Raw genomic sequence first — 112,944 nt, forward strand, 5'->3', positions numbered from 1 at the left:
CAGTGAGTTTGAACAGGCGCCCGTAGGGGGTAAGTTCGGGAAATTGTCCCCCGGCATGGCAGGCGACGCAGTTTTGGCCGGTCTGTCGTGCGAAGCTTGGAACTGCACTGGCCGGGTTAGAAAAGCTCATCAGCGCCATTAACAATGTTGGTACCAAGAGCAGCCAGTATTTAATGTTCAATTTCGAGCTCATCGACCTCACCCTTTCAAGACATACATCACTAAAGAAATATATTCTTAACTGTTTATGATGCTAGGCTATCTAGAAGGGGGATAATCATGATCTGGATCAACAAAAAGTGCGAAAACGTACTTTAAGTCGTCAATATTTTCGGAGGAACTTACCCGCAGTCAGAGCGCGTTGAACGGAAGTACCACCAAGATGCAGCATGGGAACCCGTTACGGCCGATTGTCGAGAGACCAACTGACACCAATGCAGTAAGTTTGTCAGAGGCATGCAGCACATTTTGAATCATGTATCACCCTGCCAACATGCTCACCCACAATGGGCTGGCAAAATGCTGGATATACCCACCCGAGCTGGAGCAGCTTATGTCAAAACCATATAACAGGACCCCCTCACCACCGACTTTGGAATTCATGTCATGTAAAGACTGTGACATGTATGGAATGTGCAGGCTGGCGAGTAATGGTGAAGATGCAAACGTTACCAATACACTGGTCAAGCGGCGATTTGTATTGAGACGCGGGGAATATCTCTATCGGAGCGGCGATACATTCCACGAAATCTACGCAGTTCGCCACGGATCGATAAAAACATATATTTACAGCAATGATGGCAGGACCCAAATTACCGGATTTCACGGACGCGGCGAGATAATCGGGCTGGACGCCCTCAATGGCATGCGCTTTGCCAGCGAAGCCATCGTGCTTGAAACAACGAATATCTGCGAGATATCGTTTCCGCATTTCCTAGGCTTGAGCAGAAATATTCCCGACTTGCAGGATCATATGCTCGCTATCATGAGCCATGCCATACTCCGCGGCCAGCAGATGATGCTGCTACTTGGAAAAAAGAACGCCACCGAGCGGCTGGCAACATATTTGATGAGTCTCAGTCGGCATATTGATAAGAATAAATCATCCCATCCCGCCTATAAGCTCACCATGTCGCGCAGGGATATCGCCAATTATCTTGGGCTGACTCAAGAAACGGTTTGCCGTATTCTGGCGCGCTTTCAGGAGGATGGCATTATCAAGATTGAGGGCAAATACATATATTTTGTCGATATGGATCGACTCGCCAACCTGACATCGGAAAGCCCGACAGAGCAGTAACGAACTGCATTTGTGCCAAGTCCGCAATGTTTAACTTAAATCACCTGCGCAATTCGATGGTGTGTGCCGGGACAGCGCATATAGAGCTATGGCGCCATGGGTCTATGTCAGTCGCTCGCACGCCGTGTGATCTGCGATACGTGCACGCCAGTGTTGTAGCGTTGCATTGCTTAATGCGCACGCTTGGCGACATAGGTTTTGCGAGTGCGACGCGAGCCTGGACGCTGTTTCTGGATAATGACGCCCTTCACTACGGACAGATCCGATATGAGCGCATCCTCGTAGTTGGTATTGAGTGGATGCAGGTACCAGTCACCCTCCCGCCGCAGCAGTTGACGGAAGATGTATTCTTCGTTGTGAAAGGCCAGCACAAAGGAACCCTCTGTCGTCAGGCCTTCCGGCTCGATGATAATGATTTCGCCCTCCTCGAATTCCGGCATCATGCTGTCACCCAGCACCATCAGGGCAAAGGGTTCGGCGCCCGCGCAAGTGCTTAGACTGGCATCGGCGGATTCCTGGGACACAAGCGGGATGATTTTCCTGATCGAAGTCATTTTGCCGTGCCCTCCCCATAACTGGATAAAAACGCTACCCGCGTGACGACTGCAAACCACACCTGCAATCGATGCTGTCCGAAAATAGAGTTCATGCGAATGCTCCGTTGTGCCTGGATAGTCCAATGATGCCTGTTTATGCAGGCAGCGCCTACCTGTTTCATCCCTGCAAATCGACGCAAAATTTAGCATGGAAGGTGGTTTACGCAAGTGGTACTAGCGATAAAATTTCTTCTGCAACGGAGTTTGGATTTATAGTGTTAGCAATTTCAATGCTTTGTTGCAGATCGCAGAGCGAAAACAGCATGACCAGAAGTTGGCCGGCGTACGCTTGGTACAAAAATTTATCCATCAAGGCGGGCTTCAGGAGAGGAAATCATGCAGGATATTAGCGGTCCTTCCGCCGGATTTTCCGAATCGGTTACCGACCAGGGCTTATACAAGCTGCCTGCATTGCGGGTGCTATCAGAAATCGCCACCTCGCTCAGCACCAATGTCGATATCGAACGGCTGCTGGAGCGCTTCCTGTCAACCATGGTGCGACTGGCCGGCGCGGGCGCCGGTGCAGTGCGCGTGCTCACCGCCGACGGTACCGGGCTACGCCTGATTGGCTCCATCGGCCTGCCAGAGGAAATGCTGGAGCAGGAGCGCATCGTACCCCTGGGCTGCGGCGTCTGCGGCCAGGCAGTGCATGATTCCGCGGCCCGTAGCACCGAGGCGGTGCATCTATGCAAGAACAACTCGGGCCTGGAATTTTTCGGCGACCACTGCGTGAGCTTTGTGGCAGTACCCTTGCAGCACAAGGGCCATGTGCTGGGGGTTTATAACTTGTTCATGTTCGCCGACGCCCCTCCCATTCCGGAAGAAGTACGGCTGCTGTTCTCCTCCATCAGCGAGCATCTGGGGATGGCCCTGGAGAACGTGCGCCTGACTCAGGAAAACATGCGCATCAGCCTGATGAACGAACGGCAAATGCTGTCCAACGAAATTCACGATTCACTCGCCCAAACCCTGGCCTACATGAACATTCGCCTGGAGATGCTCAAGGAGTCCGTGCACACAGGGGATAAGCAATTTACCGAAAAATATCTTGGCGATATGGAAGATGCCCTGGAGTCTGCCTATTCCGGTCTGCGCGAACTGCTCACCCAGTTCCATCACCGCATGGATCCGCGCGGCCTGGTGCCGGCCCTGCAGGATCTACTGGCCGGGGCGTGCAAGAAAACTGAAGCCAGAGTAGATTTCACCAACCACACCCATGGGCTGAATCTCACCCCGGACCAGGAAGTCCAGGTATTCCATATTGTGCAGGAGGCGCTCGCCAATATCTGCAAGCATTCCCGTGCCCACAACATTCACCTGAACATCGAGCAGGTCGACGATGCCTACCGGTTTACCATTACCGATGACGGCATCGGCCTCTGCGCCGCCGGCCACCCCGGCCCTGGCATGCATTTCGGCATCAACATCATGCACGGGCGGGCGAAGCAACTGGGCGGCAGCGTGGAGATCACCAGTCAGGCGGGCGCCGGCACGCGGCTGACATTGATGTTTCCGTCCCAGCCTCCGCGCAAGAGGGATAACACATGACGGTCAAGATCAAAGTCGTGCTGGTGGATGACCACACACTGTTCCGCAAGGGCCTGGCCGAACTGTTGGAACACTCGGGCACCATCAGCGTGGCCGGCATTACCGGCGACGTCGAGGAAGCACGTCGTATGCTGAGAGAAATACACCCCGACGTGGTGATCATGGATTTGCACATGCCGGCGGTGGACGGCATTACCCTGCTGAGCCAATTCCACCAGGAAGGGCTGCTATTCCCGACGCTGATTCTGACGGTGAGCGACGACCAGGGCGACATGGCCAATGCCCTGCGCGCAGGCGCCCGCGGTTATCTGCTCAAGAATATGGAGCCGGCCGAGGTGGTGGACGCCATCCAGCGCGCGGCCCGGGGCGAAACTGTGGTGGCACCGACGATGACCGCCAAACTGGTGAATCTGCTGGATGCCAAACAGGGCAAGAAAGACTCGCTCATCGAACAACTGACCCAGCGCGAGCAACAGATACTTGGCTGCCTGGCCAAGGGGGAAAGCAACAAGGTCATCGCCCGTAATCTGGGAATCAGTCACGATACTGTCAAGCTGCATGTGCACAACATTTTTTCCAAGCTCAACCTCACTTCCCGGGTGGCCGCAGCGGTATTTGCCGTGGAGCAACGGCTCGGCCAGTCCGGCACCGGCGCCTCCAAATCGTAATGCACGGTAAAAACCCGGTCCTGAAAAAGGCATTTTAACCACGGGGAACACGGAGGAGAATCAATGCATTGCGTAGTTTTACCCTGTTTAGCGCATAGCAGAAATGTCCGTTGGTGATTACATAGTGGGGCAGGACAAACGGAATTTTATGGAGTGCAGCGCGCCGGGCGCGCGTATCGCGGAGATCAATAATTTGTCAGCAGAATATTGCAATGCCGGACGCGACCCTTTGGCCCCTATTCGATTCGTCGAACGAGCAGCAATTATCTCAAAATGAAACGCCCCGAGAGATTCTTGAGGAAACTTTTGAATACGCGGGTAGCATTTCACGGTCAAACGAGGACGGTTGGTTTTACGACGACGACCCGTCAAAATGAATGGGAGAAAGACATGCCGAAGGTTTTTTTCGTGAAGGACGGCAGCGGTGACAGCCATACAAGTCGCGGATACCATGCAAAATTCGAGGACATCGCAAATATGGTCGCCGGATTTGAATTGCGCTTCTCAGCCACCGGACCAACTATCAACCCCGAAACGAAAGTGGCGCCATTTTCCCCATACCGATACGTCGTCGTTGAGGTAGAGGACGGAGAATTAGCTGCTCGCTTTTCTCGCGCAGGCTTCTATCTTGTCGTCGGCCTAGATGCGGAACAGGCGGGGACCATGCTCGGCATTTCGAATCCGCAATGAACGGTTGGGGAGATAGGTAACAAAATAGTCTGGGACATGGATAACACCCTATTTGCATTTTAGTCTGCCATATTCATCCTCAATTCGGAAAGAAGAAAATAATCGGACCCATTTTCTTGCGTAGTTTGACTCTGTTTAGAGCAAAATAGAAATGTCTGTTGGTGATTAAATAGCGGGGCATGGCAAGTGAGATTTTATGAAATGCGGCGCGCCGGGCGCACGCATCGTGGCAATCAATAATTTGTCAGCAGAATATTGCAATGCAAGATGCGATCCCGCGGCTCTTATTGCATGCACCAGATTCGACTATAACTCGGACGGCCCGCGAATTTATGACAATAAACACTTCTCCATTTACCCTTAAGCCAGTTGCTGACAAGGAGTTAACGAAGGTAGCTATTTCGATTCTGGAATGGCTAAATAAACAATCCAATAGATATGATCTAGCTATTCATTTCCCTTTGTCTCAGGCGATCGATCCAAAGTCACACGAGGCTTCTAAATCCCTCATGGGTTTGCAATATACTGGCACTATTCCGCTTGCAATTCTTACCCCATTCCCTAATGGGAAACTTCTAGCAACAGTGTTTGATATAAAGTCGGAAGACCCTCTGATTACTGAGATACTCTTGAAGACGGGCGTTAAAGTTATCACCAAGGATGCTTTTTCTAATCTGACCCCAAGAGATATTATGGATGCGCTAAATGGTGAGAGAAAATCCAAACTTTATGAGCGTAACTCAGTTGGTTTTCAGCAGTTTCAGGCATACAAGATTATTGCTGATCGGGCTGGTCCCCTCGAGCAATACAATCCATTTGTTCTTTTGCATGAGGTTAGGGCGTCCTCCATCGCAACCATCAAGCGGGAAGCCATCCACTCAAACAGTTCTTCATGGGGATATATTTGGGACCATGCACAAAAAACATCTTTTGATTGTTTGGTAGTAGAAAAAAACTCCATGTATCCATTACTTGCTGTCGAATTTGATGGAGGACATCACCAAGACGATAAACAAAAGCGCAAGGACGAACTCAAGAATGAATATTGCAATAAATTGTCGCTCCCTTTAATTCGGATAAACGAATGCTACTTAAATAATGATTTGACTCCGGCATTTCTTGAATATCAAAAGTCATATTTCTTACAAGGGCTGATATTTGAAGTGCTAGGACACGCATATTTAAAACGTATCGATCAATTAAAATCCAGAAAGAAAATCTCTGATTTCACCGATAAGCAGCGCGACATTAATCCTGATATTACATCGGAAAGCATCGTATTTAAGTACTTTGCCGATGAAGAAGTGAGGATAGATGAACAAGTTAGCCAGCAAGCGGAAGAATGGGAAAAAGAACGTCTTTGTAATGAATACAAATCAATATATAACGCTGATCCAGAGATTCAATTTTCAACCGATAGGTTCGAAAGAATTTTTGCTAGCTTAGCTGTACCGGTAGTTGTCTCCAGAAAAACATTAATTTTTAATTGCCCAACTGCAATAAAGGCTGAAATCTTTGGGATTGATAATCGTGATCTCGAATCTCTAATTAAAAATTACATGAGTAGATTTTTGCTAGAACTTGCAATTTCAGCTGGAAATTAACTGGGTCGCACTCGATATTCATACTTACCCTTTAACATAAAAGCTGGTTAATTACCCGCATTTAATTCAAAACGCTCTTTGTGCCGCGTCAAAATGTCGACATGCTTTTCGGCACCGAGAGCTTTGGCCACCAAAATATGAGAGAGAAAACTGCGATACATGTAGTTCCAAAGATCACGCGTGTGTTCGTCAATCCTTGGCGTTCCGAGCATCCCTTGTGTATGAAAATGAGGCGGGTTTCCACCATAGCTATCCATAATGTGTGGTGAAGCGCCGTGAATAAAACCAGAATATGCCTTGCTTAAGGTTCTGCTTAATTCGATTCTGCAGCTCGGGTTTAGGGGTGCTCCTTCGACGCTCGCAATATATGCCCTAATTTTTTTGCGGGACACCATTTCTCTCTTTTGCTCTGATTTTACTGGGTTTCCGGATTCATCAAATTCTTCCTCCCAGAAAGACGCTAAATACCGTTCGTGCAGAGGTGTAATTTTGTCATTTGTAACCGCATAAACTAAGAAGAGGACATCCTCGTTGGTTTCATCAATTACTCGATGGAGCATTGCTTGCTCTTGGACATGCCCATGCATCAGAAGTAAGCGGGCCGCTCTTATCGTGCTTTGCACGCGCGCGAGTTTTTGAACTAGTGCTTGATATATATCTTGTTCTTCAAATCGATACACCCAACCATAGGTCTTTGCTACCAACTTGGGTTTGTTCGGCATTGCCGCTTCAAAGTCACGAAATGTAAGCTCCATCAATTCGAGCATTTTGCCAAAATCGGCATCCATGATTTAACACCTAATGTCGGATATATGGACTCCCCCCTTTTTGCAAGGATGAAGCAATTTCGAGAAACAAGAATCTAACTGCAAGCAATATATCCGGCCTGTTGTTGAGCATAGTGCTCTGGCCCTGATGACATTCGCTCGCATAAAGGGGGACATCTTGTCTTATGATATTTTAGCCCAGCAACAGCAAGACAAACGCGGTCAAATCTTGCCCTAAAGAATTCGAGCTCAAAAGCTTCTGGTTTCCCCCGCACTCCCCGTGATTCAAATGCCTTTAGGTTTTATTGCACGCCTCGGTGCGGAACCAGGCCAGTTTCTCGTGCAGCTTCACCACATTGCCCACGATGATGAGCGTGGGCGGCTTGAACTCGGCCTCAGTGGCGAGCGCCGGCAGCGTTTCCAGGGTGCCCACCAATACCCGCTGGCGCACCGTGGTGCCCTGCTGCACGATGGCGACGGGCGTGGCCGCGGGCAAACCATGTGAAATGAGTTCCTTGCACAGGATGGGCAGGCCCAGCAGTCCCATGTAAATCACCACAGTCTGATTGGGCCGGGCCAGCGCATCCCAGTCCAGGTTGATGCTGTCGTCCTTGAGGTGCCCGGTGACGAACACGCAGGACTGTGCGTAATCCCGGTGGGTGAGCGGAATGCCCGCATAGGACGCCACGCCCGACGCCGCAGTGATGCCCGGTACCACCTGGAACGGGATGCCGTTTTCCGACAGGGTTTCGATTTCTTCTCCGCCACGGCCGAAAATGAACGGGTCGCCGCCCTTGAGGCGCAGCACCCGTTTGCCTTGCTGGGCATAACGCACCAGCAACTGGTTGATGCCCTCCTGTTGCATGGTATGGTTGGCGCGCTCCTTGCCCACATAAACGCGCTCCGCATCGCGTCGGCACATGTCGAGTACCGCATCGGCAACGAGATGGTCATAGATTACCACGTCGGCCTGCTGCATCAGCCGCAGCGCCCGGAAGGTCAGCAGGTCCGGGTTGCCGGGGCCGCCGCCCACCAGGTAAACCTCGCCTTGCGGCAAGTCATCGGTTTCCTCGTCCAGTTGCTGCTTGAGCGCTGCTTCAGCCGCCGCTTCATTGCCGGCGTAAACCAGCTCGGCAATCGGTCCCTGGAGAACTTTTTCCCAGAACATGCGGCGTTTGGCTGACAGGGAAAATTTCTTTTTCACCTCGTCGCGGAAGCTGGCGGCAAGCAACGCCAACCGGCCATAGCTGGAGGGAATCAGGGTTTCCAACCGCGCGCGCAACAGCCGTGCCAGCACCGGCGCGGCGCCACCGCTGGACACCGCCACCAGCAGCGGCGAACGGTCGATGATGGCAGGCAGCACGAAGCTGCACAGCTCGGGCCTGTCCGCCACGTTCACCGGCAGATGACGGTCGCGCGCAGCCTGGGATACCATGCGGTCGAGGTCGTCGTCCCCGCTGGCGCAAATCACCAATGCAACCTCGTCGAGCAGCGCCAGCTCGAATCCGATCTTGCGATGGGCAAGCCGGTCCTGGTCCTTGAGTTCGGTAAAAGCGGGCACGAGTTCTGGCGCCACGACAGTTACCTGCGCACCGCACTGAAGCAGCAGCGCCGCCTTGCGCGCGGCGGTTTCGCCACCGCCCACCACAAGGCAGCGCTGGCCGCGAATATCCATAAATACAGGAAGAAAATTCATGATTCGGTCTGGGCCGGGTTATTCAGTCCCGGCAAGAATGCCGGGGCGGAAAATGATTTTGTCGGACTTGGAAAAAGCCGAGGTGCAGGAGTCAATGGTCGTTTCCAGCTCTTCGCACCAGGACGGGTGGCTGTAACTCATGTCCTTGAAGAACCACAGCCCCAGCTTCGATTGCAGCGCGGCGGACAGCATGTGGATCTGCTCGCCGGCTTCCGGGCCCACGATGCAGCCGCCCAGCAACTGGCCGGTTTCCGCATCGTGCACCACCTCGGTGAAACCTTCGAAGTCATGACATGCGCGCGCCTTGCCGGAACCACCCAGGCTGGAACGCGCCACTTCCTCCGCGAAACCGGCATCCTCGGCCTGGTCTTCGGACAGTCCGACGCTGGCCATTTCCAGCGCCGAGTGGATCACGAACGGCACCTTGAAATAATTGGCATGCAATTCGTTGCCCCGGATGGCATTGGTCGCTGCCACCTTGCCATCGTACAGGGCGGCGTTGGCGGTCATCGGGCTGGACATGGGGCTGTGTTTGACATCGCCTACTGCATAGATGCCCGCCACACTGGTTTCCAGGTATTCGGAAGTGACAATGAAACCTTCGGCATTAACATCCACGCCTATCTCTTCCAGGCCCAGACCCTGGGTTTGGGGCTGTCGACCCACGGCTACCAGCACGTAGTCATAGCGTGCACGTTCGCAGTTGCTGAACTCGACTTCTATACCGTTTTCTTCAACCTTGGTGGAAATAACGTTGAGATTGTTGCACACCTCGATGCCCAGGCGGCTCAGTTTTCTTTCCAGAGCGCTGCAGGCCCGATCAGGCATGCTCGATCGATACAGCAGGCGATCACCCTGTTCCACGATGCGCACTTTGGCGCCGAACTGATGCAGCAGAAAACCGAATTCCACGCCTATGGCCCCGCCACCCACGCACAGCACCGAGCGCGGCAGATAATCCAGCTTGAACAGAAAATCCCTGGAATTCACCACGACACGGCCATCGGTAGGGCAGGCGGGCAGTTCTCTGGGAGTGGAGCCCGTGGCAATGATGATGCGCGGTGCCTGCAGTTCAAGCGTAGCTACAGTGGTATCCGCCAGCGGCTCCGTCAGGCTGATGCGCACCCGCTGACGGTCGACGAAGCGGGCTTCGCCACGAAAAATACGTACGCCCAGGCGCTTCAGCCAGATCGGAAAGCTGTCGCGAATACCCTTGACGACGGCATCCTTCTGCACCATCGCGGCCTTGAAATCACCGCTGACATGCCCCACCAGTCCGCGTCCTTCCAGTTCGTTCACGCTGGCGATGAGGCTGGCCATATGCAGCAGGGTTTTTTTCGGGATGCATCCCTGGTTGAGACAGGTACCACCGGGCAGATCGCGTTCAATCAAGGCAACCTTTGCGCCCAGATGTGCGGCGTTGATGGCAGCCTTATAACCGCCCGGCCCGCTGCCGATGACGATAAGGTCGAATTGCATCGCTTGAGTATCCATGGGTCAGGCGCAGCCGCCGCTGCTGCCACTGCCACAGCCCCCACTACCGCCCCCACCACCGCAACTGCCACCACCGCAGGCGGAATGTGGCGCATTGGGGTTGCGGAATACAAATCCTGACTGGCCCGTAGAGACTTCCGCAAAATCCAGGGTTGCGCCATTCAGCAGCGCCTGGTGGCTTTCATGAATCAGCAAATCCACACCTTCAACGCTCACCAGTGCGTCATCGGCGCTACGCTCATCGAAGCCCATGGCGTACTCGATGGATCCATCCTCGGTGATGCGGGCCGCCAGCCGCAACGCCATGCCTTCCATATCGCCGCGTTCGGCGGACTCCTGAATTTGTTGAGCGGCAAGGGGGGTCACGGTAATCATGCGAGTGCTCCTGTTCAGGACTGGTTAAAGTTGATTCGGCTAATTAAGAGCTTGTCCATGAATAATTCACGGATAAGCCCTAAGCCACGGCCTGCTTGGCAGCCACTCTGGAGGACGCATGCCGGGCTACCAGGGCAAGAAAGCGTTGCACCCAGTTAAAATTCCGGGTGGAGCGCAAATGGGTATAGGACGCGAGCAGGTTGCGATAAACGATGCCGTCGTGGCAGCCATCGAGTCCGTGACCGCGCACCATTTCGTAAGCGAACTGCACATCCGGCGCCAGATTTTCCAGGCTGGAGTAGTGGAATTCGTGCGCACAGATTTCCTGCGCCGGCGCTGCGCCTCCGGGCCAGGGAGACAGCCCGGTTTCGCGCAGGCGCACGTAACCGCGCCCCACGGGTTTGTCGTGCATCACCACGTCGCCTGGTATCACGCCCACCATCTGGTGAGCGCGTCCCTTCCAGCGCATGCTGCGGGACAAGTACATAAGACCGCCGCATTCCGCGTAAACCGGCAGTCCGTCTTCTACTGCCTGGTGGATATCGCGGCGCAGCGAGGCATTGGCTTCCAGTTCCTGCAGGAACAATTCCGGGAAACCACCGCCGATGACGAGGCCGTCCAGCGCCGGCAAATGCGCATCATCCAGGGCATTGATCGGGACGATTTCCGCGCCGCCCGCAGCCAGGGCTTCCAGATCGTCGGCATAATAAAAACCGAACGCCCGGTCGCGCACCAGACCGATGCGAAAACGTTGCAGCGGCCGGATTGGTGCCGCTGGCGCAACAGCTTCGTGGTGCGGAGAAACGGTCACTTGCAGCAGCCGTTCCAGGTCCACTTGCGCGGCGATGCTTTCGGCGATGGCACGGGTTTGCCGGGTGGCGGAGGCGGATTCGTTGCTCGGCATCAGCCCGAGATGGCGCTCGACGATCTGTAGCGCGGGATCGTGCTGCACCGCGCCCAGCACCGGCACATCGGTATAATGCTCGATCACCGCGCGCAGCTTGCTCTCGTGGCGGGAGCCTCCCAACTGGTTGAGAATCACGCCATGGATGCGGATATTGCGGTCGAAAGCCTGGTAGCCCAGGATGAGCGGCGCCACCCCACGTGTCATGCCGCGCGCATCAATCACCAGGATGACCGGGAGGTCCAGCAACTGCGCCAGCGCCGCATTGCTGTTGCCGCCGTCCAGGTCCAGGCCGTCGTAGAGTCCCTTGTTGCCTTCCACCAGACAGACATCCGCGCTGGCGCTGTGTTGCTGGTACAGGTTGCTGATTTCCTCCCGGCCCATCTGGTAAAAATCCAGGTTGTAGCAGGGGCGGCCTGCAGCCAGCGTCAGCCACATGGGATCAATATAGTCCGGCCCCTTTTTGTACGGCTGTACGAGCAAGCCGCGGGCACGCAAAGCCGCGCACAAGCCGATGCTCAGCGTGGTTTTTCCAGACGACTTGTGTGCTGCGGAGATGAGAAAGCGCGACATGTCTATTCCGCTCAGGCCGCCTTGAGCCAGGTGGAGGGACGCCGCTTCCACAGTTCCACAGCCATGGTCTGCGCTGCTTCCTGGGTGTCCGCCATGCCCATAGTTTTGAGTGCTATCGCAGTGGTGCCGGTAATGGCCGCGAGCCCGTATTCATCTTCGATATCGCCGTTCCACAGAGCGGGCAGACGCCGGGTGTCCATGCTCTCGTCTTTCATGTGGCGATTACGGAACAGCGCAGGCCATTCTTCCTCCGACAACACACCGTTGTGCACGCTTTTGACCAGGCAGGGCGAGTCGGGATTGCGCTCGATCTCGCCGCCCTCCCCTTTGAGCACGGCCAGGTGCGGCTGCTGGAGCAGCTGCGCAGCCAACTGGTGCATATCGCGGTAAGCCGGATGAAAAATACCCTGTATCGCCACGGGCGCCCGCAGCGGGTTCAGCATGCGCGCCATGGTGTTGACGGGCGAGCGCAGGCCCAGCATCGGCCGCAGTTCCATGATCTGGTATAGCGCCGGACTCAATGCCTCGAGCGGCATGAAAGCGAAGTGACGAGTGCGGATCTGGGCCGCCGCTTCCGGCAAGGAGTTGCTCGGGCTGATGCCCAGTAGCGCCAGCGTCTCCGGGGTGTACACACGGTTGTCCTTGCGCCCGCCGGCGGCGTGCATGAACACGTTGACGCCATGGCTTGCGAGCAGCAGCGCGGACAGCAAAAACCACGGCAATTGGCGCCGCTTGCCGGCATAGGACGACCAGTCCAGTTGCACCGTTGGCGCGTTATCAGGGAGCGGCATGGTTTCGCGTGCGGCGAGCACGAAACCGGCCAGTTCCTCGGGGGATTCTTCCTTCACCCGCAGGAGCATGAGAAAGGCGCCCAGTTGCACGGGCTCGACCTCCCCGGCCAGGATCATGCGCATGGCCTGACAGGCCTCGTCCTGGGTGAGCGAGCGCGACCCGCTTCTGCCCTTTCCCAGGATACGGATATAGGGAGCAAACGGATGTTCTTCACTCATGTTGGTATCCTTGAAAACAAACGCCTGTTTGCCGGACGGTGTCAGTCAGCCTTGTGGGAGAGTGTCACCGCCGGGTCATCCAGGCTTTCCGGTAGAAAACGCAAAATCTTGATTGCGAACACGACCATCGCACCGGCCACCGCCACGCCGCCCAGCCCCAGCAGCGTTTCCGGCAAACTGGGTACATAGGGATGAATCACGCCATCGAAAAAGCTGCTGGACTCGATCATGCCGGGGAACATTTGCAGCGGAAAAGCCTGGCCGCCGATAATGGTGACATACATCTGCGCCAGCCCTCCCAGCACCACCAGCAGGCAGGCGCTGGCAATGGCGCTGCGCGACTGGCGGGTAGCGGGTGCGTACAACAGAATCAACGGTACCACACCGCCCAGCAATATCTGACCGATCCAGAACAGCAGGGTATAGATGCCGCCGTCGAGCAGGATGAAGCGCTCGAACTCGTGCTGCCTGGTGAAATAAAAATTGGTCAGGTGATAGACCGCGACGAAATACAGCACAGCGGCGATGAACACGCCCAGCAGATTTTTCAGACGTCTGATGACCAAATCGCCGAGTGGACGTTTGCTCCAGCTGTAGGCGGCCATCAGCACCAGCAGGTAGACGGCCAGTCCGTAGCAGAACGACATGATGATGAACATCGGTGCCAGCAAGGCGGTGTCATAGGCCTGGCGCGCCACCAGGAAGCCGAAAATGGAGCCGGTACCGGTAGTGAGCGACAGGCGCCAGAAGAAGGCGGCAAAACCCACCGGTTTGTTGAAAGCAGCCACCTTGCGATCCATCATGGTCCAGATGTAAATCGCGCTGAGGGTGAAGAAGCCGGTATAAAGGAACACGTTCCAGGCAAACACCGACTTGAAGTTGTAATGGGTCATGGCGACGATGAGGCGATCGGCGCGGCCCAGGTCCAGCATCAGCACCATCAGGCCGCCTGCCAGCAGGGCGATGGCGAGCAGCGCCGACAGCGGCGCCAGCGGCTTGTAGAACTGCTTGCCGAATACCGTTGCGATGGACGCCACGTTGAGCACACCGGAGGCAGCCACGATCAGGAACACCGCAAATACGTGCGGTATCCCCCACACCACCTGATTGGTCATACCGGTGATGATATGACCGTGATGCTCCATCTGATAGGCGGCAAACAGACCAAGCAGCGCCAGCAGGCCCAGTCCGCCCAGCAGGCCGTAATAGGTACTGCTCTTTCCTTCCAGTTCGCGAAATACGGTTTGCATGGTTCAAATACCTTCGTAGCGTACACCGGTGTGCAGGTTGAGGCTCGCCAGAACTTCCTGACTGCGGTAGCTGGCAAGTCGTCTGGAAATTTCGCTGTCAGGATCTTTCAGATTGCCGAAATAAATGGCCTGGTGGCCTTCGGCATTGCAGGCATCCTGGCAGGCCGTAGTCTGCTTGCCCGCGTCGATACGCTGCACACAGAAAGTGCATGACTCCACGCAGCCGATGCCGCGCGGCACTTCCGCCAACTGATCGGTGACTGGCTGATGGATGAAGGAGCGCGCCTTGTAGGGGCAGGCCATCATGCAATAGCGGCAGCCGATGCAGAGGTGGCGATCCACCAGCACAATGCCGTCGGCACGCTTGAACGAAGCGCCGGTGGGGCACACGTCCACGCAGGGTGGCTCCTCGCAATGCTGGCACATCATGGGCAGGGAAAAGCTGTAGCCGGTGCGCGGGTTGCTCACCTGCACTTTGCGTATCCACTGCGGGCTGGTAGGCGAGGTATCGCCGGACAGTCCGTTTTCCTGATCGCACCCGCGCACGCAGGCATCGCAACCGGTGCCGCATTTTGTGGTATCCACCAGCATGCCCCAGCGTACCTTGTCGGAAGCGGGAGGGCCGTCTTTCACCTCGCCCTGGGCGGTTTGCCAGAACAGCACTCCAGCCGGCAGCGCAGCAGTGGCGGCCACGCCCAGCACTCCTCCCATGAAGCGGCGGCGGTAAGTGTCAAAATCGCTCATCGAATCACTCCAGCCACATCCTTGGCGTTGAACCCGGCATCCAGATTCGGCAGACGCCCATGGTAAGCCTGATAGCGCATCATGGTGGCACGGGTCGTTTTATTCAGCGGTCCCTGCGACACTGCCGGATGGAATGCCGGCGGCGATCCGGAAGGCTTGCTGGAATGACACTCGAAGCAAGTGATCTTCACTGCAGCGTAGGCATGGCAGCTTTGACAGAAATCGCCCGGTCCGGTCACGCTGTTGTCCTTGGCACTGGCATGGCAGTTCACGCAGTTAACGATGCTGTACTTGTCGGTTTTTTGGTTATCCCCTTCGTGCACGGCCGTAATGCGGTGATGCCGCAGCAACTTCATGTGATTTTTGCGCATATACTCGGTGTCTTCCACGCACTTTTCGCCTTTTGCCGTCGTCACATTGGGCTTCGGTACCCGTGACGATTCCTGAGTGCCGCTCCCCGCGTAGGCCAGCGTCAGCGCGCAAGCCAGCAGAAAGGCGCCCAATGCAGCCGGTTTAACCCATCCCTTGGCCAGCCTTCTCATATCGAGCCCTACTCGCCCATGCCCATCTGGATGTAGCCGGTCGGGCACACGTCGGCGCAGATATGGCAGCCGATGCACTTGCTGTAGTCGGTGTCCACATAACGGCCAAGTGTCGACTTGTCGCGTTTAACCTTGAATACGGCGGCCTGCGGGCAGTACACCACGCAGTTGTCGCATTCGAAGCACAAACCGCAGCTCATGCAGCGCTTGGCTTCCGCCACAACCTGTGGCTCGTTCAGAGCCGCCAGACGCTCTTCGAAATTACCCAGCGCCTGTTCGGCATTGAGTGTGATCGTTTCGCGCTTGTGGCGCTCGGCGAACAGAAAATGGCCGAGGAAAAGCTCGGTGGACGGGATTACGTATTTTGCGGAGCGATCCTCGAAGTTGTGCACGGCAAAAGCACTGGTGTCCGAGCCATGCATTTGCTGGTGGTTGTACTCTTCGATTTTCATGCCTTTTTCCACCAGCTTGCGCAGCAGATCGAAGCGGTGCGCGTCCACCTTGGGGCGCTTGTCGAGTTCCTCATGTCCGTCCAGGAAGGCATGGATGCCTTCGGCGGCGATGGAGGCGTGACCGATGGCAGTGGTGAGCAGGTGCGGCTTGATTACGTCGCCGCCGACAAAGATATGTTTCTTGCCGGGGAAGCGATAGTGGCTGTCCGGCTTGATCAGGCCTTTGTTGTTGTTGAACTCTTCCAGGCCGGTGAAATCCACCGCCTGGCCGATGGCGGACACCACCAGGTCGGCGGGCAGATCGCGTTCGGTGCCTTCCCTGATGACGGATTCGCCCTTCACCATGTCGAATTCGGCTACGCGCAGGGCTGTGGCACGGCCATCCGCGCCCAGGATTACCGCTATCGGCATTACGCCGCCGAGGATATCGATACCTTCGGCCAGCGCCTGCTCGATTTCATGCTTGTTGGCGTGCATCTTGTCGATGCTGGCCCGGGACACCAGCACCACTTCCGCGCCTTCGCGCACGGAAGCCTCGGCGACATCGTGCGCCACGTTGCCGGCAATGATGTGCTCGGGGCGTTCAGTCTCGGTATCGTGGGTGATTTTGCCCAGACGGCGGGCTACGGTTGCCACGTCGATCGAGGTGTCGCCGCCGCCGATCACCACCACGCGCTTGCCCACGTATTGCAAACGGCCGTCGTTGAAGGCGCGCAGAAAGGCCATGGCGGTCACGCAGTTGGGTGCTTCGGCGCCTGGCACCGGCAGCGGACGGCCGCTCTGTGCCCCCATCGCCATGAAAATGGCATCGTATTCCTGCTCCAGCTGCGCCATCGCAATGTCACTGCCGACACGCGTTTTCATGCGGGTTTGCACGCCCAAATCCAGAATGCGCTGAATCTCGCCGTCCAGCACTTCGCGCGGCGTACGGAAACCGGGGATGCCGTAGCGCATCATCCCGCCGAGCAGTTCGTGCTCGTCGAAGATGGTGATGGAATGTCCCTTCAGAGCGAGTTGGTAGGCGCAGGCCAGGCCGGCAGGGCCGCCGCCGAGCACGGCGATTTTCTTGCCGGTGGGCTCGGCCTTGTTCACATAGGCCATCTTGTTGGTCAGCGCCCAGTCGCCCACGAAGTGTTCGACGGAGTTGATGCCCACGAAGTCTTCGACCTGATTGCGGTTGCAACCGGACTCGCACGGCGCCGGGCACACGCGGCCCATCACCGAGGGGAAGGGATTGGCTTCGGTGATGCGGCGGAATGCATATTCCTGCCAGGTCACGCCTGCCGGCGGTTTTTCGATGCCGCGCGCGATGTTCAGATAGCCGCGGATGTCCTCACCTGCCGGACAACTGGCCTGGCAGGGCGGAGAGGACAGCACGTACTCCGGGCACAGGTGGGAGTGGTCGGCATCGAAAATCTTGTCCTGCCACTGCTTCCAGTCCTGATCATCTTCCTTGTACCGACGAAAGGTCAGTTTTTTTTCCATGTCCTCGGATGTGCTTGACATCGCTGCTCTCCTGAAGTGAATTCCGTAAGCTACTGTTTTGCGTCCAGCCGAATGGCCGTACTTACCAATTGATGGACACCACCCACCATGCTCATGTCGAAGCCGTAATACGGGAGCACCTTGGTGAACTGTGCCTTGCAGATCGCACAGATGGTGGCCATGAAGTTGACGCCATGGTTGTCCACAACATCCTTGAATGCATCCATGCGCGGCTGCGCACCCTTGACCCGCAGTTCCATCAGGTCGTCGGTCAACAGGCCACCGCCGCCGCCGCAACAGAAGGTGCCCTCAAGTATGGTTTCCGGAGCCATGTCGTGGAAACGGTTGGCTACCGACTTGATGATTTCCCGCGGGATAAGGAACTGCCCGCCCGGCATGTCGCCCATGCGCGAGCCCCGCGCCACGTTGCAGGAATCATGGAAAGTGATGATGCGGTGATCGTTGGCTTCCTTGTCCATCGTGATCGCACCCTGCTGCAGCAGGTCGTAAGTCACTTCGCAGATATGCGCGGGTTGCGGATAGTTGGGATCCAGCTGTTGTTGCAGCATCCTGCCGTATTTGTCGTCAGCGCCTGCGCCGAGACCAACACCGATCAACGTATTCCAGAAACTGTAGGCGACGCGCCAGGCATGGCCGCACTCGCCCACTACAATGCGTTTGACACCCAGTTCCAGCGCCGCTTCGCGGATGCGTAGCGCCACCTTTTGCATCTGCTCGTAGTTGCCGATAAACATGCCGAAGTTGCCGGCCTCGGAGGCAAGTGAGGACAGCGTCCAGCTAATTCCGGCAGCATGGAACACCTTGGCGTAACCGATCAGGCTTTCCACGTGCGGCTCGGAGAAGAAATCCGCGGAGGGCGTGATCAGCAGCACTTCCGCGCCCTTGACGTCGATGGGTAGTTTCACCGCAAAGCCGGTATCCTCCTCGATGTCTTCTTCCAGGCCTGTCAGGGTGTCCAATAGAGCTGGGCCGGGCAGCCCCAGATTGTTGCCGATGCGATGCACCTTGCCCAGGATCTCGTTGGTGTATTTCTGGCCGATGCCCACGCAGTCCAGTATCTCGCGGCCCGCCATGGTGATTTCGGCGGTATCGATACCATAGGGGCAGTACACCGAGCAACGGCGGCATTCGGAACACTGGTAGTAATAACGGTACCAGTCATCCAGCACTTCCCTGGTCAGATCCTTGGCCCCTACCAGCTTGGGAAAATATTTCCCGGCAAAGGTGAAATAACGGCGATAAACCTGGCGCATCAGATCCTGGCGCGCCACCGGCATGTTCTTGGGATCACTGGTGCCGAGATAATAATGGCACTTGTCGGTGCACGCCCCGCAGTGCACGCACGCATCCATAAAAACCTGCAGCGAGCGATATTTGCCAAGCAGTTCGCCCATCCTGCCGATGGCAGTTTCCTGCCAGTTTTCCGCCAGTTCGCCCGGGAAGCCCAGTGCTTCCTGTATCTGCGCGTTCGCCGGGAAGGATTTGACCTCCGCTGCCGCACCTTCGCGCAGCAGCGGAATGTCCGTGTAACCCTTCAGTTCAGGAACTTCGAATTTGGGTGCGGCCACCTGGATCCCCTGTTCTTATTTCTCAAGCCGTGCAGCCCAGGAGGCCACATGGCGCGTATCCCTGGAGTTGTCGGCCTGGTTGCGAGTTGGGCTGAAAAATATGCCGGGTGCATGCAGCAGTTTGCTGATGGGAAAAATGATCATGAGTAGTGCGACCAGGGACAGATGCGCCAGCAAGATTGGGTCGGCTGGCAGGGGTTGCCAGTCAAACACCATGAGGCCGAGCATGAACTCCTTGAGCCCGACGATATTGGTATGCACGACAAAGCTCATGGCCATGCCGGTCAAACCGATGCCGACCAGCAGGGCGAGCATCAGGTGGTCGGAGGGGGTGGAAATGTAACGCACCCGATCCACCAGAAAGCGCCGCGCCCACAGGCCAAGCAGGCCTGCGATCATGGCGAATGCGGCGTATTTGCCGAAGGGCTGAATCAACACCACCCAGCCCCATACCGGCTCGGTGAAATAACGCAGGTGGCGCAGCAGCACCAGCAGCAGGCCAAAATGGAACATCCAGCCGAAAATCCAGATCCACTTGTTGGATTTGAACAGGCTTTCGAACAACACGACTTCACGCCCCATGCGCATCACAACGCCGGTCGTGGTAGTGGGCGCGGGCATGGTGGGAATCTTCAGCGGCGCCGGGGTGCGGCTATAGATATAAATCTTATAAGCCAGTCCGCTGACCAGCAGCGCTGTCGCCAGATAAAACAGAAGCGCAAAAAAAATTGTGAGCGATGACATGCTAGCGCTTGCCTTCCGGTCTCAAATAAACTGCAGTGCAACGGCCTCGTGAGACCGTTGCCGCTTTACGCTGCATCAGCCGCCGTAGATCAGATGCAGCCGGTGGGTTTGGGCAGGCCGGCAATCTTGCATGCCTGCTTGGCCGGACCGTACGGAAACAGCTCGTACAAGTATTTGCTGTTGCCCTTCTCCGCGCCCAACTTCTTGCCGATCGCCTTGGTCAGCACGCGCACCGCAGGAGCAATCTGGTAGTCGTTGTAGTACTCGCGCAGGAAATTGACCACTTCCCAGTGATTTTCGGTCATATCCACTTTCTCGCCCTCGGCCAGCACTTTGGCGATATCTTCGTCCCATTCGCTCAGGTTGAGCAGGTAGCCCTCTTCATCGGTCTCGTAGGTCTTGCCGTTAACTTCCAAAGCCATGATATGTAACCTCTCTAATTTAAAATCCGTTTACAACCAGGATTGCACGTTGCTGTGCTCAACCACCAAATCGACGAAACCGCCATAGTCCACCATTTTCACGCCTTCCAGCACCCGGTCCTGGATGCCGCGAGCCTCCACGTCAGGCCATAGCGCATACACCTGGATGTCGCCCATGACATCGTGGACGGCATTCCCCGCAACGCTGTTTTTTGTTGCCGCATAAACCCCATCTTCGATCAACAGCAGCGCGCCACCACCGCCCTTGCACACAACGCGCAGGCAACTGGCGAGCGTGGTGTTTTCGAATGGAGATTTGTTCACGATGTGCAGCATTCGTTTTCCCCTTAAAAACCAATAACCACGTCCTGAGTTTTCATCAGGTCGCCCATTGCGGCAGAGGACAGCACTTCCACCGGTACCAGCAGGTCGTCCGCGTTCAAGCCACGCATCTCCAGCGACTCGCGTTCCACATACAGCTTCTCGATGTCGTAACCTTCCAGCGCCCGGTAGGTGGGTGAGAAGTTTTTCACAGCGAGGGCTTTGGTATGCTGCCCCTTGACCAGCTGGTACACACCGTCATCCAGAAAAGCCATGCTCACGTCCTGATCGAAAGCCGCGCTGATCAGCACCACTTCCAGCCCTTCCAGCGCGTAAATCGTTCCGTAAGGCGCCTTGCGGTTGACGAACATGAATTTCTTTACGATGCCGGAGCCCTCGTCATCCTCGATACCGCCTGTTGTCTCGTTCATCACACCCTCCTCTTGCTCAATCACCAAATACCACCAGCCGATCGGCCTGGATGCCGGCCTCGACCAGTTGACCCAGACCGGAAATGCGAAAACCGGGCGCCAGATTCTCGTCGCAGATACCGCGACGCAGGGCAGCGGCAACGCACACCACCAGATCGATGCCGTGCTCTTCCGCCAGCTTGGACCAGCGCGCAACAACGTTACGATCATCCTGCGGCGGCTCGGTCAGCCGGGTGGCATTGTTGACGCCGTCGTGATAGAAAAAAACCCGGTAGATTTGATGACCCTTTTCCAATGTCGCCTTGGCAAACTGATATGCGCTATCCGTGGCCTGGTGGGTGTAGGGGCCTTCGTTGACCATGATTCCGAATTTCATACCTTCAATCCCTTTTTTATGGCACGGTCACAGCCGGCCTTGCGCACTGCAGGAACGGCTCAAAAGCAACTAAAAACGGATATGCGCAGAGGCGTTCAGCGTCGACCGCGAGCCACGCCAATCGTCAATGTGGTACTTGGTGAAAGGCAGACCGGTTTTCTCAAAGAAGCGCGGCCAGCCGATGCGCTCGATCCAGTCCGCCATACGCTCCCAGGGCTGCGCATCCGCCTTGTACACGGACAGAATGTTCTTGACCACAGCGGCCACTTCCGGCCAGCGCGGCGCGTTGTTGGGCAAGCCGGAAGCCACCAGCTTGTGGAAAGTGGGGCGAGAACGCGCGTTGGAGTTCTTGCCGCCGACCCAGATCGCAATCTTGGAATGCTCCGGATCGTTGATCTGCATCGGTGGGCAGGGAGGGTAGCAGGCGCCGCAGCAAACACATTTTTTCTCGTCCACTTCCAGGGAAGGTTTGCCGTTCACCAGCGCCGGACGAATCGCCGCCACCGGGCAACGCGCCACCACGGTAGGGCGCTCGCACACGTTCGCAACCAGATCATGGTTGATCTTGGGCGGCTTGGTGTGCTGCATGATAATCGCGATGTCGGCCTGGCCGCCGCAGTTGATCTCGCAGCAGGAGGTGGACATCTTGACCCGGTTGGGCATCTCGCATTTGATGAACTCGTCGTAGAGTTCGTCCATCAATGCCTTTACCACGCCGGAAGCATCGGTGCCGGGGATGTCGCAGTGCAGGAAACCCTGGGTGTGGGCAATCATGGAAACCGAGTTGGCGGTACCGCCGATCGGAAAACCATGATCATTCAGCGCCTTGATCAGGGGTTCCACTTTGCTCTCGTCGGCAACCATGTATTCGATGTTGCTGCGCGCGGTAAAGCGTACGTGTCCGTCGGCGAATTGGTCGGCAATGTCACACAACGTGCGGATGGTGTAGACATCCATCTGGCGCTGGGTGCCCGCCTTGACTGTCCAGATTTCATCGCCGCTTTCAGCGCGGTGGCGCAGGACACCGGGTTTCGGATGATCATGGTAAGCCCACTTGCCATAGTTTTTGACCATGACCGGGTGCATGTAGGGCATCGGATCCGGAACGCCGCTCTCAATGGGTGAACGCATTTCAGCCATAATTTCTTATCTCCAGATAGAAAACTTGTTCAGCGCTTAATGAAGCGGCATTAACCGGCAATTTTTCTCTTGTGTTCTGCCGCCTTCTCGACTTCTTCGTCCCAGCCATCCGTGCGTACATAGGGATTGCTGCGCGGCTCCAGAACCATGTTCGCGTCAATATCAATACCGACGCCTTCCAGGAAGTTGACCAGGCCGATGCGATCGATCATCTCGCCGGTGCGTTCATGCTCCAGCGCGTTTTCGGCAAAGAAGTCGATAATGCTGCGCGACAGAGTGGCCAGCGCTTCAAAGTCTTCATCGGATTCCAGCTTCATGAACGGAACCACCATCGTGCCCATGGTGGCGCCGATCTTCAGCACGCTCTTGCCGCCCACCAGGATGCTCACACCTTTATCGGTGCCGGGAAGCAGCGCACCCGGCATGACGTTCAGGCAATGCATGCAGCGCACGCAATTGTGGTTGTCGATTTGCAGGGACTGGGTGTCGGTGACGGCCACGCTGGAGATACCGTCGGCCCGGGAAACGTTGGCGGTATTTTTCAGGGACAAGGCCTTGGTCGGACAACGGCTGATCACGTCGTTAACCAGTTTTTCCATGCCGTGTTTGGCCATGTAATCCTTGGCCAGCGCCTCGTTGACACGGATGCTGTCGCGCCAGGTACCGATTACCGCCATGTCGGAACGCTGAATGGCGTTCACGCAATCATTGCCGCAGCCCGAGAATTTGAATTTGAATTTATACGGCAACGCGGGACGATGCATGTCATCAATATTGTCATTGATGATGGTCCGCAATGCTTTTGCCTCGTCGAAGTTGGACATTTCACAACGGGCTGCACCCACACAGGACATGGAGGTGCGCAGGGCAGGACCGGCGCCGCCCATGTCGAAGCCCATTTCGTTCAGCTCGTCGAAGGCGGGCTGGACGTTTGCAGTGGAGACACCCTGGAACATAATGTCGCCGCTTTGGCCATGCAGGGCAATCAGCCCGGAACCATGTTTTTCCCACAGATCGCAGAGCTTGCGCAGGATCTCGGTGTTGTAGTGCATGCCGGCCGGCGGCTGGATACGCAGGGTGTGAAATTCAGCGGCAGCTGGATAGATGGGCTTTCCTTGATCGTCCTTCAACTCGCTAAAACGCGGGATCACACCACCACCGTAGCCGAACACACCCACGGTACCGCCCTTCCAGTAACCTTTCCTGGTCTGGTAGGAGGTTTCCAGCTGACCCATCAGGTCAACCATCATGTCGTTGTCCTTGGCCAGACGCTTCAGCCCGGTTACAAAGCTGGGCCACGGTCCGCTCTCGAGTTGGTCAAGCATCGGCGTGTCGTACATCTTCTTGGTCATAGCCACTCCCTTCATTCCACCAGTAAGTAGTTGCCGGTTTGTCCAAATTCCATGGTTGAACTTATGATCAACCGATCAATCTATTCAACCAGACTGCACTAGTCGTTAACCTGACCCTTCCTGCCGTGCTCAAAGGCCACGTAGTCCATGACCGCTGATGCGGTCGCCGGAAACTGATACTCGGCGCAATGTCACTGAAAGTTCATGTATGTTCCTCCTTCAAAAACGCCAATTCCATAAACTTGATTGGTAGTACACACCTAACCATTCGGGTAGTGCACCCCCCCCTTTTGGGCTAGTTTCTTGTGCTGGCGACAATGAGAGACTTTGCTCAGGATGAAGCAATGAGGCCGATTACAATCCTGTCGAGCCCGGGTAGCCCAGGTGCCTTTAAGAAATGCGGCTTTCCTGCTCCACGCTCATTGGGGACAAAAATTGGACGCGATTGAAATCAGAACGCTGCATACATTGCTGGCCTCGCCCTACCGGCAGCAAATCGAGCTTCAGCACGTACTGCACCAGGCCGATTACGTGACGCTGCGGGTAAGGATTCGCGAGCAGAAACGTTTTACCATTTTCGATATAGACGAACCCACCGCCAGGGCGTGGGGGTTGGCCATGCTGGAATGGGCGGACACCCTTGCCCAGTCCGGGCAGGTCAAAGCAGGAGAAGGAAAATAGGCTGGCTCAACGACGATCACGCGGAGATGTCGGAAATCGGCATCGCCGCGATGTCCGATGCGCATCTGGAATTGCGCGGCCCGCACATACCGGCGGATCACGGCTATCTGCTGTTTCGGGAACTGCTGCGCTGGTTGCCCTGGATCGAGGATGAGCCCTTGCTGGGCATTCATCCTGTGCATGGCGCCGACAGCGGCGCCGGCGAACTGATGCTGAACCGGCGTACCAAACTGGTGGTGCGCTGCCCGGCCGGCCGTCTGGATGAATTAACAAAACTTAACGGGCGCACCATCCACCTGGAGCAACAGGAACTGGTCATTGGCGCCTGCAAGATCAAGCCGCTGAGCAGGTACACGCCCTTGTATGCCCATTGCGTGGTCACCGGCAGCACAGATGAAAAAGAATTCACGCTCGACATCATGCGCATGCTGAGCCAGATGGGCATTGACAGCCGTTTCATTTGCGGCAGACGCCAGCAGGTTTTTGACGGCCGCGATACCGTTTCCGGCTATAGCCTGCTGCTGCACAACCTGCCATTGAAACATGCCATCCATATGCAGCAGCAGGGTCTGGGAGCGCACCGCAAGCTCGGGTGCGGCATCTTTATCCCGCATAAATCCATTGCCGCCGTCGGCGCAATAGGCTCGGTTTAATCGCCAATCCGTTAACGACAGGAGGAAAAAATGAGCTACACCTACAACGGCCAGGAACTGGAAGTCGATGATGAAAAATTCCTGCTGGAACCGGTTTATGACGATGAAATCGTGCCCGTCATCGCCGGCGCGGAAAATATCGACCTGACCGACGAACACTGGTTCGTGGTGCGTTACCTGCGCGAGAAATTCCGTGAGGACGGCCATACGCCGAATTTCCGCAACATGGTCAAGGATCTCGAGGAAAACCATCCCGGTCCGGACTGGAAAAAGCATCTGTACACCCTGTTTCCCAACCAGCCTGCCCGCCAGGCGGCGCGGGTAGCCGGCCTGACCAAGCCGTTCGGGAAAGGCGGCTACTGATAGCGCCCAATATGAACATGGCCGACCGATTCCGTTACCATCCCGCCCTGCGGCCATGAGGTCCGCCACGCTGGTCAGCACCGAACAACTCGCTCGGCGTCTCGACGACCCGGACTGGATCCTGTTCGACTGCCGCTTTACCCTGACCCGGCCCGAAGCCGGACGCCAAGCCTACACCACCGCGCACATCCCGGGCGCCCGCTATGCCCACCTGGACGCCGACCTGTCCGCGCCGGTTCTGCCCGCCAGCGGCCGCCACCCGCTGCCCGATCCCGCCATACTGGGTGAAAAACTCGGCCGCTGGGGAGTAAGCCAGGACGTCCAGGTCGTGGTGTACGACGACAGCTTCGGCTCCATGGCGGTGAGACTGTGGTGGTTGCTGCGCTGGCTGGGGCATGAAAACGTGGGCCTGCTGGACGGCGGCTTGCACAAATGGCAGCGGGAAAAGCGTCTGCTCACGGCAGATGCGCCGACGATCGTGCCAGCACGCTTCGAAGCCCGGCCCAATGCCGATCTGTGCGCAGACGCCGCCGAGGTGAGCGCCGCCATCCGCCGCGGCGAAGCAGTGCTCGATGCCCGCCCGGAGGAGCGTTTCATCGGCTTCGTGGAACCCCTCGACAAAGTGGCCGGCCATATCCCCGGCGCGATGAACCGGCCGTTCGAGGACAACCTGGACCTGGACGGCACTTTACTCGGCGCCGACGCGTTGCGCGCCGCCTATCTGGAGGCGCTGGGCGCGACCCCGCCGCAGCGCAGCATTCATATGTGCGGATCCGGTGTCAGCGCCTGCCACAACCTGCTGGCCATGGAGATTGCCGGATTGTCCGGCGCCCGGCTCTACCCCGGCTCCTGGAGCGAATGGATCACCGATCCGTCGCGCCCAACCATCAAGGAGGATTAAACCAAAATGGCTATCCGCGTTAAAACCATCTGGTTCAAGCAGGAGGACGGCCCCAAGGGACCGGAGCAACAGGCCGGTGTGATCGCACTTACCATATGGAAGCTGGCAGACAAAACGGTCATCGACCTTTCCAAGTCCGATTACGACATCATCACTCCCCAACGCGGCTTTACCCTGCTGGCGGAACTGGCAGCCTTCATGCTGCATCTCGCCGACCGCATGGTGTACCGCCGCATCGCGGACGCTGAACGGCAAGTCCTGGTGCAGGCCCTGGCAAAGCGCCTGGCGGAAATCCTGGAAGAAAATATCCACGAGGTGATGAACGACCACGGCCACCCCTACCAGGCCGACTTCATCAACCTGGTCAACCGGCGCGGCCAGGATTACGCCAGCTTCGATTTTCCGCCGGAGCAACCCAGTTTTTCAGCGCTGCGCTACCTGGGCAACTGCATCCGCGACATCATGGAAGGCCGCGACCAGCCCTGGGTGATCGACCAGATCATGGAACTGGAAGCGCCAGAGATGGTAGCAACCGTCAAGAAAGCGGTGGATGGCCTGTTTCCGCAAACATCAGGCGTTCCCCTGCCCGCATGACAAGCACACGCAGCCCTTTCCATCTGGACGCCGACGCCGCTTATCAGGCCTGGCGCGAAGCCAAGCTGAGCAATTACCCCAGGCGCGCCGAAGACATGGTGGTGGAGGTAGGCGACCCGCGTGCGCTCACCCCGGCGGAGCATGACGCGATCCTGATACGTTGCCGCAAGACCAACCTGGCCATCTACGCCAGCCACTGCGGCGCCACGCCGGGCAAGGACATCCCGCGCATGTTGGGGCTGCAATTCGGCCTGAAACAACTGGACCACAACCTGCTGGCGGACGAGGATGCCATCACCTCTCTCACCGTCGCCGCAGGCGGCGGCCAACGCGGCGACTTCATTCCCTATACCGACCGCCCCATCCGCTGGCACACGGACGGTTACTACAACCCCCCGGAACGGCGCATCCTGGGGCTGATGCTGCACTGCGTAACGCCTGCCGTCAGCGGCGGGGAGAATACCCTGCTCGACCACGAAATCGCCTACCTGCTGATGCGCGATGCGAGCCCCGAGCACATCCGCGCGCTCATGGCGCCCGATGCCATGACCATTCCGGCGCGCATGGACGAGAACGGTGTGGCGCGGCCCGCTGAAACCGGCCCGGTGTTTTCCGTGTTGGACAGCGGCCAACTCCACATGCGCTACACCGCTCGCACCCGCAGTATCGAATGGAATCCGTCTCCGGCCACCCTGGCCGCCGTGGCCTTCCTGGAACAGCTGCTGGCGAGCGACCTGTCCTATATCTTCCGCGCCCGGTTGGAGTCCGGCATGGGCCTGGTCTGCAACAACGTGCTGCATGACCGCAGCGGTTTCAGTGACAATGAAACGCAACGGCGCCTGCTCTACCGCGCACGTTATTACGAGCGCATGGCAAACACCTGAGCCTGCACTGGGCAACCACCCTTATACAACTCTGTTGGGGTGTAATTTGATCACTCCGGAAAGGCATGGATGATGAGCGACGAACTCAAGGAGCCCTCAATGGAGCGACGCATCCTCCGCGTCATGCGCAAGACGCTGGCGAATGTCGTCAAGGACGCCACACCGCGCGCCAACATGCCTAGTTGCCTGTCGGATCAGACCGTAGAGGACATCCGCCACTGTTTCGAACTGATCTCAATCAGGGAAAAAGAACTGGCCGAAACGCTGAACCTGGATCAGGCACATCCCCTGTACCCGGACCAGGAAAGAACAGCCAAGCGCATCATCATCAGCAAACCCGTCAAACCGGATCCGGAAAAATATTGAGGACACCACCATAAATCCAGGCATCCAGGCATCCAGGCATCCAGGATTTTAAATCGGATCGCCAGGACGATCTGATCGCCGCATTGCACGCCCCCTGCGGCAAGAGGCACGTCCCAGCACGCCGCAGGAAGCCGGGCTTACCGAAGGCACGGTCAAGGTCCACATCAAGCACCTGCTGAAAAAGCTCAATCTGCGCTGCCGTGTAGGCTGCCGAAAGAGCGGAGCGCAGCTGAGCGCGGCTGCACCTGCCCCCTAACGACGCGTGAAACGGATGACGATGTTGCCGGGTTGGCGTTCGACATATTTCACTTCGACCGTCCCACCATAGCGCTGGTGCATTTGGTCGATTAACGGCAATGGATCGTGATCATTGACGAATTGCATGGTCTCCCCCGGGTGCAAGGCATCCAGGGCGCCGAATATAGCCGCATGGCGGAAGCGCTTGGCGACACCGCGGGCATCGAAAAGATGGGGTTGCCCATCAAGAATCTGCAAGTTCGGAAGCATGTTTATCCTTCTCAATTAGTTTGGTCAAGCTGGCATTTATCCTGAAAAAAGCATGCGGGCCGGGCGACAAGTCACCCATCCTTGCGAAGCCTGTTTCCTCCGTGCTCCTGTGGCTTCAACTGCTTTTCCCAGGTTTACGCCAAGCCGGGACGCCTATCATTTCCCTGTTTAACTCTTCAGCCTCGGCGCAGTACCCAGCGCAAGTTCCGGGTTGTAGAGATATTCGATGTTGCCCGCCTCGACTTCCTTGAGGTAGGCCTCGAATGTCTTTTTGGCTTCGGTCCAGGATATGCCCATTTTCTCCACCAGTTCTTCGCAGGGAGAAGCATGCCATTGCAACTGCACGATTTTTAATGGGTCCGCACCGCAAGCCAGCGCCGCGAACTGAATATCAGCCATGACCGGCACCGAAAAGTTGTTGTCGTGCGCCTTGCCGATCCACTGGTTCTTGTCCATGGTGGTGATGCAACCGGTATCAATCCCGATCAGCACGTCCGCATTGGCTTCTTCGCGCACCACACGAATCTTGCGATCCATGGTGAAGGAACGGACAAATTCCCGCTCGGAGATAATGTGACGGAAACCGAAGCCGCAGCAGTCGTACCAGGTGGAGTAGTCGATCAGCTGCGCACCCAGGGCCAGCGCCACGGAACTGCCCACGGCGGTGCGGTTGCCGCCCAGGATGGTTGGGTCATAGATGGCATCTTCATGCACCATCTTGTAATAGTGGCAAGCCGGGTGCATGGTGACGCGGATATTCGACACATCGACGGTCTGCAGCTCGGAGGCAACGCGGTTGCGCATCACGTGCAGCCATTCGGAGTAGTGAATGATCTCTTCCGGGATCACCAGCTTGCCGTCTACCAGACGTCCCAGCTTGCCGAGTATCTTGGTAACGCGCCCGCGCAGTTCGGCAGATTCCACCAGGTACTTGCGGATTTCCTTGTAGTTGCCGAAGGAGGTGCCGCAATGCACCAGCGGGAAGAAATGGCCCGCCTCGAAACCATGCTGTTTGCCAGAGATATAGGCCTGGTGAAAGTTGCGCAGGAACACCGCAGCCAGCGATTCGACGTTGCCGATGCCGGAGCCGTGGTAATTCCATGCGGTGCATGAAGTCTGGTCGGTTTCGTCGAGGTAGTCCCTGCCCGGCTCAAAACCGAACTTGTTCATGAACCACATCAGGGAAGTCGGATAGCCGGGGATATTGCCGCACTGCCCGCAGGATTTGTGGTGCCAGAGCTGGATGGTGGGAATGCGCTTGTTCCATCCGAACAGGGTCTGGACGTCGATGGGCTTGTGTGCGTCGGTAATGCGATGCACGATGATCTGGCCATCCTTCTCCAGCTCCCACATGTGATCGCGAATGTCGTCCATGCGCTCGCCCAGATCAACGGTGCGCTTGTCGACGTGCTTGCGTACCCACTCGGTGGCCTTCTCGGCATCCGCACTGGATAAACCCGCGTCCTGGAAAAACGAGCCGTGACCGGCAATGCCTTGATTTACCCCCGTTACATCCTTACCTGTTTCCATGGATTGACCTCCTTGAGATAAAGGCCACGCCGCTCAAGCACGGTCAGCGATTTGACCTGTTTCATCCCCTATTGGGAGCATTTCTGACATTGCCTGCCGAATCCGACCGCACTATCTATTCTGCAGCATACCGCCGCCAGAAATATAAGATGTACTATAGATACATCTTATATTTCAGTCAAGATATTACCCATAACTGAAAATGGAATCCAACCGCGGGTTTGATGCAAAAGATTTGGATTAACCTATCGAAAATACACCTATACTGGATTGAGAAAATATAATGAATCGTCGCGTTTTTTGCGACCACCGCGCGAGGGCCGTATTCACTTATTTATAAGAGAGACGCCCGCCATGAAAACTTTCATCCAGGTAAGCGAGATCTGGGTACCCTCCAGGAATCGCACCGTTCTCGAATTCCAGGGCGGTTTGTACGGCCCCTACAAACAGTTGCGCATGGCCAGCGAGCGCATGTGCTTCGGCTACGACGAGGGCCTGCCGGGCAAGGCCTGGGCCGCGCGTCACCCCATCCTTCTCAAGGACTGGCAGCAACCCTATTTCAGACGCGCCGAGGCCGTGCGGGAAGCGGGACTCACCTGCGGCGTGGCACTGCCCATCTTCGCCGGGGACTATCTGCTGGCGGTGGTGGTGATGTTCTGTGGCAACGACGCGGACAGCGTGGGCGCCATCGAGCTATGGCACAACGATCCGGCCCTGTCCTACGACATGAGCCTGGAAGATGGCTACTACGGCAACGCCGTAAACTTCGAGTATGTCTCGCGCCGCACCCAGTTCCGCCCCGGCTTCGGACTGCCGGGCATGGTCTGGGAAAGCGGCATGCCGGTCATCGTGGACAACCTGTGGAATGCGGAACGCTTTCTGCGCAAGGATGACGCGCGCAAGGCCGGGCTCAGCAATGGCCTGGGCATCCCTGTGTCCGGCGAAGCCGGCCAGAATTATGTCATGACCTTCCTGTCCGCCATGGGAACGCCCATCGCCCGGCGCTTTGAGGTTTGGATACCCGAGGAGAACTGCGAGGCCCTGATCTTCAACGTCGGCCATTGCGACAACGTACCCGAGTTCGCCCTCGATTACGCCTCCACCCGGCTCTATCCCGGAGATAGTCCCATCAGCCGCGCCTGGATGCTGGGCATACCGGAGATCTGCGAATCCGTGGCGGAGGACAGCTCGGCCATCGGCGCCTCCGCCCGCAAGGCGCGGCTGGAGACCATGCTGGCCCTGCCCGTGCTGGAGAACGGACGCCTCAAGGCAGTCGTGGCATTTTATTTCTGACAGGCGAGATTGGAGGCGGCCCCTGTGGCGCTGATGCGCTGGGGCACCCGTTACACGCTTACTCGATGACCTCGGTCAAATGATCGTTCACCAGCCAGTCGCCAATGCTGTTCATCACCACCCGCTCCCGGCCGACAAATCCGTGCGCCGTGAAGGCCTGGCAGTCAGCGCCATGCGGATTGTCCTGACCCTTGACCCGCATGATCGGGATGACGCCTTCGTACTTCTTCAGCGGTGCAAACGGCGTGAGGTCGCAAGGATCGTCCTGGTGATGCACCAGGAGTTGCCGCATCGTGGCCTTGCTCAGGTCGATCCCATTCAAAACCAGGCCCCTTTCCCGGCGCGGCATCGTGATAGAGGAGGTATGAATGACAGCGTCCACCTTGCCGCCGAGCTTGAGCGCGAGTATCTCGGTCGAGACGGTACCGTAGCTCGTGCCGATCAAGGCCACCTTGACTTGTGGACCGACGATGGCCTTGAGCGCCTCTATCTGCGCTTCAACATCACGCACCTGTTTGTCGCTGGCCCGGTAGGCGTCGCCGCAGTCCGCGAGCTGGTCCGAAGGACAATCGAGGGTCGCCACCGCGATGTCGTTTGACACCAGGTGACGCCGGGCCCGAACCAGGAAATTCCCTTTCAGCTCATACTCGATCACGCCGTTTTTCTGGGCCAATCGAAGTATGCCGGGGTAACCGGGAAAGGACACCACCAGCCACTTTTCACCTTGGGTTGCTTTGCGGCTCAGCAGGGAACGCTGATAGACGCCTTCTCGAGGAGTGGTTTCGACGATTTGCTCGGTGAGTCCTTCCGCCTGAGGATTCCCCGCGGCAAAGGAAGGCGCCATCTGCACCACGATAAGCGCAAGGGTTGCGGCTGCATAGGCTATCATTCGCATCGCTGTTCCTTTGTCTGAGTTATACGCAAAGGCGGCCAGAAACTGGTTTCACGAATTAATACTAGATGAATATCGACGCGGGAGAAAAATATTTTTGGCCGTTGATGGGCACGGTTCCCAAGGCATCATCCACGCTGGTTTCTCAGCATTTCCACCACTAAATGCTGCCTACTATGTACTACGCATCGTCCAGAACATCGCACCCACTGCCAGGGCCATCATCAGCGTAGCGAGCCAGCCGAGTATCCTGAGTCTTGGGGATAAAACGAAACGCCCCATGATTTCCGGCCGAACGGCCATCAGCATCATCACCACCATGATGGGCACCGAGATCACGCCATTGATGACAGCGCTCCAATACAGCGCCTTGATCGGGTTGATCGAGATGAAACCCAGCGCCACGCCAATCACGGTAGAAAGAATGATGATTCCATAAAATCCTTTCGCCCTCAGCGGTGTGTACTCAAGGCTGTTTTTCCATTTAAAAGCACCGGACATGGCGTAGGCGGAAGAACCGGCCAGTACAGGAATCGCCAGCAAACCGGTACCGATGATGCCGGCGCTGAACAGCAAAAAAGCAAAATCCCCGGCAATCGGACGTAACGCAGAGGCCGCCTGCGCGGAAGTCTGAATATCCGTTATCCCATGCAGGTTAAGCGTCACCGCCGTGGTAAGAATAATAAAGAAAGCGACTAAATTGGAAAAACCCATGCCAATAAAAGTATCGATTTTGATGTCTCTAAGGCTTGCTTTCGCTTGATCAGGCTGTTTTATCAAGGGCTGGGCTTGCGGATTGGCGCGCAGGTCCTCCACTTCTTCCGAAGCTTGCCAGAAAAACAAATAAGGACTGATGGTGGTGCCGAATACGGCGACCACGGTGGTGATGTATTCAGGCTTCCAGGATAAATGCGGTGCCAACGTTCTGGTCAAAGCCTCCGTCCAGGGAACGTGGATGACAAACACCGTAGCCACGTAAGCCAGCAATGCGAGCGTGAGCCATTTAAGAATGCGCACATAGCGTTTATAAGGAATGAACACCTGAAGCAATAAGGACACGGCTCCAAAACCGACTGCGTACCATTGTGCACGTCCGCCAATAATCAATTTCAGTGCGGCGCCCATGGCAGAGATATCGGCAGCAATATTAATCGTATTGGCAATCAGCAATAGACCGACAATGCTGTACAGCAGCCAGGGCGGATAGTGGCGCCGCATGTTGCCGGCCAACCCTCGGCCGCTTACGCGCCCGATTCTGGCGCTGATCAACTGGATCCCCACCATTAATGGATAGGTAAAAAAAACCGTCCACAGCATGCTGAAACCGAATTGCGCGCCAGCCTGCGAGTAGGTCGCAATCCCGCTGGGGTCGTCATCCGCCGCGCCGGTAATCAAACCCGGCCCGAGTTTTTTAAACCACGGTTTTTTACCGTCTTCAGCGTCCTCAGGAACAGCGGCCAATTTTGACGATGCGCGGTGCGGCATAGGATTTTTTTAAAAGTGTTGTTAGCAATCACGCCACTGAGGTTCTGGCTCTGTAGTGTGCGTCGGGCTATGCCTTCTTGACAAATTCCGATTTCAACTGCATGGCGCCAATGCCATCAATTTTGCAGTCGATATCATGGTCGCCTTCAACCAGACGGATACTTTTTACTTTGGTGCCCACCTTAACCACCGATGACGAACCCTTGACCTTCAGGTCCTTGATCACGGTCACCGCGTCACCGTCCTGCAGCACATTCCCATAGGCGTCATGCACGACGCGCTTCTCGTCGGCACTCTCGGCGACCGCATCTTTCGACCATTCATGCGCGCATTCCGGGCAAACATACATCGTGCCGTCTTCGTAGGTGAATTCTGAATTGCATTTTGGACATTTCGGTAATGAGGGCATGGGCGTCACTTTTTCTGATTCGTTAAGAGATTGGAGCCTGGTCTTGTAATGATGCATCCATGCAAAACCGGGCTCCAATTTTTCACTTACTGCGCAATCATCCGATCCTTGGCTACGAAATATTTTCGGGCGAAGGTGACGATCTGGGCATCGCTCGGATGATCCACCGTTTCCAGCCCAACGACGCGATTTTCCACGTCATGGTCGTGCGCATGCATGTGCTTGATCAGGTTGAGTTTGGCCTGACCGGGCCCGACTACGAGAATCTCTTTGGCCTCACTCAGTGCTTCGACGACCTCGTGGTAGAAATGCTGATCTTCGGGTTCGCGGCTACCGCTGACTGAACCCCGTTTGTGATGCAGGTGCAGGTGAGGCTCGGCGGGGTGGACGATGGATTTTTCCACGTCTTCCGGGCTGATATGCATGATGCGCGCTTCGGCATGGTCGATCCAGACGACGGCATGAGAATGTGACATGGTGTTCCTTTCCTGGGTTATGGAATCAATTTCGGGAAAATCATTAAGCGGTGCTTCGCACCTGCGCGAGAGGATGGCGGAGTATTTGCGGCCACTTCGGGTTCCAGCATGTTACATGGTGACGGCAGTACTCGATTAAAAGTAGGGCAAATTAAGTTGAGCGCTTCACGCGCGATGTTTGAATGCCCGACGAATCATGTTCAAGCAATACACGTCATACGCCCATGAGTTTAAGCAAAGCGTCAATAGCTGCCTCATTTGTCCGGCCAGTCTGCAAACACGCCTCTGTGAAATGTATTTTGTAGTGATCACACTGCGTCGCATCATGATTGACGAATGGGGCGAATTGCTTTTTCAGCGCTCTGGCATCGCCAACCGGGTTGATATCCAGCAGGCGCAGCATGAGAGCCTCAAAACAAGGCTCTGATTTGAGCACCTGAATTTTCTTTATCTTCGCCCGCTTGGCGATTGCCTCGGACCAATCCGTATCGGTATCCAGTAGTGCGGCAACCATATCGTAGTCGGTGTTGGCAATCTGTCGAATAGTCCATTCGATCACACGTTGTGCACCTTTGCCGCGTGCATTTTTGATAGTTACCGACAAACCGCAGCCGCGCGGCGCATATAATTTTTTGACGTAACTCAAGAACGCCTCCTCGTGGTAACCCTCTCCCACGATTAACAGCGTGCGCTGTGCTTTCCAGATAGCCATCAATTGACCGATCAGAAATGCGGCACAGCGCCGTAAGCGCCCGCCATGTATTTTGCGTAGAAATTATCGTCACTACGGATGCCGGCTACCGCATCCATGCGACTCGCCGTGCTTTCGCAATCGATATCCTTCTGCACCAGCATCACTTGCGACTTGTGGACGAGATTCAGTACTTCCATGGCGTGGCAGGTAAATAAAAGCTGCGCGTGGTGCGGGTTAGTCGTTGGGTTGGCGAACAGATCCAAGATGGGTTCCAGCATGTGCGGGTGCAGATCGTTCTCGAATTCATCAATAACCGCAAGACCACCCTTTTCCAAAGCTTCCAGTAGCCTCGCCAGGAGCACAAACGCACCCTGCGTACCACTCGACTCCAGCGCGAAATGCAGACGATATTCAGTTGTTTGATTCCTGTGTTTTCCAAAAGGCATCCACACCTTCTGGCCAGGCTCTTGCGGATTGTTCACCGCAATTTCTTGCAATTCGACACCGGACAAACCCAAGTCCCACGCAGACAGCAGGCGATCCATGCGCTCACGCTGTTCAGGATGTTCCGAGAAATGCTGTGCAGCGGTCAACATAACCTGCTCGCCCATGGGCATACGACCCAAGACATTCACGTTGGTGACGATGTACGGCGCAACCATCCGCATGGCCAAAGGCACACCAAACTGCGCCGCCCAGGAAATCAGCGAAACATTCGGGCGCACCTTGCGCGCCTCCTGCATTGCCAAGCCAAAATCCTGCTGCTTCACCACATAGGAATTGGTTGCAGCATCCCAATCACGCACAAACACATAACCGAAGCGCTCGCGTTTTTGATAAAGCGCCTCATGCAATACGCGCTCAGGTGTACAACGCAGCACATAACGCCACAGCTTACCGTCTAAATCGACCGTGCACTCGAACTCCGTCGGCTCGTTCGCCACCGCGAAATGCGGCGTGACAGGGATGCCGGCATCCGGCTGGTTCTGGAACGACTGGCTGATGAACCAACTCAGAAAAGCCACCGGTTTCAATAGCGCCGTCTTACCGCTGCCATTGGGACCAATCACCGCCATTAATTTCGACACTCGATCACCCGTGGGCGTCTCAATCATCCAGTCCGTCAGCGCCACTTTTCGGCTGATGCTCAGGTCAACTTCAACTCGCTCACGGAATGACTGAAAGTTTGTAAATGCATAGCTATGAAGCACGTAATCACCTTTAACTTAATATATAAACAAATATTTGTTAATAATAATAGTTAATTTAAAATAACTCCATGTTTATAGCTAAAAAGATTAACTGTTCTTACCGGACTCAACTGCTTTTAGCAAAAATCGCGGTCACCCATACTCTGGCATGTTCGCGCGGATGTTTGATTGCCGGGGCAGCCCGGCAAGCTTAAGTACAAGCAATGTACTTCAACAGATTGAAGGCAATGCCGTAGGCAAGAATTCGCTGCTGAGAGGAGGCCGGGCGGCCCTTCACTGGGGGATTGCCGCCCGGGCAAGCCTTAGTGGATAGGCATGTAGGCGTAGCCTTTGTTCTCCAGCACTATGGTGTTTTCCCATACGTTGTCCTCAATCACCGCGAAGGGCGCTACGTTGTCCTTGGCGATGTGGCCTCGATCCATGGCAATAGAGCACAGTTCGATTTTGGCCCCCGAATTTTTCAAGCTGTCCAGGGAGGACTGGGCCTTGGTGAGATCGTCCAGCTTTTCATTTTCGAACTTGGTTCCCACCAGGGTCTTGGTGGCAAACTTGGCCGCCGGCCCGTGGATGACCAGGACGAAGTCGGGTTTGATGCCCTTCTTCCGGAGGCCATCCGCCGTCTGGCGGATCAGGTCCATCCGGTCCAGGAACACTTTCTGGTCACCGGTGGTGATATCGAACACAGCCTTGGCCACCTTCACTCCCGCCAGCTCGTTGGCGCGAGCGCTGGAGACTGCGCCCCCCATTGCGGTCAGAATGGTCAATGCCAGAAGCGCCTTCTTATAGGTATTCATGGTCTTTCCTCCGTTTGGTATATAGATGATTGTTTGTGGTGTGCTCAGGATAGGAAATTCACCCGCACGAGCTAAAGTATCCTCGGCGTAAATGCCGCCGTCAAACGCCCGTTTTCGTCTTCGAATTGTATTCAGGATATGACAAGATGCACCCTCTTTCCGAGCAGCAACCGGTTTGTCTGTTGCGACCCTTACCGTTGCCTTCCATCCTTCGTGCCAATGTTTAATTGCCGGGGGAAACAAAAAAACACCACGCGCGGCGCAGCGGGGCGGCCTTCTATTGGGTTACCTTTTCTTGGCCGAGCAAGAAAATGTGACCAGATGCCGGGCTCCCCCCGGCAAAATATGTTCAAGAGATACACGTCGCATAGACGCGACAATTAGTTTTAGTATCTGTTAATGCAAAACCGGGCCCTGTCATCCGGTCGTATTTAACGTTGTATCGCTTTTCTTTGATCCGGGAAAACACATGATCCTTGCCACAATCGTTCTGTTTTTTCTGGCGGCCGTGCTTGGCCTGTGGCTCGTCGTTTTGGGCGTGCGCTATCGACGGGGCTCCCGGGCCTTGGCGGCGGGGCATGCCGGCGTCGCCCTACTCGGCCTGATCCTGCTGGGAAGACATATCTTCAGCAGTCCCATTCGTGTGTTGTACAACGACGCGGCGCTGCTGTTTATTCTGGCGCTGTTCGGCGGGTTGGTTCTTCTGGCCCTGCGCATGGGCAATCACGAACATCGCTCGCCACCGCCGATGATAGGCGTCAGCCTCCACGCGGCCATGGCCCTATCGGCGCTGCTGCTGTTGGTGTTGGGGTACACGCACCCCTGACCTGTTTAGCACTCCTCATGCAAAACCGTGGTCTGTCCCCTATTGTTCCTTCGTCGAACAGGTGCGTCAATTTGATAATTGGTATGTGTTAATGAAAGACTTGACCCCGAAGTTTTGCGAAGTTTTGAATTCAATGTAACTCATTGCGAAAATGAAGATTTTTTATCCAAAATGAGTAACCCAAATTCCAAGCAGTCCATTTGAGTGGCCTCAGCCATTGCCCATAAGGATTTTTTGGTTGCCCACCATTATTAAAATTATGTTGGGCAGCATCACGCCCTTCATTTACTGCAGAGCCAGTATGTGCATACATCTGAATAAGAGATTGAAAGTTTTCTTCTGCACGACAGTCTATTTTACCTAACCCAATAACTGTTAAATATGGCGTTTCATAATCAAAATTATTCATTGTGAATTCCTTCACATTTTTGTGTGCAGTAAATTAGAATATAAAATCAACACTACGATACTATTAAAATGTGAGTTCCCATGATTCTCCTATTATCTGTGGTCGGATTAAGTCTTTTCGAGCGAGTCGATATTCAGAAAGAGCATTTCGAAGTTCGTTTTTTGCTGTCTCATATCCCTCTTCGTTAGCAAACATTAATAAAAACATTAATTTATAGAATGCCACTTCATCTACATTTAATGGCGTATTACTACATTTGTAATAGTAGTCATATTTTTCGCTAACAACCGCATTAACGACCGCATACATTCTGGAGTGATATCCCCTTGGATTAATTCCAGTTACTTCATTTATTATGGAATCTGCCTTTATTAAAGACGATATTTCGCCGCCATTTTTTATTCCAATAGCCTTAATTGCATCCCAAAAAAAACCCATATATCCCCCAATAATATGTATGGTTCTAATGTCGATACTACAAGTAGTTTTGCTCCACCCTGCTCTCGTCCACAATTTTTTTATTTGCTAACAAATCTGAAATATTCGTGACATGACCACATTTGTCGCATTCATTTGCGGCTAGCGATTTGTATGATGTATTCAAGGGAAGAATGGCTGGCTTCATTATGTCATTCCCACATTTTCCGCAAACATACTTTAATTTATTCATTGGATAACTTTCTAAATATTTTTTCTCACAGGCCATGCAAGAAGCGGGGTCGAGTCTCAATACTGTTCGGTTAAGCAACAATTTAGTGCAAAATCAGAACATAACAAATTGATTTATATACAACATTAATAACTAACCGAACAGTATTGAGACCTGACCCCGAAGTTTTGCGGAGCTATCGCCATTAACACCGAAGCCCTCCAACCCTTTCTGATCACCAAATCGGTAAATCAACTCGCTGGAAGGAAAGAAACGTTCCTGCAATGCCCTGCTCGATGCTTCGCACTCGCTAATAATGCTCATGACAACTGGCCGCATAAAGAGCTTCTGAGCTGCTAATTTTGGCTCGGACTTCCCATGCAAAATCTTCCGCTTCTTGAACCACTTTTGGGAGTCCATCGAAGTTTTTCGAGAAATGAATCTTGCGAAGCCACATGCCAACCAGCCAAATTGGTTTGACTAAATCAGTCAATGGCCTTGCAAAGATCGTCTCCACATCCGCCAGATCATCGTTCAAAAAAAGATTCACCGGGGCATGTCCACCAGGTTCATTTTTTGTACGCGACCCCTCAAACAGAATCCTCAATGTCTCTGGATGATTTTTTCTCGAAGACAAATTTCTAGTTAATCTGTCGAGAGCATCTTTTGATCCAAATTTCTCAAAGTAATCAACAATATTTATTACTGAAAGTTGAGGCCCGTGCTTAATCTTGTTGTAAACCGAACCCATACATTTCGTTGTATTACATGTCAATATCGCAATGGCTGCATCTATTGCAGCAGGGAGCTTTCCCCAAAAATCTAGCTCGCTCTCGGTTCTGGCTATTTTTACAGATGGGATAGGTTTCCACTTTAGTCCCATCATCCATAAGGTATTCACGGCTCCTGTCAGTTTTAATGATTCTGCGAAAACATTCGTGTCAATTTTTTGTCTTTTCTCGTCATGAATTTGGCTAATTAAATTTTCAATGTACTCAACAGACGGCTTTGCTCTTGAGTCTCTGCCAAATGAAGTCAAATACAGGATATCCGCCAAGCGCATTTCTGGATATCGATTCCAACACATCCATGAAAGCATGGTGGAAGCGATGTCCTCAATAGCAGCACCATAAACAGAATAAAAACCGGATGTTGCAATAAGCCTTTCAAAGCTGTCTTCAGTCTGCGCACGCATTTGAACGTATTGATATGCCTGTACGTACCTCATCCATGCGCCAAACCTGACAAAACCATCAAGAAATTCAGCATTGCTAATTGGGACATTTTCGTCCGGCTCAATATAGAACGCAAAACTTGGGGATTTTTGATAAGCGAGCGGCGGTAAATTGATGTTGTTCTTCATTAATATGCCCCGCTAGCTGCAATCCCAGACTACAAGATGGAAGTAGTTTTCGTGTCAATTTTATGGCGGTTAAGTTCAAAAATGGAAGTGTGATAACCACATCTTCTGCACTCGTTTGCAGCCCTAGTTTTGATCATGGGATCAAGAGGAGCTAGCGGCAATTCCAAAAACTCATTCCCACATTTTTTGCAGGTGTGTTTGTAGTGTTTCATGGTACTGAGATCTGTTATCGAACAAGAAACTTGATTTTCACACTTCAATCCCAGCTCAACGCCCCGCCTGTCTGATACTCCGTCACCCGCGTCTCAAAGAAGTTCTTTTCCTTCTTCAAATCGATCATCTCGCTCATCCACGGGAATGGATTGCTCGCGTTCGGATACAGCTCGTCCAGCCCGATCTGCTGGCAGCGCCGGTTGGCGATGAAGCGCAGGTATTCCTTGAACATGCTGGCGTTCAAACCCAGCACGCCGCGCGGCATGGTGTCCTCGGCGTAGCGGTATTCCAGCTCCACGCCTTTTTGCATCAGCACGCGGATTTCCTCGCGGAATTCCGGCGTCCACAGGTGCGGATTTTCCAGCTTGATGGTGTTGATCAGGTCGATGCCGAAATTGCAGTGCATCGATTCATCGCGCAGGATGTACTGGTACTGCTCGGCGGCGCCGGTCATTTTGTTCTGGCGGCCCAGCGCGAGGATCTGCGCGAAGCCGACATAGAAGAACAGGCCTTCCATGATGCAGGCGAACACGATCAGGCTTTTCAGCAGTTTCTGGTCGTTTTCCGGCGTGCCGGTGGTGAAGTTGGGGTCGGTCAGCGTCTCGATGAACGGGATCAGGAAATCGTCCTTGTCGCGGATGCTTTGCACCTCGTGATAGGCATTGAAGATTTCGCCTTCGTCCAGGCCCAGCGACTCCACGATGTACTGGTAGGCGTGGGTGTGGATGGCTTCTTCGAACGCCTGGCGCAGCAGGTACTGGCGGCACTCGGGCGCGGTGATGTGGCGGTAGGTGCCGAGCACGATGTTGTTCGCGGCAAGGCTGTCGGCGGTGACGAAAAAGCCCAGGTTGCGCTTGACCACGCGGCGCTCGTCCTCGGTCAGTGCGTTGGGGTCCTTCCACTGCGCGATGTCGCGGCTCATGTTGATTTCCTGCGGCATCCAGTGGTTGGCGCAGCCGGACAGGTATTTGTCCCAGGCCCATTTGTATTTGAACGGCACCAGCTGGTTGACGTCGGCGGTGCCGTTGATGATGCGCTTGTCTTCGGCGCGCACGCGGCGCGTGGCGGCAGTCGGCTCGACCGGCGCGGCGGCGGACTTCATGCCGGGCATGACGGGTTGCAGTGCAGGGCTGGAAAAGGTGTCTTCAAAGCTCAGCATGGTGATGGTTCTCCTTCATTTGTTAGACCCGCGCGGGAATGCAGGTTCCGGGCAGCGGATAGTGTTTAAAACCTTTAGCCACAGAGTTCACAGAGAAATCGAAAACCCGAAATCCGGCATTTCTCCGTGCCTCGGTGTTCTCTGTGGCGGCTCGGCATTTTTGCTTACTGGCACGACTCGCAAGTGGGATCGTCAATCGCGCAGAACTTGACCTCGGTGGCCGGTTCCGTGGCTGCGCCCTGATGGCTGCTGGCGCCCCCGCTCGCGCTCACCGCGTTGAGTTCGCCGCCCTTGCCGGTGGATTTCTCGGCGCTGGTGGCACCCAGCGTGCGCAGGTAGTAGGTGGTCTTGAGACCGCGCAGCCATGCCAGCTTGTAGGTTTCGTCGAGCTTCTTGCCGGACGCGCCGGCCATGTAGATGTTCAGGCTCTGCGCCTGGTCGATCCACTTCTGACGGCGCGAGGCGGCTTCCACCAGCCAGCTGGTTTCCATCTCGAACGCGGTAGCATACAGCGCGCGCAGGTCGGCCGGGATGCGGTCGATGCGGGCGAGCGAGCCGTCGAAGTACTTGATGTCGCCGACCATCACTTCATCCCACAGCTTCAGCGCCTTGAGGTCTTTCACCAGGTACTGGTTGGACATGGTGAATTCGCCCGACAGGTTGGATTTCACGTAGATGTTCTGGTAGGTCGGCTCGATGCTGGCCGACACGCCGACGATATTGGCGATGGTCGCGGTCGGCGCAATCGCCACGCAGTTGGAATTGCGCATGCCGTGCTGTTTGATGCGCGCGCGCAGCGCGTCCCAGTCGAGCGTGCTGGAGTCGTCCACTTCCAGGTAGCCGCCGCGTTCCGCGCCCAGCAGCTTGAGCGAATCCTGCGGCAGGATGCCGCGGTCCCACAGGCTGCCGGTGAAGCTGGAATAGCGGCCGCGTTCGCCGGCCAGCTCGGTGGAGGCCCAGTAGGCGTAGTAGCACACCGCTTCCATCGAGCGGTCGGCGAATTCCACTGCGGTATCGCTGGCGTAGGGCACGCGCATTTCGTGCAGGCAATCCTGGAAGCCCATGATGCCCAGCCCGACCGGACGATGCTGCAGATTGGAATTGCGCGCCTTGCCGACCGCGTAGAAGTTCACGTCGACCACGTTGTCGAGCATGCGCATCGCGGTGTGGATGGTGCGCTGCATTTTTTCCAGGTCGAGGGTCTTGCCGCCCTGGCCGTCGTCTTTCAGGTGCGCGACCAGGTTGACCGAACCGAGGTTGCACACGGCGATTTCGGTGTCGGAGGTATTCAGCGTGATCTCGGTACACAGGTTGGAGCTGTGCACCACGCCGACGTGGCTTTGCGGGCTGCGGATGTTGCACGGGTCCTTGAAGGTGATCCACGGATGGCCGGTTTCGAACAGCATGGACAGCATCTTGCGCCACAGCTGGGTAGCAGGCACGCGCTTGAAATACTTGATATCGCCGCTGACGGTTCTGGCTTCGTGGCCGATGTAGGCCTCTTCGAACGCGCGGCCGTATTTGTCGTGCAGATCGGGCACGTCGGACGGGCTGAACAGGGTCCAATCGCCGTTTTCCATGACGCGCTTCATGAACAGGTCGGGAATCCAGTTAGCGGTGTTCATGTCGTGGGTGCGGCGGCGGTCGTCGCCGGTGTTCTTGCGCAGCTCGAGGAATTCCTCGATGTCGAGGTGCCAGGTTTCCAGATAGGCGCACACCGCGCCCTTGCGCTTGCCGCCCTGATTGACTGCCACGGCGGTGTCGTTGACCACTTTCAGGAACGGCACCACGCCTTGCGATTTGCCGTTGGTGCCCTTGATGCGGCTGCCCAGCGCGCGCACCGGGGTCCAGTCGTTGCCGAGGCCGCCCGCATACTTTTGCAGCATGGCGTTTTCCTTGATCGCTTGGTAGATGCCGTCGAGGTCGTCGGTCACGGTCGTCAGGTAGCAGGAAGACAGCTGGCTATGCTGGGTGCCGGCGTTGAACAGCGTGGGCGTGCTGGACATGAAGTCGAAATTGGACAGCACCTGGTAGAACTCGATGGCGCGCGCTTCGCGGTCGATCTCGTTCAGCGCCAGGCCCATCGCCACGCGCATGAAGAACGCCTGCGGCAGTTCGATGCGGCGCTCTTCGATATGCAGGAAGTAGCGGTCGTACAGGGTTTGCAGGCCGAGGTAGCCGAATTTCAGGTCGCGCGAGGCGTCCAGTGCCTGACCCAGGCGCGCCAGATCATACTGGGCAAGGCGCACATCCAGCAGCTCTGCGTCGATGCCATTTTTGATATAGCTGGCGAAATATTCCGCATACACGCCGGCCATGTCTGCCTGCAACACGGTGCGTCCGAGCACCTCGTGGCGGATGGAATTGAGCAGCAGCCGCGCGCTGACGAAGGCGTAGCCGGGATCTTGCTCGATCCCGGCGCGTGCTGCCAGCACCAGGGCTTTTTCCACCTCGGCCATGGGCACGCCGTCGTACAGGTCGCGCAACACGGTTTGCAGGATCGCGGTCGGATTGACTTCGGCGCCCAGGCCTTCGCAGGCGGTGGCGACCAGCGCGTTGAGTGCGGCCATGTCGAGCGGCTTGCGCACGCCGTCCTCGGTGACGCTCATGGTGGTCTCTTGCGCGTGTTCAGCGCGGTGCGCGGCGCGTTCCTGATTGCGTTTTTCGCGATACAGCACGTAGGCACGCGCCACTTCGTGCTCGCCTGAGCGCATCAGCGACAGCTCGACCTGATCCTGGATATCCTCGATATGGAAAGTGCCGCCGTGCGGCTGGCGCCGCATCAATGCCTGCACTACCGCATTGGTCAGGCCATCGACCATTTCGCGGATGCGCGCCGACGCCGCAGCCTGGCCGCCGTGCACGGCAATGAACGCCTTGGTCATCGCCACGGCGATCTTGGAAGGCTCAAAACTCACCACCGCACCATTGCGCCGAATGATTTTATAGTCGCCGTAGGCTGCGGGCTGCGCTGGCGCAGCGCCACCTTCAGAAGGTTTGCGCACCGGGCTATCGGAAGAAATGGGAGTGGCAAGTTGCATTGGGCGTCTCCTTGGAATTAGTTTTAGTTACGAACAGGTTATACACAGCTTCTGCAATGAGTTACCCACAACATATAGTGGGTCGCTGGCAATAACCCAACAAATTGTAGTAATCCTGAGCCTTTATCGCAAGGACAAATTTCGTCTTTTTTTGTTGGTTTCAGGGGAATCGCTTTGGAATCAAGCAGCTTGGGCAACACTAATTTTTCTATCCGATTGCGGTGAGCTGTCGAGTCTGGCTATGATGCATAAAAGGGGCTCATCATGACGACTAAAAATACTGCCATCCTGCTCATCAGTTGTCCCGACCAGAAAGGGCTGGTTGCGGGCATTGCGGATTTTCTATACCAGCACAACGCCAATATCCTGCACGCCGACCAGCACCAGGACGCGGAGCTGAAGCTGTTCCTGATGCGCGTGGAATGGGAACTGGCCGGATTCGACCTGGACCTGAATGATTTTGAGCAGCAATTTGCGCCGATTGCCGCACGCTTCCAGATGCAATGGCGCCTGGCACACTCGGCCTACCGCCCCAAACTGGCGATTTTCGTGTCGCGTTACGACCACTGCCTGGCCGACCTGCTGTACCGCTACCAGGCTGGCGAACTCAACTGCGACATCCCGCTGATCCTGAGCAACCACACCGACACGCAATGGCTGGCCGAGGCCTACCGGATACCGTTTCAGCACATTGTGGTAAGCCGCGAGGACAAGACGGATGCGGAGAAAACCCAGCTCGCCCTGTTACGCCACCACCATGTCGATTTCATCGTGCTGGCGCGCTACATGCAGGTGCTGTCGGCGGATTTCATCCGCCACTACCCGAGCCGCATCATCAACATCCACCACTCGTTCCTGCCCGCGTTTCACGGCGCGCGGCCTTATCACCGGGCATTCGAGCGCGGCGTCAAGTTGATCGGCGCGACCAGCCATTACGTCACAGAAGTGCTCGACGACGGCCCCATCATCGAGCAGGACGTGGCGCGCATTTCGCACCGCGATTCGCTCGATGACCTGATCCGGCGCGGCGCCGATCTGGAAAAAATCGTGCTGTCGCGCGCGGTGCGCTGGCACATCGAAAACCGCGTGCTGCTGTATGCGAACAAGACGGTGGTGTTTGATTAAGTCAGGCAGGGAAATAGTGGTTATGAATCAAGCATTGTGCGGTTCGTTACGCCAGGATTCGATGCGCCACAGGCAAACGCGACAACAGGCCTGTATCTTCTTGTGGACGATTTTAGACGGAAGGAATGCCTGCCATACTGCCACATAGCGGAAATTGACACGGTCTTCGGACGCGCCGTTCGCCGCCAACGCGAGGCGGGGTACACAAGCGCGTAAATTCGTATTTATTGCCTTCGCGGCGTGCTTTCCAGCCAATAGTGGACATTGCCAACTTTAATACTTTAATCGCCTGGATTGCCCGACACCCCGAGTGGGCCTATGCGACCGTTTTTTTCGCCGCGTTCACCGAATCTCTCGCGGTCATAGGGCTGTTCGTCCCCGGTGCGCTCATCATGTTCGGCGCAGGCGCCATCGTAGCGGTCGGCTCGCTAGACCTGTGGACCACATTAGCGTGGGCAGCCGCAGGCGCGATTGCCGGAGACGCCAGCAGCTACTGGCTGGGACGTCACTACCGTGCCGAATTGCATAATCGCTGGCCTTTCAGCCGCTATCCGAAACTGCTGGCAAAGGGCACGACGTTTTTTCATCGGCACGGCAGCATGAGTATCTTCCTGGGGCGCTTCGTCGGACCGGTACGCCCCGTGATTCCGGCGGTGGCTGGCATGCTCGGCATGCCTCCGGCACGTTTCTACGCGGCCAACATCCTGTCAGCGTTCGGCTGGGCGCCGGTCTACATCCTGCCCGGTGTCGTCTTCGGCGCCTCGCTGGGTTTGGCAGGCGCGGTGGCAACGCGCCTCGCTTTGATCTTCGTGCTGCTATTGATCCTGATCTGGAGCGGCGTCTGGATTGTCAGCCGCAGCGTGATCTGGCTACAACCACGCGCCGAACAAGGCTTGCTACAACTTCAGACCTGGGCGGATAGCGCGCTGCCAGTGAGAACCTGGTCGTTGCGTGGCATGGTCGCAGCGCTGCTCGATCCGGCGCGCGCCGAACCCCGCGCCTTGCTGGTGTTCGCGGCGGTATTGATCGCCGCTGCGTGGGTGTTTTTCGGGATTATCGAGGATGTGCTGACCGGCGATCCGCTGGTGCTGGTCGACAAGACGGTCTATCACCTGCTGCAAGGGCTGCGCACGCCCTTTGGCGACAGCGTCATGATCGCGCTCACTCAATTGGGCGATGCCGCGGTGACGCTGCCGGTCATCGCGGCAGTGCTGCTATGGCTGGTGTGGAAACGCGCCTGGCGGCCGGCGGCCTACTGGCTCGCAGCAGCGAGTTTTGGTGGCGTGCTCACGGTAATTTTTAAAGCGGGATTCGGTCTGCCGCGCCCGCTGCCCATGTACGACGGCAGCATCGCGTTCGGTTTCCCCAGCGGCCATGCGGCCATGAGCATCGTCATCTTCGGCTTTCTGGCGGTGCTCGCCGCGCGCGAACTGTCCTTGCGCGGGCAACTCGCGGTATTCAGCGCCATGGCCTTGCTCGCCGGCCTGATCGCTTTCTCGCGTATCTACCTGGGTGCGCACTGGCTGTCCGACGTGCTGGGCGGTTTGAGTTTCGGCGTGGCGTGGGTGGCGCTGCTGGGCATCGCCTACTTGCGCCGCCCGGCGCCTGCGCTAGCGGCGCGCGGCCTGCTGACTGTGGCGGCCAGCGCGCTCATCGTGGGTGCCGTCATTCATGCCGCGAACCAGCACAGCGCCGATACCGCGCGTTACGCGGTTCAGCGGCCATCCAAAGTGATGGCGCAGCAGGACTGGTGGCGCCAGGGCTGGCAAACCCTGCCCGCTTGGCGCATCGATATCGAGGGCGAGTATGAGCAGCCGCTTACCGTTCAGTGGGCAGGGTCGCTCGACTTCCTGCGCGCCAGGCTGGCGGCGCAAGGGTGGCGCGAGGCATTGCCGGTGTCCGGCAAGCGATTGTTGCTTTGGCTCGACACCCACCGCACTGCCATGCAATGGCCGCTGCTGCCGCATGTGCACGATGGTCGTTATGAAACGCTGGCTATGATCTACCCGCTCAAGGGCACGCCGGACCAGCGCCTGGTGTTGCGCTTGTGGTCATCAGAAATAATGTTGCAGACCTCGCGCGCACCGATATGGATCGGCACAGTGATACAGGAAAGAATACATCGCCCGCTGGCCTGGTTTAACCTGCCGCAGGATGGCAAGGATTTCAATGCACCACGCCAAGTTTTGTTCGCGAGTCTTTCAGGTTTGCCGACACGTTTTGTCAGGCGTGACGGCGAGCCTCGATCGGCCAGCGGCGAAATCGTCTGGGATAAAAACGTGCTGCTGATCTATCAGCCGGAGTGAATGATATGAAGAACAAAGGAATGCGGCACCGGCTCGGCTTCGCTTGGGCAGGCATTACTGCAGCGTGGCGAAACGAGCGCAGTTTCCGCACCCAGGTCGGCTTCGCCATCGCCCTGCCGGTCGCGCTCCTGCTGTTGCAGGTATCTGCCGTATGGTGGGCGATATGCTTGACTATTGCCTTGCTGGTGCTGGCTGCAGAACTATTCAACACGGCCCTGGAGTCGCTCATCGACCATTTGCATCCCGAGATGCATCCCACAATCAAAATCGCCAAAGACTGCGCGGCGGGTGCAGTTCTGTTGCTAAGCGGTGGGGCTGTCATTGTGGGCATCATTGTGGTGCTGGTCGCGCTGGGTGTGTTGTCTTGATAAAAGACAGGTAGTGGCAATCCTGTTTCATTGCCTGCGCCTCATAGGGCAGCATCTTGGTATGAGGGTGAACGACCGTTTGGGATCGATCTCAGCCATTCAAGCCAAAACATCGGACACCCGTTTTCACAACACCCTCAACCCGTCCGCACACTCTCCCGCGCCATCATTTCCAGCGCATTGCCATCCGGATCATTGACATACACCGAGCGCGTGCCGTCACGATGCGTGGTGAGCGGGCCAAAGCGCGCTGCGTCGTCCACCTGAATGCCGATATGCGGCGGGTGCTGTGCAGGGATGACCAGCGCCATGCTGGTATTGGCAAATTTCAGCAGCGCCCAGGTCACATCCTGATACGCCACTGCACACTTGAAGTTGGCCTGATACCAGGCCACCGACGCCGCTACATCGCTCACAACGATAGCGAGGTGATGGATGCTGTCGAGCGCTGGCTGTCCGGTGGTGTCGGTATTGTTGTCCACGATTCATGCTCCTTGCGTTGTTCACAATAGATATGGTGACTGTAGCAGATGGATGCAAGCTTGCTTTGAAACTGAATTCGTTTTAAACCTTTAGCCACAGAGAACACAGAGGGCACAGAGAAAAGCGGAAAACCCGTTTCGTATACAGCTTTTTTAGTGCGCAATTCTGCGCATTGATTTTGCAGAATGACCTCGAACCACCCAAGCCAGTAAACCACATATGCTCTGTGATCTCTGTGTTCTCTGTGGCTAGTTTTTAAATCACGTCCGTCAAGGAATCGGCAGCGCGCTTTTATCGACCACCCGGCGCATGACAAAGCTCGAATGCACGCCGCTCACGCCCTCGATGCGGGTGATCTGCTCAAGCAACAAGGCCTGATACGCATCCATGTCGCGCACGATGACCTTGAGCTGGTAGTCGGCGTCCTGGCCGGTGATCAGCAGGCATTCCAGCACCTCCGGCAAGGCACTCACGCGTGCCTCGAAATTGGCGAAACGCTCCGGCGTGTGGCGATCCATCGAGATGTGAATCAGCGCCAGCAGGGTAAGCCCCAGCTTTTTGGCGTCGAGCTCGGCGTGGTAGCCGGTAATCAGCCCGGCTTCCTCCAGCGCGCGCACGCGGCGCAGGCACGGCGAGGGCGACAGGCCGATGCGCTCGGCCAGCTCCTGATTGCTGATGCGTCCTTCCTGCTGCAGCAGCGCGAGCAGCTGACGGTCGTAACGGTCCAATTCCATGATTCGCCTCCCCATGCTTTATACAACAACATAATTCCTACAATATCATTTTTATCGCAATATTATTGCCATAATTCTGTTTATTACAACATAATACGCAAGCACATGCCGCTTACTTTGGCCTAATATTCTTCCTGTCCACTACCCGTGGGCACAATAGCGCCAGCCCAAAAAGCCAGCGCCGCGCACCCCCCACAACCGGCGATCGCGCCAGATTCAAACCAGGAAACAAGCATTAGCCACTGAGGACGCAGAGATCACAGAGAGAAGCCCGTTACGTTTGCCCTATCGGCAGATTTTCTCTGTGTTCTCTGTGGGCTCTGTGGCTGCAATTAGGTTTTCCGAGTTAACCCGACCAGGAGCCGCACCATGAGCACGTTTGACCACCGCAAATACCGCCCCACCCCGGCACCGCAGATGCGTGACCGCCAGTGGCCGAGCCGCACCATTACCGCTGCGCCGCGCTGGTGCAGCGTGGATCTGCGCGACGGTAATCAGGCACTGCTGGAGCCGATGAACGTCGCGCAGAAACAGCGCATGTGGGCACTCCTGGTCAAGCTCGGGTTCAAGGAAATCGAAGTCGGTTTTCCGTCCGCCAGCCAGCCCGATTTCGACTTTGTACGCTGGCTGATCGAGGCGCACGCGATTCCCGAGGACGTCACCATCCAGGTGCTGGTGCAGGCGCGCGAGGCTTTGATCGTACGCACCTTCGAGGCGCTCAAAGGGGCAAAACGCGCGATTGTCCACGTTTACAATTCCACCTCGCCGGTGCAGCGCGAACGCGTGTTCGGGCTGGATCGCGCCGGTGTTACCGCGATTGCGCGCCAGGGTGCCGAATGGGTGCAACGCGAGGCGCGAAAATATCCGGCCACCGCGTGGACGTTCCAGTATTCGCCCGAGAGCTTTTCCAATACCGAAATGGATTACGCAGTGGAAGTGTGCGAGGCGGTACTGGACGTCTGGCAACCCACGCCCGCGCAGCCGTGCATCATCAACCTGCCGTCTACCGTGGAGAGCAGTACGCCGAACATATTCGCTGACCAGGTGGAATATTTCGCCACCCATATTAGCCGCCGCGACAGCATCATTCTCTCGCTGCATACCCATAACGATCGCGGCTGTGCGGTGGCGGCCGCCGAGCTGGGCGTGCTGGCCGGTGCCGATCGCGTCGAGGGCACCCTGCTCGGCAATGGCGAACGCACCGGCAACATGGACATCGTCACCATGGCGATGAACCTGTACAGCCAGGGCATCGACCCTGAACTCGACCTGTCCAATCCCGACGAGATCATCCAGGTTGCCGTCGAGTGCACCGCGTTGCCGGTACATCCGCGCCACCCGTGGGTGGGCGAACTGGTCTATACCGCGTTTTCCGGCAGCCATCAGGACGCCATCCGCAAATGCCTGCAACGCCAGCAAGCCGACGCGCCATGGCAAGTTGCTTATCTGCCCATCGACCCGCTCGACATCGGGCGCGATTATCAGGCGGTGATCCGCGTCAACAGCCAGTCCGGCAAGGGTGGCGTGGCGTTTGTGATGGAACGCGATTACGGCCTCAGCCTGCCGCGCTGGATGCAGGAGGAACTGGCGCAGGCGGTGCAGCGCACCAGCGAAGCCGACGGCGGCGAAGTGGACAGCGCACGCATCCATGCCCTGTTCATGCAAACTTTCGTCAACGACCATGCCCGCGTCAGCCTGAAGGGCTACCGTCTGGATCGCACCGGCGGCCAGGACACGCTCGCGGCGCAAATCATGTTTGACCAGCAGATACAGTTAATACAGGGGCACGGAGAAGGTGCCATATCCGCCTTCGTACAAGGCTGGATGCGCCATAGCGGCCAGCGCATCAGCGTGGTGGATTACAGCGAACACGCCATCGGCAGCGGCACCGACGCAGAAGCCGTGGCCTATATCCAGCTCAACATCGATGGTCAGCGCGTAGCCGGCGCCGCGTTCGATCACGACACGGTAAGCGCGTCGCTCAAGGCGGTGTTGTCGGCGCTGAATCGCGTCAACGTGCGTGAGGCAATCCCTCCAGCGGCTCTATCCCCGGCAGCGTCATGAACGCCTGCTCGCGCAGGGTATCGACAAAATCGCGATGAAATGTCCGCTCCGCGTCGCTGTCGCGCGCGGCTGTGTAGAGCCCGCTCCACAAACCCTTCTTGCCGATGGGTCGCGCCACCACGTAGCCGCGTTCGAGAAACGGCTGCACCGCCCAGGCAGGCAGCGCGGCCAGTCCCTTGCGGCTGGCGACCAGTTGCACGATGGCGATGGTGAGTTCGGCCAGACGCCGCTCGGGATTCACCCCGGCCGGCTTCAATACGCGCCGCACCACGTCGAGCAGGCGATCCGGCGCCGGGTAGGTGATCAGCGGGTCTTGCGCAAAATCCTTCGCGGTTAAATACGCCTTGGCCGCCAGCGGGTGGCCGGTCGCCATCAGTGCCAGCATCTCGTAACGGAACAAGGGACTGAACGACACGCCTTTGTGGCGCGCCATTTCCGAAACGATCACCAGGTCGGCCCTGTCTTCGGCCAGCAACGCCAGCGGATCGGTATGAAAGCCTCCCACCAGATCCATCTCCACCTCAGGCCAGTGCGCGCGGTAGGCGTCCATGCCCGGCATCAGCCAGTCGTAGCAGGTATGGCACTCCACCGCGATGCGCAGCCGTCCCGGCTGGTTGTCCTCCGCCAGCCGCGCCAGGTCGCGCCGCGCGGCTTCCATTTTTGGTAATACCTCCTGGGCCAGGTGCAGCAAACGCATCCCCGCCGGGGTGGCGCGCAATGGCCGGCTACGCTCGAACAGCACCACGCCGTAATGGCCTTCCAGCGCGACGAGTTGGTGCGACAGTGCCGACTGGGTCAGGTGCAGACGGGTGGCAGCACGGGTCAAGCTGCCGGTTTCATTCAGCGCCTCGATTACGCGCAGATGTTTAAGTGTCAGCATGTATTAGTTTAATTCATACAAATCAGGAAAATTACTCGTTTGTATCATAAACCAGCTTGTCGCATCATGCATGACACTTTCAAATCCGGACCGACCATCATGACCACCATCCATACTCTGGGCTTTCCCCGCATCGGCAAAAATCGCGAACTGAAGTTCGCACTGGAGAAATTCTGGCGCGGCGAGATCGATGCCGACACGCTGGAAGCCAGCGGCCGCGAACTGCGCGCGCGCCACTGGCAGCTGCAAGCCGGCGCCGGGCTGGACTTCGTTGCCGTGGGGGATTTCGCCTACTACGACCAGATGCTCAACCACATCCAAATGCTGGGCTGCGAACCGGCGCGTTTCGGCTTCAGCGGGCAGGAAACCGAGCTGGCGCGTTATTTCACCCAGGCGCGCGGCGTGGCGAGCGAAGCCAAATCCTGCTGCGGCGGCCATGCCGGAACCGATGATCAGGGCACCTGGGCACTGGAAATGACCAAGTGGTTTGATACCAATTACCACTATCTGGTACCGGAATTCACTGCGGATACGATTTTCAGGCTGGCGTCCGAACGCCTGTTCGACGAAGTGACTGAGGCGCAGACGCTGGGACACAAGGTCAAGGTTACGCTGGTCGGTCCGCTGACTTTCCTGTTCCTCGGCAAGGAAAAATCTGCCGGCTTCGAGCGTCTGGCGCTGCTCGACAGACTACTGTCGGTCTATGGTGAAATCCTGCTGCGTCTGAAAACTCTGGGTGTGGAATGGGTGCAGCTGGACGAGCCCATCCTGTGCCTGGACTTGCCGCTGGCCTGGAAACTGGCATTCGAACCCGCCTATAACCGGCTCAACGCCGCCGGGGTAAAAATCCTGCTCGCCACCTATTTCGGCGCGCTGGGCGACAACGCCGTGCTGGCCTGCACGCTGCCGGTGGCTGGCCTGCATATCGATGCGGTGCGCGCGCCGCACCAGCTGACCACCGTGCTTGATCGCCTGCCGCATTACAAGGTGCTGTCGCTGGGGGCAATTGACGGACGCAACATCTGGCGTGCCGATCTGGACCAGACACTGGAGCTGGTGGCAACGGCACACGCGAAACTGGGCGACCGGCTGTGGATCGCACCATCGTGCTCGCTGCAGCACGTACCGGTGGACCTGAGAGGGGAAGACAAGCTGGACGCCGAATTACGTTCATGGCTGGCGTTTGCGGTACAAAAACTGAATGAACTCGGTGCATTGAAACTGGCGCTGAACAAGGACATCGGCGCCGCCGACCTGGCATATGCCAACGCATTTGGCGCATCGCGCAGTGCCGCCGCCACGCGCCGCGCCAGCCCGCGCGTACACAACCCGGCGGTGGCATCACGCCTGACTGCATTGCCGCAGGATGCAGACCGGCGCGCCACACCGTTCAAGGCGCGTCAGGCCAGACAGCGCGCACGCTTCAACCTGCCCGCCTTCCCCACCACCACCATCGGTTCTTTTCCGCAAACCAAGGAAATCCGCGCTGCGCGTGCCACCTTTAAGCGCGGCGAGTTGTCCGCAGCGGATTACACCGCAGCGATGCAGCGCGAAATCAAGCTGGCGGTGGACAAGCAGGTCAGCCTCGGGCTGGACGTGCTGGTGCATGGCGAGGCCGAACGCAATGACATGGTGGAATATTTCGGCGAACAGCTGGCCGGGTTTGCCTTCACCCGGAACGGCTGGGTGCAGAGCTACGGTTCACGCTGCGTGAAGCCGCCGGTGATTTACGGCGATGTGTCGCGCCCCACGCCGATGACGGTGGAATGGACCGCCTACGCGCAGAGCCTGACCAGCCTGCCGATGAAGGGCATGCTCACCGGCCCGGTCACCATCCTGCAATGGTCGTTCGTGCGCGACGACCAGCCGCGCAGCGACACCGCGCTGCAAATCGCGCTGGCGATCCGCGATGAAGTGGTTGACCTGGAAGCCGCCGGCATCGGCATTATCCAGATCGACGAACCGGCCATCCGCGAAGGCCTGCCGCTGCGCCGCGGCGACTGGCCGGCGTACCTGGACTGGGCCGGGCGCGCATTCCGCATCTCCGCATCGGGCGTGCGCGACGAGACGCAGGTCCATACCCACATGTGCTATTCCGAGTTCAACGACATCCTGCCCGCCATCGCCGCACTGGATGCCGACGTCATCACCATCGAGACCTCGCGCTCGGACATGGAACTGCTGCGCGGCTTCGGCGATTTCAAATACCCCAACGAAATCGGCCCCGGCGTGTACGACATCCACAGCCCGCGCGTGCCATCCACTGAGGAAATGACACGCCTGCTGAAAAAAGCTGCCGAGGTAGTGCCCCCGGCAAATCTCTGGGTGAACCCGGATTGCGGCCTGAAAACCCGCGCCTGGCCGGAGACCGAAGCCGCGCTGGCCAACATGGTGCAAGCCGCGCGGCTAATGCGCGCTGCTGTTTAGCTGACGGCTGGCCTGCACCATCGTAGCCTGCGCGTTTACCTGCTGACGGCGGGAATATCGGTACAAGCGGCAGCTTGAGGGGTTAAGGGGTCACATCTTGTATTGGAATCGAGCCTCCGCCGGGGCGTCCCGCTTGCGCGCTCATCCGGCGTTTTGCTAGGTTTGCTCCCGGCGGCGCGCTTCTTCCAGGAAGGCATTCTGTCCCGCCAGCAGCAGGTCGTGGATATCGGTGACGTTTACCGGCCGGTCACTCTTCAGTCCGTCGACCACCAGCCGCACCCATCCGTCGGGTTCGTGAACCGCCGATCTGTCGTCCCTCGTGGTGATTTCGTATTTCCGGTTGAACTCCTCCTGCTTAATGAACTGCAGCTTGAGCCCCCCGGTATGCGTCGCGGTCTTTCGGCTCCAATCAATCATCCATTCGCTGCCCATGAAGCTCTCCATTTGCCATTTGTTGTTTTGCTTCCAGGGGGAAAGCCCTGTTTGCGACAATATCGTCAGCCGAGTACGAGTGAAGCGACAAAGACCGCAGGCTGCCATGGGGCCGTATTTTATATCAGGATGCCTGTCCTTAATTCTTTTAATGAACGCATACCATCGTGGCTTTCATGGCTTCTCCCTGGATACGAGTTGAAAGTGGCGCTCTCTTTCCATCCGTTCAGCATGGGAACAAAAGACACTCCGGCCACAAATGATGCTATTCCAACTTCACAATAGCCGATGGTCCGCATTCCGCAATACCCAGTTTGACGCCGCGTGGCTATTTTTCCTCCAGGGGCTCGAGCCGTATCACCAGATACTCAAGCCCTGTGGTTGTCTTTGCATCAATTTCACAAAGCAACTCCCTGTCGGTATCAAGGTTCGTCGGCCCCCAATCCACTAGCGTGCGTCTCCGTACAGACCTGATTGCTCTGTGCGCTTAAGGTGCAGTAATACTTGGTACACCTTGCCGCAACCATGTAGCACTACCCAACATCCCGGCGCCACACACGTGAAGAGGCAATGGCCGGTAGACCGACATCACTTATCAGGAGATCGATCATGAGCAAAGAAAAGACCATGCGCAATTCAGGAAAGGCGAAGCATTCGGCCCCGAACGGCGACACAAAAATCGGTGCCGGAGGCGAACTGCACCAGATTGTCGGGGGGAAGCACTCCGCACTCACTACCAATCAGGGCGTCGCGCTTGCCGACAATCAGAACTCGCTCAAAGCCAATGCGCGCGGCCCTGCGCTGCTGGAAGATTTCATCCTGCGCGAAAAAATTACCCATTTCGATCACGAGCGTATTCCCGAGCGCATCGTGCACGCGCGTGCGACCGGGGTGCATGGGTACTTCGAGCTGACCGCTTCGTTGAAACGATATACCACCGCCAAAATACTCACCGAGGTAGGAGTGAAGACGCCCCTGTTTACGCGTATATCGACTGTTGCAGGCGGCGCTGGCTCGGTCGACACGCCGCGCGATGTGCGCGGGTTTGCCGTCAAGTTTTATACCAAGGAAGGCAACTGGGACCTGGTCGGCAACAACATTCCGGTTTTCTTCATCCAGGATGCCATCAAATTTCCAGATCTGATTCATGCGGTAAAAATGGAACCCGACCGCGGTTTCCCGCAATCGGCAACCGCTCACGACACGTTCTGGGATTACATGTCGCTGACGCCGGAAGCCATGCACATGGTGATGTGGATCATGTCTGACCGCACAATCCCGCGTTCGCTACGCATGATCGAAGGATTTGGCATACATAGCTTCCGGTTGATTAACGACGCCGGCGAATCCACTTTCGTAAAATTCCACTGGCGTCCCAAGCTCGGCCTGCAGTCCACCATCTGGGATGAGACAGTGAAGATTTCCGGTGCGGATCAGGACTACCAGCGCCGCGACATGTTCGAAGCCATCGAAGCCGGAAATTTTCCGGAATGGGAATTCGCGGTTCAGCTGTTCACCCAGAAAGAAGCGGATAAATTTCCGTTCGATCATCTGGACGCAACCAAGCTGATCCCCGAAGAGCTGGTGCCATTGCAGGTAATCGGGCGCATGGTGCTGGACCGCTGGCCGAACAATTTTTTCGCCGAAACCGAACAGGTGGCCTACTGTCCAGCCAATATCGTGCCCGGCATCGATTTCTCCAATGATCCCCTGTTGCAGGGCCGTTTATTCTCCTATCTCGACACGCAGCTTTCGCGCCTGGGTTCGCCCAATTTCCACCAGATCCCGGTCAACGCGCCCCAGTGCCCGTTTGCGAACCAGCAACGCGACGGACACATGCAGATGGAGCAACCGGCAGGCCGTGTTGCGTATGAGCCCAACTCCTTGTCCAAAAACTCGCCGCGCGAAACACCGGTCGGGGGCTTTCATAGCGCGGCAGTCAATGAAAGCGGCGAGAAAGGCCGCGTTCGCCCCGAGAGTTTCGCTGACCACTACAGCCAGGCGCGCCAGTTCTATCTGAGCCAGACCGCTTACGAGCAGGCGCATATCGCTTCAGCATTTGTGTTCGAACTGTCCAAAGTCGATCATTTGCACGTGCGTGAGGCCATGGTCGGTCACCTCCTGCATATTGAGAAAGACCTCGCCCAGCGCGTCGCCAACGGTCTTGGGTTTTCCAAATTACCTGAAGCGCCGGCAGCCGCTGCACCCGTGCAGAAACTGCCCGTTTCGCCGGCATTGCAGATCATCGGCAAAATGAAGGATACCTTGATGGGGCGCGCAATTGCCATCCTGATTGCAGACGGTTCGGACGGCGCCATCATTAAAAAAGTGCAAAAGGCCGCGATCGACGCCGGCGCCACTGTGAAGATCGTTGCACCCAGGGTGGGGGGCGCAAAGCTGGCCGATGGCTCAGTGCTGGCGGCGAACGGACAATTGGCGGGTTCACCCTCTATATTGTTTGACGCGGTAGCGGTCATTCTCTCCGCGGATGGTGCCAAAGCGCTCGCGAAGGAAAGCGCCGCAATCGATTTCGTGCGCGATGCATTCGGTCATCTCAAAGCCATCGCTGTGGACGCCGGTGGTCGTGCGCTTTTGAAAACAGCGAATGTGGGAAATGATGCGGGAATAGTCGATGTCGCCGACCAAAAGGCATTTATTGCAGCAGCAAAAATGCGCCAGTGGGCCCGGGAGAAATCAGTGCGAACCTTGGCATAGACGTCCGTTACGAACAGGCATTGATCGACCGCCCCGGCTCGCTGGTATTCCTTTCGCAGGGTAAAGCCTACGATTCAGGTTGCCAGAAATTCGTGGCGGGCCTGCCTCACCACCCGCCATGCCGAGTGCAGGAACAGAGCGGCGATACCGAAGCCGACTACCCAGTCCGGCCATGGCTGGTGGATCGTGGCAATCAATCCGGCAGCAACGAGTACCGAGACATTCGCAACAATATCGTTGCGCGAGCACAGCCACACCGAGCGCATGTTGATATCCTCGTCGCGATGGCGGGTGAGCAGACGCAGGCACACCAGGTTGGCAGCCAGCGCCAGCAAACCCACCGCGCCCATGGTGGCGGCCTCGGGTGGAACAGCATTGAACATCCGGTATGCCACCTGCCCCAGCACGAACAAGCCGAAACCTGCCATCACCAGGCCCTTGACCAGTGCAGCGCCCGCCTTCCAGCGCAGTCCGCGCGTCACCGCATACAGGCTCAGTGCATACACCAGCGCGTCGCCCAGCATGTCCAGCGAATCCGCCATCAGTGCGACGGAACCGGCCGCCAGCCCGGCGCCGAACTCGACCCCGAACATGACGCTGTTGATCAGCAATACCCACTTCAGCGTGCGCGACTGGCGCGCCTGGAGCTGGCCGACCGCACAGGCGCTGTCTTCGCAGCATCCCATGACAAATTAACCGTCAAATTCGGCAATATCGCCGGGCTTGCGCAGCATCTTGTTGACTTCTCCGGCATGCAGCTCCTCCGCTGCGATGAGTTCGCGCGCGTATTCCTCCAGCAATACCGATTTTCCCTGAGCCAGTTCGAGCAACTCGTAGTAAGTGGCCAACGCGGCCTGCTCATGTTCCAGCGATTCGCGCAGGATGGCGCCGATGTCGTGCTGGTGGGTCTCCAGCAGCGGGCCGATACCCAGCGATGGATGGCCGCCGAAATGGGTGATCAGCTCACCCGCGCGGCGCGCGTGCAGCAGGCCTTCATCGCCCTGTTCGGTCAACCAGCTCACAATCGGGATGCGGTTATAGCCGTAGATCATCAGCGCGTAATGGGTGTAGCGCACCACGCCGGCGAGCTCCAGTTCCATGATGCGGTTCAACAGTGTAATGGCTTGCTGCTTGTCCTGGGTTTGCATGATTTTCTCCTTGGTGAAACGCCGGTCACCCGGCGGGACGGGAAGCCCTGATTGGCCATGCCTGTGTACTAAAAATGGGCGCTGGCTTCCCGGACTTACACCATTACTCTAGAACATATAGCCCACACCAAGGTTGAAGCGGTCTTTCTTGTTGTCGGTTTTGTAGTTCTGCCAGTCGGCTTTCAGCACCACTTCACGGCTCAGGTTGAAGTTGGCGCCGGCTGTCACGACGGTCTCGTCATTCAGCGGATTGGCCGTATAGCCCGCATCCACGCTGTCCTGGGTATTGTAGCGCTCGTAGCGCACAAACGGACTCAGGCGCATGTCACCTTTTTTCCATACATGGTAGGCCGCCTGGCCGTACCAGCCATAGAAGGACTTGGGCGCAGCGCCACCGGAAGTGGGTACCACGCCGACGGCCTGATTGATCGCCAGGGTATCGCCCAGCGTGCCGCGTGCGTAGAGTGCTTGCAGTTCCAGATTACCCACACCGTATTTACCATGCACATCCCACAACGTCAGGCGCGCGTCTTTACCTTGCAAAAATGGACTGGGATTGTCGCCGTTGCCGTTTTGTGCGGTGTTACCGGTGAATAGCCCGGCCCCCAGCATCCAACCGGGTTGACGGTAATTCAACCCGGCATAGATTGCCAGATCATTGGCAGCCGCCTTGCTGGCTTCGCCATGCATGTCCTTAACAGCGTATGCCGCATTGCCTGCATACTTGCTGGCGTCAAAGCCGGTGGAAATACCGATGTTGTATTCCAGGACGCTATCCAATACGCGGCCTTGCAGGCCAATCCCTGCCTCACGCCAGGTAGAAGGGATGATGCGGGTCTCCACCTCGTTGCGCAGCACACCATAGTAAGTCGGCGGCTCGTGGGTTTCATTGAGAATGCCCAGCGGCATCAGCATCAAACCGGCACGCAGATTCATCTGTGGCAGCAAGTTGTATTCGATGTAACCCTGCTCGACTTCGATTTCTCCTTTATCCCCCGCGCTGGATACGGCGTGTTCCAGTTCCAGTTCAGAATATAAACGCAGCCTGTCGTTAAAACGATGCCCGAGAAACATCACAAAACGGTTGAAGTCCACTTGATCCTTGACCGAGCCATCGCGATAATTGCTGTACGACAGCTCACCATAACCACCGATGCTGGTATCCGATGCAGCGGGTGGGTTATCTGCCTGATTACTCGCGACGGCTGCTTTGACAGCGCTGTCCACCTGCTTTTCACGCGCCGCTTTTTCTTCGGCCAGCTGCTGCTTGAGCGCCGTCATTTCCTGCTGCAGCTGATCGAGCTTTTGTTCCAGGGTGCTGGTGGACGATTCAGCGTGGGCGCTGAACGAGAGCGTGATCAGCGTCGCCAGGAGCGCCGGTTTCAACTTGGAGGGGTGCATGATTTTTCCTTTCGGCAGAGCAAGCGGTGTTCGGCTGGCTGGCGACGCTGAAAGGCGTGGGGCTGGCTGGCTGGTTGAGATGGGTATCCAGAGCAGATACGGGTTTAAAAACAGTTTTCGAGCGGGCGCGGCCACGCTGGATGTGCAACACCAGCATCAACGGCAACGCCAGCCCGACCACCCAGTGCAGCAGGGGCAGCCAGGCGGCGTTGGCATCGGTGGCGAAGTAATACAACGCGTAACCGGTCAGTGACAGCCACAGCAATACGCTTTGCATTAAAAAACCGGTACTGCGGTTTTTGTGCAAATGCCAGGCGCGGCGGGTGTGGATAGGCAGCACCGAGCCAACAACAACGAGTATGGCGAACCCCATCAGCCCATGCAGGCGCAGCCACCAGATTTCCAATGGGTGCGCCGTTGCACCGAATTCACCCGGCACGCGCAGAAAATAATGAAACCCCAGCCACAGTGCGCCGGACAACCACAACAACGCGAACACGCCATACAACACGCGCTTGTGCGGCTTGGCAAAGCGGATCGGCAGCGGCAAGTTATACATCGCATGCCTGTTCGCTGTCATTGGCGATACCCCAGCGCGCGCGACAGCCGGGCTGACCAGTTGCGGCACTATCAAAGATACGGCAGCCGCCGCTCACCGGGTCGTGTTCCAGCATCAGTGCTCGTGCATTGAAACGTGCCAGCACAGCACCGGCCTGGGCGGGATCGGCGTGCACGACCTTGGTCAGCGCATCGGCGGTCATGCAGTCTTGCGCCAAAACCGTCACGCTGCGCTCCACGCCGCATGCCGCGCGCGTGTGCGGGTGAATCAACGGCGTGATCATGCGCCCGCGATGGCGGCGCTGGGTATAGTAACCGGCGGAGGTAGCGGCGGCACCTGCACGCAATTCAACCAGCGGCACGATGCTGGTGGGTGCGCCCGGGTGGCGTACATGCAGGGTCTGCGTGGCATCACCGAACAGGCGCAAATCGCCGCCGGCGTTGACCCGCCCGGCGCTGATGCCTGAATCCATCAGCGCCTTGATGGCGAGGTCCACCGCATAACCCTTGGCGATACCGGATAAATCGATGCGCAGGCGCCGCATCAGCCGCACCCGGTTGTCCGGCAGCAGCGCCACATGGCGCCAGTTGCCCCGGCCGGAAATACGCGGGAAATCGGCGTGACGCGGCAGAAAACCCAGTTGCGTCAGCGTCTGCGCAATGCTGATGTCGAACAGCCCGCCACTCGCTTCAGCCATTTCCCGGGCCGCAGTCAGCACCCGCCAGGTGTGTTCATGCACCGGCAGCGGGCGCTCGAACGCGCAGCGATTGATGCGCGATACGTCCGAATCGGCAGCGTGATAACTCATCAGCGCGTGCACCATTTCCACCGCCTGGAAAGCACGCTCGATCCCGGCCTGCACCTGCTCAGCGCTCGCGCCGGTTGCCGCGATTTCCACCAGGGTACCGAGCAGCGGCCGTGCGCGCAGATGTTCGACGCCGGGTTGCGATTGCAGCAGAGCTGCATCGAGCGGCGCATTCACTTCAATGCCGCCTCGTAGGTCGCCAGCAGCCGCTTGACCCCGTCGGTCAGGTGTTTGCACGACAGCGTGGCGCCACTGATGTTCTTGATGTCCTCATCCAGCTTCAGCGTATCGCCGGCCTTCTTGCCGGTGAACTGGGCGCGCCATTTCGGATTTTTCACCTCGCCGCCGTGGGTTTCGCGGTAATCGAGGATTTCCACACCCTTCACCGCGCCATCCAGACCGACGGCCACCGCGTAGGTAATGAATTCGTGCTTGCCGTAGACTTCATCCAGGATGAACCAGCCTGTCGCCTTGCCGCCCTGTTTGGCGTGCCAGGCAGCGACTTCCGCCGTGCGCACGCGCACACCCGAAGCGGATTCGATCGCACTACGCTGGGCGGCGCTGAGCGCGACAGGCCTGGCTTCAAACTGGTCGGCGCCGGGAAACAATACCTTCTGGGCCTGCTCCACGCTCAGGTACTGCACCGCGAATGCGGGTGCAGACGCCGCAGCGGGCAGAATCAACGCCGGGATCATCAGCCAGCGGTCTAAATTGCTCATGCTCATTCCTTAAAAATTGAAACCAAGCTTGACGCGGACTTCCTGTTTGGTCTTTTCTATCAGGTGCAGATTGGTGTCGTTCTGCGCCGCAAATTTTTCCCCGCCACCGCGCAACTGGGGCAGCCAGCTCAAGGTAAACCACCAGTTTTTGTCGCCGTAGTGAATATTCGGCCCAGCCTGTACAGACCAGCGCTCCTGTCCCACTTCGGTTTCAAATTCGGTATCGTAAAGCGCCTCAGCACCGATGAACCACCGCGGCGCGATGCGATACGAGACGCCGGTTCCCGCCAGGACGCCGATTTCCATTTCCGGCCCGGTGGGCCAGTCGAAGCCGGCCGGCAGTCCATCGATCGGCTTGCGCTTGGCATAGGTGGCTTCCAGGCCAAGATTGCCCACCCAGACGAGCTGATCGTCAAGGAAGTTCTTTTGCGCAAGCAGCCAGGTCTCGACCGTGTATTTGTCTTTCTTCTGTCCGGAATGCGGATCCAGCGTGCTGTAAGCGCCGGACACATAAGCCGCCAGGCCGAAATCATCCTTGGCCGGGCTCAGAAAATTATATTTGGCCGACACCTCCATGCCCGACAGCCTGAGTCCCGAGTTTTCATCCTTGGGGATGTAACCGTCGATCAGCAAGCCCTGGGTATTGACTGACTGCCCGAGCAGATAAACCGCGCCGGTGAACCGGTCGGTTATGCCGTGCTCCAGCTCGGTCTTGCTGTCATATGCGGTATAGCTGCCGGCGCCCTTGTCCCAGCGCCGCGTCACCGTCTGCACCAGCTCCGTGGCGCCCTTGGGCAGCGTTTCCGCGCCCCTGACATAGCCGAACAGGCTTTCATCGGCAAGCGCCGCGCCGGAAAATAAACACAGCGCAGCCGCGCCGCCCAACCCTGTGGTCATTAAATTTTTCATGGTAGATCCCCTGGCAAGACAATTAAAAATCTGGCTGGCTTGTCCGGGATCGGGCTGGCTGGCGAAACTGCGCTGGCGACCATCGCCAGCGTCAATAGCTTACATCTGGCTTTGCAGCCAATTCTGGATGCCGACTTTTTGCATCACATCGAGCTGGGTTTCCAGCCAGTCGATGTGCTCTTCGGTGTCTTCCAGAATGTGCTCGAACAATTCCCGCGACACGTAATCCTGCAGGCTTTCGCAGGCGGCAACCGCCGCCACCAGCGTCTCGCGCGAACCCTGTTCCAGCTTGAGATCGCAGGCAATGCATTCTTCGGTCTTCTCACCGATCATGAGCTTGCCGAGTTCCTGCAGGTTGGGCAGGCCTTCCAGAAACAGAATGCGCTCGATCAGCATGTCGGCGTGCTTCATTTCCTCTATGGATTCTTCGTACTCGTGCTTGCCGAGGCTGCCGAAGCCCCAGTTCCTGTATATGCGCGCATGCAGGAAGTACTGGTTGATGGCGGTCAGCTCGTGCTGCAACTGGCGGTTCAACCACTGGATGATGTCTGCATTACCTTTCATGTTTGCCTCCTTAGGGCTCGTCCTTATGCTGCTGCCTCGTACAGACGGCCGGGTTCAAGTGGAATGGATTGCATCATGCTCTGTTTCGACAAGGCTTCTTCCAGCACAGCTTTGGCGTGGCAGGCGCATTTACCGCATTGTGCGCTCACGCCCAGCCCTTCTTTCAGATCGCGCATCCGGCAGGCACCCTGGCATACGGCCTCGCGGATTGCGCTGTCGGTCACAGCCTTGCATATACAGATATACATGGTGAATGCCCTTTTGCCTATTTGGTTAGAATCAGTTTGCCGTTGCGGGTACGGCGCAGGCGGTAATGCTCACCCTGATGGGCGATAAGCACTTCATCGTTCTGCGTGAACAGGGATTCGCTGCGGATCGGCAGCGTCCGGTCGAGAACCAGGTAACGCCTCTGGCTAGCGGAGGCGGCGCCATCGCGTACTGAAACAGTGTTGTGCAGGTCCATGATCTTGCTCGCAACAAAAGTTAATAAGAATGATTCGCAATATTACACACCTTTTCCAAGTGTGCAAGCATTTTTGAGAACGATTCTTATTTGTTGAGCAAGATATGGTTCAGGCGCGGCCACTCGAAACAGGCACCCGGATCGGTCTTGCGTCCGGGCGCGATGTCGGAATGCCCTGCAATTTCGATGCTGGGATACTCGGTTTTAAAGAGTGCGATCAGCGCAGCAAGTTGTATGTACTGGACGTCGCTGAAAGGAGTATGGTCATCCCCTTCCAGTTCCACACCCAAAGAAAAGTCATTGCATTTCTCCCAGCCGCGCCAGCTCGATACGCCTGCATGCCAGGCTCGTTTCACACAGGGCACAAACTGGATTATTTCGCCATCGCGACGGATGAAAAAATGCGCTGATACGTGCAAAGAATGAATACTTGCGTAGTAAGGATGGGCTGTGGGATCGAGGCGATTGGTGAATAGTGCCACCACGCCAGCGCCGCCGAATTCCCCCGGCGGCAGCGAAATGTTGTGCACTACAAGCAGCCGGATATCGTCCGGATTGGCGCGCCAGTCGCAGTTGGGTGAGGCGATGAAACGCACGCCGGAAACCACGCCGTTTTGCTGTAGCTTCATCAGGGCTCCTCGTGTGCCGGTTCATTCAGCGCACGGGCTATCGCTGCACTGAATCTTTCCGGCGTCGGCTCGGCATGCAGCGGCGCATGAAAGTGCCCATCCACAAACAGGAACAGGCTGGGCAGATGGAATACCTCATACTCCCGCGCCAGTGCGGTGCTTGTCTGGATATCCACTTTATATAGATGCGCCACGCGTCCCGCAGCAAGCTGCGGCAGCAACTTTTCCAGGCGCCGGCAGCTGCCGCAATCCGGACCGCTGAACATCACCAGGCTCACCCCCTTACTATGGGTGATGCGCGGATGGAAATCGAATTCGGTGAGCTCGACCAGGTTCATTTATTCAATCAGCGCGACAACCCGTTCCAATGCGCCTGGCTGGGTTTGCAGCCAGGCCTTGGCCTGCGCGGCAAGCTGCTGACTATAGGCCGGATCATCGATCAATCTGCGGGCGTGCGCAAAAATCTGCTCGTTATCGTCACCCGCCAGCACTGTCCCCGCCTCCAGCGCCGCGGCCAGCAGCGGCTGATCACGATGAGCCGGTCCGACGATCACCGGCTTGCCATGCAGCATGGGCGAGGCGATATCGGGCGCATTGCGGGCGTGGCGATGCAGCGTGGCACCGGCCACCACGAAATCCACACAGGCATACAGCGCCTCCAGTGGATGCGAGTCTTCAACGTAGTAAACACGCGTCTTGATCGGGATGAAGGAGGTCGACAGACGCGCGTGCCGAATGGTTTGCAGGCGGTATTTGATGGACTCGCGGTATACCGGCTCGCAACGTGCCGGATCGCGCGGCGCCAGGATCATCAAGCCCATCCTGTGGCGCATCAGGCGACTGAAAATCGCATACGCGAGGTCTTCCTCATCCTCGCCCGTGCCCGCGAAATAACCTACCCAGCGACCGCCCTCACGCTGCTCCTTGAGACGCTCGCACAGCTCCCTATCCATGACAATTTGCGGTAATTGTTCGACTCCGGCAAGCGGATCGCCGGTAACCACAGCATCGGGTACCGGCATGCCGCTCTGGACTACCGTCACCGCCCGACAACCCGCCTGTGTCGCCTGCACATCACGTGCGTTAATCCACCAGGCCGGGCACCCTGCGGCTTGCACCAGCCCCGCATGACTGCCGTCAAGCCCGAGAACGATCAACCGCTGCGGACGAATTTTTTCCAGTCTGGAAAGTGCTAGATCCGCTGCGCCGGGGAGTGCCAGATAAGGCAATTCACCTGCGTAACTGCCCGCATCAATCAGTGCCAGCGCCACGTTGCCAAACCGGGCTTGTAAAGCGTTGAGGAATTTATCTGCGCGCGCCAGAGTGGCGGCCTCTGCGACCACCAGCGTACTGCTCGCCAAACCCGCGGGCAGTTTGTTGAAACCGAGTAAATCCAGCAAACCCATCAGGTAATCCGTTCATGCTTAAAAGGGCACAACTTTACGGGATAAGGCTTTACCGCCGCAAGCCTGTTAAAATCCGGTTTTTAATGCTGTCCGGGATATCGATATGCTTTGGCTGGAATTATTGGGTTTTCTGGTGCTCATTCTGATTGCCGCGGAAGTCTTCGTAAACGCACTCGAACATCTGGGCGAAAAGCTGAAGATATCCGAAGGTGTTACCGGTTCGATATTTGCCGCGGTAGGTACAGCGTTGCCGGAAACCATGGTGCCGTTGCTGGCGATTTTCGCCGGCACACAGAATGTCCAGGTGAACCAGGAAATCGGCGTGGGCGCGATTCTCGGTGCGCCGCTCATGCTGTCTACCCTGACCATGTTTATGATCAGCCTTGCGGTGCTTAAAAAACGCGGTATGCAGGGGCATTTCACACCGGAACGCACCGGACTCAGGCGCGACATGAATTTTTTCCTGGTTGCATTCGGGCTGTCCTGCGTGGCACTGTTCATTCCACATGACTCGAGCCAGATTCGTTTCCTGTTCTCCGTCATCATGGTGCTGATCTACTTTGTTTACGTGATGATGACCCTGCGCGCCTCGGCTGCGTTGGTGCAGGATGGCCACGCCACCGAAGCAGGCAAGCCCATGTTCCTGTCGAAGCTCGGCATCCCCACCACCCTGCTCACCATCCTGATTCAACTGGCGCTTGGCCTGGGGCTGCTGGTGGCAGGCGCGGAAGGCTTTATCCACGGCATCGAACTCGCTGCTCCGATACTGGGTATCTCCGCCCTGTTGCTATCGCTGATGATCGTACCACTGGCCACCGAATTGCCGGAAAAGGTCAACAGCATACTGTGGATCCGCAAACACAAGGATACCCTTGCCTTCGGGAACGTAACCGGTGCAATGGTATTCCAGGGTACATTGCTGCCCGCCATCGGCATTGCGCTGACCCCGTGGGTACCTCAAAAAGAAGTCCTGGCTGGCGTGATTATCACTTTGATCGCTGCCGCCTGGTTGCGTCTGATGCTCGCCCGTGGCCAGTTGCGAGTGTGGCATTTGTGGGTAAACGGCGCACTGTATGCAGGCTATCTGGCGATCGCATTGGGATAGGCAGGTCTCGAAAGGCTATTCTATCCCCAGCCGTTCCAGCCGGTAACGCAAAGCGCGGAATGTGATCCCCAGCAGCTTGGCTGCAGCGGTCTTGTTATAACGGGTTTTTTCCAGCGCCTCCTGAATGGCCTCGCGCTCAAGCTTGTCCAGGTAATCCTGCAACGGCCATTTCGCGCCTGCCTGCAATGCCTCCTGCGCGCCCTCCTCCTGTGCAGGGGTGAGTTGCAAATCCATTGCATCAATCTTGCCGCCACCAGACAGCGCCAGCGCACGCTCCAGAATGTTCTCCAGTTCCCGCACGTTACCCGGGAAATCGTATTGCGACAGCGCTTTGCCGGCTTCTTTATCGAGCGCAGGTACGGCCATGCCCGCCGCCTGCGCCAGGCGTGCCAGCAAGGTGCCGGCGATTTCCGCCACATCTTCACGCATTTCACGTAACGGCGGCATTTTCAGCTCGATCACATTCAACCGATAGTACAAATCCTGGCGGAAACGGCCTTCCTCCACACAGCGCGCAAGACTCTGGTGGGTGGCGCTGATGACGCGCACATCCACAGACTCTTCCAATGTACTGCCGACCTTGCGCACCTTTTTTTCCTGTATCACGCGCAGCAATTTGACCTGCATTTGCAATGGCAAATCGGCCACTTCGTCGAGAAACAGAGTCCCCCCATTGGCCGCCTGAAAAAAACCGTCGCGATCCGCTTCGGCTCCGGTAAAAGCGCCTTTTTTGTAACCGAAAAACTCCGATTCCATCAGATTCTCGGGAATCGCACCGCAGTTGACCGGCACGAATGTCTTGTCCGCACGCACACCCTGTTCGTGGATGAGCCGTGCGGCGAGTTCCTTGCCACTACCGGATTCGCCGGTGATATACACCGGCGCTTGGGTGCGCGCCAACTTTTCGATCAGTTCGCGCGCCTGCTGCATGGCGTGAGAAGTCCCGATCAACGCACGTTCCGAAGCTGACGGCGCTGCATGACGTTCAGGTAGTTTGAGGGCTGATTTGACCAAGGCGCGCAACTGTTCCAGCGTCACCGGTTTATTAATGTAGTCGAATGCCCCGGCCTTGAGTGCGGCCACCGCGTTTTCGGTATTGCCGTGCGCTGTGATCACGGCGACCGGAATTTCCGGTCGCTGCTCACCGATATAGCGCACTACTTCCAGCCCTTCGCCATCGGGCAGGCGCATGTCGGTCAGGCACAGGCTGAAATTCCCGTCCTTGAGTTTTTCGATCGCTTCCTGCACGCGCATGGCTCTCACCACATCCAGCCCCATGCGTAACAGCGTCAATTCCAGCAACTCAAGGATATCCGCCTCATCATCCACAATCAGTACTGGCAGCACAGGCGCCTGCCCACTGCGCCCAGTGTGATTTTCTTTGCTTTTTAACACGCGCCCTCCCGGCAACTGATTTTGAAATGTCCGCCCGTCTTCTCAACAATGTAATCCAGGCTGGCACGATTGGCTTCACACATTTCACGCGAAATATACAATCCCAATCCGGTGCCCAAGCTGTCAGTAGTAAAAAACGGTTCAAACAGCTTGCCCAGATTTTCCATGGCGATACCCAGACCGTCGTCAACAACATGTATTTCCATCACGCTTGCACTCGCCTTGTTCACCCGCAACCCTATACTGCCCGGCTGCTTGCGCGAATGCCGCCAGGCGTTGCGGCACAGATTCCACAGCACCTGGTTGAGATGGCCACGGTCAAAACACACGTCTTTTCCTTTATCAACACTCAGGCTGATACTGTCTGGTGGAATATTTTCCGCCAGACAAAATTCCTCTACAAAAGTTGGCAGATAACTCGCCAGCACAATGGATTCGGGTTGAACACGGTCACGCCGGTTAAGCGTCAGGACGTCACCGACCAGACGGTCGATACGTTTGGTATTGTCGTGGATAATCTGCAGCAGGCGTGCATGGGTTTTATCTTCCATAGCGTCCTCCTGCAGAATCTGCGCGGCATGACTGATCGAAGATAGCGGGTTGCGCACCTCGTGGGCAATATTGGCGGTGAGTCGTCCCAGTGCCGCCAGCTTGATCTGTTGCGCCTGCTGGTGCACGCGGCTCAGATCTTCCAGTACCAATACGGCACCCATTACACGCTTGTCGCCCACCGCAATGAAACGCGGCTGACATTGTGCATTGCTGCGCCCGACAGTCAACGCGGCAAAGTTTGCCTGCGAATTTTTACGCCACTGTTCCAGACAGTGCACCAACGCTGGAACCACCCCGCCCAGCGGTTGGCCCACCCCTTCGTCAGCTTTATCAGCGAGATCGAGTATGCGTACTGCATGGCGATTCGCCTGACGTATATTGCCTTCACCGTCGAGCACGATGACGCCGTCCTGCATGTCTTCGATCACCAACTGGTTGATCTGCGCCATGTTTTCCAGGTCTTCCGCGCGCGTCGCCGCCAGTTGCTCGCTGGTATGGCTGCGTCTGGCCAGCACGTGTGCAATCCAGGCAGTGGTGAAGAACGCGACGCCCAGCAACCCCGCCTGGGCAAAATCCCCCACAGACTCACGATAATCCAGCACACCAATGGTATGTGCGACCAGTACCGCAACCGTCGCGAGCGCCGCATGCAGCAGGACCAGCCGGCCACGACTGATGAGTCCGCTCGACACCAGTGACACAATCAACAACAGACCCAGACCGCTGCGCACGCCGCCGCTGACAGACATCATCAGCACAATCAGCACAATATCGGTCAATATTTGAAAGCTTACCTGCCATTCAAAGCGTGGCTTGCGCAAGCCGATCGTGACAATAGCCAGCGCAGCCAGACCGAGATAAATAATGCTATAGAGAAAAAACAGGCGGGGGTTTTCCTGCCCCAGCAAGGGCTGGTCGGAAGACAGCAGACTAATCGCCAGAAACACACCACCGAGGATGAGCCGGTACAAATTGAGATAATGCAGCGTGCGCCAGTAGCTGGCGGGCTCGGGGGTGTTGGGAGAGGTTACGATGGCAGCGGCCGTCCTCAATGGGTTGCTCGCGTGCTGGTTCACTCAGGGTTGATGCAACTGACGGTGTTCGTTTCCGCAAAAAAACTCGCCGCGCGACAGTAATGCTTCACTGCGTGGCAAGTTCACGCCGCAATGCACACATCGCACCATATCTTCCGGCGGCTTTGTTTGAACGCGACCACCTGACTGTCTGTTGCCACGCGCCGGGGATTTGATCACCCAGTAAATCACGCCGCCGATAATCAACAACAACAGTATTTTTGCCAAGATAAATCTCCCGGAAATCCAGCGCTACAAGGCTGGCTGCAGATTTGGCAGAGGATTAGGATAATATACTTAAACTGGTCGGGGTGAGAGGATTCGAACCTCCGGCCTCTACGTCCCGAACGTAGCGCTCTACCAGGCTAAGCTACACCCCGAATTGACTGGTATAAATAATCAACCGGGCAAATTCAATAATCGCGGTTGACGGCAAAGTCGGCCAATTTTAACAGACTCGATTTATATTGAGAATCCGGCAATCCGGAAATGGCCGCGCACGCAATCTCGGCTTCGCGCGTTGCCTGACGGCGCGTGTAATCGAGCGCACCACTGCTGCCAATCGCTGCCAATATGGTTTGGAATTCGGCTCGACCACCTTCCTCAATGGCATGGCGCACCATACTTGCCTGTTCGGGTGTGCCGTGTTTCATCAGATACAGCAACGGCAAGGTGGGCTTGCCTTCAGCCAGATCATCGCCAATATTCTTGCCTATTTCTTCGTGGTTACCGGAATAATCAAGCACGTCATCAATCAGCTGAAAAGCCGTCCCCAGATGCATCCCGTAAGCAGCCAAGGCATCTTCAGCAGCGCGTTCGGCGCCGCCAATAATCGCTCCCAGGCGCGCCGCCGCTTCGAACAGCTTGGCTGTCTTGTAACGAATCACCCGTAAATAATCTTCTTCGTGGATATCTGCATCATTGCAGTTCATCAACTGCAGTACCTCGCCCTCGGCGATGATATTGGTGGCGTCAGATAACACTTCCATTATCCGCATGTTATTCACCGTAACCATCATCTGGAATGCACGCGAATAGAGAAAATCCCCCACCAGTACGCTGGCGGCGTTACCGAACAGCGCATTGGCTGTCTCTCGTCCACGCCGCAGTGTTGATTCATCCACCACGTCATCGTGCAGCAGGGTCGCGGTATGGATGAATTCAACCACGGCTGCGAGTTCGTATTGATGCGTGCCGCGATACCCCAACGCGCCCGCGGAAAGCAGCACCAGAGCCGGGCGCAGGCGCTTGCCGCCGCTATTGATGATATATTCGCTGACCTGACTGACCAGCACCACTTCAGAATGCAGACGAGCGCGGATCACCGCATCCACGCTACGCATATCATCTGCCAAAAACGCTTGAATTGCCTGCATTGTCGAAAAATCGCAAAAAAGAGTTGAATGGTAGGGAGACACACACTGTTGTGTCAAGGATGGTTTGACCTTGCCTGTTGATTTCTATATAATTCCGCCCTTCCTCTAGTTTAGATGTTTGGAGCTCACCATGTATGCGGTCATAAAAACCGGCGGCAAGCAGTATCGCGTTGTCGCTGGCGAAAAACTTAAAGTAGAACAGATCACCGCGGACGTTGGCAGCGAAATCGTGCTGGATCAGGTGTTTATGGTTGCCGAAGGCGACAACATCAAGGTCGGCGCGCCGTTGGTTGACGGTGCCAAGGTCACTGCGACCATTATTTCGCATGGCCGCGGCGAGAAAATCCGCATTTTCAAGATGCGCCGTCGCAAGCACTACCAGAAGCATCAAGGTCATCGTCAAAATTACACTGAAATCCAGATCAGTGGCATTTCGGCTTAAGGAGATAAACCATGGCACACAAAAAAGCAGGCGGCAGTTCCCGTAACGGCCGCGACTCTCATTCCAAACGCCTGGGCGTAAAACGCTACGGCGGACAGGAAGTGCTGGCTGGCAATATCATCGTGCGCCAGCGTGGCACCCAGTTTCATGCCGGCGACAACGTTGGTATGGGCAAGGATCACACTCTGTTCGCTACGGTTAACGGCGTAGTGCAATTTGTCATCAAGGGCGCGCTAAAACGCAAGATGATCAATATCATCCCTACCGCGTAATACTCGCTCGGTTGGACATTCAAGCCCTATCCGCTGGATAGGGCTTTTTTACTTTGGTGGCATGGACAGATGAAATTCATTGACGAGGCAAAAATCGAGGTCTTCGCCGGTAACGGCGGCAATGGCTCGGCCTCGTTCCGGCGCGAAAAATTCGTTCCGCGCGGCGGCCCGGATGGCGGCGACGGTGGTCGCGGGGGCAGCATCATTGCGGTTGCCGATCGCAATATCAACACTCTGGTCGATTTTCGCTATACACGCGCCTTCCGCGCCCGTCCCGGCGAAGGTGGCCGCGGTGCTGACTGCAATGGCAAAGGCTCCGACGATATCATCCTGCGCATGCCCGTGGGCACCGTGGTCACCGATATGGCGACCAACGAAGTGCTGGTGGATCTGGCCCACGATGGCCAGCGTGCCGTAATCGCCAAAGGCGGCAAAGGCGGCCTCGGCAATCTGCACTTCAAGACCAGCACCAACCGTGCCCCGCGTCAATTCACCCGTGGCGAACCGGGGGAAGAACGCGAACTCAAACTGGAACTGAAAGTATTGGCCGACGTCGGCCTCCTGGGCATGCCCAACGCAGGAAAATCCACCTTTATTCGCGCCGTTTCCGCAGCGCGCCCGAAAGTCGCCGATTACCCCTTCACCACACTGGCGCCCAATCTGGGGGTGGTCCGCGTAGACATCGACAAGAGTTTTGTCATCGCCGACATACCGGGGCTGATTGAAGGCGCTGCCGATGGCGCCGGGCTGGGCCACCGTTTTCTGCGGCATCTGGCACGCACCCGCTTATTGCTGCATCTGGTGGATATCGCACCCATGGATGCAGGCACCGACCCGGTTTACGAAGCCCGCGCCATTGTCAACGAACTGCGTAAATACGACGAGTCGCTCTACAATAAACCGCGCTGGCTGGTACTCAACAAAACCGACATGCTCGATGAAACCGAACGCGCGAGCAAGATCGCAGATTTCGTCCGGGATTATGGTTGGGAAGGCGAAGTGTTCAGTATTTCAGCGCTGACCGGAGAAGGCTGCAAGGCCCTCACCTACGCCATCATGGCACATCTCATAGCCACCCGCGAAGCTGAAGAAGCGGTTGCACAACCTGCCGCCGAACCCGTAACGCCGACTTACGACCCGACCTTATGAAACCGGTACTGCAATCCGCCCGCCGTCTGGTAGTCAAGGTCGGCAGCGCCCTGGTCACCAACGACGGCCGCGGACTCGACCATGCCGCGCTGGCCAACTGGTCGGCACAAATTGCTCAACTTACCCATATGGGCAAGGAAGTAGTGCTGGTATCGAGCGGCGCGGTGGCGGAGGGCATGCAGCGCCTGGGATGGAAAGCCCGTCCCAGTGCCGTTCACGAGTTGCAGGCGGCAGCAGCAGTAGGACAAATGGGGTTGGTACAAGCCTATGAAAGCAGCTTTCGCAGTCACGCTTTGCATACCGCACAGATTCTGCTTACCCATGACGACCTGGCCGACCGGACCCGCTATCTGAATGCGCTTTCCACCTTGCGCACCTTGTTGGCATTGAAGGTTATCCCGATCATCAATGAAAACGATACGGTTGCCACCGACGAAATCCGCTTTGGCGACAATGACACCCTGGCCGCGCTGGTAACCAATTTGATAGAAGCCGATGCGCTGGTGATTCTTACTGATCAGGCTGGCCTGTACACCGCTGATCCGCGCAACAATCCGGATGCCACATTGGTCAGCGAGGCACACGCTGGCGATCCGGCACTGGAAAAAATGGCGGGCGGTGCGGGCAGTGCCATCAGCCGCGGCGGGATGCTGACCAAAATCCTGGCGGCCAAACGTGCTGCCCGCAGTGGCGCGCACACCATTATTGCCAGCGGGCGCGAAGCCGATGTACTCGTACGGTTGGCCAAAGGCGAAGCAATCGGCACACAACTGGCAGCCACTCAAACCCCGCTGTCATCGCGCAAAACCTGGCTTGCCGACCACCTGCAAGTGCGCGGCAAGCTGACCCTGGATGCCGGTGCAGTCAAAGCCGTGACGCTGGATGGAAAGAGCCTGCTGCCGATCGGCGTGATTAACGTCGAGGGCGAATTCGCGCGCGGTGAAGTGGTTACCTGCGTGTCGCCGGAAGGTGTGCAAATCGCACGGGGCTTGGCAAATTACGCCGCCAGCGAAGCACGAAAGATTGTGCGGCTACCGACGACGCAGATCGAGGCGACGCTGGGTTACGTTGACGGACCTGAACTGATCCACCGCGACAATCTCGTATTACTCTAAAATTCATCATGAGACGAACTACCACGCGCCGCGCATATTCCTGAGCACGTCTTTGGGACTACTCACCATTTCTCCCTGCGGGCACAAATATTCGTCGGCAAGGGCGCGATGATAGGACAGCGAAGAAGCTGAATCGATTGGCTGCCACTTGCTATCATGAGCACGCGACCAGGTACCGTCTGCGTGACCAATCGCATAAATCTTGCGTTCCCGGTTAGCGCAGCGGATGCCCTCAAAACTCACATTGGTCGCACCGCCTCGCGCCTTGATGACCAATACATAACGCACCACGCCATCTTTGTCCGTCTCCAGCGTGGTCTTGTCCACAAAATAATGATTCCCGGCGATGCCGCTTACATAGAACGCCTGCAGGTTTTCGTCTTTGGGATAGGAAGGCAGCTGGGCTTTTACTTCTTCCCACGGCTTTTTCTGCTCATCAAAATCCCTGTCAAAGTCCAGTCCCCACGCATGTCCCAATGTGGGTGCCATGAGCATTCCAAGCAATACAAGCGATACAAGTTGACGCATGATTATCCATCGCAAAAAGTCGCATGATACACCGCAGCAATGCAGGAAAACGTCTAAAAAACCACATTTAGCGACAACCCGCAGAGTCAGATTGTCTCATTCAAGATGCATCATGCGTAAACGTGGTCACGTGTAAACGGATACGACAAGCTGCCATTGGCATGGGGTTTACCAGCAAGCACCTGAAACAGTGCCATCCAGCCCCGATCAAAAGCGTGTGCCGAACCCGCCATGTAGATCCGCCAGATACGATATTTCCGCTCGCCGATCAGGCGCCGTGCCTCGTCACTGCATTGTTCGAGCCGGTGCACCCATTGCCATAGCGTACGCGCATAGTGGGGGCGCAAGTTTTCTGCATCCAGGCATTCCAGACCGCTGCGCGCCAGCGACTCTATGACCCGCGCGGCATGCACCAGTTCACCGCCGGGAAACACATAATCGTCAATGAATTCGGAGATGCCGTTACCCAGTCCACTGGTATCCAGGCCCGCTGCAGTAATGCCATGATTCATCACCAAACCGCCGGGTTTGAGCAGGCTGAATATCTTGTCGAAATAAGTATCCAGATTACCGCGTCCCACGTGTTCAAACATCCCCACGCTGGCAATCTTGTCGAATTGCGTGTCCGGCGGCACATCGCGATAATCCATCAGCCGCACTTCCACTTTGCCTTCCAGGCCACTTGCCTTGATTTGCTCTTGTACATAATCATGCTGATTCTGGGAAAGCGTAATGCCGACCGCGTGAACGCCATAATGTTGCGCCGCCCACAACACCAGGCCGCCCCAGCCACAGCCAATATCGAGCAGGCTTTCGCCAGGCTGCAGCATCAGTTTTTTGCAGATATGGTCGAGTTTGGCTTCCTGGGCGGCTTCAAGGGTATCGTCTGGATGGCGAAAATAGGCGCAGGAATAGACGCGTTTCTGATCCAGCCACAGCGCATAGAAATCGTTGGAGACGTCGTAGTGATAGCTGATGTTCTTGCGGTCTCGCGTATGGGTATGGCGCCACCATTTCCATGCATGACTGCCTTTCTTGTCCTGCGCCAGGCATTCACCCTCGGCGCAAAGTCTTTCACCCAGATTGAGGATTTCGTGGATATCACCTTCCAGATCAATTTCGCCTTCGACATAACAACGTGCGAACTTGCCCAGTGTAGGCTGGGATAATGAGGCTGCTGCGCGGGAGGAGTTTAGCGATAATCGAACACTATCGCGCTCCCCTAAGCGCAAGATTTCGCCATTCCAGAAGCGGATAGATAAGGGTAAAGGCTGGCCACCCAAGCCGGATTTAAAACGATTGATCATCATGTTGTCGAGCACGATATTCTCCTCATCTTCAATCAAGCCTGCAGTATTTTGGCTTTAAGCCCGTCCCGAAAACTAAATAGTCAAATCCTTTAACAATGATGTACGCGTCGCCTCGGGCACCGCATCCATATGAGCAGTATAGGCGGGATGGTCAACTCCCATCGCCAGTGCTGCGCCGGCCTTGAGCGATGCGGCCATCCCGGATTGCAGATCAAATCGTACAAAATGCACCGAGGAGGTCTTTTCCTCGTTTTCGCGCTCCATATCTTCATCAGCAATAGCGTAAACGCGAGCGTGCCCTGCTACCTGAACATAGACCTTGTCTTCTACCCCTTTGAGCCTGGCGAGCATCACGCGGCGCTCATCCACATCGGGGTATTCGATGAGCATCGTAGCTTTCCAGTTGTTACCGTCCGGCACCAGCGGAGTATAGGCATTAAGCTCATCCTGAATACCTTCCTCAAGAAAAGTTTTTTCCACTCGCAACATTTCCTGAATCTGGTACCGAAGAGTGAGTTCATCCTCGAACATTAATGCCACATTATCGCCCAGTTGAACCCGGCGATTTTTTTTGTGCTCGATGGTCTGTGCTCGTAGTGCGGGGCGTGCTTTGGCGTAGGCTTCCAGCGTCATCAAGCTGTCGCGGGTAATCTGTCCCATTTTATTTTTCCTCGTGTTCATGCTGGCCGGCGATACGGCCTTTTTTAAATAAGGTTTCGCGTAACTCATGATCTAGGGTGGGGTCTTGTCGACGTATCCATTCCAGCACCATCACCGCGTGCTCTTTTTCCTCGTCCCGATTATGTTCGAGGATAGCCTTGAGTTCAGGGTCGGTGCAGGCATCAACGCGCTGGTTGTACCAGTCGACTGCCTCCAGCTCCTCCATCAGCGAGACGATGGCGCGATGCATATCCTGAGTCGCAGCGGACAGTTTGTCGATTGGCTCGTGGTAACCTTCACTGCTCATGTACTCTGCTCCTTATAGTCCGTAGGCGATACGCATCAAGGTGATAGGGTGTGCCTTCTGTGCACGGCTCTCACCCATGCCGTGCTGAATGTGGCTTGCGGCAATGGCGCAATCCGAACTGATGTAGTCCGGATCGGCAGCTGCCATCTGCTTGAATACTGGGCGGCCAATTTTCACTGCATTCGGGTAAAACTCTGTTTTCACCCCCCATGTACCATCATGGCCGGAGCAGCGCTCCACCATGGTAACTTCGGCACCCGCCAGTTTCAGACTGTCGCGGGTCTTATTGCCGATATTCTGCACACGTTGGTGGCAAGGCACATGGTAGGCAACCTTGCCCAGCGGCTTGGCGAAATCGGTCTTGAGCAAACCATCTGCCTGGCGTGCCATCAAGTACTCGAACGGATCCCACATTGCTGCCTTCACCGCCTGCACATCTGCGTCATCGGGGAACATCAGCGGCAGTTCCTGTTTATACATCAGCGTGCATGATGGGACGGCGGTGAGAATGGCATAGCCCTCGCGCGCCAGTTTGGCCAAGTGCGGAATATTCACATTCTTGTGCTTTTCCACGGTTTCCAGATCACCCAGTTCCAGTTTAGGCATCCCGCAGCAGGATTCTTTTTCCACCAGCACGCTGGGGATTTCGTTGTGCGCGAGTATTTTTAACAAATCATGACCGATACCTGGTTCGTTATAGTTCACATAACAGGTTGCGTATATGGCTACTTTGCCTGGCGTCTGCGCGCCTTCACGGCTGGTAAAACTATTGTCGGGATGCGCGGTGCTGCGAAATTTGGCGCTGTCGTATTTCGGCAATACCTGATCTCTATGGATACCCAACTGGGTATCCATGAGTTTGCGTGCGGCGGTATTGTTCATCGCCGCATTGACAACCTGCACTACCACCGGGATGGAAGCCAGCTTTCCCATGGCATCCGTGCTGGAGAGCAGCTTGTCGCGGAATTTTGTTTCACCTTGCTTGAACTTGACCGCCTTGGCTCGCAACATGGTGTGAGGAAAATCCAGGTTCCAGGGATGCGGCGGCACATAGGGGCATTTGGTCATGTAACACAGATCACACAGGTAGCATTGATCGACCACCTTCCAGTAATCCTGTTTGTTAACGCCATCCACTTCCAGCGTGGACGATTCATCCACCAGATCAAATAACGTCGGGAAGGCCGTACACAACGACACGCAGCGACGGCAGCCATGGCACAAATCGAATACGCGTTCCATTTCGTGGAACAATGCGGCTTCATTATAAAATTCGGGGTTTTGCCAATCCAGCGGATGTCGGGTAGGAGCTTGTAGATTACCTTCTCGCACGGTCATTTTTGTTCTCTGAATGCAAAATGGGATTTAAACCTGCGAGTCGCGGTGCACGTGCAGCCACCACAACCCGCAGTACAATTGCGCTAATTCGCAATGTCAGACTTTTCAGTCTACAAGTGCGTCCAGCGCTTTCTGGAAACGGCCGGCATGCGAACGCTCGGCCTTGGCCAGAGTTTCAAACCAGTCGGCGATTTCATCAAAACCTTCTTCACGCGCGGTTTTAGCCATGCCTGGATACATATCCGTGTATTCGTGTGTTTCACCGGCGACAGATGCTTTCAGATTGTCGCGGCTAGCGCCGATAGGCAGTCCGGTAGCCGGGTCACCGCAGGCCTCCAGGTACTCCAGATGGCCGTGCGCATGGCCGGTTTCACCTTCCGCAGTGGAACGGAATACTGCGGCAACGTCATTTTGGCCTTCCACATCCGCTTTTGCTGCAAAATACAGGTAACGGCGGTTGGCTTGAGATTCACCGGCAAACGCTTCTTTCAGACTTGTTTCAGTTTTTGAACCTTTGAGTTGCATGGTAATTCTCCTCAGGTAACGTTCAGGTAACGCGAAGCTCTAGGAATACAAGCATCGAACAGATTAGACTAAATCTAAACTGTAAACAGAATATAGATCACAACAGGCGTTCATGTCAATGTCAAAACCGTGAAATTTGACTTCTTGCCATTAGTCACCCATTTATGATCATAATTCCACTTGGATAAAAGGAATCAAAATGACTGAAAAATCGCCTTTGGACGAACAGACTTTACGCGCAAAGCTCACGCCCGAGCAATATCAAATCTGCCGGGAGCATGGCACCGAGCGCGCCTTTACCGGCAAATACTGGAATCTCAAGGATGCGGGCACCTACCGATGTGCATGCTGCGGTGCGCCTTTATTCGACGCGGATAGCAAATTCGACTCAGGCACCGGTTGGCCAAGTTTCTGGCAACCGATCATCGAGTCTGCAGTGGAAACCAGTCACGACAACAGTCTGCTCATGCCGCGCACTGAAGTACATTGCCGTCACTGTGGCAGCCATCTCGGGCACATATTCGAAGACGGTCCGGCACCGACCGAATTGCGTTATTGCATCAATTCGGCTTCTCTTGATTTCGAGGCGAAGAAGTAACTGTGTTCCGGACAATCTGTGCGACCATAACCATAATAACCAGCCGGGGGCAGCCTTGTTTAACGCAATTATCACGCACATCCAGCAAGAAACTCCAAGCGTCAAATCGTTCCGGCTCGGTGTAGACACTCCCCCGTTCCGATTTCTCGCCGGCCAATGGATAGACCTGTATGTAGAAATTGACGGTGCGATCCAGGTTGGCGGCTATTCGATGACTTCGTCGCCTGTAATCACCGACAGCCTGGAACTGGCCATCAAATCCAGCACACGCCACCCTGTCACGAACTGGCTGCATGAACATGCCAAAATTGGCGATAGTGTGCGCATTTCCGGAGGCCAGGGAGTTTTCGTCTACCAGCCGGAAATGAGCCAGCGCGTGGTACTGGTGGGCGCTGGTGTCGGCGTCACGCCGCTCATCAGCATTTTTCGCTATATCGCCGACGCAGTGCCCGACACCGAAGCCACGCTGGTATATAGCATTCCCAGCCCGGATGAATTCCTGTTCCGCAATGAAATTGAACAACTGGTCCGGCATCATCCCAATCTGCATAGCCTGGTCACCGTCACCCAGCCCGATAACAACTGGCATGGGCGTACCGGGCGCATGGACTCCACCCTGCTCGAAAGCGCCGGCATGAGTCGCGACACACTCTACTATCTGTGCGGGCCGCCGGGCATGGTAGAAGATATCAGCAGCATACTGGGCAGCCTTGCCGTGCCCGCCAGCCGCATCATTTTCGAAAAATGGTGGTAGTGCCATACCATATCGCCCTGTCGGACTGTACGGCATCATGCAGGCTTGCCCGAATATTTGAGGAGACCCAACATGAAAATAATTCACACCTTGTGTCGAGTGTTCGCGCCACTGTTGTTTCTTCCACTGAGCGCTGCGGATGCCGCCGAAAACATGGTTCGCGACTATCCGGCCGACAAGATTGCGGCGCACACCTACGTCATCCATGGCCCGCTGGGCGAGCCTTCGGTCGCCAATCAGGGCTTCATGAACAACCCCGGCTTCGTCATTACGGATAACGGTGTTGTGATCATCGACCCGGGTTCCAGCCTTGAAGTGGGGCGCATGGTATTGCGCCAGGTACGCAAGCTCACCGGCAAGCCCGTCACTCATGTACTTGATACCCACATACACGGTGACCACTGGCTCGGCAACCAGGCCATTCTGGAAGCCTATCCCAAGGCGCAACTGATGGCGCATCCGGAAATGATCCGCAAGGCCCAGGCCGGTGAAGCCGAGGTATGGACAGGCTTGATGGAACGCCTCACCCAGGGGTATACCAAGGGCACGCGCGCGGTGATTCCCACGGTTGCAGTGACGGAAAACCAGCGCTTTACCACCGGCGGCATGACTTTCCACATCATGGCGCCGGAAAATGCGCATAGCAAAACCGACATCATGATTGAAGTGGTTCAGGATGCCGTGGTATTCACTGGCGATAACGTGCTGAACCAACGCATAGCGCGCCTGGACGATGGAACCTTCAAGGGCAGTATCGCCGCCTGTGACCGCGCTATCGAGGTCAAGGCCAAGCACTATGTGCCCGGCCACGGCAAAACTGCGGATGCCGGGATGGTGAAAAACTACCGCGATTACATGGCGACGCTCATGGCCGAAGTTCAGCGCCAGTACGACGCAGGCAAGAGCGATTTTGAGATGAAGGACGCCGTCGCAGCCAAGGTCAGCGCTTACAAGGGCTGGTCAGGATTTAATGAACAACTGGGCAAACATATCAGCCTGGCGGTACTGGAAATCGAATCCATGTAACCATCGGAGAAATTGAGCGGGCTGGATTAGATTGCAAACCGCCTGGACTACACTGTCCACACATTGCCCAGCCTGACCGTCTCCACCACGTTGCCCAGCATCAGCACCACACCGCCGCGGCGGTTATCTCCGGTATCGCTGAATTCAAAACGGTAAAAACGCCGCAAGGTGACTTGTCCGCCCGGATGGCGTGCCAGGCGGATAGACGCCACCGCCACGGTGTCATCGAGCAGTTGTACGGCGTCGGCATTGCACGCGCGTTTTGCAGCGGCGATAGCGGTTTCGCGGGTTTTCAGGCTATCCAGCCAGAACCAGGCAAGCCCGCCCAGGGCAGCCACAACGACCAGTTCAATCATGCGCGGAGGGGTTGTTAACGGCTCGAATTCACCGGTGGCCGGAACAACGCGGCGACCTGTTTGCGTCCGGTAGCGGCGGATTCTTTGGCGCGCACGCTGAGCGGCGTGTCGGGCACTTCGATGTCCTCACGTTCGCGCCGGGGTGGAGGGCTGCCAGCCAGCGGCTCGCGTGGCGGTGGTGCGGGGCGCTCGCTACGCGCACGCGGTGGCCGTGCCGGTTCTGGCATGGCGCCCAGTTCGGGCTCGAAACCGGGAATGATTTCAGAAGTAATTTTGGTGTTGAGCAGCCGTTCTATATCGGCCAGGTAACGCAACTCGTCTTCCGCCACCAGCGACAGTGCAATTCCGCTGGCACCCGCGCGACCGGTGCGGCCGATGCGATGCACATAGTCTTCCGCCGCGTGCGGCAGGTCGTAATTCACCACGCACGGCAGCTGGTCAATATCCAGGCCGCGCGCGGCGACATCGGTCGCTACCAGCACCTGAATCGCACCTTGCTTGAATTGATCCAGAGCTTCCACCCGGGCCTGCTGCGTTTTGTCGCCATGAATGGCGTTGGCCGGAATGCCATCCCGGCACAAATGCTGCGCCAGCCGGTTGGCGCCAATCTTGGTGCCGCAGAACACCAGCACCTGACGCAGCTCGCGGGTTTTGATCAGGTGCGCCAATAGCGCATGCTTGCGCTCCTTGTGCACCGGCAGCACGCTTTGCGTGACCGTCTCGGCTGCTGTATTGCGACCCGCCACCTCGATCAGTTGCGGGTTGTTCATCATGCTGTCGGCGAGCTTCTTGATCTCGCCTGAGAAGGTGGCGGAGAACATCATGTTCTGGCGCGCAGTCGGCAGCAACGCGATGATGCGGCGCAAGTCGGGCATGAAACCCATGTCCAGCATGCGATCGGCTTCATCCAGCACCAGCATTTGTACCTGCGACAGGTTGAGCGTTTTGTTTTGCACGTGATCGAGCAGGCGCCCCGGCGTGGCGACCAGAATATCCACACCACTGCGCAGCATATCAATCTGGGGGTTAATGTTCACGCCGCCGTACACCACAGTAATACGCACCGGCAGATACTTGCCATAGCGGTGCACGCTCTCTTCCACCTGCATCGCCAGTTCGCGCGTGGGGGTGAGGATCAGTGCGCGGATTGGATGACGTGCGGGGGATGGGCTGGAGCTGGCGTAAGGCGCCAGGCGGCTCAATAGCGGCAGGGTAAATCCGGCGGTCTTGCCAGTGCCGGTTTGCGCGCCGGCCATCACATCGCAACCGGTGAGCGCAACCGGGATGACCTGCGCCTGTACCGGCGTGGGTTCGGTATAACCGCACTCTTCTACAGCGCGGAGTATCTCTGGCACCAGGCCGAGATCGGAAAAAGCCATGCGTATTGCTCCTGATAAATCAAGCGCTTATTCTACAGCATACGCATGCTATCTGTCAGTGCGCTACCGGGTTTGCGCGCCCGACCAGAAATAATGCAAACATACCCGCCACTGCAAACCCGGCACCCACGGCACACACCGCCAGCCATCCGGCATGTTGCCAGGCATATCCGCCCAGCGCTGAGCCTGCCGCACCACCCAGAAAATACATCACCATATACACGGCGTTGAGACGATTGCGTAAATCGGGATGGAGCGCGTAAATACGCGTCTGGTTGGACAGGTGGCTGGCCTGCACGCCGGCGTCCAGCAACACCACGCCCAGCGCCAGTCCCAATAGCGTGGTCCCGGTCAGCCCCATCAGCAGGAACGCGAGCAGCACCAGCAGCAAAGCGCCGCCGTTCAGCAACGGCGCTGACACGCGGTCAGCAAGGCGTCCGGCCAGCGGTGCGACGAGTGCGCCGGTGACGCCGATGAGGCCGAACATCCCCGCCACTTCGCTGCCGTAGTCAGGTGACAGGTGATGCAGATGAAACGCCAGCGTGGTCCAGAACACACTGAACGTAGCAAATCCGCAACCTCCCACCAGCGCATGGCGGCGCAGCACTGGCTCGCTGCGCACCAGATGGAACAGCGAAGCCAGCAGCGCTGTGTAAGCGATCGGCCGGCTGGGCGGCAGCCGCGGCAGGGTGCGTTGCAGCAACACCGCCAGCATCAGCATCACGCCGATGGCCAGCAGATACACATCACGCCAGCTGCTTGTATAAGCGCCGATCCAGCCGCTCAAAGTGCGCGACAGCAGGATGCCCACCAGCAGCCCGCTCATCACAATGCCGACAATGCGTCCGCGCTGCTCTGGCGCAGCCAGATGTGCCGCAAAGGGCACCGCGAGCTGCGGTACCACGCTCACCGCTCCCAGCAGGAAACTCGCCAGCGTCAGCCAGCCAAGCGTAGGTGCGAACGCCACACCAAACAGCATCAAAACAGCGCATAGGGTAGTAACCACAATCAGGCGCCGGCGCTCCAGACTATCGCCGAGCGGAACCAGTAGCAGCAAGCCGGTCGCATAGCCTAGCTGGGTTGCGGTCGGCACAATACTCACCGTTGCAGGCTGCACGCCGAAGTCGGATGCTATCTCGACCAGCAAGGGCTGGCTGTAATACAGATTGGCCACTGTGGCGCCTGCCGCTATAGCCAGCAGGCCGACCAGACGAGGTGAAATCGGAGGTGAACTGTGCATCTGTCCGCCTGCGGATCAAGCCATACGCAATTCGCGCCAGCCAAACCCTTCGTCCTGGCTGGCATGGCTGAACCAGTCGGGCATGCAACCCAGCACATCGGCCAGAGCCTGCAATGCCAGCTGTGGCGTATTGTTGTGTTTGGAAAGATGAGCGGCCACAAGATGCTGCAATCGACGGTTATCCAGTTTGGACAGAAGCGCGGCCGCAGCCTGGTTGTCGAGATGACCAAATCGCCCCGCGATGCGCCGTTTCAGACCGGGCGGATAGGTGCTGTTGTCGAGCAACTCGCGATCATGGTTGCACTCCAGCACCAACGCATCGCACCCGGACAACATGGTTTCGATATGCGCGGTCGAGGCGCCCACGTCAGTCAGCACGCCGAGCCGGTGCATGCCATCGCCGAACACGAACTGCACCGGTTCGCGTGCATCATGCGGTACGGGAAAAGGATGAATTTCGATGTCACCGATGGCAAAGGCAGTATGGCTGTCGAGTTCGCGTACCTCGGGCAGTTGCGCATACTGGTTGCGGAATACCGCCAGGGTACCGCGCGTCATCCATACCGGGATGCCATATTTACGTGCAAAGCGCGCTGCACCGCCGATGTGATCGGAGTGCTCGTGGGTAATGACGATAGCATCAACGTCTTCGGGCTGGAGCGATTTGGCGGCCAGGCGGCGCACCGTGTCACGCAGACCGAAACCGCAGTCGAGCATGATACGCGTATGCCTCACCTCGACAACCAGGGCATTGCCCTCGCTGCCGCTGCCGAGGGAAGCAAAACGCATTATTTGAGCTGTTCGAGCAGCAGCTTGATGATCTTGTTGGCAGTTTCAGGTTTTGCCGGCGTACCTTGCGCAGTCATTACACGGACTTCCGAACCATTGGCCGCCTGATTTTCAGATACCTCAACCTGGTATTTGTCACCATTGTCCGCAGTTTTCTTGGAACTGCGCCAGAACGCCAGCTTGCTCAGGAAGCCGGAGCTCTGTTTGGTTTCCACGTCTTGCTGCGGATCAATATAGCGTACGTAATAAATTCCCTTGGCGCGGTTACGGTCTTCCACTGTGAAGTTGATGCGGTCCAGCGCCAGCCCCACCCGCCGCCACGCGCGATCAAATGGATCGGTGAGCATCAACATGGGTGCACCGCCGCTTGCCTGGGCAAGCTTCGCGCGATCAGGCTGGTTTTGCTCGGCCAGCATGGCCTTGGCCTGCGCTTTTTCCACCCCGAAACGCTCCATCAGGCGGCTCAGCATTTCGGCTTCCAGTCCGGGATCAGCCGGGCGCGGCTGCCAGATCGTGTGTTTATCTTCAAACCCATTACCCGTATACACTTCAGCCATGCCACGATGGCTGATGTAAATTTCGGTTTCGCCCGGTGGATTGGTGGTGCGTTCGAGGCGGGTACGGAATTTGTCGCGCTCAGGCGTGGAGTAAAGGTTGTCCACGACTTTGCCCAAGAGGTTTCGTATCATGTCCTGAGGAATCTTGGCGCGATTTTCTGCCCAGTCGGTTTCCATGATACCGGCCTGAGGATCCTCGACGTTGATCACAAAACCATTTTCCTGCCAGAAATCCTTGACGATCGGCCAGACTTTTTCCGGCGGCATATTGACGATCAGCCAGCGTTCGGAACCGGCACGTTCGATACGCACCTTGTTCTGGGTAGGCAGGATTTCGCTTTTCCCGGTGCCGGCGTTCTCGCTGCGCTCTGCGCTGTAGGCCGAATAGGTGGCACTGCCGCGCGGATTGAGGTCAGGCACCTGGTAGCGGCTGTCGGCAGTGGGCGCAGTCAGGTCTGGCGGCACTTCCAGCGTGGGTACCGTCGTGGCGGATTTGTAGTCGATCTTTTTCGATTTCAGGGCATCCATGCTGCCACAACCTGCAACGCTCAGTGCCACACCTGCGCTAACCAGCGCCATCCACAATTTGCTACGTTTCATGGTTACCAATCCTTAAAATACTTACATGGCATTGGCCCGGCGCATGGCCCGGCGCAATGTATCGTGGTGCTCTACAGACAACGGCGTCAACGGCAAACGTATCCCGGCACCGATCAGGCCCATCTCGGCCAGCGCCCATTTCACCGGGATCGGGTTGGCCTCGACGAACAGTTTTTGATGCAGTCCGAACAACTGCTGATTGAGTTCGCGCGCCCGTGACAGTTCCCCATTGAAGGCGGCAATACACATCTCATGCATGGTGCGTGGCGCAATATTCGCGGTAACTGAAATCACGCCATGCCCGCCCATCAGCATGAATGCCAGCGCTGTCGCATCATCGCCGGTATACAAGGCGAAGTCGGCCGGTGCGCGCAAAACCAGATCTGTGGCGCGTTCAATACTGCCGGTCGCATCCTTGATACCGACAATGCCGGGAACTTCGGCCAGGCGCAGTGTGGTGTCGTTGCTGATATCGCTGACCGTGCGCCCCGGTACATTGTAAAGTATCAGCGGCAATTCCTCGGATTCGGCGATCGCCCGAAAATGGCGGTACAAACCCTCTTGCGTGGGCTTGTTGTAATACGGCGCCACCGACAGCGCATAATCCGCCCCGGCCGATTTGGCGCAGTGCGTCAGTTCGATTGCCTCCGAGGTGGAGTTCGCCCCGGTGCCGGCAATCACCGCCATACGTCCGGCAGCCTGCTCGACCACGGCACGAATCAGCGCGCAATGCTCGTCATAACTCACCGTGGGCGACTCGCCCGTGGTGCCCACCACGACTATGCCATCCGTGCCTTGCGCTGCATGCCAGTCAACCAGCGCACGCAAGCGCACCAGATCAAGGCTGCCATCGTCCTGCATGGGCGTCACAATGGCGACCAAACTGCCTTTTAACATGCCATCATCCGCTTGAATTTAAATCCGGCCAGTTTACCCGATAACGGCGCCTCCGGAAACCCGCACCAAACAGCACCGAAGCACTGTTCAATCTGCGCCGGGAAGCTCGCAACAGGGCTTGGCGGGGGGCTGCTGATCGGCCGTCATGACCTGGCCGCGGCCAGCGCCGGGCCGATAGGTGGTGCAGCCTTTCAGGCCCAGCGCATAAGCGTTCCGGTAGATCGTCTCGAATCCGGAAAACGCCATGTCCGCCGGTACGTTGATGGTTTTAGAAATGGAATTATCCACATGCGCCTGCAACGCCGCCTGCATTTGCAGGTGTTGGTCAGGCGGAATTTCCGTAGCGCTGACAAAACCCGGCGGCAGCGGCGCATCCCCGTGCAGGCTGCGGTAGAGCCGCCAGGCGTAGTCCTCCACCGCGTATTCGGTCAGACCGCCGTCCGGTCGCCGCACATTGCGCTGGTAGCGATACGCGTAGATCGGCTCCAGGCCGCTGGAAATGTTGTTGGCAAGAAGACTGATGGTGCCCGCCGGCGCAATGGCGGTGAGGTGGCTGTTGCGGATGCCATGGGCGGCAATGGCGGTGCGGATGTCTTCCGGCAAGCCACGCACGAATTCGCCTGCAAGATAGGACTCGGCCCGGTATGCAGGGAACGGCCCGCGCTCCCTGGCCAATTCCGCCGAGGCACGGTAGGCGGCATGGCAGATCGCGGCCATCGCCGCACACGCTGCATCCAATGAAGCATCGCTACCGTAGCGCAAACCCAGCATGGCCAGCGCATCGCCCAGCCCGGTGATGCCCAGCCCCAAACGGCGCGAACGCCGCGCCACCTCGCGTTGGCGCGGCACCGGAAAATGAGCCAGCTCGTAGACGTTATCCAGCATGCGTACCGCCACGCTGGCGGTGGCAGCGATGCCGTCCAGATCCAGCGTAGCATCGGGCGTGAACGGCGCGCGCACAAAGCGCGTCAGGTTGATCGAGCCGAGGTCGCAGGCGCCGTAGGGCGGCAGCGGTATCTCGCCGCAGGGGTTGGTGGCGCTGATGGTTTCCTCATACCCCAGGTTGTTCAGGCGGTTAACCCGGTCGATGAAGATTACGCCGGGCTCGGCGCTGTCGTAATTGGCACGCATGATGCGTTCCCACAGCGCGCGGGCGCGCACGTTGCCCACCGTGCGCCCGGGCGGGAAGCTCAATGGCCAGTCAGCGTCCTGATCCAGCGCCACCATGAAGGCATCGCTCACCAGCACCGACAGGTTGAAATGCCGCAGCACAGCCGGATCGCGCTTGGCCTCCACGAATTCCAGGATGTCGGGATGGTCGCAGCGCAACGTGGCCATCATCGCTCCGCGGCGCGCACCGGTGGAAATCAGGGTGGCGCACATGCTGTCCCAGATGTGCATGAAGGACACCGGCCCGGAGGCAATGGTGTCACTGGCGTCCGCCCGAGCCCCGCGCGGGCGCAACGTGGAAAAATCATAGCCCACCCCGCCGCCGGCCTGCATGGTAAGCGCGCCTTCCTTCAGTGCGCTGAAAATGCCGTCCAGACTGTCCTCGATGGTGCCCATGACGAAGCAGTTAAACAAAGTGGTGCGGTGACGCGTGCCGGCCCCAGCCTGGATACGCCCGCCGGGCAGAAAGCGGAAATTCGCCAGCACCTCATGAAAACGCGCCGCCCAAACGCCCTCCTGCCCCGCTTCCACCGCGGCCAGCGCACGCGCCACCCGCTGCCAGGTATCCTCCAGGGAAGCATCGCGAATCACGTCGCCGTCCCGGTAGCGGTACTTGGTGTCCCAGATATCTGTGGAGATGTCGGCGAGCGGAAGGTCGAAGTTCATGCTTTTCTCATGTTCGGGAACAACCCGTCCCAGCTTGAAGCACAGCACCCGCTTTTACAAGCAGCAAAACGCGTACCGGCAATTTCAGCAATCCGGCAACCGACAGGTCTTGTACAATATTGCAGACGAGGATGATGGATGACCAACAACACACTGAAAATTCTGGTGGTGGACGATTTTTCCAGCATGCGCCGCATGCTGCGCAGCCTGTTGCGGGAACTTGGCCATGCGCATACCGAGGAAGCCGAGGACGGCGTGGCGGCGCTGGAAAAATTGCATGCCGGTCATTTCGACATGGTGATTACTGACTGGAGCATGCCCAACATGACCGGTATCGAGCTGTTACGTGAAATCCGCCGCGATTCAGCGCTCCGTCATCTGCCTGTATTGATGGTCACTGCCGAAGCGCTGCCGGAGAATATTGCCGAAGCGCACAACGCGGGGGCCAGCGGCTATATCTGCAAACCATTCACTGCCGATGCGCTGCACACCGCCCTGGCACAGATACTGCCCGGAATCTAGACCAATTCCGGCGTCATCACTGCGCGCACCATGGTTTGCTGCGTGGCCTGACGCACCCGGTTGGTAAGCCACCACAAGCCGCCTTTCTTGATCGAAAAATTCGATTCAGTACCGCTCAGCAGCAGCGCTGCCGTCTGCCCCAGACTGGGTTGATGGCCGACTAACACCACGCAACCGCCCGCGTCCGGCCAGCCGGCAGCAAGCACTACGCTCATGGCATCGGCACCCGGAGCGATTTTTTTTACTGTCTCGAACGGCCTCCCCAACGCTGCGGCAGTTTGCTGCGCACGTTTCGCCGGGCTCACCAGAATCACGGCGTTTTTGGGTAAACGCGCATTCAACCAAGCTGCCATCTGTGCAGCCTGTTTATGCCCTTTGGTAGTGAGTTCGCGCTCCATGTCAGGCAGCCCATCTACGGCATCGGCATGACGCCACAGGATCAAATCCATATCTGCTTCCAAAAATTCATACATGCTAGCGCTTCCTTGTTACGGAATTAAAACCGGAGACTTTCAAATCTCGTATTGGCTTTTGCCAGTACGGACGAGTTTTTTTCATGCGCCGCCATGCTGGTTCGAGTTCGGCGATTTTTACCTGGGCACGGCTTTCCACCCAACCTTGCACCACACCGCATGCCCAGGCGCGATTGACCGCACGGCGGCCACGCAGATTACTCAACAAGCGACCCGCTACTGCGATGTCGTTCAGCGCGCCCAAATTATCCTGCAATGCGGCCAGGTTTTTTATATAGGCCCGCGCCACTTTTGGCGGATAGAGTTCAGCGAAAAACTCGGCGGCGTAGCGCTGTTTTTTGGCGGCAATGCGCAAGTGGTGGCGTGCCGCCGGATCCAACCGGACAAAATGCCGGCCACGTCGCAATAACTGGTGCTGACGCCGATCCAGCACCGATTCGGCCAATGCGGTGGCGGGGCTGCCTTGCCATGCCGAGCTGATCCGTTCCATTGCCTGCTCCCATGGGCGCAGCAGCAACATCCGTCCGGCTTCCAGCAGCAGGCGCGTTAACCGCCGTGACGAAACTGCCGAAATCATCGCGGTGCGCGCTGCCTCCCGATGCAATTGCGCGGTACGGGCAAGGCTTTGCAACGACTGGTCGGGCATGGCACGCATCAGCGGCGGCAAAGTTTCCGTCACGAATATATCCCAGTCCCGCGCCGGGCCCAGCTCACTCATCAGCCAGCGCAATGCCTCCCGTAATGGCGCCAGCGCCGGATCGGGCAAGGCCGGGGCAAACACCGTCAATGCCGAACGCAGCCGGCGCACGGCGACCCGCGCCTGATGCAGGTATTCGGGGTCGGTTTCGTGGATGAGGCCAGCCAGATTGGCGGTGAACTGCTCCAGCCCGTTTTGCATCACAACCACAAAAGCATCGGCCACATGCATCTCCGGTTTCAGGCCTGCCGGCCCGGCTTGCACCGGCCGGGCCGGCAGATGCTGGAACAGTGCGTAGCCGCGTTCGGCCTTGCTCAGCGGATCAGGATACAGGTCGAAGTCCGCCGCCAAATCCAGTGCCAGGTCATACAGCGCGGCCGGCTGGCCGGATTTCAGTTCGAGTTCTACTTCGCAAATCGGCTGGTTGCGTCCTCCCCCGCTCACTTCACCCTGATCCAGGGCCACTTCGATGCTGCCGCCCCCGGCTACCGGCAATGTCCAGGCGTCGCGCCAGAAATGCGTTTCAAACACCGGACGCAGTCGGGCCAGACGGGCAGGAGTCAGCAACTCCCTGACTTCAGGTGCAGTGAAGCGCCCGGGTTCCGGCGCTTCGCTGCGCGTAGGCGTTTCCCATTCCGGCCGTTGGTGGAGTCCGCCTGCCGAGCCGCCGCCGATCTTGACTGTCTGTATCCAGCCGCGCCCTACCCGACGCACGCGCAACGCAGCCTGGGCGCACATCAGATCGAGTTCCGGGGTATCGAAATACACGCTGACCAGCCGTCGCCGCAACGGTCGTCCCGCTCCGGCCAACAATGGATGGCGTTTCAGGCGGGCGGCCTGTATTGGCGGGAGGGCGAGTTTGAGCTCGATTTCGACTGTCATGGTTTTGTCATATAAAAGTCATATAAAGGCGGGCTGGTACCTTTTGGCCGCGCATATAAACGATATTAGCTTTACTTTGATAACATGTTGCCATGACCACATCCACTCCCGAACATTTCCTCAATCGCGAGCAGAGCCTGCTTGCTTTCAACGAGCGCGTGCTGGCGCAGGCAGAAGATCCCGATGTGCCTCTGCTGGAACGGCTGAAGTTCATCTGCATCGTCAGCAGCAATCTGGATGAATTCTTCGAGGTGCGTGTGGCCGAACTGAAAGAACACATTGCACTCGGTTCTTCCTCCGTGAGCACAGACGGGCTCAGTGCGCGGCAAACTTTCCGCGATGTTGCCCCGCGCGCGCATGCCCTGGTGGAAAAACAGTACGAGACCCTCAATCAGGCCATCCTGCCGCAACTGGCCGACCAGGGCATCCGCTTTTTGCGTCGTACCCACTGGAACGAAGAACAGACCGAGTGGATACGCGCCTATTTTTTTCGCGAGCTGATGCCGGTATTGACGCCCATCGGGCTGGATCCGGCCCACCCGTTCCCGCGCGTGCTCAACAAGAGCCTGAATTTCGCGGTGGAGTTGTCCGGGCGCGATGCTTTCGGGCGCAATTCCGGTGCAGCCGTGGTGCAGGCGCCACGCTCATTGCCGCGCGTGATCCGCATGCCGGAAGAAATTGCCGGTTGCGAATACGGCTTCGTGTTCCTGTCTTCCATCCTGCACGCACATGTGGACGAGCTGTTCGCCGGGATGACGGTGCAAGGCTGCTACCAGTTTCGCGTCACGCGCAACTCCGACCTGTTTGTGGACGAGGAAGAAACCAAAAACCTGCGCGAAGCACTGCAGGGCGAACTGCCCCATCGACACTACGGTAACGCAGTGCGGCTGGAAGTGGCGGATAACTGCTCGCCGAAAATGGCAGATTTCCTGCTCGCACAGTTCAATCTTGAGCGCGAGGATTTTTATCAGGTCAATGGCCTGGTCAACCTGGTGCGACTGATGCAAATACCCGATCAAGTGGATCGGCCTGACCTGAAATTCCCGCAGTTCATCCCCGGCCTGCCCAATCAGCTGACCAAGCCTGGCGACCTGTTCAGCGCCGTGCGCCGCGGCGATATTCTGTTGCACCACCCGTTCCAGTCGTTCCAGCCGGTGATTGATTTTATCCGCCAGGCGGCAGACGACCCGCAGGTGCTGGCGATTCGCCAAACGGTGTACCGTACCGGCACCGATTCGATGCTGATGCAGGCACTGATGGCCGCCGCGCAAAGCGGCAAGGAAGTGACCGTGGTGGTGGAACTCATGGCGCGTTTTGACGAGGAAGCCAACATCAATTGGGCCGCCAAGCTCGAAGAAGCCGGCGCGCATGTGGTGTATGGCGTGGTGGCGCACAAGACCCACGCAAAAATGGCACTGGTGGTGCGGCGCGAGGACACCAAATTGCAACGTTATGCGCATCTGGGCACCGGCAATTACCATGCCCGCACCGCACGCCTGTATACCGATTTTGGCCTGCTCACCTGTAACGAAGACATCTGCGCCGATGTGAATGAAATCTTCACCCAGCTCACCGGGCTGGGCAAGGCGTCGCGTCTCAAGCACTTGTGGCAGGCTCCATTCACCCTGCATAGCCGGGTCATCGCTGCCATCCAGCGTGAAGCCGAACATGCACGCAATGGCCTGCCCGCCACCATCATCGCCAAAATGAATGCGCTGCTGGAACCGGATGTCATCCGCGCGCTGTACGAAGCATCACAAGCCGGGGTCAAAATAGAGTTGATCGTGCGCGGTGTGTGCGCGCTGAAGCCGGGCATGCCCGGCCTGTCTGAAAACATTCGGGTACGCTCGGTCATTGGGCGATTTCTCGAGCACTCCCGCATCTTTTACTTCCGCGACAACGGTGCCGAGCATGTTTACCTGTCCAGCGCGGACTGGATGGATCGCAACTTCTTCCGGCGCATTGAAGCGTGTTTTCCGGTGCTGGAGCCGCGCCTGAAAAAACGCGTCATCACCGAAGGCTTGAAGCCCTATCTCAAAGACAACCAGCAGACCTGGGAAATGGATCAACAGGGCACTTATCACCGCCGCATCCGGCGCCGTGCGCAGCCTTATGGTGCGCAGCAGGCACTGCTGGAACTCTTGGCGAAACCTGTGGCCTGACTCGTTTCAGCTGGGATACGTCAGTTTTATTCCGACTGCCTTCAAATCTTCCATTTCTTCTTCCAGCGCAGTCGCCGTCAACGGGTTATCCGCCAGCCACTCTGCCGCGAGGGAGAGCTGGCATGCCGGATCGCGGCACCCCAGACGCAGTTCGGGCAGCGCCACATCCGCACGGCTGCGGTAGAACAGCACGGCCAGGCGCAGCGCAAGTACCGCGTGGCGTGTCGCTGGATCGGCCGGCTCCGGGCTATCGTGCTGGAATTCAGGCAGCTTGTTCAGGCTACCGCGCTGCGCCCGCACCAGACGTGCCAGCAGCGCCTGATCCATGCGCGAAAAACCCGGCATGTCGGCGTTGGCCAGGATATATGCGCCGTGTTTATGGTAGCCGGAGTGGGCAATCGAAATACCGATTTCATGCAGCTGTGCCGCCCACTGCAAAAATGCGCGCAGGTTGGCCGTGCCGGTCGCCGCATCCGCCTGCAACTGGTCGAAAAGCCTGACGGCTAGCGCGGTCACCCTCTCTGCCTGGCGGGTATCCACATGATAGCGGCGCATGAACTGCTCCACCGTAGCGACACGCATGTCGCGATGATGGAAACGCCCCATCAAGTCGTACAGCACACCCTCGCGCAGGGCGCCCTCTGCTACGGTCATATGCTCGATCCCGAATTCGGCAAACACGCCGCTCATGATGGCAAAGCCCCCGGCGATTACCGGCTTGCGGTCGGGTTTCAGGCCGGGTAACTCGAGTTTGTCCAGGCTGCCGGCGCGAATCATCTGGGCGCGCAACGCCGCCAGGCCTGCGCCGGTGATGCCGGTTTCGGCCCAGCCATTCTGCATCAAAATGTCGGCCAGCGCCCGTGCCGAACCGCTCGACCCTACCGCTTCGCGCCATTGTCCGGCGTAGCTGGCAGCGATGGTCTGTGCTTCGGCGCGGGCCGTGAGTTCGGCCTGCTTGAGGCCATGTTTGTCAATGCGTCCGCCCGGGAAAAAACGCTGGGTGAAATTGACGCAGCCCATGTGCAGGCTCTCCATCAGGCGCGGAGTGTAAGCCTTGCCGACGATGCATTCGGTGGAACCGCCACCTATGTCCACCACCAGCCTTGGCTGGTTGCTGGCCGGCAGGCTGTGCGCAACGCCGATATAGATCAGGCGTGCTTCTTCGCGTCCGGCAATTACTTCGATCGGGTAGCCCAGTGCAGCTTCCGCCTGTTCCAGAAATTCCTGTGCATTTTCCGCGACGCGCAGCGCGCTGGTACCCACACAGCGCACTGCGCCGCGCGGCAGATCGCGTAGACGTTCGCCAAAACGTTTCAGGCAATCCAGTGCGCGCTGCTGAGAGGCTGCATCGAGATGTTTATTCGCATCCACGCCCGCCGCCAGCCGTACCGGTTCCTTGAGCGCATCCAGCGGATAAATCTGGCTGTCCACCACCCGCGCCATCTGCAGCTTGAAGCTGTTGGAACCCAGATCCACTGCCGCCAGGATTGAATATTCGTTCATTTCACCACATCAATCTCAGAAAAAATTCGCCGCAGAGCTTACTGAGAAAAACCTCAACATCCTCTGCGCTAACCCGCTACCCGAAAAACAGATAGGTCACTGCAATCGCTGCGACCAGTCCGCCCAGATCCGCCAGCAGGCCGCAGACGACCGCATGGCGCACACGCTGGATACCGACCGCTCCGAAATACACAGCGAGCACATAAAAAGTGGTTTCGGTACTGCCCTGGATCACCGAAGCAAGACGTCCGGCGAAAGAATCCGCGCCGAAGGTGTGCATGGTGTCGATCATCATCGCACGCGCACCGCTGCCGGACAGAGGTTTCATCAACGCCGTCGGCAACGCATCGACGAAACGGGTGTCCCAGCCCAGCATGACCACGCCGCTACGTATGCCATTCATCAATAAATCCAGCGCTCCGCTGGCGCGGAATACGGCAATCGCCACCAGCATCGCAACAAGATACGGGATAATGGTGACGGCGGTATGAAAACCGTCCTTGGCGCCTTCGATAAACGCTTCGTAGGCGTTGACCCGGCGCACCGCAGCACCGCCGATGAACAGCGTGACCAGGCCGAACAGCAATACGTTACTCACCAGCGCCGACTGGCGCAACATCTCCGCCGCCGGCAGGTGCGCGAAATACGCTACCAGTCCGAACACCGCGGCGCTGATCGCGGCAAGATAACCCAGCACCACACGATCGAGCAGGTTGATGCGCTGGTAAAACGCCGTCGCCAGCAAGCCCGCCATGGTCGAGCAATAGGTGGCGATCAGGATGGGAATGAACACATCCGTGGGGTCGTGCGCCCCGGCCTGGGCGCGGTAGGTGAAGATGGTCACCGGCAGCAGCGTGACCGAGGATGCATTGATGACCAGAAACAGAATCTGCGCGTCCGAAGCGGTTTTTTTGTCCGGATTGAGCGTCTGTAATTCCTGCATGGCCTTGATGCCGATCGGCGTAGCCGCATTGTCCAGCCCCAGCATGTTGGCCGCCATGTTCATGGTGATGGCGCCCAGGGCAGGGTGGTTGCGCGGTACGTCGGGGAACAGGCGCTGAAACAGCGGCGCCAGCAGCCAGGTCAGCCCTTGCAGGAATCCGGCACGCTCGCCGACACGCATTACGCCCAGCCACAACGCCATCACGCCGGTCAGCCCCAGAGCAATTTCGAAGCCGTTCCTGGCCGCGTCGAATGCTGCTTTCATTACCAGCGCAAAACTGTCGGCCTGACCCAAAAACACCAAATTGACGGTGGCGAAAACAAACGCAATGAGAAAAAACCCGATCCAGATTGCGTTCAGCAAAATTTATCCCGCCAGCTTGGCCAAAGTAATCAGCAGTAATGCCAGCAGCCACAAACCGAGTACGCGCCAGCTCAGGCTTACTGCGCTGTTCAGGTATTGCGCATCGGCGCTGTCGCCGAGGCCAAGCTCGGGACGTTGCAGCCATCCGCCCGCAGCGCTGATCGGCAGCCCCAGGCGCACCCCGAGTGCCCCTGCGCCGCTGGCCAGCACAATCCCTTCGCTGGCATCCGGCCAGTCTTGCGCCTGAGTACGCCAACAGTACATTGCGTCCTCGAAATCACCCGCCACGGCAAAACTCAGCGCGGTAAGTCGTACCGGAATCCAGTTGATCCAATAATAGGCGCGTGCAGCAAATTCACCGAACCGCCCTTCGCTGTTTGCAACACCCCATTTGCGACCGAGAATCGACGCCAGGCGAAACAGAACTGCGCCCACCGGCCCCAACGGCGACAACAGCACAAAGCATACAATCACCCCGAACATCTGCCGATGCGCACTCTCCAGCGTGCGTTCGGTGGCGAGCCGGGCAATGTCGTCGGCATTCAGCTCGCTGGCATCCAGGCCGCGCCATTCGGCCAATACCATACGCGCCGCGTCCAGGTCGCCGGCTTCCAGTGCGCGCGCGATGCGCTCGCCGACTTTGCTGAAATACTTGAAACCCAGCGTCACATACAGTACCAATGCGCTCCACACCCAGGCCAGCAGGGGGCTTACGGCTCCCAGCAGGAAATACACCACGCTCACCGTGATCAGCACGGGCAATATCGTCACCAGCCAGGCAAACACGCCATGCTGGTATTGCCCGGTATTAAGCTGACGTTCGATGTATTGGGCATAGCGCCAGAATGCCTGGTAATGCGGCAGCGGGTGGCCGAGCGGCCGGAAGTATTCAAGGAGCAAGGCGGCCAGCAGAGAGAAGAATGTCATCGTGCCGCCTGCTGGTTAAATCGGCATTTCCACAGTGAGCACGCCCATCTGGTTGATGGAATTTCCTGGCACATAAATCTCCACCGTAGGCATCCGGATATCCTTGCCGCCGGATTTGAGATAATCGTGCAATGCCTGGTAGGCGGTACTGGGCGCCAGCAACATGCTGGCCTGCACGCGGGCCTCAAGCACCGGCCGTGCAGCAATATCGCCCACTTGCAGCGGCGCTTTGATGGCGACACCGCGGCCCAGCAAATAGCCGACGTGTGCGCGTTGAGCGCTTTTCAGCGTGGTGCGCGGATCGTCGTAGAGAATGGTAATGGGTGCGCCCGGCGTAATGCCCTGGGCGCGCAGCGCATCGGCAACCTTGATCTGAATGTCGGGTATCTTGCCGTAATCGCCAATGTGTTCGGCATAGACATAATGATAGGGGCCAGCCACTGTCTGCACTATCGTCGCCCGGTTGAATCCGCCCCACCACCAGAACACCAGCACAATCGGCAACACGAAAGCCAGCACGAAAGGCAGCCAATTTTTCTTGATCAAAACATATCCTTAATGAAGCTGTTTACACGGTGGGAAGATACCATACCGTGGCGTCTGCTGTCGCGCGTACAATACCCAAAAAGCACGACAATACAAGGAGGATACACCCATGAAAATACTCGCCGCGCTATTCCTGAGCTGCCTCGTTACGTTCGCATATGGCGCGCAATATGCCGCTGTCGGCGTCAAGGTCACACCGATCAAAGTGGGTGCGCATAGCTATTACGTGCAGGGGCTATCCGGGGCCGCCTCTTCAGCCAACGAAGGCTACATGTCCAACGCCGGGTTTGTCGTCACGCCAGCCGGCGTGGTGGTATTCGACACTCTGGGCACACCCTCCCTGGCAGCGGAGATGATCAAACAAATCCGCAAGATCACCACGCAACCGATCAAACGCGTCATCATCAGCCACTACCATGCCGACCACTATTACGGCACACAGGTATTCAAGGAGCTGGGTGCCGAGGTATGGGCTCACAAAAACGGTCAAGGTGCGATCAATACCGAGGCTGCGGCTGCCCGCCTGGCGCAACGCAAGGAAGTGCTGTTCCCGTGGGTAGATGAAAATACACGTCTCACGCCGGCCGACAAATGGCTGGACGGCGATGCCGACTTCGAGATGGGCGGCATTCATTTTGCGTTGCGTTTTGTCGGCCCGGCTCACTCTGCCGAGGACATGGCCATGCTGGTGCAGGAAGATGGCGTGCTGTATGCGGGCGATCTGGTCTTCAAGGGCCGCGTGCCCTTCATCGGCGACGCCGACAGCAGGGCCTGGCTGGCATCGCTCGACAAGCTCATCGCACTAAAACCGCGCGTGCTGGTACCGGGACATGGCACGGTTTCCAAGACGCCGCTGACCGATCTGACCCTGACCCGCGATTATCTCAATTACGTACGGACCACGATGGGTAAAGCGGTGAACGACCTGGTGCCATTTGACGAAGCCTACGCTCGTACCGACTGGTCAAAATACGCCAAACTGCCGGCTTTCGCACAGGCCAACCGTCCTAATGCCTACAATACCTATCTATTGATGGAAAAAGAATCACTGGAGAAATAGCGTGCGTAAGCTGTATCGGGTCTTGGTCTTGATATGCCTGCTACCAACACTGGCGCTGGCCAACGGGATGGAAGTTCTCACCCTGCAAAACCGCAGTGCGGACGAAGTACTGCCGGCACTGCGCCCGCTACTGGAACCCGGCGGCGTGCTGACCGGCGTCCACGACCAGATTATCTTGCGCGCCTCCAGCGCCAATCGCGCGCAGATCAAAGCTGCGCTTGTGGCACTCGACAAACCGGTACGCCAGTTGCTGATTTATGTCAGCCAGCACCGCCAGCAAAACAGCCAGCAGCGCGAATTGGCTGTCGGTGGCCACATTGACCGCGGTGATTCGCTACAGCTGGATCAACCCGTTTCTGGTCACGATGGCCTCAATGCCCGTATCCGCAGCGGCAACAGCAGGGTTGACGCGCGACTGGACGAGCACCAGCACAACCGCGGAGAACAAGTCAGCCAGATCGTGCGAGTAGCCGATGGCGGGCGCGCCTATATTCAGGCCGGCGTATCGCTGCCCATGCTATTGCATCAAGTCTATCTGTCGCCCAGCGGGGCGATTATTTCGGACAGCACGGTATATCGCGACATTGGCAGCGGTTTTTACGCCACGCCGCATCTCCATGGCCAGCGCGTGACGCTGGAAATCAGCCCGCAGATGGATAGCCCGGCGGCCAATGGTGCAATCAACGTGCAACGACAATACACGACAATCGCCACCCGGCTAGGCGAATGGACGCAACTTGGCGGCACTGACACGCAAGGAAATCAGCAAGACAGGAATTTGCTTGGCCATGCCAGTAGCAACAACTCTACCCAGGGCAGTATCTGGGTAAAAGTTGAAGCAGTGCCGCAATAAGCGCAGCAACATCAGGCCGGACAGTGTGGCCTCTTTTGTCGGGCAATGCGATAGCCGAAATCGCCAAATCCAGGGCGATTGAGGCATGCCCCGGCAATTCGGCCTTTTCATTCCTCGTTCCCCCTCTTAGCGTAAAACCGACAGCAGATACATGAATCCGGCCGGGCCGCCAAAGCCTGGTCTTTCAGCGTATTCGCATCGCCCTATTGGCCGCACCGTCAAGGCTATCCCTGATCTTCCATTCGACAATTCAGTCCCGCTTGACCTAGGTCAAGGAACAATAGATGTATTTGAAATACAGTTTAACTACACATCTTTTTTCAACGCCCAAGGAGCCGAACATGCAACAAGTCTTCACCAAAGCGATGGCCCGCAACATTTTTCTCGGCGGCGCGGTATTTTTTCTCGCCATTTATCTGGCGCTCAGCTACGACACCTGGCAGCGCATCCCGGAACGGGACCACGCGGACAAAATGACATCCGCCGTGCTGCGCGGCAAGTATTTACTCGACAGCAACGATTGCATCGGCTGCCATACCGTCAATGGCGAAGGTGCTTATTTCGCTCCGGAACTCGCCAACGTCTACAAACGCAGGGGTCCAGTATTCATCAAGGCGTGGATAGAGGCTCAACCCACGGGAGTGCCGGGAAGAAGGCAGATGCCCAATTTCCATTTCACCCAGAATCAGCTGGACGATCTCGTGGCCTATCTGCAATGGCTTTCCAACATCGACACCAACAACTGGCCGCCCAATATCCAAGGTTGATTGGACTCCATTCTCCCGCAATGAAAAAGGAAAAAATCATGAAATACCAGTCTCAAAAGGTGGCTAAACCCTACTTCATCGCCGCGCTGGCCTTGTTTGTCGGGCAGATCGTGTTCGGGCTGATCGCCGGGCTGCAGTATTTGCACGGAACGTTCCTGTTCCCGGAGCTGCCCTTCGATGTTACACGCATGAGCCACACCAACCTGTTGATCGTATGGCTGCTGATGACCTTCATGGGCGCCGCTTACTTTATCGTTCCGGAAGAGGCGCAAACCGAGCTTTACAGCCCCAGACTCGCGCTGGTCACTTTCTGGGTGTTTCTCATCGCCGCAGCGCTGACGATAGTCGCTTATCTTTTCGTGGATTATGCTCATCTGGCGGCAATAACCGGCAACGCAATTTTGCCCACCATGGGCCGTGGCTACCTGGAGCAGCCGCTGCCCACCAAGATCGGCATCGTACTGGTGGCGTTGTCACTGCTGTTCAATGTGACCATGACCCTGATCAAGGGGCGCAAGACTTCCATTAACCTGATTCTGGTGGGCAGCCTGTGGGGTCTGGCGCTGCTTTTCCTGCCCGCCTTTTACTTCCCGCACGACACCGTGAAAGCCAGCTACGCGTGGTGGTGGGTCGTGCATGGCTGGGTCGAGGGAGACTGGGAATTGATCCTGGGCGCCCTGCTCGGCTTCATTCTGATCAAAATGACCGGGGTGGACCGCGAGATCGTGGAAAAATGGCTCTACATCATTGTCGCCATGACGCTGATTTCCGGCCTCATCGGGATCGGACACCATTATTACTACACCGGCGCACCCTCGTACTGGATCTGGCTCGGCTCGATCTTTTCCGCCCTCGAGCCCATCCCGTTCATACTGCTCATCGCCTTTTCCTTCAAGATGCTGTTGCAGCGCCGCCGCGAACACCCGAACAAGGCCGCCATGCTGTGGGCGCTCGGCACGCCGATCATGGCCTTTCTCGGCGCTGGTTTGTGGGGCTTCATGATCACCCTGGCGCCGGCCCAATACTATATGCACGGAACCAATTTCACTGCGGCTCACGGGCATCTGGCTTTCTTCGGTGCCTATGCAATGATCTCCCTGGCCATCATTTCCTATGCGATGCCTTTGCTGCGCGGGCGGACAGCAAACAGCGCTGCCGCCCAGCGCTGGGAAATAGCGGGATTCTGGATCATGGTGCTCAGCATGCTGGGCATCGCCCTTGCCCTCACCGGCGCAGGTATCGTAACGGTCATTCTGCAACGCGCCGCGGACGACCCAATGCCATTCATGCAGGTGCAGGACAAGGCACGCGTGTTCTTCTGGGTGCGCGAATTCGCCGGCGTCGGCTTCTTCATCGGCTTGCTGGTTTATCTGCGGAGCTTTTTCATTGCGGGTGAATACGAATACGCCAGCGAAATGAAACAGGCCCTGGCCGCCTGAGCAAAGCACGGCGGGACTGCGGTCCCGTCCATTTCAGGGTGATCCACCATGCATACTGAAGCCAGCGTCGATTCCGCGCAGCCCCTGCCCGGGGATTTCGCAATCTGGATATTCATCTTCGCCGAGCTCGTGGTTTTCGGCGTGCTTTTCGGCGCCTATGCATTTGCCCGCAGCACCCACGTGGAGCTGTTCAACGCTTCGCAACTCACGCTCAACCGCGCTTACGGCTTCGCCAATACCTTGATCCTCGTGACCAGCAGTTATTTCGTAGCGCGTGCAACCCAGTCGATCAAGGCGGGACGCGGCACGGCCTGTGGTAACTGGCTGGCTGCCGCGCTCGGCCTGGGCGGGATGTTTCTGGTACTGAAACTGGTGGAATTCCACCAGGATTTCGCGCAGGGCATCAGCCTTTCCACCAACCTGTTTTACATGTTCTACCTGGCCCTCACGTTTTTTCACTTCATGCACGTGGTGATGGGCATGGCGATCCTTGCCGTGGTCACCTACAAAGCCTATGCCGGGCGCTACAGCGCTGCAAACCACACCGGCGTGGAGACCGGGGGATCCTACTGGCACATGGTGGATCTGGTCTGGATCATCCTGTTTGCGCTGGTTTACGTCATTCATTGAAAGGACGACCGATGAAACTGCTTCAAACCATTCCGTTAAGACCCTGCACCGCCTCCTGGCTGGTGCTGCTCGGGCTCACCACGATCACTTTCGAGCTGGGTTCAAATGCCCCAAGCCAGGTACTCATGGCAGCGGTGCTGGCACTCACGCTCGTCAAGGGGCAACTGGTGGTGAGTTATTTCATGGGCCTGCGCCGTGTGCGCCCGGTGTGGCGCCTGGTCATGGCCGCGTATCTGGCCGCTGTCGGCGGCCTTATCGCCATTGCCTATCTCACCGCTTAATCAAGGAGCTTTCCCATGTCAGTTACCTCGATCGCCCGGGCCGTCAGAGTGCCCGGTCTCATCCCGCCTTACACGCCGACCGGAGACGAGATCGCCGTCTTCGAACTCGCCTATCGGAACCGTCTGCCGGTGCTCATCAAGGGCCCGACCGGTTGCGGCAAGACGCGCTTCGTCGAACACATGGCGGCGCGACTCGGGCGCGCATTGTATACCGTATCCTGCCACGACGATCTGTCCGCCTCGGACCTGGTGGGCCGCCACCTGATCGACGCTTCCGGCACCTACTGGACCGACGGCCCGCTCACCCAGGCAGTGCGTCACGGCGGCATCTGCTATCTGGACGAGGTGGTGGAAGCGCGCAAGGACACGACGGTGGTGCTGCACGCGCTGTCCGACGACCGCCGCATTCTGCCCATCGACCGTACCGGAGAGATACTGGAGGCGCCGCCGGAATTCATGCTCGTCGTCTCCTACAACCCCGGCTACCAGCATTTGCTCAAGGGTCTGAAACCCAGCACTCGCCAGCGCTTCGTGTCCCTCGCCTTCGGCTTTCCGGAAGCCGCGCGCGAGGCCGAAATCGTGGCAACGGAGTCTGGCGTCGACCCCGCCACCGCCAAGCGTCTCGTCACCCTCGCCAACGCCCTGCGCAGTACCGCCGATCACGACCTGGAAGAAGCGCCCGGCACGCGCCTGATCGTCGACGCGGCGAAGCTGATTGCCGGCGGCTGCGACCCGCAGGTGGCATGCCGCGCGGCCATAGTGGAATGCCTTTCCGACGAGCCGGAGATCACCCGCGCGTTGATGGTGGTGGTCCTCGCGATTTTCGGAAACTGAGGGTCAGGCCATGGAAGAACAGGTCGGCATCGCCTGGCACCGGTTGATTAACCGCCTGGCCGCACGCCGCTTTCCAGAAGCTGCGGTCGAGCTGGCCAGCGTCTCCCGTGATGCCGCGTTGCTGTTCCGCGCCCTTGGCGGAGACCACGGTGTGGCTGTGCAGGCGGGGGCGCAAACGCTCCACGGCGCCAGGCGTTCGCTGCTGGAGCGTCTGGCCGGCAGCGCGCGCAAGGTGGATCTCGCCTGGGTGGATCGTCAGGCGCTGCAGCTGCCTCCGCTAATCGATGCCTTTCCCGCAACCAGCCTGAACCGCGATCTGTATTTCTGGCTGGCAGCCCTGTGCGCCGTCGATCCGCAGCCACATCTGCCGTGGCTGGCCAGAAACCAGGCCGCCGTACTCACGATAACCCGAGGCTACCCAGGTCTGGCAGCAAGCTATGGCCGGCTGGTGGAAGCAGAGATCGCGCGCCGCCCGCCAATCAGCAAGCTGGCCCCGGATGAAGCGCAACAGGAACAGGCGATCCGTGCCGCGCTGCGCAAACCGGGCAGCGTCGCGGCGCTCCCCGCTGCGCGGCGTCCGCCCCATCCCGTCTTGCTGTGGCTGCGCCCCGAACTGCCCGCCAAAGGCAAAAAGCCGCACCCGGATAAATCACCGGATCAGCCTTCCCAGGCGGCGAGCGCGCTCCAGTCGGATAAAAAACGCCGGCTGGCCGAACACACGGAAATGCCGGAGCGCAAAGGCGGTCTTCTGATCTTCCGGCCCGAATCGATATTCAGTTGGACCGAATACGCGAAAGTCGAACATGAAACCAAGGAAAACGAGGATCAGGATCTCGCCCAGGCGGCGGACGATCTGGATGTGATCGCTATCGCGCAGGACCGCAGGAACATTGCCAAGAAGCTCAGCATGACCCTCGATCTACCCGTGGCAGAGGGTGATGACACCCCTCTGGACGGAAACAGGATGCTGCCCGAGTGGGACTACAGAACGCACACCCTGAAAGCGGACCGATGCCGGGTCAACACGATTCCCCTGACGGATGCCAAACCATGCGCGCTTCCCGAGCATCTGAAGCGCGACCAGCAACGCCTGCGGCGACAGTTCGGCGCGTTGCTACCGGTTCGCCTGCGCCTCAAGGCACAACCCGAAGGCAACGACATTGATATCGATCCCTATATCCGCCACCTCGCCCACAATGCGGGTGCAGAAACCCGTTTTTATCTGGACCAGCGCAAGCGCGAGCGCGACCTGGCTTGCCTGCTGCTGGCCGACCTGTCGTTATCCACCGAGGCATGGGTAGGCGAAGAACGGCGCGTAATCGATGTCATCCGCGACAGCCTGTTCCTTTTTTCCGAGGCATTGTCCGTAACCCGCGACCGCTTCGCGCTGTATGGCTTCAGTTCCCAACAACGCACCGATGTGCGCTTCCATACCTTGAAAACTTTCAATGAGCCTTACGATGACACCGTGCGCGGCCGCATCAACAGCATCAGCCCGGCGTATTACACCCGCATGGGTGCAGCCATCCGCCATGCCACCGAAATCCTGGGGCGCCAAAAAGCCCGCGAGCGCCTGCTGTTGTTGCTCACCGACGGAAAACCCAACGACGCCGATCTGTATGAAGGCCGTTATGGCATCGAAGACACGCGCAAGGCACTGATCGCAGCAAGGCAGCAGGGCCTGCGTCCGTTTTGCGTGACCGTCGACCAGGAAGCTCACGAATACCTGCCGCATATTTTCGGCAAGAACAATTTCATCATTATCCACAAACCATCGGAACTGCCCTCCAGACTGCCGCTGCTGTATGCCCAGTTGACCCGCTAAACGAGCCGACGGGAAAAGGATGCACCGGACTCAACGCGGGGGTAACGCCGCAACCCAACGCCCGCATAGAACCTTAAAGCAGTCTTCAGTGTCTCAATGCGCTATGTGTGCTCGCCATCATCCAGCACAAGCAGGATAATATCGGCTGCCCAATAAACCTAAAAACGGCGATTTCCCCACGGGAGACACGAAAGACACGAAACAAATCAATATATTGCATTGATCCTGAAAAAATCAGTTAGCCACAGAGAACACAGAGTTCACAGAGGCAACGGGGTTCGCAGGGATGGGCGGCTTGTCGCCCAACTCGCAAAAACCATTGGTTGCCGTAAATATTGGCTGCACCCATCAGGTGAAGCGGAAAAATAGGTGGAAACCCTTTCATCTCTGTGTTCTCTGTGGCTTGAATCGCGGTTTTTAGGTTGATTTAAGTCATTCACCCATTGGGTGATGATCTACAGCTTGTTATCGCTTTGAATATTTTTGTGCTTTTTGTGTTTTTCGTGGACAACTGCTTTTTCTAGGATAAATATGATGCTACCCATCCACGCCTGAGTGAGTGATGCCGCTACGGCCACTTACCGACGCAGAGACAAACAGGAAGAACCATGCAAGCTGAAACCACGACGCCCACCAGCCACTTCGACCATATTGGCGGGGCAGACAAGATACGGTCATTGGTCAGACGCTTCTACCAGATCATGGATGAACTGCCCGAGTCTTACGGCATTCGCAAGCTGCACGCCGAGGATCTGCAAGGTTCGGAAGACAAGCTGTTCAAGTTTCTGTGCGGCTGGATGGGCGGCCCGCAGTTGTATGTGCAAGAATATGGCCACCCCATGCTACGCCGCCGCCATCTGCCGTTTGCGATCAGCGCGTCCGAGCGTGACCAGTGGCTGCTATGCATGAACACGGCGTTGCATGAGGTGGTCCAGGATCAGCAACTGCGCGACGAACTGTCTGCCGCATTTGCCAAAGTGGCCGACCACATGCGCAATCAACACTGATTTTTTACAGGAGAAACCCTATGAGCATGACGCCTCAACAACTCGTCGAAGAAGCCAAGGCCCAGATCGGGGAAATCGATGCCAACAGCGCTGCCCAGCGCATTAGCGCAGGTGCCGTGGTGATAGACGTGCGCGAACCGGCCGAATTCGATGCCGGGTGCCTGCCCAATGCAGTGAACATTCCACGTGGCGTGCTGGAATTCAAAACCAGCGATCACCCGGCTCTGGCCAACAAGGACGTCGAACTCCTGCTGTACTGCAAAACCGGTGGCCGCTCTGCACTAGCCGCTCTCAGCCTGCAACGCCTGGGTTATGCCAAACCGGTATCCGTGGCAGGCGGGTTTGAAGCCTGGGTGAATGCGGGCCAGAAAGTGGTAAAAGACACCACCAATTTCGGGGGTTAAACTCACCCTCCAGTCCGTACACGGTACGCCTGGTCATGATAGACATCAGGCCTGGGCGTGCTGTCCGAATAGTTCGGCGTAATCTTCGGCAGGCAGCGGCATGCTGTACAAGAATCCCTGGATCTCATCGCAATCATGTTGCACCAGAAAATCGCGTTGCCCGGTCGTTTCCACGCCTTCTGCGATAACGATGATATTCATGCTATGGGCAAGCTGGATTATGGCTGAGACTACGGTAGCTGCATCATTATCGCTTTCCAGCGCATGAATAAAGGATTGGTCTATTTTTATCGCGTCGATCGGGAAGCGCTTGAGATAGCTCATGCTGGAATAGCCGGTTCCAAAACTGTCAATGCATAAATGCACGCCACGCTGTTTGAATGCCGTCAGGATTTTCAGGGCCTGGCTGGCGTTGCTCATGGCGGTAGTTTCGCTAATCTCGAGTTCCAGCTTACTGGCTGGCAAACCTGTTTCCTGCAGTATCTGATCGACCACCAGCAACAGATCAGGCTGAGCAAACTGGCGCGCGGAAAGGTTCACTGCCACGCGCTGGCCGTTCAGCCCCGCACGGCACCAGGTCGCCATTTGCTGGCAGGCCGCGCGCAGCGCCCACTCCCCTACCGGTTCAATCAGGTTGGTGGCTTCGATATCTGCTATAAATCGATCCGAACCAATAATGCCGCTACGCGGGTGGCGCCAGCGCAACAGGGCTTCAACTCCCGTGATATGGTCCTTGACAATATGAATTTTGGGCTGGTAATACAGCTCAAATTCGTGATGTTCCAGTGCGCGACGCAAACCGCTTTCCAGCGACAATTGGCGTTTACCGGCGACATTCATGCTCGAATTGAAATACAGAAACCCGCCATGCTGCCGTTTGGCACGGTACATGGCAGTATCAGCCTGGCGCATTAGCTCCTGAGCATCATCCAGAACAGTCGTACCACCCGTAGTGGTGACCGAACCACGCAACGCGCTGATGCCTATGCTGGCAGACATGATGTAATCCCGTCCGAGCAGGTTGATCGGTTCGTTCAGCGTTTCCAGTATTTTTTGTGCAACCGAAGCGGCAGCGCGGGCAGCCTGATTGCCAACGACCAGCACGGTGAACTCGTCCCCGCCCAAGCGGGCAACGTAGTCCTCGTTACGCACGCCAGCCTTGATGCGCGCCGCAACAATCCGTAACAGTTCGTCGCCAGTCTGATGGCCGAGCGTGTCATTAATATTCTTGAAGTGGTCGAGATCGAGATAAAGCAGCGCCACATTACCCCCATGACGCTGGGCATGTGCTGTGACGTGATCAAGATACTCCTGAAATGCCGCGCGGTTGGCAAGTCCGGTCAAGGGATCGAAGCGTGCCAGTTGATCCAGGCGCCACTCGGCAAGCTTGCGTTCGGCAATTGCCGCACCCACCAGCAGACCGGACAGCGCAATCATGATCAACATGATTTGCAAATTCACCAGTAGCGGATAGGCAACGTAATCAACCAGCGCGCCATTGTTCATCAGCGTAGGCGCAATGGCCAACACTGCCGCACACAAGGTGATCAGCGTCGTGGCAAGCAGCCCCAGGCGCAATGCCGCCCAGATCACAAAAACAAACAGCAGGTAATGCCCGCCATTGAGACCGGGAGGAATATCCAAACCGATGATAGGCAAGCTGGTCAATATCAGCATGAGCGCCAGCACTGCCCCTGTCTCGACAGACGGGGCTGAATATTTACCCGATCGCCAGGCGTGCCAACCCACCATGATCGGCGGCGCAAACAACAGGAAACCGCTAATGTCGCCCAGCCACCAGTTCCATCCCATCCGCCACAATTGTTCGTCAGGCAACTGACCCGCCATCGCCAACGCGACCATGCCCACCGCAGCACCCACCAGGCAGGCAATCGGTGCAGCGAACAAGGCCAGCTTGATTACATCGCGCACGCGCTCCAGGCTGGAGTGAAAGGTGTCGAAACGATTGAGCAGCCACACTGCCAGTACTGCTTCCAGCGTATTGCCCACACCGATTACCAGGGCGGCGGACCACTGCAGATCGATCCAGTTGGCGATAAACGCACCCAGCAAAAGACCAGGCCACAAACGCCTGCCAAACAGCACTAATGCCGCCAGCGCCACGCCGCTGGCAGGCCAGATGGCGCTAACGCCGGGATGCATGAAGCCTGCCATCCAGAAACCAAGCCGTGCGGCTAAAACATAGGCAGCAGCAAGACCCAGCATGCCGGCCAACAGGCGCATACCGGAAACAGATTCAGACGGTATCCAGAATTTTTGCATGGCTTATCGCATGCCCAAGGCGGGCACTTTCGGATGCATGGATAATTATAGTTGGCGGCGATTCTGAAGCGACGACCTAATTCAAACGCCGCTACGCCATCGCATCAATATGTGCTTTAACCGCTTCCAGCGATTCGCGCAACGTGTCTTCTGATAGGTGATTGAGGCTTTCTGCCAGTACTTCTGCGGCTTGCAGGGTTTCTGCTGCCAGGCTGGAGCTGTCGATTTCGGCGACGAATGCGGCGGCAGCACCTGTCACACGGAGTAGTGTATCGCGCTCGCGCATGAGCATTTCTACCTCATCGCGCAGCATTGCGGTTTCCTGGTGGTTTTGTGTATTCAGCATGTAATCCCTCTTTATAAAAATAATGTCAGCACGCCGGTATAGCCATACAGTCGGTCATGCGAAATTTCTCCATTGGCAAAAAATCCAACCAGAGGAAATTCACCCAGCACCTCACGGATCAGCTTGAGCTCAACAGAATCGGCGCCGAACAAACCCGCACCCCGCCCCAGACAGGAATAATACACTGCCCCGCGAGGCGGTGCAGTGATCGCCTGTTTAATGTTGCCGAGCATTCGCAGCATATCCTCGCGCGCTGCGCCGGCATCACGACGGCAAAATACCACCTCCCCCTGGACTGGTACCACCTCGCTGATCGCGACCAGACGTTCATTCGTGTCAGCACCAATCAGATTGCGCACCAGGTAATCGCCCGTATCCGAGCCGGAAACCGTGAGTGCAGCAAAAATATAGCCTGCGGCACGACTCAAGTCACGCGCCAGAATTTCGCCGATATCTTCGTTGAGCACATCCAGCGCCGGGCGGCCATCAAGCGAAACCAGTATATTTTCCTGGCTGGCAGTAACCAGATGCGGCGCCGCAATCGGCGTCACACCCTGGGTGAGGCGCGTCATCACCGGAACTTGTTCGCCGAACATCACCCCGGACAAGCCGCCGTGCACGACGCTATCCGCCACCTGGTACGACTGAAAGCGCGAGCTGGTGATGCCGCCGGTAACAAAACCGCTCTGCATCCGCGCCGCCAGCGCTGCGGCCAGATCGGGCACCTCGGCATTGCGTGCATCGCCATGCACCAGCGCATAGTGCGCAGGCCGCTCACCCACTTCGAAGCCGCCTGCCTGTTCGCTGAGCTGCGCGAGTTCGGTCACGTTGCCGAACACACGGAAACTGTCGGCAGGAAACTCGCCCAGCATCACCGCCATGCCCGACTCGTCCAGGTATTCCTGCGCCGTCGCGCACACTCCGATACCCACCGACCCCACCCAGTGCGCTACGCCGCTATGGCCACCCAGGTAGTCAAGAATCTCCGGCAGCCGGTTAGCATACAGGTCGGTCACATACACAAAACCAAGATTGGCAGCCGCAGGCACCGGCTGCAATCCGCGCAAACACGCCTCGGCAGCTTCCATCCATTGCCCGAGACCGGAATGAGCAAAACGGAATGGGGTGTTGCTCATGCACGCGTTCCCGGCCAGTGTGCGTCGAGCACCTTGCGCATACGCCCGGCTGCCTGCGGGGTGATGCCGGGAACTTCGGCCAGGGCATCCACACTGGCGGCGAATACTGCTGCCGCGCTGCCAAAACGATCGAGCAATGCGCGCGCCAGATTCTCGTTGATGCCCGGCAATCCCTCCACCAGATAACGCTGGCCATTTACCGGATCGAACGGCTTGCCGCTGCGCATCACAATCGGGTGACCGATACCGTGCTGTGCCTGACTGGCCATGGTATACATC

118 protein-coding genes and 1 tRNA gene (1 of these 119 only partly in view) are annotated in these 112,944 nt (G+C 57.3%); 40 read left to right on the plus strand and 79 right to left on the minus strand.

Annotation, left to right across the window (positions count from 1 at the left end):
* On the minus strand, positions 1-181 hold a 181-nt coding region (locus EI185_RS18190; protein WP_502697134.1), incomplete at its 3' end, for a cytochrome c family protein.
* A gap of 294 nt (positions 182-475) precedes the next feature.
* Here EI185_RS18190 and EI185_RS08350 point away from each other — a divergent pair.
* The gene (locus EI185_RS08350; RefSeq protein WP_124704685.1) at positions 476-1,300 is read left to right on the plus strand and encodes a helix-turn-helix domain-containing protein; all 825 of its coding nucleotides are present in this window, start codon (positions 476-478) and stop codon (positions 1,298-1,300) included.
* 170 nt (positions 1,301-1,470) lie between these two features.
* Here the strand turns inward: EI185_RS08350 and EI185_RS08355 are convergent, their stop codons facing one another.
* On the minus strand, positions 1,471-1,824 hold the full coding sequence (locus EI185_RS08355; RefSeq protein WP_223247752.1) for a S24 family peptidase: 354 nt from the start codon (positions 1,822-1,824) through the stop codon (positions 1,471-1,473).
* A gap of 408 nt (positions 1,825-2,232) precedes the next feature.
* Between EI185_RS08355 and EI185_RS08360 the strand changes: the two genes are divergently transcribed.
* From EI185_RS08360 to EI185_RS08375, 4 genes are all read left to right on the plus strand, one after another.
* Positions 2,233-3,444 (plus strand): GAF domain-containing sensor histidine kinase, encoded by a 1,212-nt coding sequence (locus tag EI185_RS08360; RefSeq protein WP_124704687.1) that lies wholly within the window; start codon positions 2,233-2,235, stop codon positions 3,442-3,444.
* Positions 3,441-4,112, plus strand: a complete 672-nt coding sequence (locus EI185_RS08365; protein WP_124704688.1) for a response regulator — start codon at positions 3,441-3,443, stop codon at positions 4,110-4,112. The genes EI185_RS08360 and EI185_RS08365 overlap by 4 nt, the downstream gene beginning before the upstream one ends.
* 273 nt (positions 4,113-4,385) lie before the next feature.
* Positions 4,386-4,802, plus strand: coding sequence for a hypothetical protein (locus EI185_RS08370; RefSeq protein ID WP_124704689.1), 417 nt, complete (start codon positions 4,386-4,388; stop codon positions 4,800-4,802).
* 260 nt (positions 4,803-5,062) lie between these two features.
* Positions 5,063-6,406: a DUF2726 domain-containing protein gene (locus tag EI185_RS08375; protein ID WP_124704690.1), complete on the plus strand. Its 1,344-nt coding sequence runs from the start codon at positions 5,063-5,065 to the stop codon at positions 6,404-6,406.
* 47 nt (positions 6,407-6,453) lie between these two features.
* On the opposite strand, the gene EI185_RS08380 is transcribed toward EI185_RS08375, so the two are convergent.
* The 18 genes from EI185_RS08380 to dsrA all read right to left on the minus strand — a co-directional run bounded on the left by EI185_RS08380 (position 6,454) and on the right by dsrA (position 24,073).
* Entirely contained in the window at positions 6,454-7,194 is a 741-nt protein-coding gene (locus EI185_RS08380; RefSeq protein WP_124704691.1) for a hypothetical protein, read from the minus strand.
* 274 nt (positions 7,195-7,468) lie between these two features.
* Positions 7,469-8,869 carry a siroheme synthase CysG gene (gene cysG / locus EI185_RS08385; RefSeq protein WP_124704692.1) on the minus strand — a complete coding sequence of 467 codons (1,401 nt, stop codon included), beginning with the start codon at positions 8,867-8,869 and terminating at the stop codon, positions 7,469-7,471.
* A gap of 18 nt (positions 8,870-8,887) precedes the next feature.
* Positions 8,888-10,348, minus strand: a complete 1,461-nt coding sequence (locus EI185_RS08390; protein ID WP_189836339.1) for a dihydrolipoyl dehydrogenase family protein — start codon at positions 10,346-10,348, stop codon at positions 8,888-8,890.
* An 18-nt stretch (positions 10,349-10,366) separates the two neighbouring features.
* Positions 10,367-10,738, minus strand: a complete 372-nt coding sequence (locus tag EI185_RS08395) for a HesB/IscA family protein (protein ID WP_124704694.1) — start codon at positions 10,736-10,738, stop codon at positions 10,367-10,369.
* A 79-nt stretch (positions 10,739-10,817) separates the two neighbouring features.
* Positions 10,818-12,215, minus strand: coding sequence for a cobyrinic acid a,c-diamide synthase CobB (locus EI185_RS08400; protein WP_124704695.1), 1,398 nt, complete (start codon positions 12,213-12,215; stop codon positions 10,818-10,820).
* An 11-nt stretch (positions 12,216-12,226) separates the two neighbouring features.
* A complete protein-coding gene (locus EI185_RS08405; protein WP_124704696.1) occupies positions 12,227-13,225 on the minus strand; it encodes a glycosyl transferase family protein in 999 nt (332 codons plus the stop codon).
* Positions 13,226-13,266: 41 nt separating this feature from the next.
* Positions 13,267-14,475, minus strand: coding sequence for an NrfD/PsrC family molybdoenzyme membrane anchor subunit (gene nrfD, locus EI185_RS08410; protein ID WP_124704697.1), 1,209 nt, complete (start codon positions 14,473-14,475; stop codon positions 13,267-13,269).
* Between the two features lie 3 nt (positions 14,476-14,478).
* Complete coding sequence (dsrO, locus tag EI185_RS08415; RefSeq protein ID WP_124704698.1) at positions 14,479-15,219, minus strand: sulfate reduction electron transfer complex DsrMKJOP subunit DsrO; 741 nt, start codon at positions 15,217-15,219, stop codon at positions 14,479-14,481.
* Positions 15,216-15,761 (minus strand): hypothetical protein, encoded by a 546-nt coding sequence (locus tag EI185_RS08420; RefSeq protein WP_124704699.1) that lies wholly within the window; start codon positions 15,759-15,761, stop codon positions 15,216-15,218. Before EI185_RS08420 ends, dsrO begins: the two co-directional genes overlap by 4 nt.
* A gap of 8 nt (positions 15,762-15,769) precedes the next feature.
* Positions 15,770-17,719, minus strand: coding sequence for an NAD(P)-binding protein (locus EI185_RS08425; RefSeq protein WP_124704700.1), 1,950 nt, complete (start codon positions 17,717-17,719; stop codon positions 15,770-15,772).
* Positions 17,720-17,748: 29 nt separating this feature from the next.
* A complete protein-coding gene (gene dsrK, locus EI185_RS08430; protein ID WP_124704701.1) occupies positions 17,749-19,287 on the minus strand; it encodes a sulfate reduction electron transfer complex DsrMKJOP subunit DsrK in 1,539 nt (512 codons plus the stop codon).
* Between the two features lie 15 nt (positions 19,288-19,302).
* Positions 19,303-20,031: a respiratory nitrate reductase subunit gamma gene (locus tag EI185_RS08435; RefSeq protein ID WP_124704702.1), complete on the minus strand. Its 729-nt coding sequence runs from the start codon at positions 20,029-20,031 to the stop codon at positions 19,303-19,305.
* A gap of 89 nt (positions 20,032-20,120) precedes the next feature.
* The gene (locus EI185_RS08440; protein ID WP_124704703.1) at positions 20,121-20,453 is read right to left on the minus strand and encodes a TusE/DsrC/DsvC family sulfur relay protein; all 333 of its coding nucleotides are present in this window, start codon (positions 20,451-20,453) and stop codon (positions 20,121-20,123) included.
* Between the two features lie 30 nt (positions 20,454-20,483).
* Positions 20,484-20,789 (minus strand): sulfurtransferase complex subunit TusB, encoded by a 306-nt coding sequence (gene tusB / locus EI185_RS08445; protein WP_124704704.1) that lies wholly within the window; start codon positions 20,787-20,789, stop codon positions 20,484-20,486.
* 11 nt (positions 20,790-20,800) lie between these two features.
* Positions 20,801-21,205 carry a sulfurtransferase complex subunit TusC gene (tusC, locus tag EI185_RS08450; RefSeq protein ID WP_124704705.1) on the minus strand — a complete coding sequence of 135 codons (405 nt, stop codon included), beginning with the start codon at positions 21,203-21,205 and terminating at the stop codon, positions 20,801-20,803.
* Between the two features lie 16 nt (positions 21,206-21,221).
* Positions 21,222-21,581: a sulfurtransferase complex subunit TusD gene (tusD, locus tag EI185_RS08455; protein WP_124704706.1), complete on the minus strand. Its 360-nt coding sequence runs from the start codon at positions 21,579-21,581 to the stop codon at positions 21,222-21,224.
* Positions 21,582-21,650: 69 nt separating this feature from the next.
* Positions 21,651-22,721, minus strand: a complete 1,071-nt coding sequence (gene dsrB / locus EI185_RS08460; protein ID WP_124704707.1) for a dissimilatory-type sulfite reductase subunit beta — start codon at positions 22,719-22,721, stop codon at positions 21,651-21,653.
* A gap of 50 nt (positions 22,722-22,771) precedes the next feature.
* A complete protein-coding gene (gene dsrA, locus EI185_RS08465; protein WP_124704708.1) occupies positions 22,772-24,073 on the minus strand; it encodes a dissimilatory-type sulfite reductase subunit alpha in 1,302 nt (433 codons plus the stop codon).
* A gap of 435 nt (positions 24,074-24,508) precedes the next feature.
* On the opposite strand from dsrA, the gene EI185_RS08470 reads away from it, so the two are divergent.
* From EI185_RS08470 to EI185_RS08500, 7 genes are all read left to right on the plus strand, one after another.
* A complete protein-coding gene (locus EI185_RS08470; RefSeq protein ID WP_124704709.1) occupies positions 24,509-24,754 on the plus strand; it encodes a DUF6967 family protein in 246 nt (81 codons plus the stop codon).
* A 26-nt stretch (positions 24,755-24,780) separates the two neighbouring features.
* Complete coding sequence (gene cas6 / locus EI185_RS08475; protein WP_189836340.1) at positions 24,781-25,407, plus strand: type I-MYXAN CRISPR-associated protein Cas6/Cmx6; 627 nt, start codon at positions 24,781-24,783, stop codon at positions 25,405-25,407.
* A 30-nt stretch (positions 25,408-25,437) separates the two neighbouring features.
* A complete protein-coding gene (locus tag EI185_RS08480) occupies positions 25,438-25,770 on the plus strand; it encodes a TusE/DsrC/DsvC family sulfur relay protein (RefSeq protein ID WP_124704711.1) in 333 nt (110 codons plus the stop codon).
* A gap of 55 nt (positions 25,771-25,825) precedes the next feature.
* Positions 25,826-26,671, plus strand: coding sequence for a sulfurtransferase (locus tag EI185_RS08485; protein WP_124704712.1), 846 nt, complete (start codon positions 25,826-25,828; stop codon positions 26,669-26,671).
* Positions 26,672-26,677: 6 nt separating this feature from the next.
* Complete coding sequence (locus EI185_RS08490) at positions 26,678-27,265, plus strand: hypothetical protein (RefSeq protein WP_124704713.1); 588 nt, start codon at positions 26,678-26,680, stop codon at positions 27,263-27,265.
* A complete protein-coding gene (locus EI185_RS08495) occupies positions 27,262-28,149 on the plus strand; it encodes a TauD/TfdA family dioxygenase (RefSeq protein ID WP_124704714.1) in 888 nt (295 codons plus the stop codon). The genes EI185_RS08490 and EI185_RS08495 overlap by 4 nt, the downstream gene beginning before the upstream one ends.
* 69 nt (positions 28,150-28,218) lie before the next feature.
* Positions 28,219-28,515, plus strand: coding sequence for a segregation and condensation protein A (locus tag EI185_RS08500; RefSeq protein WP_124704715.1), 297 nt, complete (start codon positions 28,219-28,221; stop codon positions 28,513-28,515).
* A 252-nt stretch (positions 28,516-28,767) separates the two neighbouring features.
* On the opposite strand, the gene EI185_RS08505 is transcribed toward EI185_RS08500, so the two are convergent.
* On the minus strand, positions 28,768-29,022 hold the full coding sequence (locus tag EI185_RS08505; protein WP_124704716.1) for a DUF2249 domain-containing protein: 255 nt from the start codon (positions 29,020-29,022) through the stop codon (positions 28,768-28,770).
* 168 nt (positions 29,023-29,190) lie between these two features.
* On the minus strand, positions 29,191-30,552 hold the full coding sequence (locus EI185_RS08510; RefSeq protein WP_124704717.1) for a heterodisulfide reductase-related iron-sulfur binding cluster: 1,362 nt from the start codon (positions 30,550-30,552) through the stop codon (positions 29,191-29,193).
* Positions 30,553-30,906: 354 nt separating this feature from the next.
* Here EI185_RS08510 and EI185_RS08515 point away from each other — a divergent pair, with 354 nt between their 5' ends.
* On the plus strand, positions 30,907-31,845 hold the full coding sequence (locus EI185_RS08515; RefSeq protein ID WP_124704718.1) for a GAF domain-containing protein: 939 nt from the start codon (positions 30,907-30,909) through the stop codon (positions 31,843-31,845).
* A gap of 58 nt (positions 31,846-31,903) precedes the next feature.
* Here EI185_RS08515 and EI185_RS08520 read toward each other — a convergent pair whose 3' ends face one another.
* From EI185_RS08520 to EI185_RS08550, 7 genes are all read right to left on the minus strand, one after another.
* Positions 31,904-32,734, minus strand: a complete 831-nt coding sequence (locus tag EI185_RS08520; RefSeq protein ID WP_189836341.1) for an alpha/beta hydrolase — start codon at positions 32,732-32,734, stop codon at positions 31,904-31,906.
* A gap of 177 nt (positions 32,735-32,911) precedes the next feature.
* On the minus strand, positions 32,912-34,222 hold the full coding sequence (locus tag EI185_RS08525; protein WP_124704720.1) for an NRAMP family divalent metal transporter: 1,311 nt from the start codon (positions 34,220-34,222) through the stop codon (positions 32,912-32,914).
* A 67-nt stretch (positions 34,223-34,289) separates the two neighbouring features.
* Positions 34,290-34,631 (minus strand): zinc ribbon domain-containing protein YjdM, encoded by a 342-nt coding sequence (locus tag EI185_RS08530; RefSeq protein WP_124704721.1) that lies wholly within the window; start codon positions 34,629-34,631, stop codon positions 34,290-34,292.
* An 86-nt stretch (positions 34,632-34,717) separates the two neighbouring features.
* The gene (locus EI185_RS08535; RefSeq protein ID WP_124704722.1) at positions 34,718-35,107 is read right to left on the minus strand and encodes a translational machinery protein; all 390 of its coding nucleotides are present in this window, start codon (positions 35,105-35,107) and stop codon (positions 34,718-34,720) included.
* 214 nt (positions 35,108-35,321) lie between these two features.
* Positions 35,322-35,819 (minus strand): RloB domain-containing protein, encoded by a 498-nt coding sequence (locus EI185_RS08540; RefSeq protein WP_124704723.1) that lies wholly within the window; start codon positions 35,817-35,819, stop codon positions 35,322-35,324.
* 11 nt (positions 35,820-35,830) lie between these two features.
* Positions 35,831-37,012: an AAA family ATPase gene (locus EI185_RS08545; RefSeq protein WP_124704724.1), complete on the minus strand. Its 1,182-nt coding sequence runs from the start codon at positions 37,010-37,012 to the stop codon at positions 35,831-35,833.
* 302 nt (positions 37,013-37,314) lie between these two features.
* The gene (locus tag EI185_RS08550; RefSeq protein WP_124704725.1) at positions 37,315-37,806 is read right to left on the minus strand and encodes a DsrE family protein; all 492 of its coding nucleotides are present in this window, start codon (positions 37,804-37,806) and stop codon (positions 37,315-37,317) included.
* 469 nt (positions 37,807-38,275) lie between these two features.
* Here EI185_RS08550 and EI185_RS08555 point away from each other — a divergent pair, with 469 nt between their 5' ends.
* Positions 38,276-38,632, plus strand: coding sequence for a hypothetical protein (locus EI185_RS08555; RefSeq protein WP_124704726.1), 357 nt, complete (start codon positions 38,276-38,278; stop codon positions 38,630-38,632).
* Positions 38,633-38,762: 130 nt separating this feature from the next.
* Here EI185_RS08555 and EI185_RS08560 read toward each other — a convergent pair whose 3' ends face one another.
* The 5 genes from EI185_RS08560 to EI185_RS08580 all read right to left on the minus strand — a co-directional run bounded on the left by EI185_RS08560 (position 38,763) and on the right by EI185_RS08580 (position 45,466).
* Entirely contained in the window at positions 38,763-39,041 is a 279-nt protein-coding gene (locus tag EI185_RS08560; protein ID WP_124704727.1) for a hypothetical protein, read from the minus strand.
* A gap of 63 nt (positions 39,042-39,104) precedes the next feature.
* Positions 39,105-39,479, minus strand: coding sequence for a hypothetical protein (locus EI185_RS08565; RefSeq protein WP_124704728.1), 375 nt, complete (start codon positions 39,477-39,479; stop codon positions 39,105-39,107).
* 521 nt (positions 39,480-40,000) lie between these two features.
* Positions 40,001-41,053, minus strand: a complete 1,053-nt coding sequence (locus EI185_RS08570; protein WP_124704729.1) for a hypothetical protein — start codon at positions 41,051-41,053, stop codon at positions 40,001-40,003.
* A gap of 256 nt (positions 41,054-41,309) precedes the next feature.
* Positions 41,310-42,425: a ribonucleotide-diphosphate reductase subunit beta gene (locus EI185_RS08575; RefSeq protein WP_124704730.1), complete on the minus strand. Its 1,116-nt coding sequence runs from the start codon at positions 42,423-42,425 to the stop codon at positions 41,310-41,312.
* A gap of 164 nt (positions 42,426-42,589) precedes the next feature.
* The gene (locus tag EI185_RS08580) at positions 42,590-45,466 is read right to left on the minus strand and encodes a ribonucleoside-diphosphate reductase subunit alpha (protein ID WP_124704731.1); all 2,877 of its coding nucleotides are present in this window, start codon (positions 45,464-45,466) and stop codon (positions 42,590-42,592) included.
* 264 nt (positions 45,467-45,730) lie between these two features.
* Here EI185_RS08580 and purU point away from each other — a divergent pair, with 264 nt between their 5' ends.
* From purU to EI185_RS08595, 3 genes are all read left to right on the plus strand, one after another.
* The gene (gene purU / locus EI185_RS08585; RefSeq protein WP_124704732.1) at positions 45,731-46,591 is read left to right on the plus strand and encodes a formyltetrahydrofolate deformylase; all 861 of its coding nucleotides are present in this window, start codon (positions 45,731-45,733) and stop codon (positions 46,589-46,591) included.
* Positions 46,592-46,848: 257 nt separating this feature from the next.
* Positions 46,849-48,897: a bifunctional DedA family/phosphatase PAP2 family protein gene (locus tag EI185_RS08590; RefSeq protein ID WP_124704733.1), complete on the plus strand. Its 2,049-nt coding sequence runs from the start codon at positions 46,849-46,851 to the stop codon at positions 48,895-48,897.
* A gap of 5 nt (positions 48,898-48,902) precedes the next feature.
* Positions 48,903-49,265: a diacylglycerol kinase gene (locus tag EI185_RS08595; RefSeq protein WP_124704734.1), complete on the plus strand. Its 363-nt coding sequence runs from the start codon at positions 48,903-48,905 to the stop codon at positions 49,263-49,265.
* Between the two features lie 137 nt (positions 49,266-49,402).
* Here the strand turns inward: EI185_RS08595 and EI185_RS08600 are convergent, their stop codons facing one another.
* Both EI185_RS08600 and EI185_RS08605 read right to left on the minus strand, forming a co-directional pair.
* The gene (locus EI185_RS08600) at positions 49,403-49,747 is read right to left on the minus strand and encodes a VOC family protein (protein WP_124704735.1); all 345 of its coding nucleotides are present in this window, start codon (positions 49,745-49,747) and stop codon (positions 49,403-49,405) included.
* A gap of 270 nt (positions 49,748-50,017) precedes the next feature.
* Positions 50,018-50,482, minus strand: coding sequence for an Lrp/AsnC family transcriptional regulator (locus tag EI185_RS08605; RefSeq protein WP_189836342.1), 465 nt, complete (start codon positions 50,480-50,482; stop codon positions 50,018-50,020).
* A gap of 369 nt (positions 50,483-50,851) precedes the next feature.
* Here EI185_RS08605 and leuA point away from each other — a divergent pair, with 369 nt between their 5' ends.
* Entirely contained in the window at positions 50,852-52,546 is a 1,695-nt protein-coding gene (leuA, locus tag EI185_RS08610; RefSeq protein WP_124704737.1) for a 2-isopropylmalate synthase, read from the plus strand.
* On the opposite strand, the gene EI185_RS08615 is transcribed toward leuA, so the two are convergent.
* Positions 52,494-53,426 (minus strand): LysR family transcriptional regulator, encoded by a 933-nt coding sequence (locus tag EI185_RS08615; protein ID WP_124704738.1) that lies wholly within the window; start codon positions 53,424-53,426, stop codon positions 52,494-52,496. The genes leuA and EI185_RS08615 overlap by 53 nt on opposite strands.
* Positions 53,427-53,525: 99 nt before the next feature.
* On the opposite strand from EI185_RS08615, the gene metE reads away from it, so the two are divergent.
* Positions 53,526-55,853 carry a 5-methyltetrahydropteroyltriglutamate--homocysteine S-methyltransferase gene (metE, locus tag EI185_RS08620; protein ID WP_124704888.1) on the plus strand — a complete coding sequence of 776 codons (2,328 nt, stop codon included), beginning with the start codon at positions 53,526-53,528 and terminating at the stop codon, positions 55,851-55,853.
* A 156-nt stretch (positions 55,854-56,009) separates the two neighbouring features.
* Here metE and EI185_RS08625 read toward each other — a convergent pair whose 3' ends face one another.
* Positions 56,010-56,285, minus strand: a complete 276-nt coding sequence (locus EI185_RS08625; protein WP_124704739.1) for a hypothetical protein — start codon at positions 56,283-56,285, stop codon at positions 56,010-56,012.
* Between the two features lie 609 nt (positions 56,286-56,894).
* Here EI185_RS08625 and EI185_RS08630 point away from each other — a divergent pair.
* Positions 56,895-59,000 carry a catalase gene (locus EI185_RS08630; RefSeq protein WP_124704740.1) on the plus strand — a complete coding sequence of 702 codons (2,106 nt, stop codon included), beginning with the start codon at positions 56,895-56,897 and terminating at the stop codon, positions 58,998-59,000.
* 74 nt (positions 59,001-59,074) lie between these two features.
* Here the strand turns inward: EI185_RS08630 and EI185_RS08635 are convergent, their stop codons facing one another.
* From EI185_RS08635 to EI185_RS08695, 13 genes are all read right to left on the minus strand, one after another.
* Positions 59,075-59,686 (minus strand): cation diffusion facilitator family transporter, encoded by a 612-nt coding sequence (locus EI185_RS08635; protein WP_124704741.1) that lies wholly within the window; start codon positions 59,684-59,686, stop codon positions 59,075-59,077.
* A gap of 6 nt (positions 59,687-59,692) precedes the next feature.
* Positions 59,693-60,148 (minus strand): ferritin-like domain-containing protein, encoded by a 456-nt coding sequence (locus tag EI185_RS08640; RefSeq protein ID WP_124704742.1) that lies wholly within the window; start codon positions 60,146-60,148, stop codon positions 59,693-59,695.
* 108 nt (positions 60,149-60,256) lie between these two features.
* Entirely contained in the window at positions 60,257-61,549 is a 1,293-nt protein-coding gene (locus EI185_RS08645; protein ID WP_124704743.1) for a porin family protein, read from the minus strand.
* Positions 61,479-62,129 (minus strand): hypothetical protein, encoded by a 651-nt coding sequence (locus EI185_RS08650; RefSeq protein ID WP_124704744.1) that lies wholly within the window; start codon positions 62,127-62,129, stop codon positions 61,479-61,481. Before EI185_RS08650 ends, EI185_RS08645 begins: the two co-directional genes overlap by 71 nt.
* Positions 62,101-63,090 (minus strand): FAD:protein FMN transferase, encoded by a 990-nt coding sequence (locus EI185_RS08655; protein WP_223247753.1) that lies wholly within the window; start codon positions 63,088-63,090, stop codon positions 62,101-62,103. The genes EI185_RS08650 and EI185_RS08655 overlap by 29 nt, the downstream gene beginning before the upstream one ends.
* A complete protein-coding gene (locus tag EI185_RS08660; protein WP_124704745.1) occupies positions 63,087-63,632 on the minus strand; it encodes an FMN-binding protein in 546 nt (181 codons plus the stop codon). The genes EI185_RS08655 and EI185_RS08660 overlap by 4 nt, the downstream gene beginning before the upstream one ends.
* A 9-nt stretch (positions 63,633-63,641) precedes the next feature.
* Positions 63,642-64,541 carry a DUF6662 family protein gene (locus EI185_RS08665; protein ID WP_223247754.1) on the minus strand — a complete coding sequence of 300 codons (900 nt, stop codon included), beginning with the start codon at positions 64,539-64,541 and terminating at the stop codon, positions 63,642-63,644.
* Between the two features lie 99 nt (positions 64,542-64,640).
* Positions 64,641-65,105: a bacterioferritin gene (bfr, locus tag EI185_RS08670; protein ID WP_124704746.1), complete on the minus strand. Its 465-nt coding sequence runs from the start codon at positions 65,103-65,105 to the stop codon at positions 64,641-64,643.
* Positions 65,106-65,128: 23 nt separating this feature from the next.
* Positions 65,129-65,353, minus strand: coding sequence for a bacterioferritin-associated ferredoxin (locus EI185_RS08675; RefSeq protein ID WP_124704747.1), 225 nt, complete (start codon positions 65,351-65,353; stop codon positions 65,129-65,131).
* 17 nt (positions 65,354-65,370) lie between these two features.
* The gene (hemP, locus tag EI185_RS08680) at positions 65,371-65,568 is read right to left on the minus strand and encodes a hemin uptake protein HemP (protein ID WP_124704748.1); all 198 of its coding nucleotides are present in this window, start codon (positions 65,566-65,568) and stop codon (positions 65,371-65,373) included.
* Between the two features lie 86 nt (positions 65,569-65,654).
* Positions 65,655-66,197, minus strand: a complete 543-nt coding sequence (gene ampD / locus EI185_RS08685; protein ID WP_124704749.1) for a 1,6-anhydro-N-acetylmuramyl-L-alanine amidase AmpD — start codon at positions 66,195-66,197, stop codon at positions 65,655-65,657.
* Positions 66,197-66,535: a thioredoxin family protein gene (locus tag EI185_RS08690; protein ID WP_223247755.1), complete on the minus strand. Its 339-nt coding sequence runs from the start codon at positions 66,533-66,535 to the stop codon at positions 66,197-66,199. Before EI185_RS08690 ends, ampD begins: the two co-directional genes overlap by 1 nt.
* Positions 66,536-67,603 (minus strand): 3-deoxy-D-manno-octulosonic acid transferase, encoded by a 1,068-nt coding sequence (locus EI185_RS08695; RefSeq protein ID WP_124704750.1) that lies wholly within the window; start codon positions 67,601-67,603, stop codon positions 66,536-66,538. It abuts the gene before it with no gap.
* Positions 67,604-67,706: 103 nt separating this feature from the next.
* Between EI185_RS08695 and EI185_RS08700 the strand changes: the two genes are divergently transcribed.
* Positions 67,707-68,708 (plus strand): sodium:calcium antiporter, encoded by a 1,002-nt coding sequence (locus tag EI185_RS08700; RefSeq protein ID WP_124704751.1) that lies wholly within the window; start codon positions 67,707-67,709, stop codon positions 68,706-68,708.
* 15 nt (positions 68,709-68,723) lie between these two features.
* Here the strand turns inward: EI185_RS08700 and EI185_RS08705 are convergent, their stop codons facing one another.
* From EI185_RS08705 to ispB, 5 genes are all read right to left on the minus strand, one after another.
* A complete protein-coding gene (locus tag EI185_RS08705; protein ID WP_275937723.1) occupies positions 68,724-70,103 on the minus strand; it encodes a sigma-54-dependent transcriptional regulator in 1,380 nt (459 codons plus the stop codon).
* A complete protein-coding gene (locus EI185_RS08710) occupies positions 70,097-71,731 on the minus strand; it encodes a two-component system sensor histidine kinase NtrB (RefSeq protein WP_124704752.1) in 1,635 nt (544 codons plus the stop codon). The genes EI185_RS08705 and EI185_RS08710 overlap by 7 nt, the downstream gene beginning before the upstream one ends.
* Positions 71,732-71,956 carry a PP0621 family protein gene (locus EI185_RS08715; protein WP_124704753.1) on the minus strand — a complete coding sequence of 75 codons (225 nt, stop codon included), beginning with the start codon at positions 71,954-71,956 and terminating at the stop codon, positions 71,732-71,734.
* A 75-nt stretch (positions 71,957-72,031) separates the two neighbouring features.
* A tRNA-Pro gene (locus tag EI185_RS08720) sits at positions 72,032-72,108 on the minus strand.
* A gap of 33 nt (positions 72,109-72,141) precedes the next feature.
* Complete coding sequence (ispB, locus tag EI185_RS08725; RefSeq protein ID WP_124704754.1) at positions 72,142-73,104, minus strand: octaprenyl diphosphate synthase; 963 nt, start codon at positions 73,102-73,104, stop codon at positions 72,142-72,144.
* A gap of 130 nt (positions 73,105-73,234) precedes the next feature.
* On the opposite strand from ispB, the gene rplU reads away from it, so the two are divergent.
* The 4 genes from rplU to proB all read left to right on the plus strand — a co-directional run bounded on the left by rplU (position 73,235) and on the right by proB (position 76,082).
* Positions 73,235-73,546, plus strand: a complete 312-nt coding sequence (rplU, locus tag EI185_RS08730) for a 50S ribosomal protein L21 (protein ID WP_124704755.1) — start codon at positions 73,235-73,237, stop codon at positions 73,544-73,546.
* Positions 73,547-73,557: 11 nt separating this feature from the next.
* Positions 73,558-73,818 (plus strand): 50S ribosomal protein L27, encoded by a 261-nt coding sequence (gene rpmA, locus EI185_RS08735; RefSeq protein ID WP_124704756.1) that lies wholly within the window; start codon positions 73,558-73,560, stop codon positions 73,816-73,818.
* Between the two features lie 69 nt (positions 73,819-73,887).
* The gene (gene cgtA / locus EI185_RS08740) at positions 73,888-74,967 is read left to right on the plus strand and encodes an Obg family GTPase CgtA (RefSeq protein WP_124704757.1); all 1,080 of its coding nucleotides are present in this window, start codon (positions 73,888-73,890) and stop codon (positions 74,965-74,967) included.
* Positions 74,964-76,082, plus strand: coding sequence for a glutamate 5-kinase (proB, locus tag EI185_RS08745; protein WP_124704758.1), 1,119 nt, complete (start codon positions 74,964-74,966; stop codon positions 76,080-76,082). The genes cgtA and proB overlap by 4 nt, the downstream gene beginning before the upstream one ends.
* Before the next feature lie 18 nt (positions 76,083-76,100).
* On the opposite strand, the gene EI185_RS08750 is transcribed toward proB, so the two are convergent.
* The 6 genes from EI185_RS08750 to EI185_RS08775 form a co-directional block, all read right to left on the minus strand.
* Entirely contained in the window at positions 76,101-76,571 is a 471-nt protein-coding gene (locus EI185_RS08750) for a CNP1-like family protein (RefSeq protein WP_223247756.1), read from the minus strand.
* A gap of 149 nt (positions 76,572-76,720) precedes the next feature.
* Entirely contained in the window at positions 76,721-77,932 is a 1,212-nt protein-coding gene (locus EI185_RS08755) for a class I SAM-dependent methyltransferase (protein ID WP_124704759.1), read from the minus strand.
* A 60-nt stretch (positions 77,933-77,992) separates the two neighbouring features.
* Positions 77,993-78,580, minus strand: coding sequence for a DUF3501 family protein (locus EI185_RS08760; RefSeq protein ID WP_124704760.1), 588 nt, complete (start codon positions 78,578-78,580; stop codon positions 77,993-77,995).
* A gap of 1 nt (position 78,581) precedes the next feature.
* Positions 78,582-78,887, minus strand: coding sequence for an encapsulin-associated ferritin-like protein (locus tag EI185_RS08765; protein WP_124704761.1), 306 nt, complete (start codon positions 78,885-78,887; stop codon positions 78,582-78,584).
* Between the two features lie 12 nt (positions 78,888-78,899).
* Entirely contained in the window at positions 78,900-80,225 is a 1,326-nt protein-coding gene (locus tag EI185_RS08770; RefSeq protein ID WP_124704762.1) for a heterodisulfide reductase-related iron-sulfur binding cluster, read from the minus strand.
* A gap of 105 nt (positions 80,226-80,330) precedes the next feature.
* Positions 80,331-80,750, minus strand: a complete 420-nt coding sequence (locus tag EI185_RS08775; RefSeq protein WP_124704763.1) for a rubrerythrin family protein — start codon at positions 80,748-80,750, stop codon at positions 80,331-80,333.
* Between the two features lie 199 nt (positions 80,751-80,949).
* On the opposite strand from EI185_RS08775, the gene msrB reads away from it, so the two are divergent.
* The 3 genes from msrB to EI185_RS08790 all read left to right on the plus strand — a co-directional run bounded on the left by msrB (position 80,950) and on the right by EI185_RS08790 (position 83,128).
* Positions 80,950-81,348 (plus strand): peptide-methionine (R)-S-oxide reductase MsrB, encoded by a 399-nt coding sequence (gene msrB, locus EI185_RS08780; protein WP_124704764.1) that lies wholly within the window; start codon positions 80,950-80,952, stop codon positions 81,346-81,348.
* Positions 81,349-81,403: 55 nt separating this feature from the next.
* A complete protein-coding gene (locus EI185_RS08785) occupies positions 81,404-82,102 on the plus strand; it encodes a ferredoxin--NADP reductase (protein ID WP_124704765.1) in 699 nt (232 codons plus the stop codon).
* Positions 82,103-82,174: 72 nt separating this feature from the next.
* Positions 82,175-83,128 (plus strand): MBL fold metallo-hydrolase, encoded by a 954-nt coding sequence (locus tag EI185_RS08790; protein WP_124704766.1) that lies wholly within the window; start codon positions 82,175-82,177, stop codon positions 83,126-83,128.
* A gap of 47 nt (positions 83,129-83,175) precedes the next feature.
* On the opposite strand, the gene EI185_RS08795 is transcribed toward EI185_RS08790, so the two are convergent.
* From EI185_RS08795 to EI185_RS08825, 7 genes are all read right to left on the minus strand, one after another.
* Positions 83,176-83,484 (minus strand): DUF3301 domain-containing protein, encoded by a 309-nt coding sequence (locus EI185_RS08795; RefSeq protein WP_124704767.1) that lies wholly within the window; start codon positions 83,482-83,484, stop codon positions 83,176-83,178.
* Positions 83,485-83,498: 14 nt separating this feature from the next.
* Entirely contained in the window at positions 83,499-84,863 is a 1,365-nt protein-coding gene (locus EI185_RS08800; RefSeq protein ID WP_124704768.1) for a DEAD/DEAH box helicase, read from the minus strand.
* 55 nt (positions 84,864-84,918) lie between these two features.
* Positions 84,919-86,103 (minus strand): MFS transporter, encoded by a 1,185-nt coding sequence (locus EI185_RS08805; protein ID WP_124704769.1) that lies wholly within the window; start codon positions 86,101-86,103, stop codon positions 84,919-84,921.
* A gap of 15 nt (positions 86,104-86,118) precedes the next feature.
* Positions 86,119-86,892, minus strand: a complete 774-nt coding sequence (locus tag EI185_RS08810) for an MBL fold metallo-hydrolase (RefSeq protein WP_124704770.1) — start codon at positions 86,890-86,892, stop codon at positions 86,119-86,121.
* Positions 86,892-88,049 (minus strand): NlpB/DapX family lipoprotein, encoded by a 1,158-nt coding sequence (gene bamC, locus EI185_RS08815; protein WP_189836343.1) that lies wholly within the window; start codon positions 88,047-88,049, stop codon positions 86,892-86,894. The genes EI185_RS08810 and bamC overlap by 1 nt, the downstream gene beginning before the upstream one ends.
* Before the next feature lie 21 nt (positions 88,050-88,070).
* A complete protein-coding gene (dapA, locus tag EI185_RS08820; RefSeq protein ID WP_124704772.1) occupies positions 88,071-88,946 on the minus strand; it encodes a 4-hydroxy-tetrahydrodipicolinate synthase in 876 nt (291 codons plus the stop codon).
* 87 nt (positions 88,947-89,033) lie between these two features.
* Entirely contained in the window at positions 89,034-90,782 is a 1,749-nt protein-coding gene (locus EI185_RS08825) for an adenosylcobalamin-dependent ribonucleoside-diphosphate reductase (protein ID WP_124704773.1), read from the minus strand.
* A 138-nt stretch (positions 90,783-90,920) separates the two neighbouring features.
* On the opposite strand from EI185_RS08825, the gene EI185_RS08830 reads away from it, so the two are divergent.
* The gene (locus EI185_RS08830; RefSeq protein ID WP_189836344.1) at positions 90,921-91,304 is read left to right on the plus strand and encodes a response regulator; all 384 of its coding nucleotides are present in this window, start codon (positions 90,921-90,923) and stop codon (positions 91,302-91,304) included.
* On the opposite strand, the gene sixA is transcribed toward EI185_RS08830, so the two are convergent.
* Positions 91,301-91,777, minus strand: coding sequence for a phosphohistidine phosphatase SixA (sixA, locus tag EI185_RS08835; protein WP_306308274.1), 477 nt, complete (start codon positions 91,775-91,777; stop codon positions 91,301-91,303). The genes EI185_RS08830 and sixA overlap by 4 nt on opposite strands.
* A 1-nt stretch (position 91,778) precedes the next feature.
* Positions 91,779-93,356, minus strand: coding sequence for a CYTH and CHAD domain-containing protein (locus tag EI185_RS08840; protein WP_124704774.1), 1,578 nt, complete (start codon positions 93,354-93,356; stop codon positions 91,779-91,781).
* A 92-nt stretch (positions 93,357-93,448) separates the two neighbouring features.
* On the opposite strand from EI185_RS08840, the gene ppk1 reads away from it, so the two are divergent.
* Positions 93,449-95,518, plus strand: coding sequence for a polyphosphate kinase 1 (gene ppk1 / locus EI185_RS08845; protein WP_124704775.1), 2,070 nt, complete (start codon positions 93,449-93,451; stop codon positions 95,516-95,518).
* A 6-nt stretch (positions 95,519-95,524) separates the two neighbouring features.
* Here the strand turns inward: ppk1 and ppx are convergent, their stop codons facing one another.
* The 4 genes from ppx to EI185_RS08865 form a co-directional block, all read right to left on the minus strand.
* Positions 95,525-97,021, minus strand: coding sequence for an exopolyphosphatase (gene ppx, locus EI185_RS08850; RefSeq protein ID WP_124704776.1), 1,497 nt, complete (start codon positions 97,019-97,021; stop codon positions 95,525-95,527).
* A gap of 76 nt (positions 97,022-97,097) precedes the next feature.
* Entirely contained in the window at positions 97,098-98,327 is a 1,230-nt protein-coding gene (locus EI185_RS08855; protein ID WP_124704777.1) for a spore maturation protein, read from the minus strand.
* Between the two features lie 3 nt (positions 98,328-98,330).
* A complete protein-coding gene (locus EI185_RS08860) occupies positions 98,331-99,254 on the minus strand; it encodes a CobD/CbiB family protein (protein WP_124704778.1) in 924 nt (307 codons plus the stop codon).
* Between the two features lie 15 nt (positions 99,255-99,269).
* On the minus strand, positions 99,270-99,800 hold the full coding sequence (locus EI185_RS08865) for a hypothetical protein (RefSeq protein ID WP_124704779.1): 531 nt from the start codon (positions 99,798-99,800) through the stop codon (positions 99,270-99,272).
* A gap of 109 nt (positions 99,801-99,909) precedes the next feature.
* On the opposite strand from EI185_RS08865, the gene EI185_RS08870 reads away from it, so the two are divergent.
* The 10 genes from EI185_RS08870 (at position 99,910) to EI185_RS08915 (ending at position 108,900) form a co-directional block, all read left to right on the plus strand.
* Positions 99,910-100,860: an MBL fold metallo-hydrolase gene (locus tag EI185_RS08870; protein ID WP_124704780.1), complete on the plus strand. Its 951-nt coding sequence runs from the start codon at positions 99,910-99,912 to the stop codon at positions 100,858-100,860.
* A gap of 1 nt (position 100,861) precedes the next feature.
* Positions 100,862-101,713, plus strand: coding sequence for a hypothetical protein (locus EI185_RS08875; protein ID WP_124704781.1), 852 nt, complete (start codon positions 100,862-100,864; stop codon positions 101,711-101,713).
* A 284-nt stretch (positions 101,714-101,997) separates the two neighbouring features.
* Entirely contained in the window at positions 101,998-102,480 is a 483-nt protein-coding gene (locus EI185_RS08880; protein WP_306308275.1) for a c-type cytochrome, read from the plus strand.
* 38 nt (positions 102,481-102,518) lie between these two features.
* Positions 102,519-103,919, plus strand: coding sequence for a cbb3-type cytochrome c oxidase subunit I (locus EI185_RS08885; RefSeq protein ID WP_124704782.1), 1,401 nt, complete (start codon positions 102,519-102,521; stop codon positions 103,917-103,919).
* A gap of 48 nt (positions 103,920-103,967) precedes the next feature.
* The gene (locus tag EI185_RS08890) at positions 103,968-104,549 is read left to right on the plus strand and encodes a cytochrome c oxidase subunit 3 family protein (protein WP_124704783.1); all 582 of its coding nucleotides are present in this window, start codon (positions 103,968-103,970) and stop codon (positions 104,547-104,549) included.
* Between the two features lie 11 nt (positions 104,550-104,560).
* Positions 104,561-104,830: a cytochrome C oxidase subunit IV family protein gene (locus tag EI185_RS08895; protein ID WP_124704784.1), complete on the plus strand. Its 270-nt coding sequence runs from the start codon at positions 104,561-104,563 to the stop codon at positions 104,828-104,830.
* Between the two features lie 15 nt (positions 104,831-104,845).
* Complete coding sequence (locus EI185_RS08900; RefSeq protein WP_124704785.1) at positions 104,846-105,664, plus strand: CbbQ/NirQ/NorQ/GpvN family protein; 819 nt, start codon at positions 104,846-104,848, stop codon at positions 105,662-105,664.
* A gap of 10 nt (positions 105,665-105,674) precedes the next feature.
* Positions 105,675-107,489, plus strand: coding sequence for a nitric oxide reductase activation protein NorD (locus EI185_RS08905; RefSeq protein ID WP_124704786.1), 1,815 nt, complete (start codon positions 105,675-105,677; stop codon positions 107,487-107,489).
* 608 nt (positions 107,490-108,097) lie between these two features.
* Positions 108,098-108,496, plus strand: coding sequence for a group II truncated hemoglobin (locus tag EI185_RS08910; RefSeq protein ID WP_124704787.1), 399 nt, complete (start codon positions 108,098-108,100; stop codon positions 108,494-108,496).
* A gap of 20 nt (positions 108,497-108,516) precedes the next feature.
* Positions 108,517-108,900 (plus strand): rhodanese-like domain-containing protein, encoded by a 384-nt coding sequence (locus EI185_RS08915; protein ID WP_124704788.1) that lies wholly within the window; start codon positions 108,517-108,519, stop codon positions 108,898-108,900.
* A gap of 45 nt (positions 108,901-108,945) precedes the next feature.
* Here EI185_RS08915 and EI185_RS08920 read toward each other — a convergent pair whose 3' ends face one another.
* The 4 genes from EI185_RS08920 to EI185_RS08935 form a co-directional block, all read right to left on the minus strand.
* Entirely contained in the window at positions 108,946-111,183 is a 2,238-nt protein-coding gene (locus EI185_RS08920) for a putative bifunctional diguanylate cyclase/phosphodiesterase (RefSeq protein ID WP_124704789.1), read from the minus strand.
* A 91-nt stretch (positions 111,184-111,274) separates the two neighbouring features.
* Positions 111,275-111,529, minus strand: coding sequence for a hypothetical protein (locus EI185_RS08925; protein ID WP_124704790.1), 255 nt, complete (start codon positions 111,527-111,529; stop codon positions 111,275-111,277).
* An 11-nt stretch (positions 111,530-111,540) separates the two neighbouring features.
* Complete coding sequence (locus tag EI185_RS08930) at positions 111,541-112,665, minus strand: FIST signal transduction protein (protein WP_124704791.1); 1,125 nt, start codon at positions 112,663-112,665, stop codon at positions 111,541-111,543.
* Positions 112,662-112,944, minus strand: partial view of an ERCC4 domain-containing protein gene (locus tag EI185_RS08935; RefSeq protein WP_189836345.1) — the final stretch only. Its footprint extends 392 nt past the window's final position; the window shows 283 of its 675 coding nt (coding positions 393-675); the start codon falls outside the window, past its right edge — the gene reads right to left on this strand; the stop codon is at positions 112,662-112,664. Before EI185_RS08935 ends, EI185_RS08930 begins: the two co-directional genes overlap by 4 nt.

It is taken from the genome of Sulfuriferula multivorans (assembly GCF_003851125.1).
Lineage (GTDB): Bacteria > Pseudomonadota > Gammaproteobacteria > Burkholderiales > Sulfuriferulaceae > Sulfuriferula > Sulfuriferula multivorans.

Bases quoted from the DNA above. Each gene is read 5' to 3' on its own strand.
- EI185_RS08495 (WP_124704714.1), top strand. From the start codon at position 27,262: ATGACAAGCACACGCAGCCCTTTCCATCTGGACGCCGACGCCGCTTAT.
- EI185_RS08930 (WP_124704791.1), bottom strand. From the start codon at position 112,665: ATGAGCAACACCCCATTCCGTTTTGCTCATTCCGGTCTCGGGCAATGG.
- EI185_RS08560 (WP_124704727.1), bottom strand. From the start codon at position 39,041: ATGAATAATTTTGATTATGAAACGCCATATTTAACAGTTATTGGGTTA.
- EI185_RS08765 (WP_124704761.1), bottom strand. From the start codon at position 78,887: ATGAGCAGTGAAGGTTACCACGAGCCAATCGACAAACTGTCCGCTGCG.
- EI185_RS08505 (WP_124704716.1), bottom strand. From the start codon at position 29,022: ATGCTTCCGAACTTGCAGATTCTTGATGGGCAACCCCATCTTTTCGAT.
- ampD (WP_124704749.1), bottom strand. From the start codon at position 66,197: ATGAAGCTACAGCAAAACGGCGTGGTTTCCGGCGTGCGTTTCATCGCC.
- EI185_RS08825 (WP_124704773.1), bottom strand. From the start codon at position 90,782: ATGAACTTCGACCTTCCGCTCGCCGACATCTCCACAGATATCTGGGAC.
- EI185_RS08790 (WP_124704766.1), top strand. From the start codon at position 82,175: ATGAAAATAATTCACACCTTGTGTCGAGTGTTCGCGCCACTGTTGTTT.
- EI185_RS08555 (WP_124704726.1), top strand. From the start codon at position 38,276: ATGATCCTTGCCACAATCGTTCTGTTTTTTCTGGCGGCCGTGCTTGGC.
- EI185_RS08625 (WP_124704739.1), bottom strand. From the start codon at position 56,285: ATGGGCAGCGAATGGATGATTGATTGGAGCCGAAAGACCGCGACGCAT.
- EI185_RS08645 (WP_124704743.1), bottom strand. From the start codon at position 61,549: ATGCACCCCTCCAAGTTGAAACCGGCGCTCCTGGCGACGCTGATCACG.
- EI185_RS08515 (WP_124704718.1), top strand. From the start codon at position 30,907: ATGAAAACTTTCATCCAGGTAAGCGAGATCTGGGTACCCTCCAGGAAT.
- sixA (WP_306308274.1), bottom strand. From the start codon at position 91,777: ATGTATGAATTTTTGGAAGCAGATATGGATTTGATCCTGTGGCGTCAT.
- EI185_RS08605 (WP_189836342.1), bottom strand. From the start codon at position 50,482: ATGGAATTGGACCGTTACGACCGTCAGCTGCTCGCGCTGCTGCAGCAG.
- purU (WP_124704732.1), top strand. From the start codon at position 45,731: ATGACGACTAAAAATACTGCCATCCTGCTCATCAGTTGTCCCGACCAG.
- EI185_RS08910 (WP_124704787.1), top strand. From the start codon at position 108,098: ATGCAAGCTGAAACCACGACGCCCACCAGCCACTTCGACCATATTGGC.
- cgtA (WP_124704757.1), top strand. From the start codon at position 73,888: ATGAAATTCATTGACGAGGCAAAAATCGAGGTCTTCGCCGGTAACGGC.
- nrfD (WP_124704697.1), bottom strand. From the start codon at position 14,475: ATGCAAACCGTATTTCGCGAACTGGAAGGAAAGAGCAGTACCTATTAC.
- bamC (WP_189836343.1), bottom strand. From the start codon at position 88,049: ATGAAACGTAGCAAATTGTGGATGGCGCTGGTTAGCGCAGGTGTGGCA.
- EI185_RS08530 (WP_124704721.1), bottom strand. From the start codon at position 34,631: ATGCCCTCATTACCGAAATGTCCAAAATGCAATTCAGAATTCACCTAC.
- hemP (WP_124704748.1), bottom strand. From the start codon at position 65,568: ATGGACCTGCACAACACTGTTTCAGTACGCGATGGCGCCGCCTCCGCT.
- EI185_RS08665 (WP_223247754.1), bottom strand. From the start codon at position 64,541: ATGAAAAATTTAATGACCACAGGGTTGGGCGGCGCGGCTGCGCTGTGT.
- EI185_RS08400 (WP_124704695.1), bottom strand. From the start codon at position 12,215: ATGTCGCGCTTTCTCATCTCCGCAGCACACAAGTCGTCTGGAAAAACC.
- EI185_RS08365 (WP_124704688.1), top strand. From the start codon at position 3,441: ATGACGGTCAAGATCAAAGTCGTGCTGGTGGATGACCACACACTGTTC.
- EI185_RS08550 (WP_124704725.1), bottom strand. From the start codon at position 37,806: ATGAATACCTATAAGAAGGCGCTTCTGGCATTGACCATTCTGACCGCA.
- EI185_RS08775 (WP_124704763.1), bottom strand. From the start codon at position 80,750: ATGCAACTCAAAGGTTCAAAAACTGAAACAAGTCTGAAAGAAGCGTTT.
- EI185_RS08425 (WP_124704700.1), bottom strand. From the start codon at position 17,719: ATGTCAAGCACATCCGAGGACATGGAAAAAAAACTGACCTTTCGTCGG.
- EI185_RS08915 (WP_124704788.1), top strand. From the start codon at position 108,517: ATGAGCATGACGCCTCAACAACTCGTCGAAGAAGCCAAGGCCCAGATC.
- ppk1 (WP_124704775.1), top strand. From the start codon at position 93,449: ATGACCACATCCACTCCCGAACATTTCCTCAATCGCGAGCAGAGCCTG.
- EI185_RS08690 (WP_223247755.1), bottom strand. From the start codon at position 66,535: ATGAACCTGGTCGAGCTCACCGAATTCGATTTCCATCCGCGCATCACC.
- EI185_RS08805 (WP_124704769.1), bottom strand. From the start codon at position 86,103: ATGCACAGTTCACCTCCGATTTCACCTCGTCTGGTCGGCCTGCTGGCT.
- tusC (WP_124704705.1), bottom strand. From the start codon at position 21,205: ATGAACGAGACAACAGGCGGTATCGAGGATGACGAGGGCTCCGGCATC.
- EI185_RS08925 (WP_124704790.1), bottom strand. From the start codon at position 111,529: ATGCTGAATACACAAAACCACCAGGAAACCGCAATGCTGCGCGATGAG.
- EI185_RS08480 (WP_124704711.1), top strand. From the start codon at position 25,438: ATGAGCTACACCTACAACGGCCAGGAACTGGAAGTCGATGATGAAAAA.
- EI185_RS08360 (WP_124704687.1), top strand. From the start codon at position 2,233: ATGCAGGATATTAGCGGTCCTTCCGCCGGATTTTCCGAATCGGTTACC.
- EI185_RS08630 (WP_124704740.1), top strand. From the start codon at position 56,895: ATGAGCAAAGAAAAGACCATGCGCAATTCAGGAAAGGCGAAGCATTCG.
- EI185_RS08350 (WP_124704685.1), top strand. From the start codon at position 476: ATGTATCACCCTGCCAACATGCTCACCCACAATGGGCTGGCAAAATGC.
- EI185_RS08370 (WP_124704689.1), top strand. From the start codon at position 4,386: ATGAAACGCCCCGAGAGATTCTTGAGGAAACTTTTGAATACGCGGGTA.
- EI185_RS08525 (WP_124704720.1), bottom strand. From the start codon at position 34,222: ATGCCGCACCGCGCATCGTCAAAATTGGCCGCTGTTCCTGAGGACGCT.
- dsrO (WP_124704698.1), bottom strand. From the start codon at position 15,219: ATGAGCGATTTTGACACTTACCGCCGCCGCTTCATGGGAGGAGTGCTG.
- EI185_RS08490 (WP_124704713.1), top strand. From the start codon at position 26,678: ATGGCTATCCGCGTTAAAACCATCTGGTTCAAGCAGGAGGACGGCCCC.
- EI185_RS08675 (WP_124704747.1), bottom strand. From the start codon at position 65,353: ATGTATATCTGTATATGCAAGGCTGTGACCGACAGCGCAATCCGCGAG.
- EI185_RS08575 (WP_124704730.1), bottom strand. From the start codon at position 42,425: ATGCTGAGCTTTGAAGACACCTTTTCCAGCCCTGCACTGCAACCCGTC.
- EI185_RS08570 (WP_124704729.1), bottom strand. From the start codon at position 41,053: ATGAAGAACAACATCAATTTACCGCCGCTCGCTTATCAAAAATCCCCA.
- ppx (WP_124704776.1), bottom strand. From the start codon at position 97,021: ATGAACGAATATTCAATCCTGGCGGCAGTGGATCTGGGTTCCAACAGC.
- EI185_RS08895 (WP_124704784.1), top strand. From the start codon at position 104,561: ATGAAACTGCTTCAAACCATTCCGTTAAGACCCTGCACCGCCTCCTGG.
- EI185_RS08880 (WP_306308275.1), top strand. From the start codon at position 101,998: ATGTATTTGAAATACAGTTTAACTACACATCTTTTTTCAACGCCCAAG.
- EI185_RS08395 (WP_124704694.1), bottom strand. From the start codon at position 10,738: ATGATTACCGTGACCCCCCTTGCCGCTCAACAAATTCAGGAGTCCGCC.
- EI185_RS08420 (WP_124704699.1), bottom strand. From the start codon at position 15,761: ATGAGAAGGCTGGCCAAGGGATGGGTTAAACCGGCTGCATTGGGCGCC.
- EI185_RS08565 (WP_124704728.1), bottom strand. From the start codon at position 39,479: ATGGGTTTTTTTTGGGATGCAATTAAGGCTATTGGAATAAAAAATGGC.
- EI185_RS08510 (WP_124704717.1), bottom strand. From the start codon at position 30,552: ATGGAAACAGGTAAGGATGTAACGGGGGTAAATCAAGGCATTGCCGGT.
- EI185_RS08540 (WP_124704723.1), bottom strand. From the start codon at position 35,819: ATGGCTATCTGGAAAGCACAGCGCACGCTGTTAATCGTGGGAGAGGGT.
- cas6 (WP_189836340.1), top strand. From the start codon at position 24,781: ATGTCGGAAATCGGCATCGCCGCGATGTCCGATGCGCATCTGGAATTG.
- EI185_RS08660 (WP_124704745.1), bottom strand. From the start codon at position 63,632: ATGAGCAATTTAGACCGCTGGCTGATGATCCCGGCGTTGATTCTGCCC.
- dsrA (WP_124704708.1), bottom strand. From the start codon at position 24,073: ATGACCAAGAAGATGTACGACACGCCGATGCTTGACCAACTCGAGAGC.
- EI185_RS08520 (WP_189836341.1), bottom strand. From the start codon at position 32,734: ATGATAGCCTATGCAGCCGCAACCCTTGCGCTTATCGTGGTGCAGATG.
- ispB (WP_124704754.1), bottom strand. From the start codon at position 73,104: ATGCAGGCAATTCAAGCGTTTTTGGCAGATGATATGCGTAGCGTGGAT.
- EI185_RS08485 (WP_124704712.1), top strand. From the start codon at position 25,826: ATGAGGTCCGCCACGCTGGTCAGCACCGAACAACTCGCTCGGCGTCTC.
- leuA (WP_124704737.1), top strand. From the start codon at position 50,852: ATGAGCACGTTTGACCACCGCAAATACCGCCCCACCCCGGCACCGCAG.
- EI185_RS08795 (WP_124704767.1), bottom strand. From the start codon at position 83,484: ATGATTGAACTGGTCGTTGTGGCTGCCCTGGGCGGGCTTGCCTGGTTC.
- bfr (WP_124704746.1), bottom strand. From the start codon at position 65,105: ATGAAAGGTAATGCAGACATCATCCAGTGGTTGAACCGCCAGTTGCAG.
- EI185_RS08770 (WP_124704762.1), bottom strand. From the start codon at position 80,225: ATGACCGTGCGAGAAGGTAATCTACAAGCTCCTACCCGACATCCGCTG.
- EI185_RS08375 (WP_124704690.1), top strand. From the start codon at position 5,063: ATGCAAGATGCGATCCCGCGGCTCTTATTGCATGCACCAGATTCGACT.
- EI185_RS08595 (WP_124704734.1), top strand. From the start codon at position 48,903: ATGAAGAACAAAGGAATGCGGCACCGGCTCGGCTTCGCTTGGGCAGGC.
- EI185_RS08830 (WP_189836344.1), top strand. From the start codon at position 90,921: ATGACCAACAACACACTGAAAATTCTGGTGGTGGACGATTTTTCCAGC.
- proB (WP_124704758.1), top strand. From the start codon at position 74,964: ATGAAACCGGTACTGCAATCCGCCCGCCGTCTGGTAGTCAAGGTCGGC.
- EI185_RS08920 (WP_124704789.1), bottom strand. From the start codon at position 111,183: ATGCAAAAATTCTGGATACCGTCTGAATCTGTTTCCGGTATGCGCCTG.
- EI185_RS08700 (WP_124704751.1), top strand. From the start codon at position 67,707: ATGCTTTGGCTGGAATTATTGGGTTTTCTGGTGCTCATTCTGATTGCC.
- EI185_RS08380 (WP_124704691.1), bottom strand. From the start codon at position 7,194: ATGGATGCCGATTTTGGCAAAATGCTCGAATTGATGGAGCTTACATTT.
- EI185_RS08640 (WP_124704742.1), bottom strand. From the start codon at position 60,148: ATGCAAACCCAGGACAAGCAGCAAGCCATTACACTGTTGAACCGCATC.
- EI185_RS08435 (WP_124704702.1), bottom strand. From the start codon at position 20,031: ATGTCATCGCTCACAATTTTTTTTGCGCTTCTGTTTTATCTGGCGACA.
- msrB (WP_124704764.1), top strand. From the start codon at position 80,950: ATGACTGAAAAATCGCCTTTGGACGAACAGACTTTACGCGCAAAGCTC.
- EI185_RS08580 (WP_124704731.1), bottom strand. From the start codon at position 45,466: ATGCAACTTGCCACTCCCATTTCTTCCGATAGCCCGGTGCGCAAACCT.
- metE (WP_124704888.1), top strand. From the start codon at position 53,526: ATGACCACCATCCATACTCTGGGCTTTCCCCGCATCGGCAAAAATCGC.
- EI185_RS08695 (WP_124704750.1), bottom strand. From the start codon at position 67,603: ATGGGTTTGCTGGATTTACTCGGTTTCAACAAACTGCCCGCGGGTTTG.
- cysG (WP_124704692.1), bottom strand. From the start codon at position 8,869: ATGAATTTTCTTCCTGTATTTATGGATATTCGCGGCCAGCGCTGCCTT.
- EI185_RS08890 (WP_124704783.1), top strand. From the start codon at position 103,968: ATGCATACTGAAGCCAGCGTCGATTCCGCGCAGCCCCTGCCCGGGGAT.
- EI185_RS08535 (WP_124704722.1), bottom strand. From the start codon at position 35,107: ATGTCACATTCTCATGCCGTCGTCTGGATCGACCATGCCGAAGCGCGC.
- EI185_RS08405 (WP_124704696.1), bottom strand. From the start codon at position 13,225: ATGAGTGAAGAACATCCGTTTGCTCCCTATATCCGTATCCTGGGAAAG.
- EI185_RS08860 (WP_124704778.1), bottom strand. From the start codon at position 99,254: ATGACATTCTTCTCTCTGCTGGCCGCCTTGCTCCTTGAATACTTCCGG.
- EI185_RS08390 (WP_189836339.1), bottom strand. From the start codon at position 10,348: ATGCAATTCGACCTTATCGTCATCGGCAGCGGGCCGGGCGGTTATAAG.
- tusB (WP_124704704.1), bottom strand. From the start codon at position 20,789: ATGCTGCACATCGTGAACAAATCTCCATTCGAAAACACCACGCTCGCC.
- EI185_RS08650 (WP_124704744.1), bottom strand. From the start codon at position 62,129: ATGACAGCGAACAGGCATGCGATGTATAACTTGCCGCTGCCGATCCGC.
- EI185_RS08750 (WP_223247756.1), bottom strand. From the start codon at position 76,571: ATGGCACCCACATTGGGACATGCGTGGGGACTGGACTTTGACAGGGAT.
- EI185_RS08900 (WP_124704785.1), top strand. From the start codon at position 104,846: ATGTCAGTTACCTCGATCGCCCGGGCCGTCAGAGTGCCCGGTCTCATC.
- EI185_RS08760 (WP_124704760.1), bottom strand. From the start codon at position 78,580: ATGGGACAGATTACCCGCGACAGCTTGATGACGCTGGAAGCCTACGCC.
- EI185_RS08615 (WP_124704738.1), bottom strand. From the start codon at position 53,426: ATGCTGACACTTAAACATCTGCGCGTAATCGAGGCGCTGAATGAAACC.
- tusD (WP_124704706.1), bottom strand. From the start codon at position 21,581: ATGAAATTCGGAATCATGGTCAACGAAGGCCCCTACACCCACCAGGCC.
- EI185_RS08440 (WP_124704703.1), bottom strand. From the start codon at position 20,453: ATGGCTTTGGAAGTTAACGGCAAGACCTACGAGACCGATGAAGAGGGC.
- EI185_RS08840 (WP_124704774.1), bottom strand. From the start codon at position 93,356: ATGACAGTCGAAATCGAGCTCAAACTCGCCCTCCCGCCAATACAGGCC.
- EI185_RS08885 (WP_124704782.1), top strand. From the start codon at position 102,519: ATGAAATACCAGTCTCAAAAGGTGGCTAAACCCTACTTCATCGCCGCG.
- EI185_RS08905 (WP_124704786.1), top strand. From the start codon at position 105,675: ATGGAAGAACAGGTCGGCATCGCCTGGCACCGGTTGATTAACCGCCTG.
- EI185_RS08870 (WP_124704780.1), top strand. From the start codon at position 99,910: ATGAAAATACTCGCCGCGCTATTCCTGAGCTGCCTCGTTACGTTCGCA.
- rpmA (WP_124704756.1), top strand. From the start codon at position 73,558: ATGGCACACAAAAAAGCAGGCGGCAGTTCCCGTAACGGCCGCGACTCT.
- rplU (WP_124704755.1), top strand. From the start codon at position 73,235: ATGTATGCGGTCATAAAAACCGGCGGCAAGCAGTATCGCGTTGTCGCT.
- EI185_RS08800 (WP_124704768.1), bottom strand. From the start codon at position 84,863: ATGGCTTTTTCCGATCTCGGCCTGGTGCCAGAGATACTCCGCGCTGTA.
- EI185_RS08810 (WP_124704770.1), bottom strand. From the start codon at position 86,892: ATGCGTTTTGCTTCCCTCGGCAGCGGCAGCGAGGGCAATGCCCTGGTT.
- dapA (WP_124704772.1), bottom strand. From the start codon at position 88,946: ATGTTAAAAGGCAGTTTGGTCGCCATTGTGACGCCCATGCAGGACGAT.
- dsrB (WP_124704707.1), bottom strand. From the start codon at position 22,721: ATGGCTGAAATGCGTTCACCCATTGAGAGCGGCGTTCCGGATCCGATG.
- EI185_RS08635 (WP_124704741.1), bottom strand. From the start codon at position 59,686: ATGGGATGCTGCGAAGACAGCGCCTGTGCGGTCGGCCAGCTCCAGGCG.
- EI185_RS08500 (WP_124704715.1), top strand. From the start codon at position 28,219: ATGATGAGCGACGAACTCAAGGAGCCCTCAATGGAGCGACGCATCCTC.